The following is a 115343-nucleotide window of genomic DNA, read 5'->3' as shown; positions in this document are numbered from 1 at the left end:
GTCGTGCGCCTTCATTTTCCTGCAGTACAAATACGTAGGCTTGGCGGAAGCCATCTGCCTTTAACTGATCCTTGGCTCGATCCATGAGCAGTTTGCCGTATCCTTTCCCTGTTTCCTGTGGGTGGGTGTAGAAGGAAATGATCTCACCCCACCCTTGGTAGCCGGAAGCGTCAAACTCCACGTGCATTCCGCCACCGTGGTTTTGATTGCCGATGCGGGCAGGTCCACAGGTGATGCAGGCCACGGGTGTGTCGTCTCGGTAGAGGAGAAACCCGTGGTGCCGTGGTGTACGGGCATACTCGGCAAAGGTGTCCACCCAACGGGTGGGGGTGATGTTTTCCTCCATCCAGTCCAGCGGGACGGCATGGGGATAAGCCGCCCACCAGCCCAGAGCGTGAATTTCGCTCATGGCTAGAAAGTGCTCTGGTCTGGTAGCCTCCACAAGGGTTAGCTGGGCCATGGGGTAACCTCCTTTAGTGGGAAGCTCCCACCAGTTCCTTTTCTGCGGACTGCTGCTCTTCCTGTCGGGCGATCTGGCGGGCGTTGGCCAGCATCAGCTTGATGCGGTTCTCCTGGTTGATCTTGGTGGCGCCGGGGTCGTAGTCAATGGCCACAATGTTGGAGTTGGGGTAATCATCCTTCAGCTTTCGGATCATGCCCTTGCCCACAATGTGGTTGGGCAGGCAGCCGAAGGGCTGAGTGCAGACAATGTTGGGCACACCAGAGTGGATCAGTTCCAACATCTCGCCGGTGAGCAGCCAACCCTCGCCCATCTTGTTGCCGTCACCCAGATAGCCATGCACCAGCTTGTGCATGTTCTCGAATGTGCCGGGGGCATGGAAGCGAGTCTTTTTCAGGGCGGCGATCATGTCCTTCTGGCAGTCCTCAATGTAGCCTTTGAAGATCTGACAGACCTTCTTTTTGATCCACTTGCCGCCGTACAGGTCCACGTCGGACTCTCGGTTGAAAATTTTGAAGATCATGAAGTCGGTGAGACCGGGCACCACAGGCTCAGCGCCTTCAGAGAGCAGGAAGTCCTCCAGGTTGTTGTTGCCCAGGGGGGAGAACTTGACATAAATCTCGCCCACCACACCCACGCGGACTTTCTGAGGTCCAGCCACGGGAATGTCGGCAAAGTCAGCACAGATCTGGTCGAAGAACTGGCGCATCTCTTTGCGGTTCATGCCCTTGCCTTTCTGGAAGGCTTCAATGAGCCGATTTTCCCAACGCTCCACCATCTGGTCGGTGTCGCCCTTCATGACCTCATAGGGGCGCACCTGATTGGCCACGTTGACAATGAGGTCGCCGTACATCATGGCGTAGATCATCTTGCGGATTAGAGGGAGGGTCAGGCTCCAGCCGGGGTTTTTCTCCATGCCGGAGAGGTTGACGGAGATAACGGGAATGTAAGACATCCCAGCCTTCTCCAGAGCCTTGCGCAGCAGATGGATGTAGTTGGAGGCACGGCAACCGCCGCCAGTTTGGGTGATGAGCAGGGCTACCTTGTGGGGGTCATAGCCGCCGTTTTTCACCGCGTCAATGAGCTGGCCGATGACCAACAGGGCAGGGTAGCAGGTGTCGTTGTGAACGTATTTCAAACCCTCCTCCACGATGCCTCGGTGGTTGGTGTTAAGCATGTCAACTTTATAGCCCTCCAGCTCCAACAGCTGGCGGAACATGCCAAAGTGCACAGGGAGCATTTGGGGCATGAGTAGAGTATATTCCTGCTTCATTTCTTTGGTGAACAGAAGACGCCCGTCCTTGGCGTAAACCAATTCAGCCATGTTTTTGTCTCCTTTCGGAATTAAGCCTTGGCCTGGTCACGCTCTTCCATGGCAGCCATGAGAGAGCGTACGCGGATTCTCACCGCACCCAGGTTGCTGATATCGTCGATTTTCAGCTGGGTGTAAAGCTTTCCACCTTGCTCCAGGATGGAGCGCACCTCATCGCCGGTGATGGCGTCGGTGCCGCAGCCGAAGCTTACCAGCTGAATCAGCTGCATGTCCGGCTGGGTGCACACGTAGCGGGCGGCGTTATACATCCGGGACTGGAAGGTCCACTGGTTGAGGACCTTTCGGGGGGCATATCCCTCGTGGTAGGCCACAGCGTCCTCACTGACCAGCACGAAGCCAAAGGAGGTCACCAGGTCGTTGATGCCGTGGTTGATCTCTGGATCGATATGGTAGGGGCGGCCAGCCATGACAATGATGGGACGGCCTTCGGCCCGGGCCTTATCGATGTAGGACTGGCCCACCGCCCGGATTTCCTGCTTATACAGGTCATAGGCCTGATAGGCGGCGCGGATGGCGTGTACCGCCTCTTTGCGGGGCACCCCGAAGGTATCTGCAAACCACTGGGAGCCGATGCGCTCGTAGTCCTTGGGACGGTGTAGACCGGCGTAGGGATAGAGGAAACGAGTCTTCTTCAGATCCGGCACATTGGCGGCCAGCAGCTCGGGATAGTAGGCCACCACGGGACAGTTGTAGTTGTTGTCCGAGGACTTCTCATCGAAGTTGTAGGACATGCATGGGTAGAAAATGGCATCCACGCCCGCTTCCACCAGAGCCTGCACATGGCCGTGGAGCAACTTGGCGGGATAGCACACCGTGTCCGAAGGAATGGTACGCTGGCCCTTGATGTACAGTTTGCGAGTGGACTCGGGGGAGAGAACCACCTCAAAGTTCAACCGGGTGAACAGCTCAAACCAGAAGGGCAGGTTTTCGTACATGTTCAGACCGAAGGGGATACCGATGCGGCCGCGGGAACCGTTGCCGAAGCCTTTGCCCTCCATGCTGCGCAACTTGCGGTACTTGTAGTTGTACAGATCGGGCAGCTCCACCTTCTCCTTGCCCAGGGGGCGGGAGCAGCGGTTGCCGGAAATGAACCGACGTCCACCATCGAAGGTATTGACAGTGAGAGAGCAGTGGTTGGTGCACAGGTTGCAGGTCACCGGCTTGGCGGTGTGGGTGAAGTTCTTCAACTCCTCAGGGCCCAGCAGAGTGGACTTCTCCAGGTGCAGGTTGCGGGCAGCCAAGGCGGCACCAAAGGCGCCCATGATGCCGGAGATGGTGGGACGGGTGACGTCCCGCTTCAGCTCCTGCTCAAAGGCACGGAGCACAGCATCGTTGTAGAAGGTACCGCCCTGCACCACGATGTGCTTGCCCAGGTCGTCAGCGCTGGCGGCACGGATGACCTTGTACACAGCGTTCTTAACAATAGAGATGGATAGACCGGCGGAGATCTCCTCCACGCTGGCGCCGTCCTTCTGGGCCTGCTTCACCGAGGAGTTCATAAACACGGTGCACCGGGAGCCCAGATTCACCGGATGGTCGGCAAATAGACCCATCTTGGCAAAGTCAGCGATGGAGTAGCCCAGGGCCTTGGCAAAGGTCTCGATGAAGGAACCACAGCCGGAGGAACAGGCTTCGTTAAGCATGATGGAGTCCACCGCGCCGTTGCGGATCTTAAAGCACTTCATGTCCTGGCCGCCGATGTCGATGATGAAGTCCACATCGGGGTTGAAGTGGGCGGCAGCGCGGTAGTGGGCCACCGTCTCCACTAGGCCTAAGTCACAGTTGAAGGCGTTTTTGATGAGGTCCTCGCCATAGCCAGTCACGGCAGCACCCTTGATGGTGATGCGGTCCTCACACAGCTTGTAGATCTCCTGGAGCTGGGGCAGCACCACAGACACTGGGTTGCCCTGGTTGGAGTGGTAGTAGGTGTACAGAAGACCACCATCGGGGGCAATGAGGGCCATCTTGGTGGTGGTGGAGCCGGCATCAATGCCCAGATAGGCATCGCCGGTGTAGGTGTGAATGTCCAGCTGGGGGGGAGTGGAGGCGTTGTGGCGAGCTACAAAGGCGTCGTACTCCTCCTGAGACTGAAACAGAGGGGGCATGGTGTCCACCACGGTGGTGGCGTCCCGGCTCTCTTCCAGCAGCTTCAAAAGCTCCTCGAAAGGACGGGCGGTGTACTCCTCAGAGCACAGAGCGGCGCCCATGGCGGCAAAGCAATCGCCGTCCTTGGGGAAGATGGCGTGTTCTTCATCCAGTTGGAGAGTATCCACAAAGCGCTCCCGCAGCCCCTTCAAGAAGGTAAGGGGACCGCCCAGGAACACAATCTTGCCCTTCAGCTCGCGGCCCTGAGTGAGGCCAGCCACGGTCTGATCCACCACAGCCTGGAAGATAGAGGCGGCCACGTCCTCCTTTCGTCCACCCTGGTTGAGGATGGGCTGGATGTCGGACTTGGCGAACACACCGCACCGAGAGGCGATGGGGTAGATCTTTTCGTGCTTCAAGGATAGTTTGTCCAGCTCATTGACGGTGACGTTCATCAGTGTGGCCATCTGGTCAATGAATGCACCGGTACCACCGGCGCAGGAGCCGTTCATGCGCTCTTCCAGTGCACCGCCAAAGAAGATGATCTTGGCGTCCTCGCCGCCCAGCTCGATGACAGCATCGGTGTCAGGAATGTAGGTGTTGACAGCCGCAGCGGTGGCGTACACCTCCTGAACAAAGTCCAGACCGGCAGCTTTGGCCACGCCCAAGCCAGCGGAACCGGTGATCACCAGCTTCACCTCTTTGCCTCGGAGCATGTCCTCAATGGAGTGCAGCGTCTCACAGGCTCGCTCCCGGGTCTTGGAATAATGCCGCTCGTAGGAGCGGAATAACACTTGGTTTTGTTCGTCCAATACCACCACTTTCACGGTGGTGGAGCCAATATCAATGCCAACTCGTAAATTCATAAAGGCACCTTCCTGAATCCATATAATTACGCAGTACTACTATTATATAAAAGAATGATTCTAATTTCAATAGTAGGTTCTAGTAACACCGGCGATATATGGCAAAATTCATCACAAGATAACAGACCGCAACGGCAAAGCCGCTGCGGTCTGTTGGATATTACCATGGTTTATCGGGGCTGATAGGGAGCGACACCGCAGACCTCAGGGAAGTAGACCTGATACCAGATGAGGAAGGACAGCACGGTGTACAGCTTACGGTGGGTGCGGGCCTTTCCGGAGTAGTGCTGCTCCAGCAGGTCCAGCAGGTACTTCTGGTCGAAGAACTCCGCCACATAGTCCTGGTTGATCAATTCCTTAGCCCATTTGTAGTACTTCTCTTCCTTCAGCCAGGCGATGAAGGGGACGGGGAAGCCCACTTTGGGGCGCTTGATCCAGTCGTCGGGGAGCATGGGCACAGCGGCTTGACGCAGGGGGAACTTGGTGGTGGACTTGCCCCGCATCTTCTGGTTGCTGGGGATGGAACGGGCCACCTTCCACACCTCACGGTCCAGATAGGGCACCCGCAGCTCCAAGGAGTTGGCCATGGTCATACGGTCGGCCTTGCGCAGGATATCCAGAGGCTGCCAAAGGTGCAGATCCAGGTACTGCTTCTTGGTCAGGTCATCGGCACCCTTCACCTGGGCAAAATAGGGGGCGGTGATGTCCTTCCAGGTGCGGCTGCTGCGATAGGTGGGGGTGAGCACCCGCTCCACCTCATCGTTGTCAAAAATGAAGGCCTGCCCCACAAAGGTGTCCTCCACCGACTTGGCCGCCGAGGTCAGGAAGCCCTGACCATGGAAGGGGGGGAACTTGGACACAACACCGGCCACTGCCTTACGGATGGGGAGGGGCAGCTTGCGGTAAGCTCGGTAGGGCTTGGTGGTGTGATAGGTGATATAGCCGCCAAACAGCTCATCGGATCCCTCGCCCGACAGCACCACCTTCACGTCCTGGGCTGCCAGCTTGGACAGGAAGTACAGGGGCACCGTGGACAGGTTGGCGTTGGGCTCGTCGGCGTAATACTGAATGGTGGGCAGGATATCGAAAAATTCCTCGGCAGTGATGGTCTTGGAGATGTTCTTCAGGCCCAACTCCTCGCACAGAGCCTTGGCCTCGCTGGTCTCATCAAAGCCTTTGTTGGCAAAGCCCACAGAGTAGGTCTTGTCGGGGTGGGACAGGGCGGTGATGACGCTGGAGTCAATGCCACCAGAGAGGAAAGCACCCACTTCCACATCGCTGATCTGGTGGGCTTCCACAGACTCAGTGACCACCTCACGGATTTCCTGAGCGTGCTCCTCCAGGCTCTTGGAGTCAGGCTCAAAAGAGAAGATGTGGTAGGCGCTCACATCCAGCTTACCGTCACAGTAGGTGAAGTGGTGGCCGGGGAGCAGACGGAACACGCCCTTGAAGAAGGACTCGTCCAGCGCGGAATATTGGAAGGTGAGGTAGAACTTCAAAGCCTCCCGGTTCAGTTCCTTCTTGAAGGAGGGATGGGGCAGGAAACTCTTGAGCTCGGAGCCAAAGAAAAAGGTGTCGCCCATGGGAGCGTAGTAGAAGGGCTTGATGCCGAAGGGATCGCGTGCGCCGTACAAGGTCTGGGTCTGTGTGTCCCAGATGACAAAGGCGAACATGCCCCGAAGCTGCTGGGTGACCTCAGCGCCCCACTGCATGTAGCCGTGGAGCAGCACCTCGGTATCGGAATTAGTCAGGAAGGTGTGGCCCAGCTCCTGCAACTGGGTGCGTAAGGTTTGAAAGTTATAGACCTCGCCGTTGTAGGCCAAAATATAGCGACCATCCGGGCTTTTCATGGGTTGATGCCCATTGGCCAGGTCGATGATGGACAGACGGCGATGGGCAATGGCGCAGTGGTCGTCGGTATAATAGCCCTCCTCATCGGGGCCACGGTGGGCAATGGAATCGCCCATGGCATGAAGGGCAGTGACATCAGGGGTAGAGCGGGAGAGAAATCCGGTAAAACCGCACATAGGGTTATCCTCCAGTAGACATTTGAAAATTCAGACACAAGCATACATCTTACGTAGAAAAAAGTCAACTGTTCCAGGTGAAGAATACGGTTGAAATCCAGGAGGGGAGCATGGTAGAATACTCCCAATGAACCGGTGGAAAGGCAGGGGGAAACATGGAAGGTTCTCGGTTGGAATGGAGTGCGAGATTGTGTGGATTGGGTGCTGGATTGTCTATCATTGGTGCCTTCATCGCCGCACTTCAGCTGCACCAGGGAACTATGGGGCAGCGGATGTTTGTGGGTGTGTTCCTGGCACTCCTGGTGGGACTGGGACTGCTGCTTTTGTACCTGGAGCAAGTAAAGATCCGGGACCTGTGCTACTTGGCGCTCCCGTTGGCCTTGGCCATGTTGGTGCGCTGTCTGCTGATGGATCATCAAAGCGATGACTATCTGACCTTTCTCAGCCAGTGGTATGAGGTCATTCGGGAGGGTGGCGGCTTTGCTGCCATTTCTCAGCCAGTGGGGAATTACAATGTGCCATATCTCTATTTTATTGCCCTGATTTCCTATCTAAATGTTCCAAATCTGTACCTCTATAAACTGTTTTCTGTTTTTCTGGATGTGATTCTAGCCTGGGGTGGGTTGCGGGTGGTGCGAGTGCTGGTGGGGGAGAAGCGAAGTCTCTCTCCTCTGGTGGCCTTTTCGGTGCTCCTGTTTGTACCCACCGTGGTACTCAACGGAAGCTACTGGGCGCAGTGTGACGTTATCTACGGGGCGCTGGTGGTCCATGCGGTGGCCAGTTTGCTGGAAGGACGCAACAAGTGGTCCCTGGTGTGGCTGGCGCTGGCCTTTTCTTTCAAGCTCCAAACGGTATTCATTATGCCTCTGTGGGGAGTACTGTGGCTGGCGGGACGAGTGAAATTCCGGGAGTTGTTTGTCTTTCCTGGGGTCTATGCTCTCACTGCTGTACCTGCGTTGTTGCTGGGTAAACCATTAGGAGATATTCTAGGGGTGTATCTGGGGCAGATGGGAGAGTATGACCGATTGACCCTCAATGCTCCCACAGTGTATCAGTTCTTGCCCCAGAATGGCGTGTATGACCAGTCGTTTCTCTCCCAGCTGGGTATCATTGCAGCTATGATTGTGGCCTTTGCCATGCTTTTTGTGGGGGTATGGAAGAGAAAACAGCTGGACAATCAGATGGCTATGGCAGTGGCCATGGTACTGGTGGTGGGGATTCCCTTCTTCCTGCCCCATATGCACGAGCGATATTTTTATCTGGCGGATGTACTGGCGGTATGCTGGGCAGTGGCAAATGTGCGGCGCATCCCTGTGGCGGTGCTGGTGTGTGGTTCATCGCTGGCTAGTTACAGTGTCTATCTGCGGTTAAAATATAACTATATCTTATATATTGCAGGGGATTACCTGGTGATGTTCTGGGAGACAGCGGCTATGGCAGCAGCCTTGGCTCTGTGCCTGTATCATCTGGTCACCCTGTGTCGAAGAGGAGAAAAACAATGAAATTTGTCTCATGGAACGTCAACGGCCTGCGTGCCTGTCTGAAAAAAGGGTTTGAGGAGTCGGTCTTGGGGCTGGATGCAGATTTTATCTGTCTTCAGGAGATCAAGATGGAGCAGGGACAGGCCCAGGTGGACCTGCCTGGATACCAGGAGTTTTGGAACTCGGCGGAGAAGAAGGGGTATTCGGGTACCGCTATCTTTGCTCGCCACAAGCCTCTGTCTGTGCGCTATGGTATGGGTATGGAGTCCCACGACCACGAGGGACGGCTCATCACTCTGGAGTACCCGGATTTTTATCTGGTCAACTGCTATACTCCCAACGCCCAGAACGAACTGGCTCGCATTGACTACCGCATAGAGTGGGAGCGGGATCTGCGGGCGTATCTCATGGAGCTGGACAAGACCAAGCCGGTGGTCTACTGCGGCGACCTGAACGTAGCCCACAAGGAAATTGACCTGAAAAATCCCGGCCCCAACCGGGGCAAGGCGGGGTTCTCCGATCAGGAACGGGAGCAGTTTGGCCTGTTGCTGGAGAGTGGATTTGTGGACACCTTCCGGCACCTGTATCCCGACGTCACCGGGGCCTATTCCTGGTGGAGCTACCGGTTTAACGCTCGGGCCAACAACGCGGGATGGCGCATCGACTACTTTGTGGTGTCTCAGCGGCTGGCTTCCAAGGTGCAAGGCGCAAGCATTCACCCCGATATTTACGGCAGTGATCACTGCCCGGTGTCCCTGGACCTGGATATTTAAAAAATTTCCAATTCAGAAGAAACTGGCATAGAGAAATCCTTCGCTTTGGGCACACTAGGGATGGACCAAAGCAAAGGAGGACATGTGCAATGAAGATGAGTATGATGATTCCTGTGGCAGGGCTGAGCATGTTGGCCGGTGGCGTGATGGGCATGGCCCTGAGTCCTAAGAAGAAGTCCAAAATGCAAAAAACCGTGACCAAGGCAGCCAAAGCGGCAGGCGACGCCATGGAAAATCTCTCCGGCGTCCTGAAAATGTAACGCTTACAGCAAAAAAGCACGAGTTCGGCCCGAATATCGGGCCGAACTCGTGCTTTTTACGCCATCTTGGACAGTGTCTCTCGGAGTTTCCATACATTCTTTTCGATGTTAGCGATGGTATCCGCAAACACCTGGTCGCTTTCTCCTGTGGGATCGTCCAGACCCCAGTTCTCCGTGTACGGAGCGGTGAGGGAAGGGCAACTGACGTTACAGCCCATGAAGATCACAACGTCGGGCTGAGGAATGTCAGAAATCAATTTACTGAACTGGGTTTGCTCCATGTCAATGCCGTGCAGCTGCTTCATCATGCGAACGGCATCGGGATTGATGTGGTCTTTCACCTGGGTGCCTGCGGAGTAGCTTTCAAACACGTCGCTGGCCAGTTTTTTCCCCAGCGCCTCCGCCATCTGGCTGCGGCAGGAGTTGTGCACACACACAAAGGCGACCTTTGGCTTGTTGATCGATGTCATAGGTGTTATCCCCCACTTAACAGCCCAAATTGCGGAGCATGGCTTCCACTTCGGCGGGCTTGAGGACCTTGCCGGTGGATACCACCTGATCGTTGACCACCAGGGCTGGAAGGCTCATCACCCCGTAACCAGCAATTTGCGCCATGTCCTGCACATATTCTACCTGAGCGTCCAATCCCATTTGGCTCACCGCTGCCTGGGTGTGTTCCAAAAGCTTGTGACAGGATGCGCACCCGGTGCCCAACACCTTGATGGTCCATCTGCCCTGTCCCTGACAGCAGCCCTGGGTGGGAGTTGCTGCATCAACCTCAGGCGCAGAGCAACCGCAGGAACAAGCGCAGGCAGGCTTTGTAGCCCCTTCCTTCTTCTTGCCAAATCCGAATAGTGCCATCATTTTGATACCTCCATTAAATCAATACATACTGAATGATGTTGAAAAAATACCCAACTAAAATAATCCCTACTGTACAAATTCCAATAAATGCCGCTAAAAGCTGCGGTTTCACCGCCTTTTTCAGCATAATCATAGAAGGCAGGCTCAAGGTGGTTACGGCCATCATAAAAGAGAGAATCGTGCCCAAACCCGCTCCCTTAAACAGCAGGCTTTCCGCCACTGGGATGGTACCGAAAATGTCAGCGTACATGGGAACGCCCACCAAAGTGTCCAAAATTACGGCGAAGGGGTTGTGGTTGCCCAATACAGTTTCCACCCAAGTCTGGGGCACCACATTGTGGATGAGCGCTCCGATGCCCACGCCGATAAAAATATAGGGTGCTACCTTTTTCACCGTGCTAACCAGTTGATCTCTGGAATAGACCAGGCGATCCCGCCGTGTCAAGGTACCGTCTCCCTGGTCGATATGGGGAGCGTTGCGGATAAAGTCCTCCACATACCGCTCCATTCCCAGCTTCTGCAGCACAGAGCCACCGATGACAGCAATCACCAGCCCCAAAATCACATAGACCACCGCCACTCGGGTACCAAAAACACTCATCAGCAGCACCAGAGATCCCAAATCCACCATGGGAGAGGAGATCAGAAAGGAAAAGGTGACGCCCACCGGCAATCCTGCGCTGGTAAATCCCATGAAGATGGGGATGGAGGAGCAGGAGCAGAAGGGGGTGACGGTACCCAGAAGGGCAGCGATGATATTGGAGCCAAAGCCGTGGAACCGACCTAAAATCCGCTTGGTGCGCTGAGGAGGGAAGTAGCTTTGGATATACGAGATCCCAAAAATGAGCAGGGACAGTAGCACAAAGATTTTGATGGTGTCATAGATGAAAAATTGGAGTACACCGCCCAGGGTGCCATCCAGCCCCAATCCGTGCAGGGTGTTTCCGATGAGAGCGTTTAGCCATTTCATGCCCAGAATTTGATCTTGGAAGAACAGCCATCCGCTGTGGAGCAAATCCATGGTTTGATACCTCCTAAATACTTTGATGAATTTCGATTTGATGTTCCAGGAAAAACCACCCGCTCCTCGGGTGGTTTTCTCAGTTGCAGGAGCATTCCAAAGAGGAAGGTGCGGTTGTGTGGGTAAAGAGCGTAATCAATTCTCTGGCCTGAGCACATCCCTGTGGGGAGAGGGAGTAGTGAGTCCACTTTCCCTGGGCGCGTCCCACTACCACTCCGGAATCACAGAGAATTTTCATGTGATAGGAGAGGGTAGATTGGCTGATTTGCAGATGCTCCAGCAACGAACAGGCGCAAGTTTCGCCATGCGTGAGCATCTCCAGAATTTGTAGGCGATTTGCATCGCAAAATGCTTTAAAAATTTTCGCCTGTTCCATGTAATTCTGACTCATGTGTCACACCCGCTCACATTGATATATTTCAATTTGATTGTATTATATGCAATACATTGATAAATGTCAATAAGAATTCCTCGGAGGGGACACGGTGGAGATTCGGGTGTTGCGCCTGGATGGGCAGTATGGTATACTTTAGCTCAGAGAAGTACTAAGGAGAAAGGAGTATCAACCATGGGTGTGTTACAACTCAAAGAAGTATGCTATACATATCAAACACAGTATCAAAAAGTGGAGGCATTGAAGGGAATTTCCACCTCTTTTGATGCTGGTAAGGTATATGCCATTGTGGGAAAGTCGGGAAGCGGAAAGACCACATTGCTTTCGCTACTGGCGGGGTTGGATCTTCCCACACAAGGGGAGGTGCTATGTCACGACACTTCCACCAGTCAGATGCAGTTGGAGCAGTATCGCCGGGAACAGGTGGCGGTGATCTATCAGAATTTCCGCCTCTTTCCTTTGCTGACGGTGGCGGAGAATGTGATGTATCCCATGGAGTTGCGTGGGACCAGCCCTAAGCAGGCCCGCGAGAAGGCTGCCGTTCTGGTAGAGCGGGTAGGGTTGCCGGAAACGGTGCTCAATCGCTATCCCACCATGCTCTCCGGCGGTGAGCAGCAGCGTGTGGCCATTGCCCGAGCGCTGGGTATGGACACCAAAATCCTCTTGGCGGACGAGCCTACAGGCAATCTGGATACCGCAAACAGTGAGAATATTTTTTCAATTTTGCGATCCTTGGCTCATGACGACGGATACTGCGTCATCATTGTAACCCATGACCGTGCGCTGGCTGATCAAGCTGATGATGTATTGGAACTCAGAGATGGTCGAGTGGTAGAGTAAGGAGCGCGTTATATGATCATTCGCAACGGAATTCTCAATACAGTGCGGGCCAAAGGGAAAACCGTGCTGTTTACATTGTTGATTTTCATCCTGACCTTATCCCTTTCTTTCGGTATGGGGCTGTGGAGTTATTGCGCTCAGACGTTGCAGGTGATGGATGAAACCTATACCTCCATTGCCGTGGTAGAGTACATGGGGGAACAGTACCCTCAGGAATACGTGGCCGACGACGCAGCTCGACAGGCTATGGAGCAGCTGGAAGACTATTCCCAGATTTCCGGCGTAGAGCTGTGGGAGGCCACCAGCTGGGGAACGGCGCTCTCTGAAGGGTATCAGCGCAATGGTAGCACCATTCCCTACGAAGATCAGGTAGTGGTGGCGGTGTTCAACGTGGTGCCGCAACAAGAGCTGGTGTGGGGGCCTCTTCCTTCCAACGATTTGCCGTCCAGCTACATCCTCTTTGAGGGAGATCGCGTGACCGTCAATCTGGGCGGGGGGAAGGTTTGGGAAAAGATTCCCTTCTACGATTTTTCTACTCAAGATATGGACACGTCCCAACTGCCGGATGTCTACTGCTACATGAGTAAAGGCTTTACTTTGGTTGATCAGACCCAGGGAATCAAACAGGATATTTCTCGTCTGGTGGAGCAGAATCAGTATTTTCAGTACTATGAGGAGACCGGAGAGTTGTACGGAAACTATATAACCAATGTGGGCTATACCGGTATCATCGGAAAGAATCTGTACTCATACGAGGGGAAAAGCGGTGTTCTCATCCAAATTGACCCCGGCGACAGCGGATTTGCGCCAGAGAAAGGAAAACGATATCTGGTACACGGAACCCTATTTGACAGCGGAAACTCTAACCGCGCCATGGTGGTGTCTGATTTTTATGAGGGGTGTGAGGAGTCGCCCTGGACCTGTGTGGAGACCTATGATGATCCGGTGTTTCAGGATAGCATCTTTGTGGACTACGCGGAAAAGTATGAATTGGGTAACAATTACATTCGGGTGGACTCCAGCGACGACATTGAGGCTTTGGAGCCTTTCCAGCAGGGGACTCTCTATCTCACCGAAGGACGGTACCCTCAGGCAGGTGAGAGCGGTGTGTGCGTGATCAGCAACGACATTGCCCAGAGCCTGAATCTGGCGGTGGGAGATTCGCTGCCCTTATCCATGATGCAGGCCACAGAAAATGACCCTTTCGCCCTGGAGGAGACTGGGGATACGCGCACATGGACGATTGTGGGTGTGGTCAACCAGTCTGAGGGTTATGAGGGCCGGGTCTGGGTTTCCTGCGGAGAGGAAATCCCACAGACACCGCTGTTCGGGTACCAACTGGGACGAGCTGTTCTAGACAACAATCTGGCTGCGGAGGCTGTGGAGCAGATGGAGGCCGTGTCGCCGGACGGCGTGCGCATCACCCTGTATGACCAGGGCTACGCCGCCGCAGCTCAGCCGTTGCAGGCCATGGAGTCCACGGCTCAGGGGATCACCTTCGCCTCTTTGGTGGGAGTTTTGGCGGTGCTGTGCCTGTTTGCCTTCCTCTTTGTGGGACGGCAGCAGCAGGCAGTGGATGTGATGACGTGCCTGGGTACACCCAAGAACCAGATTCGACTGTGGCTGTTGTCTGGCGCTACACTGGTGTCTGGAATCGCTGTGCTGGCGGGAGCGGTAGTCTCTGCACTCTCGTTACAGGTACTTATTCCTTTGGCTTTGCACGCGGCTGAGGCCTTTTACGCGGCGGATCAGCGCTACAGCAATGGAGCTTTGGGTGTGACAAAAGAGGTGGCCCAGTCGCAGCAACTGGCTCTCTGGCCGAGCCTGGTGTCTGCGGCGGTGGTGTTTGTGTTGGCGTTGGTGTTGTGTGTGGCTTTTGTGGGTCAGGCACAGCGGAAAAATACTTTGCGTCGGGGTAAAACGCGAGTGCGAGTACCCAAGAGTAAGACCAGTGTAGCAGGGAAGGGTGCAGTTCGATTTGCTTGGCTCTCTGCGCGCCGTGGTGGATTGCGCTCGGCGGTAGTGCCAGTGGTCGCTTTTGTTTTGTCTGGATTTTTAGGACTGCTGATGGCCACAGCCCAGGGATGGGAGGAGCAACGCCGCTCTCTCTACGAAAGCACCACCATCACAGGACAGTTTACCTCCACCAATGGCCGCCAGTATACCGACTTGACCCTGGCCTATCCTTGGAGGCTTTGGGATTCTGGCATGCTCTCCGACATTCAGGTCAGTGGAAGCCTCCGCTATTGGCTGCCGGATGAAATTCCGCAGTTTGCTGACAATGAGTACGGCATTGCCCGAAAGGAGAGTTGGATTGCCCAGCAACCTTCCATGGTTTTTCTCAATGGGTTGCAGGTAGCCCCTGAATTTATCTATGGGGACGTGCCGGAGATTACGTGGCTGGACGGTTGGGATGAAAGTTTTCTCTCAGACCCGGATAATTCCGGAAACTGGAACGAAACTATGCCCTGTGTGGCAAGTCAGCGATGGATGAAGGAGCATGACCTGTCGCTGGGAGACGAGATTGTCGTCAACTGTGAAAATATGTATGGAGATTGGACCGTTCAAATTGTAGGTAGCTTTGCCCCCGCAGGTAAGCAGGACAATCTCTACTTCCCGCTGTGTTACTGGAGTCTACCCCCTTGGCAGGCGGATGATGAGAGAGAGACCTACTCGCCCACCGGTAGTTTTCTTTCCAGTCGCTTTACCCTCCGCTCTGCCTATGACCTGGAAGCTTTCCGGGACTACCTGGCTCAAGAAGGGTACAACCAACCGGGAGGCTCAGGCAGTAACCGTGTGACGGTGGTTCTCAATGACCATATTTTCACTCAGACCGTACAGGCTTTGAACCGGTACATCACGTTGGGACAGATTTTGTTCCCGGTGCTCTTTGTGCTCATGGGTGTGCTAGGCTTTGTGGTCTCTTGGCTGATGGTCAATGGCAGACGCATGGAGTTTGCCATCATGCGCGGGATGGGAGCCTCCAAAGGCCGGGTCTTTGGTTCCTTCTTCTTGGAACAGATGGGCCTGTGCTTGATGGGCTGTGTGCTCAGTGGACTGGTGCTGACCCTTTGGAGTGGTCAAGGGATGGCGTGGCTGGCCGCGGCAGGTTTTGCGGTTTGCTATTTGCTGGGCTGCGCTGTAGCCGTATGGACCGTGGGCAAAACGAAGATCTTTGCTCTTCTTACCCAGGCAGACTAATTCAAACTACAGAAGAATCGAAAAGGGGAGATTGGAATGTTCCTACGTAATGGTATCCTCAGTACCCTGCGTTCCCGGGGGCGTGCGCTCTTGTTTGCCCTTCTCATTCTTCTTTTGACGGTATCATTGTCCCTGGGCCTTGGGCTTTGGAGTTATTGTGCCCAGACGTTGGAGACTATGGATGAGACGTACACCTCTATTGCCCTGCTGGAGTACATGGGAGAGGAGTATCCAGACCCCTATGCAGCCGACGAGGCAGCCCGTCAGGCATCGGAACAGCTGGGGGATCTGTCTCAGGTACCGGGCGTACAGTTGTGGGAGCCTACCCGCTCCACTATGGCCCTCTCCCAGGGATATCAGCGTCCCAACGGCACCATTCCCTACAAAAATCAAGTGGTACTGACGGTGTTTCAACTCACTCCACAAATGGGGAAAGAGTCGTATGTCCTGCAGCTGGAGGATCTGCCTCAGGAGTATTTAATCCGGGACGGGGACCGCTGCACGGTAAAAATCAAGGATGGATTGTGGGAAGATATTGCATACGATGCATTCCCAGCACGATTACCCGCCAAAGTTCGGGTGGTGGAGGATGGCACAATCACGCTTGTGGATGAAACACAGAACATTACCCTGGATCTGAGTTGGTTGAAAGAGCAGGAAAAGTGCTTTGATTATGTTCGGGCCACAGGAATCGATGTTTCCACCGGCCAAACAATTACGGATGAATATCTGATGGGATACCGGCAGGTGGTGGTGGGAACTACTGGCATCATTGGGAAAGCCCTCTACTCCTATGAAGGTAAGAGCGGGGTGCTCATTGAGGTGGATCCAGGGGACAGTGGTTTTTCTCCCCAGCCGGGGAAGCGTTACCTCATTCATGGCCAGCTGTATGACAGTGGAAACTCGGGGCGAGCTGTGGTAGTTACCGATTTTTATGAGGGGTGTGAGCAGTCTCCTTGGGTAGAGTATGACAGCTACGACGATTCTATATTCGCCCAGAGTATTTTCACCGAATACGCCCAAAAGTATGAGTTGGGCAACAACTACATCCAAGTGGAGGCCAGCGACCAAATTGCAGCACTGGAACCCTTCCAGCAGGGAACGCTATATCTGAGAGAGGGACGCTATCCCCAGGCGGGGGAGCGGGAGGTGTGTGTCATTACCTTCCAGTGGATGGTGGTAGGTATTTCCAACCAAGCAGAGGGTTATGAGGGACGGGTTTGGGTCTCTCAGGGAGAGCCTTTGCCCCAGACTCCGTTGTTTGGTTATATGTTGGGCCGGGCAGTACTGGATAACCAGAATGCCGTGGAGGCCGTGAAACAGATGGAAACGCAAATTTCCGACGGAGTCCGGGTCACATTGTATGACCAGGGGTATGCCGCTGCGGCTCAGCCCTTACAGGCTATGGAGGCTACAGCCCAGGGAATTACCCTAGCCTCTCTGGTGGGTGTTTTGGCGGTACTGTGTCTGTTTGCCTTTCTCTTTGTTGGGCGGCAGCAACAGGCGGTGGATGTGATGGTATCTTTGGGTACCCCCAAGGGTGGCATCCGGCTGTGGCTGTTGTCGGGGGCAATTCTGGTAGCAGGGATTGCGATATTGGCAGGCATGGCAATCTCTGCGGGTTCCATGCAGCTGCTCGTTGGTTTGGCCTTGCAGACAGCTCAAGCACTCTATGCCGCTGATCGGCGTTACAGCGATGGGGCGCTGGGCGTATCCAAAGACATGGAACCTTCTCAGTCGATTCCACTCTGGCCTGCCTTGGCAGCAGGTGTGGTGGTGTTTGTGGTGGCGTTGCTGTTGTGTGTGGCCTTTTTGCGTCAGGCTCGGCAGAAAAACACCCTACGACAAGGCAAAAGTCGGGTGCGTGTCCCCCGTAGTGGTACTAGCACGGCTGGAGCGGGTGCGCTGCGCTTTGCCTGGTTATCTGCCCGTCGAGGCGGTTGGCGCTCGGTCGTGGTTCCAGTAACTTCTATGGTGCTAACTGCTTTCTTGGGGACCTTAATGGTTACCGCTCTGGGATGGGATGGGCAGAAGGTCCAGCTGTATGAAAATACCGCCATCACAGGACAATTCACCTCGGTCAATGGTAGACAATATACCGACTTGCGCTTATATGACCCGTGGAAATTATGTGACTCGGGGCTGATTGAAGAAATTCAGGTGTACACCAGTGTGCCTTACTGGCTCCAAGAGGAGTCTCCTACATTTGCAGACACCGCGTTGGGAGGACAGCTCCAAGATGCGTGGATATCCAAACAGCCGGATATGGTATTTCTCAATGGCTTGGATGTTGCGCCGGAGTTTATCTACGGCGAGGAGAAAAACATCACCTGGTTGGAGGGATGGGATGAGAGCTTTCTGGCTGATCCCAGCTATTACAAGGAGGGGAGAATGTCCGCGTGGCCCTGTGTGGCCAGTGGGGACTGGATGAAAAAATATGCCCTGAAGTTGGGGGACGAGGTTGTTGTCCGTGCTGACACCATGGGGGATGCCACCGTACACATTGTGGGCAGTTACGTTACCAAAACCAAGAGCGAGAGCATGTTCCTGCCACTGAGTTTCCGATGCCTACCGCCGTGGGAGGCTGAGAACGATGAGCAAACCATTCCCTATAACGGCAGCTTTTATGGGTGCTGCTTCACCTTGAAATCCGCCTATGATTTGGAGAATTTTCGGGAGTTTTTGGCTCAGGAGCGGTACACGATGCCAGGTGTGTTGGATGGAACCCGTCTGGTGGTGCTGCTGGATGACGGCGTGTTCACTCAGACGGTAGAGGCGTTGGGGCGATACATGACCTTAAGTCAAATCCTGTTCCCGGTGCTGTTTGTTCTCATGGGAGTGCTGGGCTTTGTGGTGTCCTGGCTGATGGTCAACGGCAGACGCATGGAGTTTGCTATTATGCGTGGACTAGGCGCCCCTCAAAAGTGGGTATTTGGTTCTTTCTTCCTGGAGCAGTCGATCCTATGCTTGGCCGGCTGTATGGTCAGCGGGGTGGCGTTGAACCTGTGGAGTGGAACCCCCCTAGTGTGGCTGGCGGCTTTAGGGTTTGGTCTGTGCTATTTGACGGGATGCGCTCTGGCGGTGCGCGCGGTGGGCCGCACCAAAATTTTCACCCTTCTCACCCACGCAGACTGATGGACAGAATGAAAGTCCCACATAAGGGACATTCTCTGTGATAGAATGACCACAACAAACAGGAAAGGTGGGATATGAATTGTGGAGGGGAGAACGTACCTGTCCATTGATTTAAAGTCGTTTTACGCCTCGGTGGAATGTATGGAGCGTGGCCTGGATCCTATGACCACCAACCTGGTGGTGGCGGATCAGACCCGCACAGAGAAAACCATCTGTTTGGCGGTGTCCCCGTCCTTGAAGGCCTACGGCATTCCAGGACGGCCTAGACTGTTTGAAGTGGTGCAGAAAGTCAAGCAGATCAACGCCCAGCGACAGCAGCAGGCGCCGGGGCGGGTGTTATCTGGGGCCTCTTACCATGACCCCCAAGTGAGAACCAATCCTGGTTTGGCTCTGGACTTTTTGGTGGCGCCGCCCCAAATGGCCCATTACATTCACTTTAGTACCCGAATTTATCAGGTGTACCTGAAATATGTGGCCCCAGAGGATATGCACGTCTATTCCATCGACGAGGTATTCATGGATGTGACTCATTATCTGGAGACCTACCGCATGACTGCCCGGGAGTTGGCCAAAACCATCCTGTTGGATGTGCTCCGCACCACAGGGATTACGGCCACGGCGGGAATTGGTACCAATCTCTATCTGGCCAAGGTGGCCATGGATATCGAAGCCAAGCACATTCCTCCCGACGAAGATGGGGTACGCATAGCCTGTCTGGACGAGAACAGCTACCGCCGCAATCTCTGGGCCCACCGACCTCTGACGAATTTTTGGCGGGTGGGCCGGGGTTACGCCAAGAAATTGGAACGGCAAGGTTTGTACACCATGGGGGATATCGCCCGGTGCTCTCTGGGGAAACCCACGGACTACTACAACGAGAACCTCTTGTATAAACTGTTTGGCGTCAATGCAGAGTTGCTCATTGACCACGCCTGGGGCTGGGAACCGTGTACCATGGCGGACATTAAGGCGTATCGTCCCATGTCCAACAGCGTAGGGGCCGGACAGGTGCTCCAATCCCCATACCCATTCCAACAGGCGCGCTTGGTGGTACAAGAAATGGCGGATCGTCTGGTGCTGGACTTGGTGGATCATCGTCTGGTCACCGACCAAATTACCCTGACTGTGGGCTATGATCGAGAAAATCTGGCAGACCCACAACGCAGAGTGGCGTATCAGGGGGAGATTACTACGGATGCCTATGGCAGAGCCGTTCCCAAACATGCTCATGGCACTGCCCACCTGGATGGATACACATCTTCCACCGAGGAGATTGTGTACGCCATGGTTCAGCTGTTTGACCGCATTGTAAACCCCAACTTGCTGGTACGCCGGCTGAACATCGCCGCTAACCACGTGGTAAGCGAAGACTGCGTTGCGTCACAGAAAGTGCAGCAGCTGAGCCTTTTTGACGCAGATCAAAAACCAAAAGAGACCCAGCGCACCCGGGAGCGCAAGCAACAGCAGGCCATTTTGAACATTCAGAAAAAGTATGGGAAAAATGCTCTGCTCAAGGGGATGAATCTCCAGGAGGGGGCCACCGCCCGTGACCGGAACAACCAGATTGGAGGGCACAAGGCATGACCAGTGACCAGAAACACCCCTATGCCGATCTGCTGGATGTGCCACGGCCCACGCGGCACATCCACCCACCCATGCCTCTCGGGGATCGGGCGGCGCAGTTTGCCCCTTTTGCAGCTTTAACGGGGCATTATGCGGCCATTTTGGAGACGGCCCGTGTCACCCAGAGTCGGATGCAGCTCACCGAAGATGAAAAGGAACAGTTGGATTACAAGCAGCAGCTGTTGCATGCCCATGTGGCCCAGAATCCGGCGGTGACCGTGACATATTTTGTGCCAGATGCGAAAAAGGATGGAGGGGAATACCGGGTTCTCTCCGGCCACTTGCGTGGCATTAACCGATATCGACGTATTTTTTGCCTCATGGATGGCACAGAAATTCCCCTGGATGATATTGTGGAGCTCAGTAGTCCTTTATATCAAGAACAATAAAATCGTATATTGTGAAAAACCTTCTGGAAAATTTGATGTTGTGGCACTCCATGACATGTCAATGACCAGAAGGTTTTTCGCGGGAAGGGAAAGGAACATGTTTCGCTCCAACCAACGTTTTTCCATGGACATCTTGTCCCGATTGGCGAATTGTGCTATAATGCAATCATCTATGGGACATTGAAATGATTGCTGTTTTTTGTTCCTGAAAGAAGCGGGGAAAACGTAGTTTCGCCCTGCTTACATCCAATAAGGGGGTTCTTTTCACCGTGAACAAATCTATTTACGAAAGTCCTCTCTCGTCTCGCTATGCCAGCGATGAGATGCAGTACATCTTCTCGCCGGACAAGAAGTTTTCCACGTGGCGCAAGCTGTGGGTTGCACTGGCCCGCGCTGAGATGGAGCTGGGCCTGCCCGTCACTCAGGAGCAAATTCAGGAGATGGAGGCTCATCTGACCGATATCGACTATGAGCTGGCCGCTCAAAAGGAAAAGGAGCTGCGTCACGATGTCATGGCGCACATCCACACCTTTGGTACGCTGTGTCCCAAGGCCATGCCCATCATTCACCTGGGTGCTACCAGCTGTTATGTAGGTGACAACACCGACGTGATTATCATGCGGGAAGGCCTGATGCTGATCCGGGACAAACTGGTGCGGGTGCTCTCCAATCTGTCCGACTTCGCCACCAAATATAAGGCTCTGCCCACTCTGGGCTTCACCCATTTCCAGGCTGCCCAGCTGGTCACGGTGGGCAAGCGGGCTACCCTGTGGATGAATGAGTTGCTGATGGATCTGGATGAGATCGAGTATCGCATTTCTACCCTGAAGCTGCTGGGCTGTAAGGGTACTACTGGTACCCAGGCTTCCTTCCTGGAGCTGTTTGAGGGTGACCACGAAAAGTGTAAGGAGCTGGATCGTCGGATTGCCAAGGAGATGGGCTTTGAGGCCTCTGTCCCTGTGTCTGGTCAGACCTACTCCCGTAAGGTGGATTCTGCGGTTCTTTCCACGTTGGCCGGCATTGCCCAGTCTGCCAGCAAGTTTGCCACTGATGTGCGCCTGCTGTGTCACCTCAAGGAAGTGGAAGAGCCCTTTGAGAGCAAGCAGATTGGATCTTCTGCCATGCCCTACAAGCGCAACCCCATGCGCTGTGAGCGCATCTGTGCTCTGTCACGGTATGTGATGGCTGACGTGATGAACCCCATTGTCACTGCCGCTTCTCAGTGGTTTGAGCGCACATTGGACGACTCCGCCAACAAGCGCATTTCTGTACCTGAGGCGTTCCTGGCTGTGGATGCCATTCTCAATATCTATGAGAATGTTTCTGCCGGTCTGGTGGTACATGAGAAGGTAATCGAAAAGCACATTATGGAGGAACTTCCCTTCATGGCCAGTGAGAACATCATGATGGACGCTGTGAAGAAGGGTGGGGACCGTCAGGAACTCCACGAGCGCATTCGTGTACATGCCTTGGAGGCCGGCCACAACGTGAAGGATCTGGGCTTGAACAACAACCTCATCGACCTGATTGCCGAAGATCCCCTCTTTGGCATGAGCCGAGAGGAGCTGGTGGCTCATATGGAGCCTTCCCGCTACATCGGCCGCTGTCCCCAGCAGGTGGATGATTTTATTGCGGAGTTTGTGGCTCCTGTCCTCGCCTCTCACGCACAGGCCATTACTGGGGTTCATACGGAACTGAAGGTTTAATCAACTCATACAAATCTTTCTATCTTGGGAGGTCTCAATATGGATACTGCAGTGCATCGTATCGGCGTATTTACCAGTGGCGGGGATGCCCCCGGCATGAATGCCGCCATTCGAGCGGTGGTTCGAACTTCTCTTCACATGGGCATTGAGTGCATTGGTATTCGCCGTGGCTATCACGGTTTGATCAATGGTGACTTTGCCCGTCTCGACTTTGAGAGCGTCAGCGACATCTCCCGCCGCGGCGGTACCATTCTGTACTCCGCCCGTAGCCTGGAGTTCAAGGAGGAGGCCGGTCGAAACAAAGCCCTTGCCACCTGCAAGCTGCTGGGCTTGGATGCTCTGGTGGGCATCGGTGGCGACGGTACTTTCCGTGGCCTTTTGACTCTGGCTGACAGCGGTATTTCCGTGATCGGCATTCCTGGTACCATTGACAATGATATTGCTTGTTCGTCCTATACCATCGGTTACGATACCGCCTGCAACACCGCTCTGGAGAGCATTGACCGGCTTCGCGACACTATGAAGTCCCACGAGCGCTGCTCTGTGGTGGAGGTCATGGGCCACCGTGCAGGCCACCTGGCTGTGGCTGTTGGTATCTCCTGCGGCGCCACTGTGGTGCTGGTGCCCGAGCAACCGGTGGACTTCCAGCGGGATGTCATCACCCCTATTCGCCAGGCACGTTTGGGTGGACGCACTCACTTCATGGTCATCGTGGCCGAGGGTGTACCCGGCGGCGGTTACGGCGTGGCTCAGCAGATCAAGGAGTATACCGCTCTGGATACCCGTGTGACTGTGTTGGGACACGTCCAGCGCGGCGGCTCTCCCACTTCCCGGGATCGTATGGTGGCTACCAATATGGGTTATCACGCGGTTCGTCTTCTGGCCGAAGGCAAGACTTGCCGTGTGGTTGCCATGAACGGGGATGATATTGTGGACTACGACATCACCGAAGCCCTGGGTATGAAGAAGGCTATCGATGAGAACAGCCTGTCCATGCTCCGTGACCTCACCGGTGTTCACGGTTAACTTTACGACAGCAACATACAACAAAGGAATAGCCTCAAGCCACAGCGATGGCTTGAGGCTATTCTTGTTCATGGATGAAAGGAAACAAGGAAAAAGCAAGATTTCCAAAAGCGCAATCTATGGTAAGATAAGAGGACGACATGGAGGTGGGGCAAGTGAAAGAAGACCGGTCCGTTCATCCGAGAGTTCTGGATTACGCATACACACAGATCGACGTGCTACGCCAAGAATGGAACGTCTCCCAACAGGGATATACCGATGAGCAAGTAGAGGAAAGCCGGAGTCGATATGGCAGAAATGTCTTGTCCGGAAGAGCCTCAAATACGGTGCTCTACCGAGTGCGGCGCGCATTTATCAATCCATTTTCCATGATCTTATTGGTGCTAGCTGTAATTTCTTTTGTGACAGACGTACTTCTTGCATCGAATTTCAGTCGAAACATGACCACTGTGACCATTATTTTGAGCATGTTGCTGGTGAGTGGATTGGTTCGATTGACCCAAGAGATGCGAGCTAAACACGTGGCAGATCGCCTGACAAAAATGATTGCTTCCCGTGCCATGGTCCTTCGCAATGGGGAGTGGGTGGAAGTTTCGTCCGCGGAACTGGTGGTGGGAGATACCGTCCGCTTCTTTGCTGGAGATCGGGTTCCGGCAGACATTCGTTTGACCATGGTCAAAGATCTGTTTGTGTCTCAGTCGGTGTTAACAGGGGAAAGCACCATTTTGGAAAAGCAATCCCAACCTCTTTCACCAGGAAAGCGACACTCTTATGCGGAATATCGGAATCTTGCCTTTATGGGGTCTTCGGTGGTTGGAGGTATCGGTGAAGGAATTGTGCTTGCTGTGGGTCAGGACACGGTCTACGGGGGGTTCTCTCGAGCTGAGGCCAGGGAAAGTGACCGATTTGACCAGGGAGCCAATTCCATTGCGCGGGTTCTGATTCAATTCATGGCCATTTTGATTCCCATTGTTTTTCTGGCCAGTGGTGCCACCAAAGGAAATTGGATATCAGCGTTTCTGTTTGCATTGTCGGTAGCAGTCGGATTAACTCCGGAACTACTCCCCATGGTCATCAACGCTTGTCTGGCCAAAGGCAGCGCTGCTATGGGTAAAAAACAGACGATCGTCAAGAACATCAACGCCATGCAGGGTTTTGGCAGCATGGATATCCTTTGCGTGGATAAAACCGGAACATTAACTGGCGACCAAATTGCACTGGAGTATTACATGGATGTTTTGGGCAATGAAAGTCAGGAAGTCTTGGATTACGCATATTTGAACAGTCGATACCATACCGGCGTCAAGAACCACTTGGATAGTGCCATTTTGAAATGCCAGGATATGCCGGGGCACGGCGAGCACTTTCAAAGCCTGGAAGCCCAGCACCCAAAGCTGGACGAGCTTCCTTTTGACTACGAGCGGAAGCTGGCCAGCATTTTGGTGCAACACGGGGAGGAGAACATACTTCTAGTCAAGGGCAGCGTGGATGCTGTGTGTCGGCGGTGCAGTGGTGTGGAATATAAGGGCGTGCGCAGGGACATGGGGGCAGATGGGCTCTCCAGCGTACACACAATCGTGGATGAAATGTTGGAAGACGGCATGAAGGTTTTAGCCGTGGCGTACAAGCCCCTGGATCTGGAATGGATGGAGGAAGGAGACGAGCAGGGCCTCATCCTCCTGGGATACCTGGCCTTCTTTGACGCACCCAAGCGCACAGCGGCGGATGCCATTGAAAAGCTACAGAACCTTCACGTGGGCATCCGCGTACTAACTGGCGATCAAAAGAGCGTGGCGGTCTCCATATGTCGCAGGTTGGGAATTGATGTAGTAGAGACTTTGACCGGAGAAGAATTGGAGCGCTTGACAGAGGATGAATTGCCGGTGAGAGTGGAGCGGACAACTGTATTCGCAGAACTTTCTCCCAAACAAAAGGTGCTGGTGTTGCAGACGTTGCAGGCAAATGGACATACAGTAGGTTTTTTGGGAGATGGCATGAACGATTTGCCTGCCATTGTGGCATCCGATGTAGGTATTTCGGTGGACACAGCTGCCGATGCCGTGAAGGAAGGCGCCGATGTCATTCTGCTGAAAAAAGATCTGAATGTACTGGAAGCAGGCATTGAGGAGGGGCGCAAAGCTTTTGCCAACGTGTCCAAATACATTAAAATTACTGCTTCCTCCAACTTTGGAAACATCCTTTCCATTGTCGTTGCCAGCGTATTTTTGCCCTTTTTTCCCATGACATCCGTTCAGCTTCTGCTGTTGAACCTCCTCTACGACACGCTGTGTCTGGTGCTGCCCTGGGATCATGTAGACCAAGAAACTTGTGTGCAGCCGTTGGAGTGGTCGGGACGTACCTTGGAGCGTTTTATGAGGTTTTTCGGGCCCATCAGCTCACTATTTGATGTTGTCACATTTGGATATCTGTTTTTCGTGCTGTGTCCTTGGATTTGCGGTGGAAGTTTTGGGGGGCTGAATGAACATGAACAGCTTCGCTTTATCGCTCTATTCCAAACAGGATGGTTTTTGGAATCTATGTGGACACAGGTGCTGATTTTACATTTGCTTCGCACACCAAAAGTGCCGCTGATGCAAAGTAGACCATCTCGTCCTGTGATGATGGTAACCACCTTGGGAATTATCTTTTTTACGGCGCTGACCTTTACTTCCATGGGACATTTGATTGGGTTGACTGCATTGCCGTTTACCTATTTCATCTTCTTAGTGGTGGTGGTTTTGGCGTATCTGCTGTTGGTCACTATGGCCAAGAGCTGGTACATAAAAAAATACCGTGAGTTGCTTTGAGAAAGGAGGAATCTGGAATGAAGAAGAAAATTGGTTTTATCGCTCTGGATTTCGCCTTGACTCAGTGGTTAACGGATAAGCTTCGGCTTTCCGCTCCAGATACGCCGGCAGTAAAAGAGCTGCTGGAAGGGCTCACAGACTTGGTGGACGGCAATATGAGGTCCCTGATGCTGGAGATGGGCGAACAGGATACGCCCATGCCCTCCAATCCCGTCATTCGCTGTTCTACGCTTTCCATTGATCCCAGGTTGCGAAGTGTACAGCGGGATGGTGTAGAGATTGCACTGACTCCCAAGGAGTTTGATATCCTGTATTTTTTGGCGCGCAACCGCGGAGAAGTGTTTACCAAGGAACAAATTTATCAGGCTGTGTGGGAAAACGACTATCTTATGGATGACAGCAATATTATGGCGTTTATTCGAAAGCTGAGAAAGAAAATCGAGCCAAATCCAGATGCACCGGAATATATTCTCACCATCTGGGGGATCGGATATAAGTTCAGCGACAAAGTATAGCAAGGAATTCTAGCCCAATCGCAAGGAAATCGCAAGGTTTTGACCATGTGATTTTCCTTGCGATTTTTTTATACTGATACAGGATGAGAAATCTAAAAGCTGATGCAAAATTACGAGAGGAGGGGAGCACATGGACTCCGACGGTAGTCCCAGTTATCCGTATAGGCATCCTACAGCATATGGAATGTGGAGTGGCATGTTTTCCCTATGTCTGTACTTGCCTTGACTCTATGCAAGGAGGTAAGACCCATGAACCAGAAAGAAAAGCGTATGGCGGTTCGCCAGGACACGGAAAAAGCAATAGCCCGTGAGCAATATAGCCGTTGGATTCAAGATGCAGCCACCAATTCCATTACAGCTGTCATGAACCGATTGCAAGCGGCCCTGTGTGGCCTGGACGAGGAAATGGTGGTGGTGAATCGCAGCGAATATGGCAGCAACAAAGTGACCCATGAAAAGAAAAAATCACTGGCCAAACGGCTGGCTGGAGCATTCATCAATCCATTTACGGCCATTCTGTTTTTTTTAGCAGTGGTATCTACCATAACGGATATGGTACTCCCTTATTTTTCTCTTTTGGGAAGTACGCCAGAGGATTTTGATTGCCTGACCGTGGTCATCATTCTCACCATGGTTCTGATTTCTGGTACCCTTCGGTTCGTTCAGGAATCCAGAAGCGGAAATGCAGCGGAAAAGCTACTGTCCATGATTACCACTACCTGCACAGTTACCCGGAGACGGCAAGAAAAGGTGGAGATTCCCATGGATGACCTGGTAGTAGGAGATATTGTACATCTGTCTGCTGGCGATATGATACCCGCTGATGTGCGTATTTTAGAGGCAAAAGATCTGTTTGTCAGCCAGGCCAGCCTTACGGGGGAAAGCGAGCCAGTGGAGAAAACACCCCATGTCAATGCACCGGCAAAGAGCGTGACGGATTACACTAACATGGCCTTTATGGGCAGCAATGTAATTTCCGGCAGTGCAACGGCAGTTGTGGTTTGTGTAGGTGACCACACACTCTTTGGGTCTATGGCCTCTGCTGTGGCTGGAGAGGCGGTGGAGACCAGCTTTACCAAGGGCGTGAATGCAGTTTCCTGGGTATTGATCCGTTTCATGCTGGTGATGGTGCCGTTGGTATTCTTTATCAATGGCATCACCAAGGGAGACTGGCTGGATGCTTTTTTGTTTGGCATTTCCATTGCGGTGGGACTGACCCCGGAAATGCTCCCTATGATTGTGACCACCTGTCTGGCCAAGGGCGCAGTATCCATGAGTAAAAAGCAGACCATCGTAAAAAATCTCAACTCCATTCAAAATTTTGGGGCCATGAATATCCTGTGTACCGACAAAACGGGCACGTTGACCCAAGATCAAGTGGTGTTGGAGTATCACCTCAATGTCAATGGAAAAGATGACACGCGCGTGCTCCGCCATGCATATCTCAACAGCTACTTCCAGACCGGATATAAAAACCTGATGGATCTTGCCATTATCCATAAGACCGAAGAGGCAGAAGCGGAGGATGCTCGGCTGGTGGATCTGTCGGAACACTATGTCAAAGTGGATGAGATCCCCTTCGACTTTACCCGGCGTCGCTTGACCACTGTGGTACAGGACAAGAACGGAAAGACCCAGATGGTGACCAAGGGTGCTGTGGAGGAAATGCTCTCCATTTGCAGCCATGTGGAGTACGAAGGAGAAGTGCAGCCTCTGAGTGATGAGGTGCGAGGCCGCATTCTCCAGACTGTGGATGAACTCAATGATAAGGGATTCCGTGTATTGGCCATCGCCCAAAAGAGCAATCCGTCTCCGGTGGGGGCTTTTGGAGTGAAAGACGAGTGCGATATGGTATTGATGGGGTATCTGGCTTTCTTAGACCCGCCCAAGGAATCCACCGCAGATGCCATCCGGGCGTTAAAGGCTCACGGTGTGACTACCAAAATCTTGACCGGAGACAACGACAAGGTTACCCGGACCATCTGCAAACAGGTGGGGCTGAAGCTGCGCAATATGCTGCTAGGCTCTGACTTGGAGCGCATGAGTGATGAGGAGCTGGCCAAAGCTGCGGAAACCACCGACGTCTTTGCAAAGCTGACTCCTGAGCAGAAGGCTCGCGTGGTCTCCATTCTGCGGGAGAATGGACATACCGTTGGGTTCATGGGGGATGGTATCAACGATGCCGCGGCCATGAAGTCTGCGGACATCGGTATTTCGGTGGACACAGCTGTGGACGTGGCCAAGGAATCCGCGGATATCATCCTGCTGGAAAAAGATCTGATGGTATTGGAGCAGGGAATCATCGAGGGGCGCAAAACCTATGCCAACATGATCAAGTACATCAAAATGACGGCTTCCTCCAACTTTGGGAATATGTTCTCGGTGTTGGCTGCTTCTGCGCTGTTGCCCTTCCTGCCCATGATGAGCGTGCATCTGATCTTCCTCAATCTGATTTACGACTTGTCCTGTACCGCTATCCCCTGGGATAACGTGGATGAGGAGTTTATTGCAAAGCCCAGAAAGTGGGATGCTTCCAGTGTTGGAAACTTCATGCTGTGGATCGGGCCTACCAGCTCCATCTTTGACTTTACCACTTATCTCTTTATGTACTTTGTCTTCTGTCCCGTGTTTGTCTCGGGCGGGGTGTTGTTCAACGATCTGCCTGCCCATTTCAGCGGATCGGAACTGGCCATGATGCAGGCACAATACATTGGCCTATTCCAGGCAGGGTGGTTTGTGGAGTCCATGTGGAGCCAGACCTTGGTTATCCATATGATCCGAACCCCAAAGCTTCCCTTTATTCAGAGCCGTGCTTCGGCGCCGCTGACATTGCTGACTTTGACTGGAATTACCGTGCTCACTGTGATTCCGTTTACTCCGCTGGGTGCTGCATTGGGATTTGTGGCCTTGCCTGGAGCCTATTTTGCCTACCTGATTCCCTGTATTCTGCTCTACATGATCCTGGCCACCAGCTTGAAAAAAGCCTATGTGCGGCATTATGGAGAACTACTATAAGAACGGAGGAATAAGCCATGAACTGGAATGATATGTGGATGTATTTGTTTGGTACCATCACGCTGTGGGGGGTCAATATGGGATTCTGGGTGGCGATTGGTGTGGTGTTCCTCATCGTCATACTCATGAATTTGGTGTTCTGGGGCATGAAGCCTAAGAAACCGGAGGAATTATAAAAAGAAAAAACTCCGATGTGGTCTATGTCACATCGGAGTTTTCTTATGCTTCGAAGGGATATCGCACGCCAAGTTGGCGACGAATCTCGTCCATCAGCTCCATCATGTGAATGGTGTCCTGGTGGGGCATGGAGGGGCACTCCAGGTCTCCTGCCTCAATACATGCCGCTGTTTCCATCACTTCATATTCGTAGCCGGTGAGTTGAGCAGGGCAGGGGTAACGCTTGACCAGCTGATACTTAGCATCGTAGACGGAAATGGACTGAGGATTATTGATGTTTTCCACGATGGCATATCCGCTGGTACCGTAGATGATTCCCATACGGTCAGATACACAGTTGGCGCCGGCATTTAATACGGCCATTTTTCCATCGTTCCAAGTCAGGGTGATACTGTCCTGAAGGTCTACCCCCTTATCAGAGAGGGTAGCCACAGCGTGCACTTGATCCGGGTCACCAAACACCATTTCTGCAAAGTTCAGCGGGTAGATTCCCACATCCAACAGTGCACCGCCAGCCAGTGTAGGCTCTACAATACGTTCTTTTCCTGAGATTTCATATCCCAAATTGGCGGTGAGCATCCGAGGCTGTCCGATGACACCGGAGGTTACCACTTGAGAGATGATCTCGCGCATGGGCTGATATCGAGTCCAAATGGCTTCTGTGAGCAGCAATCCCTTTTCTCTCGCACACTGCAGCATTTCCCGAGCCTGCTTGGCATTGGCCGCAAAGGCTTTCTCACACAGAACATGCTTTCCGTGCTCTAAGCACATCATTACATGCTGGTGGTGATGGGAATGGGGCGTGGCCACATATACCAGCTGGATCTGCTCATCCTGTAACATCTCCTCATAACTACCATAGGCCCGCTGCACACCGTGCGTGGCGGCAAACTGTTGGGCTCGCTCCAGGTCTCTGGCTGCTACTGCATAAAGGGAAACTGCGTGGTTTCCACTGTGGTTCATACGATTGATGGTATCTGCCATTTGCACAGCAATGTGGCCAGCGCCAAGGATTGCAACGTGAAGCATGTTCCATTCATCTCCTTTGGGAATAAAAAATGATGAGGAATTGCATTTCTGCAATTCCTCATCATCATAGCACAAAGCAGGGAAGAGGTCTACTCTTACTTGCTGGCCAGAACCTTCTTCAGACGAGCGAAGCGGGGCAGACCGTTCTCGGTGGCGCGGGTGTTCTCACCCTGGATCAGGGGCAGAGCGTAGTCAATGAAGCCCTGGTTGATGCCGTTGCCAGCCTCGTTGATCCACTCCAGGGGCACCTTCTTCTCGAAGTTGGCCACCTCGGAGAGGTTGAACAGCTTGGTCTTGCACTCATAGCCGTTCTCACGGGAGCACTCAAAGCCCACCATCTTGTCGGTCTCGCCGGCAACAGCAGCCTCCACGGCGGTCTTACCAGCCAGGAAGGACTCCCGAATGTCGGTCTGAGAAGCCAGGTGAGCGCCGCAGCGCTGCAGCAGGGACAGCTCGATGCCACGGACCTTGGCGCCGGTGCGCTCCTTGACGATGTTGGCCAGCATAGCAGCCAGACCGCCCAGCTGAGCGTGACCGAAACCGTCGGTAGCGGAGGTCTTAGCCTCGGAGACGAAGGAACCGTCAGCATAGTGGATGCCCTCGGAGACAGCCACGATGCAGTTGCCGTTCTTCTCGTAGATGGAGGTCACATCAGCCAGGAACTTGTCCATGTCGAAGTCCACCTCGGGAACGTAGATCAGGTCGGGAGCGCAGCCCACCACGCCAGCCAGAGCGGCAGCAGCGGTCAGCCAGCCAGCGTGACGGCCCATAATCTCGATGATGGTGACCATGCCGGTGTCGTACACACGAGCATCCTTGTACACCTCAGCGCAGGAAGTAGCGATGTACTTAGCAGCGGAGGCGAAGCCGGGGCAGTGGTCGGTGCCGAACAGGTCGTTGTCGATGGTCTTGGGCACGCCCATGACGCGGCACTCATAGCCAGACTTGGCCATGAAGCGGCTGACCTTGGAGCAGGTGTCCATGGAGTCGTTACCGCCGTTGTAGAAGAAGTAACGCACGTCGTACTTCTTGAAGATCTCCAGGATCCGCTTGTAGTCGGTGTCGTCCACGTCGGGATCGGCGATCTTGTAGCGGCAGGAGCCCAGCTCGGAAGAGGGAGTGTTCAGCAGCAGCTCCAGCTCGTGAGCGTCCTCCTGGCTCATGTCATACAGACGATCGTTGAGAACGCCCTTGATGCCGTGGGCAGCGCCGTACACGGCGGTGATGTTGGGGTTATCCAGGGCAGTGCGGATAACACCGTAAGCACTGGCATTGATCACGGAGGTAGGACCGCCGGACTGACCAATAATACATGCGCCTTTCAGTTGAGACATGTTTGAATCCTCCTAATGTTGTGATGCGTTAAAAACGCGCTGATTAGGCCTTGCCGTCGCAGCCCAGAACGTTGATCAGCTTGTGCTTGACCAGCTCCTTGATGTTGGCACGGGCGGGCTTCAGGTACTCGCGGGGGTCAAACTTGTCGGGGTGCTCAGCGAAGAACTTACGGATGGTGCCGGTCATGGCCAGACGCAGGTCAGAGTCAATGTTGATCTTGCACACAGCGCCGCGGGCAGCCTGACGCAGCTGCTCCTCGGGGATACCCACAGCGTCGGGCATCTTGCCGCCGTTCTCGTTGATCATCTTCACGTACTCCTGAGGCACGGAAGAGGAACCATGGAGAACGATGGGGAAGCCGGGCAGACGACGCACGACCTCGTCCAGGATGTCGAAGCGCAGGGGAGGGGGAACCAGCTCGCCCTTCTCATTGCGGGTGCACTGAGCAGCAGTGAACTTGTAAGCGCCGTGGCTGGTGCCGATGGCGATGGCCAGAGAGTCACAGCCGGTCTTGGCCACGAACTCCTCGACCTCTTCGGGACGGGTGTAGTGAGAATCCTCGGCGGAAACCTGGACCTCGTCCTCCACGCCGGCCAGAGCACCCAGCTCAGCCTCAACCACAACACCGTGGTCGTGAGCATATTCCACAACACGCTTGGTCAGCTCAATGTTCTCAGCAAAGGGCTTGGAAGAGGCGTCGATCATGACGGAGGTAAAGCCGCCGTCGATGCAGCTCTTGCAGGTCTCGAAGCTGTCGCCGTGATCCAGGTGCAGGCAGATGGGCAGACCAGTCTCGATGATGGCAGCCTCAACCAGCTTCACCAGGTAGGTGTGGTTGGCATAGGCACGAGCGCCCTTGGAAACCTGAAGGATCAGGGGGGCGTTGACTTCCTTTGCAGCCTCGGTGATGCCTTGCACGATCTCCATGTTGTTGACGTTGAAGGCGCCGATAGCGTACCCACCATCGTATGCCTTTTTGAACATCTCGGTAGTATTGACCAGTGGCATTTGAATCAACTCCTTAGTAGAATTAATTGATTTCGCACGTCATTATTTTAACAGTGATCTTAGAAAATTGCAAGGTTTAAGCCAATCTTTTTTAGGACAAATTATACACAGTGCCAAACAAGGCTTTGTGCGTTTTGACAAACCAGCAGGAGAGAGGGGCTATTTTTTCTTGCGACGATCCCCCAAAGGGTTGAGTTGTGCGGCCTGCCGCATGGCATCATTGTCCACATGAGTGTAGATTTGGGTGGTATTTAAGTGTTCATGGCCGAGAATTTCCTGCAAAGTGCGCACATCTACGCCGTTCTTAAGCATCAATGTGGCAGCGGTATGGCGGAGTTTATGAGCTGAGTATTTTTCACAATCTAATCCGGCAGCTTTCAGACGTTTCTTTATCATGTAGTGAATGCCGTCTTTGGTCACTCGGGTACGTTTTCGAGTAATAAACAGCGCATAAGGGTCAACTGCGGCGGATTGAGAACGTACAGCCAGCCAGTCGTCCAGGGCGCTGCGACAAGCTGCATTGAGAAAGACAAATCGCTCTTTGTTGCCTTTGCCCAATACTCGCATACGATCTTCCCGTACATCACCGATGTTCAGTCCCACAAGCTCAGAGATTCGCAATCCACAATTTAAAAATAAGGTAATGATGCAGAAATCTCGTTCCGCATTGGCTCCGTCAATGCTGTCCAACAGCTGAATACATTCATCCAGCGTCAAAAATCGAGGTAACGTTTGCCGCTGTCTGGGGGCATCCAGCTCTTGAATAGGATTTTCTGAAATTACTTTGGCCTTATTTATGAGATATTTGTAAAAGGAACGAATGGACGCAACTTTGCGTGCTCTGGTGGATGCCTCCAGACCACAACCAGCTTGGGGTGCATTGTGGTTTTTGGCCCGGTCTCGGCTGAGAAAGCTCAGGTAAGAATATACATCGGCCAAGGTCACCGATCGAATCAAAGAAATATCTACGTCATCAATGGAGATCTCGTCTAGCGGCGTGGATCTGGGTACCAAGCCTTTTTCCAATTTCATATACCGCAAGAATGTGCGTAAATCCAAAAAATATTCATCCACCGTTTTAGACGAATGTCCTTGGATGGTTTCGTGGTACGCTAAGAAATCCCGTAACACGGGCGGCGCCTGAGTTCGGTAGTCAATTTTCATATTTCATCACCATATTTGTATACATAAAGCCTGGACAGCCTGGAGATGCTAGATCCATCTCAAATCCGGGCTGCCCCTCCCCTCAACTCAACAAAATTTTAATTTTGTTGAGTTGTATATCAATTTGATCTGGGGTGCTCCGGAACAAGAATCGGAGGTTTTTTACCATGAGTCTCATTCCGTGCACCCTCTCCTGTCAGCATCAGTCAGATGGTCGGTGTACCCTGTACGCTGCTGGCTCACAGCCCATGCGCAACGTCGCCCAGGACGGCACCGACCATCCCTGTGTGAATTATGTGCCCAAGTCTTCAGACAAGCACCGCAATCGCTTGCCGGATGTTGTGCACCTCAATGAGCTGTAATCCATCCGGAACCACCAGCTTACCACTGTGCCGGGCTGGGATCAAACACTTGGTGAATCCCAGCCGCTGCACTTCGCTCAGCCGCTGGTTTAAGGCGTGTACAGCACGCAGCTCTCCGGTCAGGCCTACTTCGCCAATGGCAGCCAGATCGTACGGAACGGGCTTGTCCCGGAAGCTGGATGCTAAAGCCACAACGAGCGCCAGGTCTGCCGCCGGCTCTGTGATGCTCAGACCACCGATGACATTGATGTACACGTCGCAGTTGGACACCATGAGTCCCCCACGTTTTTCCAGCACAGCTGAGAGCATCATGGCCCGGTTGTAATCAAAGCCATTGCAAGAGCGTCGGGATGTTCCGTAAGCTGACGGCGTGAGCAACGCCTGCACTTCGGCCAGAACCGGACGTACGCCTTCCATCACACAGGTTACGCAGGAACCAGGTGTGTTTTGGGGGCGTCCCGACAGCAACGCCTCGGACGGATTGGGCACCTGGGAAAGCCCCTGGTCCCCCATTTCAAACACGCCGATCTCATTGGTGGCGCCAAAGCGGTTTTTGGCTGCCCGAAGAATGCGGTAGGAGTTGTGCTCCTCCCCTTCAAAATGCAGTACACAGTCCACCATGTGCTCCAGTACCTTGGGGCCAGCCAGAGAACCCTCTTTGTTGATGTGGCCCACTACAAAAACAGTGATGCCCAGCCCCTTGGCCAAGTGCATCAAAGTCATGGTACACTCCTTGACCTGGGCGACACTGCCCGGGGAAGCATTCGAATCTCCGTTGTACACGGTTTGGATGGAGTCTACGATCAAAATGTCTGGCTTTTGTTCCTCCACCGCCGCTACCACATCGTCCAGGTTGGTCTCGGAATAGAGATAAAGCCCCTGACCGGAAATGCCCAGACGCTGGGCCCGTAGTTTGATCTGGCGTTCCGATTCCTCGCCAGATACATAGAGCACCGAGGCAAACTGACACAGACTGTTGCAGATTTGGAGCATCAGGGTGGATTTACCAATGCCGGGAGCACCGCCCACCAGTACCAGAGAGCCTTTTACGGCTCCCCCGCCCAATACTCGATCCAATTCGCTCATTCCCGTGGGGAAACGAAGTTCGTCGGTGGCCTCTACATCCAGCATAGGACGAGGTTTGCGCAGAGTGGAGGTGATACCTCCACTTTTTTTCTTGGTTTCGGTGGCGGCAGCGGGCTGCTCCACAATGGTGTTCCAAGTGCCACAGGCCAGACATCTTCCCTGCCATTTGGGCGTCTCATTGCCACATTGCGTGCAATAATAGACCGTTTTATTTTTTGCCATTCAGATTCCTCCTGTGGCTTTGCTCATCATTTGTATTTGGTGCAGATATGCCCCGGTAATGGCCAGGGACAGCTGGGTCTGATAGCCGTCGGTGAGCAGCAGCGAGGCCTCCACGCCGTTGCTGAGAAAGCCGCATTCCACCAGCAATCCGGGACAGGAAATGTGGGAGAACAGGTAGACATCCTCGGATACCTGCTTGGCCTTTTTGGTGTTCGTCTCGTCCACCAAGTCTCGCAGTGCTTGCTGCGTAGATTCTCCCCACTGGCGACCCACATCTCCCAGTGTGTAAAACACTTGCGCGCCAGATACCGACGGGTCGGAAAATTGATTTTGATGGATGCTGATGAGCATGGCATTGGAGGTATTGTTGACCAAATCAGCCCGATAACTTAAGTCGGATTCTTTACGTTCCCCGCGTTCTGCAGCACCTGGGGCGTGCAAAGAGACATCCTCACTGCGGGTCAGAACGGTCTCTACGCCGCAAAGCGCCATGACATATTCCATCTTTTTGACAATCTGGAGGTTGATGTCACTCTCCCGATGGCCGGAAGCGGTGACTGCTCCCCCGTCTTCTCCGCCGTGTCCCGCATCCAGAACCACCACGGGCCGCCCGTAATCTGTGGTTACCGGCCCCATAGCAGGGACCAATTTCCCCCACCGGGCTAAAAAACACAAGATACCTGCGATCACCAGCAAGACCACCATCCATGGCTTCATCGCCATCCCCCCTTCCCTCTCACCATATGAGAAAAGGGGACAACTCATGCTAGACGCAGTGGTAGATTTCCCGGTGGCGCTGGGAGATGGTCACCTTCAGGTCCGGGAAAGCGTTTTGTAGCCATCCGGCCACCACGGGGCACACCACATTTTCTGTGGGATAGTGTCCTGCATCCAGCAAATTGAGCCCGTAGTTCTTGGCCTCCAAGAACACGTCATATTTCACATCTGCGGTGACAAAAGTATCGCAGCCACAGGCCAATGCGTCGGCGAGCATGCTGCCACAGGAGCCGCCGCCCACAGCTACTTTGTGCACTGGCTTTCCGCTGTCCACCACACGAACACAGGCGGCGTTGAGTTGCTGCTTTACCAGCGCAGCAAAAGCGTCTACCTCCTGGGGAGACACCACCCCCACCCGGCCAATGCCATAGGGTCTTCCCTGTTCGTCCACCCCGTCCTGGTGGAGCTGCTCTACGTCAGTCAGTCCCAAGGTATGGGCCAGAGCGTCGTTGACGCCCTCTGCCACAGCGTCCAGATTGGTGTGGGCGCAAATGGCGGCCAAGCCATGTTGGATCATATCCAGGAGCATAGTACCTGCGGGTGTGTCGTCGGTGAGCTGCTTCAAGCCATTCCAAATCACTGGGTGGTGAGAGACGATGAGTTGGGCGCCCAGCTCCACGGCTTCCTGCACCACAGCAGGGGTGATATCCAACGCCACCAGGACATGATGCACCTCTTCATTTCGCCGCCCCACCAGGAAACCAGCGTTGTCAAACCCCAGCTGGTAATGAAACGGGGCGCGCTGATTCATCAAATCATAAATTTGTGCTACCGTGGTGCTCATGCTTCCAACTCCTTTTTCATGGCATCCATCCCGGCCAGTACGTCCTCCAGATGGGCTACCATGGCTTCATCAGGATGAGCGGAGGCACGCTGCCCATCCAAGGCGCGGCGCACCTTGTTCTCCATCATGGTCAGATAGGCACGGCGCAGAGGCTGGGGCCGATTTCGTCCAACCCAAAGTTCTGCGGCGGTCAAAGGGGCGTCTTGTCCACCCCGGACGGTGAGAATGGTGTACATCCGGCTGCCTTCCTGACAGATGGTCTCTTGCTCCACTGTATACCCGTGATCCAGCAGCCACTGCCGCAGGTCCGGAAAGGATGTCATGGGCTGCAACAGCAGCAGGGTATTTTCTCGTGTCCAGGGAGCTTGCTCCAAAATGGTGGCGATGGTTTCCCCGCCCATGCCCGCAATGGACACCACATCTGCTTCTCCAGCTTCAATACCAGCCAGACCATCACACAGGCGCAGAGAGACGCGGCCTGTCACGCCATGCTGCTCCACTGTCTCACGGGCCCGGGACAAGGGTCCCTCCCGCAGATCCGAGGCAATGGCATAAGAAATACGCCCCTCCAGCAACAGCCATACCGGTAAAAGGCCATGGTCGGTGCCCACATCCGCCAAGATAGAACCCTGGGGCACTTGCCGGGCAATGGTTTCCAATCTCGGTGTTAACTCCATAGTTCCTCCAAAAACCTCAAAATAGACGGAAAGAGCGGTTTCCCGCTCTTTCCCATTGATTCATCAATCTGCGATGTTGGCGTTGATCTTCTCCAGCAGAGAATCCACGTCCACGCCGTGCACCATGCAGGCCTGCTCCACGGTCTCGCCACGGGCGGAGGGGCAACCCAGGCAGTGCATGCCGATGGAGAGGAAGATGGGGGCGGTGTGAGGGGCGATGTCCAGAATGTCGCCGATGATGGTATCCTTGGTAATCTTAGCCATGTTACATGACCTCCTGATCTAGTTTTGTCGAACATGCTTAGTATATCCAACCTTTTGCTCTTTTGCAAGAGGTTGGAGGGGAATCTCATTGAAATTCCTTCAAAAATGCCTCCAGACGATCCATACCCTTCTGGATATTCTCCATGGAAGTGGCATAGGACCAGCGCACAAAGCTGGGGGCGCCAAAGGCGGTCCCGGGGACAGTTGCCACCAGACCATACTTCAAAAAGGCCTGGGAGAAATCGTCGCAGGTCTCGATGACCTGGCCGCGCACGCTGCGGCCCACCAGCTTTTCCATGTTCATCATCACATAGAAAGCGCCCTCAGGCTGGATGCAGCTGACACCCTCCACCTGGTTCATCCGCTTTACCAGGTAGTTGCGGCGCTCCTCAAAGGCCTGACGCATGGTCTCAATCTTATCCTGAGGACCGCTGAGGGCAACCTGAGCTGCTGCCTGGGAGATGGCACAGCAAGAACCAGCGCAGTGGCTGAGGTAGTTGCTCATGACCTTGATGACCTCAGGCTCACCCAGCGCGTACCCAATGCGCCAGCCGGTCATGGCATAGGCTTTGGACACGCCGTTGATGAGAATGGTGCGCTTTTTTACTTCTTCACCCAGACTGGCCACCGAAGTGAACTTCAATCCATCGTACAGCAGACAGGAGTAAATCTCATCAGCAATGATGTACAGATCCTTCTCCACGCACACGTCGGCCAGAGTCTGCAGCTCCTCTCGGCTGTACACCATACCTGTGGGGTTGGAGGGGTTATTGAGAATGATGGCTTTTGTCTTGTCGGTCACAGCATCCCGCAGCTGCTGGGCGGTAATCTTAAACCCAGCAGACTCCTGGGCAGTGACTACCACGGGCACGCCGCCCATCATGCGGATCAGCTCAATGTAGCTCACCCAATAGGGAGCCGGGAGAATGACCTCATCCCCAGGATTGACCAGGGCACGGAGAGCCAGATACACGCAGTGCTTGGCACCTGCGGCCACCACTACCTGGGAGGGCTGATACTCCACATGGCAGTCGGCCTTGATGCGAGCGCATACGGCCTCTTTCAGACCAAGGGTGCCAGAAGCGGGTGTGTAGCGGGTGTTGTTTTCTTCAATGGCGCGGATGCCAGCGGCTTTGATCTCGTCCGGGGTGTTAAAATCCGGCTCACCGGCACCAAAACCGATGACATCAATGCCTTCCGCTTTCATTTGCTTGGCCAGAGAGTCAATGGCCATGGTGCTGGATGCCTGTACCTGAGAGGCAAGAAGCGACAATTCTTTCAAGTCAATCCCTCCGTACACTGTAATTATGACACATTATACCGTGTTTCTTGCATAGTTTCAAGTGTGGATCCAAAACACAGGGTGAAATTTGCATCTTTGAATATCCCGAGCTGCAAAATTACCGTGTGCGCTTGGAGCTGTTTTTGCGATAGAGAAAATACAACCCCTTGACCATCAGATCCCGATCATACTCAATGGAGTGACGGCAGTGGCGGAAAATTTCCGGGGCATATTCTCCAGTGGCGACCACCGAGACGGTGGGCTCCCCTGCTGCCTGCTCCATCTCGTCAATGAGTCGGTCGATGGTACCGGCATAACCGTATACCACACCCGCTCGCATGGAGTCCACGGTGTTACGGCCCAGAGGGGTATCCACCTTTCCCATGGCGATGTGGGGCAGTTGTGCTCCATTGTCGGACAGAGCTTCCAGAGCTATGGACATGCCGGGCATGATGGCACACCCTTCGTAAGAGGCTTGGCGCATATAGGAAAAGGACAGGGCCGTGCCTGAGTTGATGACGATGGACGGGGATGGATACAGAGCCACCGCAGCCACGGCTGAGGCTACAATGTTGCTGCCCAGTTGGTTGTGAACGTCCGCTCGGATGTTCAACCCGGTTTTAACTCCAGGCCCCACCACCATGGGCCGCTTTCCCGTCAGCCGCTGAATGGCTCGGACGAAGATATCCGTCACGGGAGGAACCACACTGGAGACAATGGCCCCCTGTACGTCTTGGATATTCCCGCCGTACAGCTGGAACACGCCCATCAAATCCAAGGCACAGCGATCTTCGCTGTATCTGCGCTCTGTTTCCAGTTCGGAACGAAAACGAATGTCCCCATTCTCTTCAAACAGAGCAATGGTGACGTGGATATTGCTGATGGCCACAGCCAGAATCAAAGCGCCCAACCCCTTTGTTTATAAAATAGCTTTGTTTTCATTATAGCCAGGGCCAAAGAGCATTGCAAGAGGAAACCTCCGCGCCCATAGAAATGGAGCGGAGGTTTCCGATATGTTAGATATTGTCCCGAATGATTTGTCCCATCTGACGAGTACCCACAACGGTCTCGCTAGGTTTGGCGATGTCAGCCGTGCGCCAGCCGTCAGCCAGGGCCTTATCTACCGCCTGTTCCACTGCATCTGCCTCTGCGGCCAGCTGGAAGGAATAGCGCAGCATCATGGCCACGGAGAGAATGGTGGCGATGGGGTTGGCCTTATCCTGACCGGCGATGTCAGGAGCGGAGCCATGAATGGGTTCGTAGAGGGCGGGAGCGGTGTCACCCATGGAGGCAGAGGGCAGCAGGCCGATGGAGCCGGTAATCATAGAGGCCTCGTCGGAGAGTATGTCGCCAAACATATTCTCCGTCACCACCACGTCAAATTGGCCCGGGTCACGCACCAGCTGCATGGCGCAGTTGTCCACCAGCACGTCCTCATAGGCCACGTCGGGGTATTCCTCTGCCAGACGGTGCATCACAGACCGCCACAGTCGGCTGGTCTCCAGCACATTGGCCTTGTCCACGCTGGACACTTTTTTGCGTCTCAGCCGAGCCATTTCAAAGGTGCGGCGGCCAATGCGCTCAATTTCCATCTCAGAGTAGGCCATCAGGTCGGTACACTCCACACCTCGATCCAGGGTATCGTAGCGATCCCGCTTGCCAAAGTACACCCCGCCAGTAAGTTCCCGGACCATCATCAGGTCAATGCCCTTCTCGGCGGTCTCCTTCTTCAGCGGACAAGCCTCGGCCAAAGCCGGACGCAGAGCGGCGGGACGCAGGTTAGCGTACAGCCCCAAGTCCTTGCGGATGGCCAGCAGAGCGGTTTCCGGGCGTTGCTCAGCGGGTTTATCACTGCCCCACTTGGGGCCACCCACAGCGCCCAGTAGTACAGCGTCACAGCTCTTGCATACCTCGGCGGTACCGTCAGGATAGCTCTTTCCCACTGCATCGGTGGCGCAGCCGCCCAGCAGCACATCCACATAGGTGAAGGTGTGACCAAACTTCTCCCCTACTTTGTCCAGAACGCCTACGGCTTCGTTGACGATTTCAGGGCCGATGCCGTCCCCTCGAATCAGAGCAATTTTATAGTTCATTTTGCAATCCCCCTGGCTTTTAGAGAATGGAGCAGGCCGCCGTGCTCAATGATGCCATTGACAAAGGCGGGAAACGGGGCGGCCTGGAAGGTGGCTCCAGTGGTTTGGTTTTCGATGACGCCGGTGGCAAAATCCACGGTGACGCTGTCCCCGGGGGAAATGCCGTCCACTGCCTCAGGACACTCCATGATGGGGAAACCGATGTTGATGGCGTTGCGGTAAAAGATGCGAGCAAAGCTCTTGGCGATGACACACTTTACGCCGCAGGCCTTGATGGCCAAGGGAGCGTGCTCTCGGGAAGAGCCGCAGCCGAAGTTGCTGCCTCCCACAACAATGTCGCCTTGCTCCACGGTGGTGGCAAAGTCGGCATCAATATCCTCCATACAATGGGAGGCCAGGGACTTTTCATCGGGGGCGTTTAAGTAGCGGGCGGGAATGATGACGTCAGTGTCCACGTTGTCGCCATATTTGTAAATCTTCATCTTTTTATCCCTCCCTCAGATGGTGGCGGGGTCGGTGACCACGCCGGTGATGGCGGAAGCCGCTGCCACGGCAGGGCTTGCCAGAATGATCATGGAGCTAGTGGGACCCATGCGGCCTACAAAGTTGCGGTTGGTGGTGGCAATGGCCCACTCGTTGTCACTGAGCACCCCCATGTGACCGCCCAGGCAGGGACCACAGGTGGGGGTGGACACCGCAGCACCGGCCTGGATGAAGTCGGCGATGAGCCCCTCCTCCATGGCCTGAAGATAAATCTGCTGGGTGGCGGGAATGACAATGCACCGCACCCCGTCGGCCACTTTTTTGCCCCGGAGAATGGCAGCGGCTTCCCGCAGGTCTTTGAGCCGCCCGTTGGTGCAAGAGCCAATGACCACTTGCTGGATGGGCTTACCTGCCACTTCGTCCACCGGCTGAGTGTTGGAGGGCAAGTGAGGCAAAGCCACGGTGGGGCGCAGCGTAGACAGGTTGATTTCCACGGTGCGGGAATAGACAGCGTCCTCGTCCGCCTCAAAAGCGGTCCACGCCCGCTCCACCCGTCCGTTCAGGTAGGCAATGGTCTTCTCGTCCACGGGGAAAATACCGTTTTTCGCCCCCGCCTCAATGGCCATGTTGCAGATGGTGAAACGGTCGTCCATTTCCAAGGATGCCACGCCGTCTCCGCAGAACTCCAAAGACTGATACAGAGCGCCATCCACACCAATCATGCCGATGAGATGGAGTACCACATCCTTGCCACTGACGTAGGGGGAGAGCTTGCCGGTGAGCTTGACCTGGATGGCCTGGGGTACCTTGAACCAGGCCAGACCTGTGGCCATGCCAGCTGCCATGTCGGTGGAACCGACACCGGTGGAGAAAGCTCCTAGAGCGCCGTAGGTACAGGTGTGGGAGTCAGCGCCAATGATGACCTCACCAGGGGCAGCCAGTCCCTTCTCCGGGATGAGGGCATGCTCAATGCCCATCTGGCCCACATCGTAGAAGTGGGTAACCTGGTGCTTATGGGCAAAGTCTCGGCAGATGGCACACAGCTGCGCAGACTTGATATCTTTACAGGGGGTGGAGTGATCCAGCACAATGGCGATTTTATCCTTGTCAAATACTGTGGACAGCCCCGCCTTCTCAAACTCCTTGATGGCCACCGGAGTGGTGATGTCGTTGCCCAGCACCAAATCCAGCTTCCCTTCCAGCAGCTGCCCAGCCTGAACCTGATCCAGGCCAGCAGCCCGGGCCAAAATCTTTTGCGTCATGGTCATACCCATGAGACGCACCTCCTCGTTTCTCAGGTTTTATGTGTGTTTATTATGCCAAAGCATCTGGAAAAAGAATGTAACATATGATACAATCTTGAAAAGATTGGAGGGAGTGGCATGACACAGTGGGATATCTTTGCCCAGGGGCAAACCCCCAAGCTGTATACCAAGGGGCAGATGATCTATTTACAAGGGGAACATCCTCATCACTTTTACTATCTGGTCTCTGGCTCGGTGCGCAGTTTTCTCAGCAGTCCCGAAGGTGATGAACGTATTTTGACCATCCACCGCAGTGGGGATTTGATGGGGGAGGCATCCTTTTTCGACCAGTATCCCCGTGTCAGTTCTGCCATGGCTTTGGAGGATAGCTTGGTGGTGTCCATTGACCAGCAGCGACTAGATCAAATCTTCATAGAGCATCCCCAACTGGCCCAGCCCATGCTGCGCTATTTAGCCCGTACGGTGCGCCTGCTCTCCGACCATGTGGATACCTCCTCTCTGCCCGCCATTGGACGGGTGGCTCGGCATCTACTCACCTTGCCCCGGGGGGAAGCCAATACGGTGGTATGCACCCACGAGAGCATTGGGCAGGCCATCGGTATGAGCCGTATCACCGTCAGCCGGGCCATGAAGCAGCTGGTGCAGCAAGGTGTTCTTGAGACGGGGTATGGTGTGGTGCGAATTTTGGACGCCCAACAACTTCAAGCAGTGCAAGACCGATCATAGTCACAAAGCCGGGAAGCACCAAAGGGCCTCCCGGCTTTGCATTAACATTCAATCTTCATATGGTACTAGCATTCCCTGTTCAATATCGTATCGGAATCCTCTGTATTTGTCGTACATGGGATAGCTCCATGAAAGTAACTTTTCCAGCGGATGCTCGATGTTATACCCCGTGTACGCAGATACTACACCTCCATCCGTTACGTTTAAGGATACCCGGATTTGTCGATGTTCAAATTGGAGCTGGAAATCTATGTCGTACGTATCCTCTCCAGTCACCGTGACTCCATGTCCACCAATTCCGGTGCAGCGCATACTCTGTATCCCACCGCAATCTTCCACGTCTTCTGCTAATTTCTGATATAACTCCCAGGCATCATCCTCGAAATTTTCCATTTTCTCCTCAGGAAAGTATCCCTCCAGCAACCAGCGCTCTTTGATGCCTTCCACATCACAATAACCAAACGCCCCCTCATAGTCCCCATTGACCAGGCATTGTGCAAAGCGATTGGCAATGTACAACTCATGCAGGTTAGTGAAACTCGGGCCTGACATATTATATTGTCCCCATCCCAGATATCCCAATGGAATGAGAAGAAGAATGACTACAATGGACGCAATCCATCGATTTCGTATTTTTTTGAAACTCTTGGCTGTGGCTTTTTGCTCTTTTTCCGGCTCCACTTCCACCTCCGGCTCCACGAGTTCTTGGACGGCAGCATGCTGCTTTCCGCAGGTTTTACACTCTCGCAAGTGTTCCTCCACAGCCTCCCGAGTGGCTTGACTGCACAGGTCATCTTCATACAGCGGCAGCAAGTCTTGCACAATGTCACATGGCAGCTTCATTTTGACACCTCCTGAATAATCTGTTGTCTCGCTCGATAGTAGGTGACTCTGGCCCAGGTTTCCGATTTTTCATATAGTTTTGCAATTTCCTTCAGCTTCACGTCGGCATACGCGTGAAGAATAAAGACATCTTTGTAAGGAGCGCTGAGCTGCTGGACAGCCTTCCGGATCCGGATGCGTTCCTCTTTCTGGATTGCCTGCTCCTCTGGCGTTGGGTCTCCGGAGGGCATGTCCCATACCTCATTCTCAGCACACACGGTATAGCGCTTATGCTTGCGGCACTCTTTTAGCCAAGCATTTTTCCCAATCTGGCACAGCCAGGTGTACAGACTGCTGCGTCCCTCGAATCGGTCAATGTGCAACAGTGCCTGATAGAATACATCTTGTAATAAATCCTCCGCCATGGTCTCATTCCGGGTCAGGGCCAGGAGGAAACGGTAGACTGGCCGACTATATGCCTCATAGATTTCTTGAAATCCGGACACGTTTCTCCCTCCCTGGCTGTGAAATGATGCCGTGCAGACTCCCACTCCACTGTGTTGTTCTGTATACGATGTAAATCAACCCGGCGGATAATCCCACACAACAAACCCACGGAGTAGGGATTAACCGGACCCCAGCTACCACGGGGGCATGGATTAGATAGATGGGCAAGGTATCCACCCCAGCTTTGCTGAAGGGGAGCCTGCGACATGGTATCCAGGTCAAAAGGAACAGCCCCATCAGTGCCCCAATCCCATAGCAGAACAGCCGAAGAGAAAAGCCGTGCTCCATATCGCCATACCCAGTTGCCTGATAGAGAAAGTCCGCCGGTATCTGGTCACTCAATAGCCATATACCGGCTAGTGCAGTGATCCCAGCCATTATACCAAATATTCGATGGTTTCTCCATGGAGTGTGGGGGGCACACAAAAGTCCTGCGAAGAAATAGGGAAAGAACACCACGGTTCGAGACCCACTCCACATGCGATTCAGAAACGGAAGGTATCCTGCCAAAGCGCCCGCTAGGATGGACAGAGGAAACAGCACCCACGCCAGGGTGTTATGGCCTATGCGGAACCACAGCGCCCCCAGTATGGACCAGATGCACACGCTGAACAGATACCACAAAATCCAGCACGGCTCCCCGATATCTGTTCCAAAGAAAACCGCTCCAGTCTGGCAAATTAGATAGATGGGAGTCAGACGTCTGATCTGCCGGATGCAGTCCCCTTCTCCTCGGAGAAATAACCCTGTAAGAAAGACAAAGACAGGCATGTGAAAGAAATAGATGGTGCGATACTGGATCATCAGAAATTCGTTATCATGAATGGACAGTTCAATCCAGTGTCCGTATACCACCAGAAAGATCAAGAGCAATTTGAGATTGCAGTAGTTGGCCTCCCTCAGCTTTACCATGGATCATCCCCTCTTTGTTCTCTTTCTGCCTGTTAGAGTCACCAGAAATCAAAAGGTTACAAAAAAACGATGTGTCACAGAATATTTTTCTGCGACACATCGTCCGTTATAGAATGATGCAAATGAGGCCTCCGGATCCCTCGTTGATGATGCGTTGCAAGGTATCCCGCAGCTTCTCCCGGGCGTCCTCCGGCATGCGTTTGAGTTTGGCCTGCAAGTCTTCGCCCACCAGCTCATGGAAGGAACGGCCGAACATATTGGAGTCCCAGATTTTCCCCGTGTCTCCTTCGAATTGGCGCAGAAGGAAGTCCACCATCTCCTCCGATTGCTTTTCCGTACCCATAATGGGGGACACTTCGGTTTTGATATCCGCCCGCATCATGTGAATGGAAGGGGCGGAGGCTTTCAGGCGAACACCGTAACGGCCTCCCTGCTTGACGATTTCCGGTTCCTCCAGCGTCATCTCCTGGGGATCTGGCATAACGATGCCGTAACCGGTCTCCTCCACCTGGGCCAGGGCCTGCTCCACCTTTTCATATTTTCGCTTCATAGAGGCCATCTGTACCAGCTGACCAATGAGATCTCCGTCGTCGTGAATCTCCAAACCACAGCGCTGAGATACCGTCTCATAGAACAGGCTGCGGGGCAACTCCAGCACCGCTGTGACTATGCCGCTCCCCATATCCATGCGGGTAATGCGTGCCGAGGCAATCTCCTCCCGCTGGTCTAGGGCATCCACGGCCTGTTCCGTATCCCGCAGTCGATCCAAACCATCGGCCTCCTGGCGGATCATAGTATAGAGCTGGTTTTTGATGGGGTGGTCGAAGGGAAGCACATCCACCCAAGAAGGTAAGAACAGCTCCAGCTGTTTCATGGGAAATTCGTGGAGGACACCGCTGAGAATGGCTTCCACGGTCTCCTCGTCCAAGGTCAGACAGTTCACCGCCAGGCAGGTCACTTGATACTGCTGGGCGATGTCCGCCTGGATGGCCTGGGCTCGATCGCTGTATGGCTGGGCAGAGTTGAGCAGTACCACAAAGGGCTTTCCCATGGCTTTTAGCTCCTGGATCACCCGCTCCTCTGCCTCCAGATAGTCCTCCCGAGGGATGTCTGCGATGGTTCCGTCGGTGGTGACCACGATGCCGATGGTGGAATGGTCGGTGATCACCTTCTGGGTACCCAGCTCCGCGGCCTGGGTCATGGGGATCTCGTGATCCATCCAGGGGGTGGTCACCATCCGGGGCTGATCCCCGTCCATCTGCCCCAGCGCGCCGGGAACCATGTAGCCCACACAGTCAATGAGGCGCACAGAAAAGGAACTGCCATCGTCCATGGACAGGCTGACCGCATCTTCCGGAACAAATTTGGGTTCTGCGGTCATCACCACCCGTCCGGAGCCGCTTTGGGGCAGTTCATCCCGAGCCCGATCCCGGAGATAGGTGTTCTGGATTTCCGGCAGCACCATGGTCTCCATAAAGCGTTTGATGAAGGTGGACTTTCCGGTGCGGACCGGGCCCACCACGCCGATGTATATATCGCCTTGGGTTCGCTGGGCGATATCCTCATAGAGTTTGTTATGATCCACTGCAACTCCTCCTCACCGCAAGTTCTCTACATGTGTATGGGGATAAGCTGTATAATATGCCAACGCAAAAAAACTGGCCGGAGAATCTCTCCAGCCAGTTTATCTCACACTCTCTTGGTGGGGATGAGCAGCACCATACCCTGGGGCACGGTTTCACAAGTCAGTTCGTTGGCCGTGCAGATGTCTTGGATGGTGGCGCCACATGCTTTTGCCACATCCCACAACTGCTCTCCTGCGTCTACCCGGCGGATGACCAGAGAGGGACGGCTGCACGGGCCGTCATAGGCTCCGGTGGAAGCCACAGAACTGACACACAGCAGTTCTTCCTCTTTGATGGTGAGCCAACGAAATTCCACTTCGAATCGGAGGTCAATCCCACCGCTGACGGCTGCTGCGGAGACATCTCCCACCGCTCTGCCGTGCACCTTTCGCTCACACCCATCCGGAACCTGATAGGGACAGGTAACCATGACGCTGTCTGTGGCACCCCGCAGGGCACCCTCCTCATCTAGATACAGCATGTGTACCTGGATTTGGGCGGCGAGTTCGCTGCCGTGCTCTCCATTGCGCTGGGTCACATCCTTGACTACGGCGAAACTATCCAATACCTGTTTGGCTTCCACGGTGGTTTGGTAAAAATGCCGTACGCTTTGGCTGGTACCGCCGGTCTCGGCTAGTGTGCATATGGTACAGGGTGCACGCTGAGCATCTAGCCGACAACTGACGCTGTATACGTCCGCCAGCAGAGTGACCTCACGTTCTACCCGCACCACCGCTTGGGCGCAGGCCTCCACGGTGACCTCCAGCTCTCCATCTCGCAGACGGCAATCCACGCTTTTCAGTCGTACATCCACTTGTGACCCTTGATCCCCAGCTTCTTGTTCTACATCCAACACCTGAGAGAATGGCAACTCGAAGCACGTGGAGGTCACTTGATCGTCGCACAAATAGACCAGATACAGCTTGACAGACCCCTTCACCACCAGCTTTCGCCCAATCAGCTTTCCTTCCATCACGTCCAGTTGGGGGCGACACAGAAGCAGTTGCTGAATCTCCCCCTTGGATGGAGGCATACGGATGAGATCGGAGAAGAGAAACGGCTTTTCCACCACACCGGAAACCACAATATCTCGGGCGGAAAGCAGCCGCTTCTCCAGACTTCCCTCTGGTCCGCCTTGGACATCACAGGTCAGTTCCCGAGAGCAAAGCTCATAGGCCGCCAGTTCCACTACAATCTCTGCCCGTGCCACCACTTTTCTGGGATTGATGGCTCTGGCATCGGCAAAGGTAACTTGTGCGCTGGCCTGTACCATACTGGAGCTGCGTAGGGTGGGGTGGTCCTTGATGCATTGGAAGGGGATGGCCACCTCTAGTGTTTTGGGTAGTGCCTCCCCTTCCGGGATGTAAAACACCGTAGTTTGAATGGTACCTGTGAGACGTACGGTTCCTTCGCTCGGTTCACAGTCCCGTACATACACCCGTCCCACGGCAGATACAATGCGGGCGATATCCGGGTATGTGTCCGGCACGATACTCTCCAGCGTCTCCTCCTGGGTCACCGCGGTATTCAAGACTTCCCGGTATCCCTCCAACACCACGGGCTGCAGTTGCATATCCATAGGCATCCTCCCTTTGTCCACATTCTGGAGTATCTATATGAGAGGAGAGACCGGGATATGCGCTCATTCTTTGATCCCAAAAATTCTGCGCATCAGGCCGCACAACGCCTTGGGAAATTTCACAACCACGATTCTCATAAATAACAGCCTCTCCTTTCCATGCTGAATTCTAACACAGCATATGAAAGAAGAGGCTGTCTGGTTCCTCAGTATTTTATTTTTCCCACTGGGGTCGGGCCTTCACCTGTTCATAGAGACGCACATAGCTGCGATAGCGGCTATCTGCAATCTCCCCTTGCTCCACGGCTTGGCGTATCGCACAGCCGCGCTCTTTGACGTGAGCGCAGCCTACGAAACGGCACTGATCCAAATAGGGGTGAAACTCTCGGAACGTACGCTCCAATTCCTCTTTGGGGATCAGCTCCATCTGTTCCACATCAAAGGCAGAGAAACCAGGGGTATCTGCCACCAAACCGCCCCCAACCCGGAACAGCTCCACGTGGCGGGTGGTATGGCGGCCTCGGCCCAGCTTTTCGCTGACCTCTCCCACCTTCAGGCCAAACTGGGGACAAAGGGCATTGAGTACACTGGACTTGCCCACACCAGAGTTCCCGGTGAAGGCGGAGATTTTACCTTCCAGCACCCCCATCAGTTGATCCAAACCGGTGCCGGTCTGTGCGCTGATGGAAAAGGACTGAAATCCCGCTTGGCGATACAACTCCACCAGATCTTCTGCCGGCTCCAAATCGCATTTGTTGAAGCAGATGATGGGCTGACAGTGTTTATATTCAGCCAAGGCAATCATACGGTCAATGAGAAAGGGATCAGTGACCGGAATGGCACCGGAGGCCAAAATCACCAACTGATCCATGTTGGCCACCATGGGCCGCTGAAACTGATTGGAGCGGGGCAAGACCTCATCCACCATTCCCGTTCCCTCGGCTGTGACAGTGATCTCCACGTGATCTCCCACCAGAGGGGTGATTTTGTTGTGACGTAGTTTGCCGCGGCCGCGGCAAGCCACCGGCTCACAGTCTGTGCCCACGTCCACATAATAGAAGCCGCTGAGCGCTTTTACAATCGTTCCCCTCATATACTAAAACTCCAAATTATAGCTTTCTACCGTCTCTCCATTGATGGAGATGGTAACCCGCTTGGTGGTGCCGGGATTCTGGGTCACTTCCCGGGAGAAATCACCCTGCTCATCGGCGTTCCAGGAGCCGTCAAACACAGTTGTGGAACCTAAGGTTACTTTTAACGTGATGATTCCGGTGTAATCACTCAAATCCACCGTGATGGTCTTTTTCACAGGGGCATCGGTGACCACCACCGGAGGATTGGTGACGGGAGGCTGGGTAGCCTCAGGGCCTTTGCTGACCTGGAGGTCAATGGTGGTACCAGGAGCTACCTGGGTATTGACGGCAATGCTCTGCCACATCACCTTGCCCTTGGCGTAGGTGTCGCTATAATACTCCTTCACATTGGCATTCAGGCCCTGTAGTTCCAGCTGGGCCTTTACCTGTTCCAGGCTCAGGTTAACATAGTTGCCTACGACGACCTTTTCCTCTTCCTTGCCCTTGCTGATGACGATGGTCACTTCGTCACCCTCTTCCAGCTCGGTATCCTTTTCCGGGGAGTAAGAAATGACATAGCCCTTTTCCGTGGTCTGGGAATACTGATACTCGGTGGTCACCTCTAGCTTCATATCATCTCTCAGACGTTCCAATGCCCGCTCGGAATCCCAGCCGGTAACGTCAATCATTTTCAACTCTTCTGTGCCACCGCTGATGGTGACCGTGATGGTGGTTTTCCCGTCCTTGACTTTAGAGTCGGCTTCCGGGGTCTGCTCACAGATCTGGTCCTTCTCGTAGTCCTCGTTAAACACAGTCTCCCCAACTTCCAACTGGAAATCGCCCAGAATGGACGGATCTTTTTCTAATTCTTCCACCGTCATACCCAGCAAATTGGGAACGGTGTACTCTTTCGCAGGGGCAAAAATGGCACCTCGGATGAAGTTAACCAGAAAAAGGATAATACCGACGACAAACAGCAGGATTGCACCCACAGCAATGGCTATGGGAGGTGGATTGAACCGACGGTGAGACTTGCGCACTTTGGAGGTTATTTCCTCCTCTTCCTCGTCATCCAGATAGTCATCTTCCTCGTAGTCGTCTTCCATCATGTCCCGCACACCACCGGTGGGAATGACCAGAGTGGGTTCCTCGACATCATTGATGCGGATGGTGTCGGACGGAACCGAATCCGGGTTCTCCTGAAACGCCTGGACAGCATCCAACATCTCCTGGGCAGAACCATACCGGTGGTTGGGATTGGGAGCCATGGCCTTCATGATAATAGCTTCCAGACCAACGGGAATATCGGGATTCAATTCCCGGGGCTGAATGGGAATGGAGTTGATATGCTGGATCGCCACCAGCACCGGAGTTTCGCCCTCAAAAGGCAGGCGTCCAGTAAGCATCTCATAGAGCATGACACCCACAGAATACAGGTCCGAACGTCCATCAATGTGGCTGCCTTTCGCCTGTTCTGGGGAGATATAGTGCACCGAGCCCAGGGCCTCCTGGGTCAATGTGGCCTGGGAGCTGGTCAGACGGGCAATGCCGAAATCTGCCACCTTAATACTTCCATCCCGAAGGACCAGAATGTTATGGGGCTTGATATCCCGGTGAATGATACCACGGCTATGGGCGTGATCCAAAGCGCGCAGCACCTGTGCGATGAAGTGCAAAGCTTCCTGCCACTTCAGCGGCATGCCTCTTTTTTGCATGTACTGCTTCAGGGTCATACCGTCAATCAATTCCATTACGATGTAATTGAGCCCGTCACTTTGACAGACATCGTATACGCCCACAATGTTGACGTGGGACAACATGGCAACCGCCTGAGATTCGGCCTGGAAGCGGCGCCGGAAATCTGCATCGTTGGCCAATTCTGGCTTGAGAATTTTTATGGCGACCAGACGGTTGAGTCGATGACACCTGGCCTTGTACACCACGGCCATTCCGCCAACGCCAATACGCTCTAAAATCTCATAGCGATTGTCGAGCATGGTACCTATGTACTGATCCATGGTAAATGTTCCTCCTCGTCGTGGTTCACAGCTGTGCCATCACGATGGTCACATTGTCTGGAGCGCCATGTTCCAACGTCATACGCATCATGTTTCGGCAGCGCTCCTCCAACGGCAGTGTTTCCTGCGCCAGCTGCAACAACGTCTCATCGGTCAACACATTGGACAGGCCATCGCTACACAGCAACAGTCCATCACCTGGCTGCAATGCCACGTGGTAGCAATCTGACAGCACATCACGATCCACGCCAAGCGCACGGGTAATCAAATTCTTTTTGGGGTGGTTGCGTGCCTCTTGAGGGGAGATATCGCCACGATTGACCAGCAGTTGCACCAGAGAATGGTCGTTGGTTACCTGGTCAATGGCATCGTCGTGGATGTGGTAGCAGCGGCTGTCCCCTACGTTTACCACATAGGCATCCTGCCCCACCAACAGCGCGGCAACCAGTGTGGTTCCCATGCCGCGATACTCCTCCTCGGAGCGGGAGAGCTGGTGCACTTGAGTGTTGGCGTGAAGGCATGCATCCCGAAGCACTTGGGCGCAGCAGCGCTCCCCTTGGGGGACTTCTTCTCGGCACAGTTCTTCCACAGCCGCAGCGAAGGTTTCCACTGCCACTGCGCTGGCCACATTCCCAGCCCGTGCACCACCCATGCCGTCACACACTACAGCGACAGCCACATCTTCTCTCAGCTGGCGGACGGTATAACTGTCCTGGTTCTCACTCCGAACCTCGCCAATATCCGTCATTCCAAATATATTCATATGGCTTCGTCCTTTCCTGGATGGAGCTGATCCTGTATCATCTGCTTTCGGCGCAGCTGACCGCAGGATGCGTCGATATCGCCGCCCAGTTTCCGGCGCACAGTGGCTGTAACGCCCTGTGCCTCCAGGCGCTTTTGGAATTGCCGCACCCGTCGGCTGGGCTTCAACGGCGATTCCTCTACGTGGTTGAGGGGAATTAGATTGACATGTCCAGGCTGGCCTTTTAACAGATGAACCAGCAAATCTGCTTGGGCATCACTGTCGTTGACGCCGTCAATCATGGCGTACTCATAGGAGATGCGCCGACCGGTTTTCTCAAAGTAACGACGGCAGGTCTCCATAAGCAGATCCACACCCACAGCCCGGTTGACTGGCATCAGGCGGGAGCGGGTTTCGTCGTCCGGAGCATGGAGGGAAACGCTTAAAGTTAATTGTAACTCCAACTGGGCCAATTTGTCAATTTTCTTTACCAGACCACAGGTGGACAGGGAGATGTGACGCATACCAATGTTTACCCCATCCGGGTGGTTGACCAGTTGGAGAAACTGGGTGACGTTGTCAAAGTTGTCCAGAGGCTCCCCGATTCCCATCATGACAATGTTGGAAATCTCGGTTCCACTGTCCAGCTGAGTAAAAATAATCTGGTCGAGAATTTCGCTGGGCTGCAAATCACGCACTTTTCCTCCCAATGTAGAGGCGCAAAACTTACATCCCATGTTGCACCCCACCTGGCAGGAGACACACACAGTGTTTCCGTGCTGGTAACGCATGAGAACGGTTTCCACGCAGTTGCCATCCCGCAGCCGCCACAGATACTTGATGGTCCCATCCAGCGCCGATTGCTGTTTGCGCTCCACCATGGGAACTGTAATGTAACTTTGAGCTTGAAGAGTCTCCCGCAAGCTCTTGGGCAGATTGGTCATCTCATCAAAGGAGGTTACGCCACGGTGAAGCCACTGAAAGATCTGCTTGGCACGGAAGCTGGGTTGGCCCAACTCTTTGAGCCATGAGCCCAATTCCTCTGGCAGCATGGATTTGATGTCAATCACAGTTTACGCCTCCTTTTTGCGCAGCCGGGCCACAAAGAACCCATCGGTATGATGAATATGAGGCCAGAAGGTCATCATACCTTCCTGGCGGCCCCAATGAGGCAGGTCAAATGCCTCCAAAGTAAATTCGGGGTGACGCTTCAAAAACCAAGTCACCACATCTTGGTTTTCCTTTGCTCTCAGGGTACACGTGGCGTAGATCATCACGCCACCGGGGCGAACATAGGCAGCACAGTTGTCTACAATCTCCTTCTGTACCTTGGGAAGGCCGTCCAACGGTTTGGGGTCTTTATACCGAATATCCGGCTTCTTTCGGATGATGCCCAGCCCAGAGCAGGGTACATCCACCAAAACCGTATCAAAACCTTCCACCCAATCCTGCCTGCGCTGAGCGGCGCTTTGCAGCTGTGCCTCCAAAATGGTCAAGCCCAGTCGGTTGGCTCCCGCTTGCAGCAGTTTGATTTTGTGGACATGGATGTCACAGGAGATGATCTCACCCTGATTGTTCATATCCACCCCGGCGGCAAAGGATTTCCCACCTGGGGCCGCACAGCAATCCAACACCCGCTGACCGGGTTGGATTTGAGCGGCGGTGACAGCTAGACGTGCCGCCGCATCCTGAATATAGAAGTGGCCCTTCTGATAGCTGCTCAGTCGCTCCAGATCTCCGGTCCCCGCCAGCAACAGGCAACCGGTCAACCAAGGGTGCCGGGTTACCTCTACCCCGTCCTGCTCCAATTCTGCCATGGCCTGCTCCATCGAGCACAGACAGGTATTCACTTGAGCGGTGGTGGGAGGCTGATCATTGTCCGCATTCAGCCATGCCTGCACTCCATCCATACCCAGTTCCTGGGCGAATTCTTCCACCAGCCAACGTGGGTGACTGGTCTGGAGGGACAAGGTTTCCAGGTCATCCCGTCCCTGGGGAAGAGGCAACGGCATATCGCGCAGAATCCCCCGTAGCACACCATTGACCATTCCGGCCGCCCGAGGGTTGCGGCAGTGCTGTTTGGTCAACTGCACCCCTTCGTTGACGGCGGCACTGGGGGGAATCTTATCCATGTAGAGAATCTGATACAGAGAGATACGCAAGATAGACAAAACCTTGGGCTCCAGCTTTTTTAACCCTCCGGTGCAACGCTGCTCCAGATACCAATCCAGCGTCATCCGGGTTTGAAGCACGCCAAAACACAGCCGTGTGGCCAGAGCGGCATCCCGACGGTCTAGGGCACGTTCTTTCAATATCCGTTTCAAATGTCCTTCCGACCATGCCCCTTGGCGATCACAAGCCGTTAAGGTCAGCATTGCCGCTTCTCTGGCAGAACCCATGGGCTCACTCCTCTCAGATCATTTCGTTCTCTTTCAGGGGATGTCCCAACAGGAAGGCGTGGGCCGCCATGGCCTTTTTCCCATCGGGCTGCAGATCCAGAATTTCCAGAACGGTCCCCTGTCCGCAGGCTACCCATAGCCCACGCTTATCAGCCTTGATGCAGGTGCCCGGCGTTTTGGAGGTGGTCTCGTCTACCAACGCCGTGCGTATGATTTTACACCGTACTCCATCCACCATAGCGGTGGCCGCCGGCCAAGGGGTTAGGCCCCGTACCTGGTTGTGCAGTTCCAATGCGGGGCGTCCCCAATCCATGGGGGACAGCTCTCGGGAGAGCATGGGCGCGTAGCAGGACTGGCTGTCGTCTTGAGGAACCGCCACTGCAGTGCCTTGCTCCAGCTGCTCTAAGACTTGAGGGAGTAGATCCGCACCCATCTGAGCCAGTCGGTCATGCAGCTGCTGGGCAGATTCGTTGAGATCAATGGGGGTGGCACTGCTGGCCAACATGTCGCCGGTGTCCAGGCCCTCCGCCATATACATGATGGTGACGCCAGTCTCCTTCTCACCGTTGAGAATAGCCCAGTTGATGGGGGCTGCGCCCCGATACTTGGGCAGCAACGAGGAGTGGACGTTGATGCAGCCCAGTGGGGGCAGCTGCAAAATGTCCACGGGAAGTATCTTACCGTAGGCGGCCACCACAATCAGCTGGGGCTCCAGGGCCTTTAGCTGCTCTAAAGCAGTGCCGTCCCGCAGGGTTGTGGGTTGAAACACGGGAATTCCAACCGACAAGGCATACTCCTTCACAGGAGGTGGAAGCAACTTCATGCCCCGATTTTTGGGTTTGTCCGGCTGGGTAAACACGCCACACACCTGATGTCCGCCCTCTACCAGTTTGCGCAGAGAGGGAACGGCGAAGTCCGGGGTGCCCATAAAGACGATTTTCATGCCTCCTCGTCCTCCATGGCTTCCAGCTCTTCCACGGTGTACAGACGCTGGGTGTGCTCCACAAACAGGTGGCCGTCCAGGTGCTCCAGCTCATGGCAGAAGCAGCGGGCCACAATGCCCTCACCGCTGACCTCAAAGAAATTGCCGTTGCGGTCCTGAGCCCGTACCGTGGCGGTGGCAGGACGGGTCACCACACCGTACTTTCCGGGCACCGACAGACATCCCTCCAGCCCGGTCTGCTCTCCGTCGCTGGCAATCATCTCGGGGTTGACCAGTTCCACCATGTTGTCTTCAGAGTCCATAACCACCACCACACGGCGCAAAATGCCGATCTGAGGGGCAGCCAGACCAACGCCATTGGAATCAATCAGCGTCTCTTTCATATCGTCCAGCAGATCGTGGAGCTTTTGGTCAAACTGCTCCACCGGGCGACAAACTTTCTCCAGTGCAGGATCGCCTTGGGTCAAAATCGTTCTCAGTGACATATATGTCTCCTCCTTGGAAGTAATTAATCTTGCGTATTTTGGTCTGCATAAATACAAACCCGTCGATTGGCCTTATCCGTTTGCGCTTGGCGCACCACGTGGGCTACTAAGGCACGGATTTGCCTGGAATTTTGCGTTTGTAAGGTGATTTGATATCGGTACCGGTTGTTTACCTTCACCACACCCGCAGGAGCAGGGCCTAACAACCGACAGGAAATCGGGGGTGACATGGGCTGGGAGAGAATTTGCTCCAGAACCTTGCGCAGGCGCAGACATACACCCAGCACTTCGTGCTCCTCTTCTCCTGTGACATGAAGCACATAGAAGTCACCAAAGGGCGGATAATCTCGCAACTGACGCATGCGAATCTCCTGCTCGTAGAACCCATCGTAATCCTGAACCGAAGCACATTGAATGACCTCATGCTCCGGGGTAAAGGTCTGGATGATGGCTCGGCCGGGCTTGGCGCCGCGTCCAGCTCGTCCCACCACCTGGGTGAGGAGAGAAAAGGTTCGCTCTCCCCCACGGTAGTCCTCCACGTATAGGGTCTGGTCTGCCGCCACGGCACCCACCAGGGTTACATTTTCAAAATCCAGGCCCTTGGCCACCATTTGGGTGCCAACCAGGACAGGAATTTTCTCCTCTCGAAACTGGGCTAGAAGCTTGCTGTGTCCCTGCGTTCCGGTGACGGTATCAGTATCCATACGAAGCACTTGTGTGTCTGGAAACAGGCAGTGCAGTTCTTCCTCTACCCGTTGGGTTCCGATGCCGGAAAAGCTGAACATTCCACCACATTCAGGACAACTCTGGGGAAGGGGCTGGGAATAGCCGCAGTAGTGGCACATCAGCCGTCCGTTGGCTTTGTGATAAGTCAGGTGTACCGAACACCTGGGACATGTGGGGGACTGCCCACACTCTCCACACAGTACCAAGTTACTGCTGCCTCTCCGGTTGACGAATAGAATGGCCTGTTCACCCCGCTGGATGGTTTCTCGTAACGCCTGTTCCAAGGGGCGACTGATGACCATGTTATGTCCGACTTTCAGTTCCTGCCGCATATCCACCACGGTCACCGCAGGAAGCTGTCGCTCATTGAAGCGATGGTTCAACGTGAAGCAGTGATAGGGGCCGTTGCGGGCGTGGTACATGGTTTCTACCGAAGGGGTGGCAGAGCCCAGCAGCAGCAGCGCACCTTCCTTGGCGCAACGGAACTTGGCCACATCTCTGGCGTGGTATCGGGGGTTTTGTTCCGACTGATAGGTGGGTTCCTGCTCCTCGTCTAACACCAGCAACACCAAATTCTGGACGGGCGCAAACACCGCCGAACGGGTGCCTACCACCACCATGGCTTTCCCGTCCCGCACCCGCTTCCACTCGTCGTACCGCTCTCCGGTGGAGAGACCGCTATGAAGGATTGCTACTTGCTGCCCAAACTGGCAGGTGAACAGCTCCATCAGCTGGGGCGTGAGGGAGATTTCGGGCACCAAAACCATGGCACCCTTTCCCTGCTCCAATGCCATGCGGATCAAACGGATGTATACTTGGGTTTTCCCACTGCCAGTGACCCCATAGAGCAAAGCGGCCGAGGGTTTGGGAGACTGCATCAGTGCCCACAGGCCATCCACAGCCTGCTGCTGTTGCAGATTGAGCACAACTGGGGTGGGAAATGTGGGTTCTGTCTGGGTAGAAACCGGGCGGCGATACACCTCTTGCTTGTGCAATGCCACGAGCCCCTGTTTTTCCAGGGAACGGAGGGTGGACATGGAAGCACCAGTAAAGTAGCACAACTCTTTGGCGGAAACTTCCCCCATCTCCCCCAACACCTTGATCACCTGATACTGGAGTGGGGCCCGCTTTTGACGTCCCTGTACCTGCGCCAAAGCATCGGCTGGCTCTATGGCCAAAGAGACTCGCTGTTCTAGTTTATCTCTGACCCCTGGAATCCCATCCGCCTGCCGGATAATAGCACCGGCCTGTGCAAAGTGGCGCAGAGCGGGCCATGGGTCGGAAGAGCCGAATCCCTGCTGGATCTCTGTCAGTTCAGCAGTACCTCCATGGGCGTATAGAATTTCGACCAGATGGATGAAAGATTTGTGGTCTCCGGCAATGCGATACAGTTCCTCGCGGTCTACACCCGGGGCGATACTCCACTTCTCTTTCAGAGAATACCAGAGGCCAGCAGGCAACATCACCCGAATCGCCTCATAGACAGTGCAAAAGTAGCGTTCCCGCATCCAAAGGGCCAGCTGAATGGCTCTTTGTGTCAGCACAGGTTGTTGATCTAAGACGGTTTGAATGGGCTTCAGGCCTGTGATATCCTCCTGTTGCCCCAATGCCAGTACGATGCCATCGCTGAGCCGGTTCCCACGTCCAAAGGGGACCGCCACACGCACACCCACTTGTACCCGTTCCGCCATCTCCTGGGGAATCTGGTAATCAAAAGGTCGGTCAATGGAGTAAACGGCCGCCGCGACTGCTATTTTTGCTGTTTGTGGCAAGCCGCCACCTCCTCCCTTGTACCACGACAGGGCAAGCAGTGTACAACCGCTTGCCCTGTCTGCCCAGGCGATCCTGTATGAATCTTATTCCTCGGGCTCCTCTACCTTCAGCTCGCCGTTGGCAACCTCACGCACAGCCAGAGTGACAGCCTTATCGTTGAGAGGCACACCAGTCTTTTCTGCCTCGCTGGAAATCTCGCGGGCACGATGTGCCACCACATTTACCAGCATATAACGGCTGGGTACATTCTTCAGCAAGTCTTTCATGGGGGGATACAACAACATAATCTTCAATCCTTTCCTTTCGATGGGTTACTCTTGGGCGCCGATGATGCTATCGGCCAGATGAATTCTCTTTTTCACACGGCATCGCTCTGCTTCCAGAATCGCCAAAATCTCCTGAGCAGCAGAGACCACGTTATCATTGACCACCAGGTAGTCATACTTCACACTCTCTCTGCATTCTGCCCTGGACTTCTCCAGACGCTGAGCAATGACATCAATGCTGTCCGTGTTGCGGTTGCGCAGACGGCGGGACAGTTCCTCCAGAGAGGGGGGGATGATAAAGATCAGCACCGCCTCCGGGCATTTCTCTCGAACCTTTGCCGCACCCTGCACCTCAATGTCCAGCAGCACATCAATTCCCTGCTGTAAGTAATCCTCAATGATTTTCAGAGACGTACCATAATAGTTGCCTACATACTCCGCGTATTCCAGCAGTTCTCCATCCCGGATCATCCGTTCAAATTCTTCCCTCGAAACAAAGTTGTAATTCACTCCGTTCTCTTCTCCCACTCGAGGCTCCCGTGTGGTAAAAGAGACAGAAAAATGAATGTCCCGACGGCTACTGAGCAACTCAGAAATTACAGTGCTCTTTCCGACCCCAGAGGGACCGGAGAGCACAATCAGCTCTCCTCTTGTTTTTTTTCGCATCATTCTTCCTCTCCCATCTGCCCATCTTCCTGTGTCTGTGTGGTGAAGCGCTGCTCCAAGACGTCCGGCGTTAAGGAGGACCACACCACATGGCCACTGTCCATAATCAGCACCGATTTTGTCTTTCGTCCAAAGCTGGCATCAATGAGCATACCACGGTCCCTGGCCTCTTGCCCCAATCGCTTGATGGGAGCAGACTCTGGGCTGACCACGGCAATCACCCTCCGGGCAGACACCACGTTACCAAACCCAATGTTGATTAACTGCATGCCATCACCTCGCTTACCACACAATGCCTGTCAATCTTACTCCAGGTTTTGCACCTGTTCACGGATTTTCTCAATTTCGGCTTTGATATCCACCACCACACGGGCAATTTCAATGTCATTGCATTTGGAGCCAATGGTGTTGGCCTCGCGGTTGAACTCCTGAATGAGAAAGTCCAGCTTGCGCCCCACAGCGCCGCCCTGCTCCAGCATTTCTCGCAACTGGGCAATGTGGCTGCGCAGGCGTACGGTCTCTTCGTCTACTGCCACTTTATCCGCAAAAATAGCGGCTTCGGTGAGAATACGGCTCTCTTCAATCTGAGTGCTTTGCAGAATCTCGTTCATCTTCGCTGTCAGACGTACCCGGTATTCTGCCACAGTCTGGGGAGAACGCTCCTCCACCTTGGAAACCAAATTCTCGATGGTCTCCACGCGGCCCAGAATGTCTTGAGCCAGCCGTTGACCTTCCCGTACCCGCATGGAGTCGAAATCAGTTAGGGCCTGAGCCAGAGCACCCAGCAATCCAGCCTTTACCTGCTCCTGATCCTGCTCTTTTTTCTCCACGGTCAGCACGTCAGGAAAACGGGCCAAATCCGGAGCATAGTAATTGCCCTTCACCCAGTGGCCCCCGCCCAGATTGTACAGGTGTTCCAATGCCTCAATGTAGGATTTGGCCAGAGCCTCATTGACCACTACGGTGGTATCATCCTCTGCCACAGCAGATTGCGTGACAAACACATCTACCTTACCGCGGGAAATAGATGCCTGCACCTGCGCTTTCATGGCATCTTCCGCAAAGATAAAGCTGCGAGGCATCTTAATGCCGCAGTCCAAATAACGGTTATTTACCGACCGTACTTCGATGGTGAAGGTGCCGCCTTCGTAGCTACACTCTCCACGTCCGTATCCGGTCATGCTTTTCACCATGGTTCTATCAGCCCTTTCTCCAGTTTCTTCCCTTTCCCATGCGGGAGAGATAGGCTGCAATCAGCCCGCTAAATCCAAAGTCATACAGTAAAAATACCACATTGCCCAACAGATAAACCAGCCCCAGGTGCAGCTGCTCCAAAGGAAGCCCATCCAGGGCCACAGCCTTGGTCACCCAAACCACAACCGTATAGGATAGGTTAAAAAAGACCAGTTTGCAAACCAGCTCCAAGGGTTTGCGACGTAAGGCCTCTACCTTGGATTTCACCACCGGATACAGGCCGAACATCGCAGCGTACAGAAGCACACAGAATTTATCCGGTACCAGCAACAGTCCCAATACAGACACAGAAGCCCAACACAGGAGTCCAGCGGAGGTTCCGCCTGCGATGACCACACCTGCGCAGGGCACCCCCGCCAAGGCCACCAGGCCAATGGCTCCAGTGGGCGAGATGGCCGAGCCATACAGAAGGATGATGGACGCAGCGCCCAGCAAGGCGGGATAGGTGACATTACGAGCAGATTTGCCTGGTTTCATATCAATTACATCCCCCACACAGACAGTTCAGGCAGAGCATGGTGGTACAGCAGTCCAGGCTGTCACACTGCCCACCGGCCATATTGGTGTTGTAGCTGTATCCGCCCCGCTGCATCATGGAAAAAGCCTGACGGTACTCCATGTTTCCAGGTTCCATTTGACACGCGATCTGATAGTTCTGTCGAGCCTCGTCCAGCCAGCCTCGACGGTACGCAATGCTGCCCATCAAGAAATACCATTCGCCATTCTTGGTGGAAATTCCACGCAGCAGTTGCTCCGCGCCATCCAAATTTCCCATGTTGATATATTGGCGCACCTGGGAAAATGCACCCGACCCGCCGCTGTACTGATTCTGATATCCATAGGACTGAGACGAATATCCGGACTGATATCCACCCCCCTGGTAGCTTCCGCCACTGCTTCGGGACTTGGTGATGGCATCGTAAGCCTCATTGACCTCTTTCATCTTCTCTTCTGCCAAATCCGCCAATGGGTTATTCTGATAGTTGTCCGGGTGATACTTTCGTGCCAGTTCCCGGTAGGCGCGCTTTACTTCCTCATCACTGGCGTTGGGACTGACACCCAACACCTCATACGGATCTCTCATGCGTGTATCTCCCTTTGTGTAACTTTTTTAGTTCTTTCCATCGGCCATCCAGCACAGCACTCTGCACGGCTGGCATGCCAACGCAAAGAATATTTTCTATCACAGACGACCACTCTCCCAGCTCCAGCAATCTGGCCGCATTGGCTGCCAATCGAATGGAGTGGGTGCATGTGGTGGCAACATACTCCCGTTTTTCTTTTGCCTTTCCTTGGAAACGCTGGTACAGCGGATTATATCGCCCGCTTTTTTCGTCCTCCTCCAGGTCATCCCAAGCATCCATCAGGTAAATCCAACGACCCACGTGGTAAAACAGTTGGTATAAAATACGCTCTTGGGTCTCATCTTCCCAATTCTGAGCGGCAGAGGATAAAATACAGGCAAATTGGTGGGCCACTTCGTCCAAACGCTGGGACTTCTCCGCTTCCAGTTGGCCCAAACGTTGCAAGCCATGCCGAACCTGAAGATCAAAGCTGGGACAGCTTTGCGCAGCCCTGTGATAAGCTTTTGCAAACCACCAGCGTATCCATCGGTACGGAAGCCCCGCGAGCCATCCTCGATCCCGCACATCGTCGTCCATCTTGTGCCATGTGAGGATCATGCTCAGATCCGCGGCCTTTTCCATGCCGCTACCGCTCAGGCAAGCTTTTGGCTTGCGTAATGGATGGGCAGGGCAGCGATGGCAGGTACGGGTCTGTTCCGGCTGACAGGTTTGCAGTAAGATTGCCAGAAGCGTCAAGTCATAGTTCAAGGTAAATCTGGCCCAGAACCCATGACGCATACCCATAGCATGACACAGTCCGCAATAGGCAGACTGATACATCTCCTTTTGCTCCTGAGACAGTCGATCCAAAGCGGGTCTGACGTATCCAAACATAACTTAAGCCCTGTACAGGGAAATGACGATCTTATAGTCTCTCCCCACTACATCAATCTGGTCTTTGGTACCTACACTGTCCAGGTATACATTGGCGGTCACCGTATACTGTCCGGCTGCCTGGTTGATATCTTTGAGATCAGCCACCACACGTACATTGTCCCCTGTGACAGCGTCCAATAACTCTTTGCTGCCACGAATTTCTACCTCCAGCATCTGTGTCAAGGCCTTCGCCGCCCATCCACTGGGGGGCGAAATGCAGCTGATGTTGGTGGCCTCCACCTTCTTACTCTGTAGGGAATCATCCAGGTCGATGGTCACTGTGACCTGAGTCACTCCACTGATGTTGCTCAGCTCATCGGTGAGCGCAATGTTAAAGACAATTTCGTCCCCGTCGTGAACGGTGCCCAAGTCAATGGTGCCCAACACGATAGAGCCTTCGGACATAATGGCCTCCACAGCCGTTTTGCTGCCGGCTACAGTAAGCGTATCAAGGCTCATGGTATAATCCACTTGATCCAGGGATACGCCGCCACCCTCCAGGAACTTCACTTCTAGAGGAACTTCGGCGGTGGCAAAAATCGAGAAGGTGGTCTGCACGGTGGCAACAGAACACTCTACATCCAGATTTTCAATCACATCTCCGCTGGCTCCAATGAAGCGATAGGGGAAATCACCATGCACCGTGTCGGTGAGGTTTTCTCCGTCCACCACCACTTCGGCATAGGCCACCTGGTTGACCAAAGATGCTTGGCCACTGATGGTAATCTTGCTGGGGGTAAAGACGAAATCTTCTTGGTCACCAGCCAGATATCCTTCGGCAGTGGTGCCCACAAATTTACCACGAAGCTCAATCTCACGCTGCCGATACTCAGCTACGGTAAAGGTTACATTACCCGTCTCGCCACGGACAAACTGAACCTGACTGGCGCTGACATTGGACGGAAGTTTGACCGTATAGGCCAGGGTGTACTCACCGGCTTTGTTTATGGTGGACACGTCCACCACCAGTTCCACAGAGTCGTCTGTCAGCTGTGCCAATACCGTAGGAGTTGCTTTCACGGTGATGCTGGCTGTAGGCGCTTCGCCGGCAATCATCAATCCACGCCCTGCCAGCTGCTCCTCACCCATAAAGGTGATCGAAATGTTGTTAATGGAGTTGCTGCGCTGGTTTCCATCCATGGAGGTGACGTAGAACCACATGGTTATGGCAATGACTATGGATAATACCACATAGAGCGCCTTACTGTCGAGAATCTTCTTCCCCATCTGGCTTATCCCCCTTAATTGGTTTAAACATGCTAGTCAGCCACGCTGTGCCCACAGGCTTATTTTCCTCCTGCTGCGGCATCAATTCATTGCGCAGCATTTGTTCCAGCGTGGCAGGGGCCAAGTGACGCTTGAGCATCCCGTTGATGGCGACGGAAATAGACCCGGTCTCTTCGGATACCAGAGCCACTACGGCATCGGAGTTTTCGCTGATTCCAATACCTGCCCGGTGACGCATGCCCAGGTCACGGCTGATGTTTACATTGCCGGACATGGGAAGCATACAGCCTGCTCCCACAATCCGTCCGTTTCGTACAATCACAGCGCCATCATGCAGAGGTGCTTTGTTCCAAAACAGGTTCTTCAACAGTTCCGCAGACACCCGGGCGTCCATGGGGGTTCCGGTTTTGAGCACATCATCCAGCATAGTTTTTCGCTCAAACACCATCAGAGCGCCCACCTTGTCCTTAGACATAGAGGTGTACGCCTCCACCGTCTCCCGGATGGCATATTCCAATTCGTCATCAACAGCCTCATGGACAAACATCTCTTTGATTTTCCCGCTGCCCATTTGCTCCAAAAAGCGACGAATTTCCGGCTGAAAAATAATGACCAGGGCAATAAATCCCAACTCCACCGCGTTGTTGAGTACAAAACGAACCACCTGAAGCTGAAGAATATTGGCAATGCCCATGGCAAGGACTATCAGAAGAATTGCTTTGACCACCTGTCCGGAACGACTGCGCCGCACAAAGCAAAAGATGTGATACACCACAAAGGCCACAATGGCCATGTCGATCACGTCGAATATCCCAATGAGCTTTATATATTCGGTTGCCGTGTTGAAAAACTGCTCCACGTATTCCATTTCTTCGCCTCCAACCACCTGGCATCTTTCGATAATACGGCTATCTTACGTATTATAGCTCATAAATCACAAATTGGCAAGCCAACTGTGGTCAAAACTTCATTTCTTCCCAGGGATGGCCAAAACGTACCTTCTCCTCTTCCCTTATGGTTCAGCCTATTGTATAATTTGAGAAATTCCACCATGATCAGGAGGTATCACATCATGTTGATCCAAAACGCACTCATCTTCGATGCCATACACTCACAGCCCTATGTGGGTGACATACTGGTACAGGGCTCTAAAATCCAAGCCATCGGCCCCAATCTCTCCGCTCTCGGGGAAGATGTAATAGACGCCCAGGGACTGCGCCTCTACCCCGGATTTATTGACGCCCACAGCCATTTGGGGTTGGACAACTACGGAATGGGGTTTGAAGGACATGATTATAATGAGATGGGAGACATTGTAGCGGCCCACCTGCGTGGCATCGACAGCTTCAATCCTCTGGAGTTGGGGGTTCGTCGAGCCCTGGAAGGTGGCGTGACCACCGTAGGAACCGGCCCGGGAAGCGCCAATGTACTAGGCGGTACGTTTTTTGCGGTAAAAACCCACGGCAATTGTGTGGACGACATGGTACTTCGGGACCCGGTGGCTATGAAGTGCGCATTCGGCGAAAATCCCAAGCGCTGCTACCAGAACAAAGGTAACTCCGCTCGCATGAGCACGGCCGCTAAACTGCGGGAAATGCTCTTTGCCGCTCAGGACTACATGACTCGAAAAGAAGCGGCCGGGGATGATCCTCTGAAAAAGCCCAAGTACGACATGAAGCTGGAAGCGCTGATCCCCGTGCTGCGTGGCGAGATTCCTCTCAAGGCACACGCCCATCGCGCCGACGATATCTGCACCGCCATCCGCATTGCCAAAGAATTTGGAGTTAAAATGACTTTGGAGCACTGCACAGAGGGGCACCTCATTCCGGATGTGGTGGCCCGTTCCGGCTTCCCCGCTGCGGTAGGCCCCACCCTCACCAACGCCAGTAAAATCGAGCTGGTCAACAAGACCTTTGAAACCCCCGGGGTGCTGGCCCGGGCGGGTGTGCAGGTGAGCATCATCACCGACAACCCCGTCATTCCCCAGTCCTATCTTCCCCTGTGCGCTGGACTGGCCGTGAAAGCGGGCATGGATCCCTTTGAGGCCCTGAAAGCCATCACCATCAACCCTGCCAAACATCTAGGCATCCAAGACCAGGTGGGCTCTTTGGAGCCGGGCAAGGATGCCGATCTGGTTCTGGTGGACGGGGACCCTATGGTAAGCGACAGTCACATCCGCACTGTCTGGGTCAACGGCAAACAGGTGGTTGGTTAAAAGAAAACATGTGCCTGACTGCATCACGCGTCAGGCACATGTTTTCTTTTATCGGTAAATGGGGTGGGCCTGGGTCAACTGCGCTACGCCCTGGCGAATTTCTTCCGCCTTATTTTCGAAGTCTGTGGCCGCCCACGCAATATACTGGGCCACTTGGTCCATGTCGGCGGTGGTAAAGCCACGGCTGGTCACCGCAGGGCTGCCCACTCGAATGCCGCTGGTCTGGAAGGGAGAACGAAGATCTCCAGGCACCTTGTTCTTGTTGACGGTGATGCGAACCTCATCCAAGCGGCGTTCCAACTCCTTGCCGGTAAGCTCGCCCAAGTTGCGCAGATCCACCAGAGCCAGGTGATTGTCGGTGCCGCCGGAAACCAGATTCATGCCTCGGTTCATCAGGCCCTGAGCCAGTGCCTGCGCATTGGCCACCACCTGTTGTTGGTACACCTTGAACTCGGGTTTCAAGGCTTCACCCAAAGCCACCGCTTTGGCGGCAATGATATGCATCAGGGGGCCACCCTGGGCTCCGGGGAAGATGGCGGAGTTGATCTTCTTGGCCAGATCTTCGTCGTTGGTGAGAATCATGCCACCACGGGGTCCCCGCAGTGTTTTGTGAGTGGTGGTGGTCACCACATGGGCATAGGGCACCGGAGAAGGATGCAGCCCCGCAGCCACCAAACCGGCAATGTGGGCCATATCCACCCACAGATAGGCACCTACTTCGTCAGCAATGGCACGGAAGCGGGCAAAATTAATGGTTCTGGGGTAGGCAGAGGCGCCCGCTACGATCATCTTGGGCTTGCACTCCTTGGCCACTCGCTCCAACTGGTCATAGTCGATATAACCAGTCTCCTCGTCCACGCCATAGGCCACAACATTGTAGTATTTGCCAGAGAAATTCACCGGGCTGCCATGGGTCAGGTGGCCGCCATGGTCCAAATTCATGCCCAGAACCGTGTCTCCAGGCTGGCACAGGGCCATATACACCGCATAGTTGGCCTGTGCTCCCGAATGAGGCTGAACATTGGCAAATTTGGCTCCATAGAGCTGGCAGGCCCGCTGAATAGCCAGGGTTTCCACCACGTCCACGCACTGGCAGCCGCCATAATAGCGCTTGCCAGAATATCCTTCGGCGTATTTGTTAGTCAGCACGCTGCCGGCTGCGGCTAACACCGTCTCAGAGACGATATTTTCAGAAGCGATGAGCTCAATGTTATCACACTGTCTCTGATACTCGGCCTGAATGGCAGCGCCTACTTCAGGGTCCATTTTGGATACAAAATCCATATATTCCAAAACCATGGTCGTTCCACCTTCCCTTTTCGGTTGAGATGGTCCTATTATATCCGCTTTACTCAAATAAAGCAATAGACAATCCGTAAACTTTCGTGGATTTCTTCCCAGCGCTATGGTATGATATCGCCAGAGGTGATACATATGAAAACAAAGAAGCAGGTACAAGCCATGGTGGACGGTCTCAAAAAACTCTATCCCGACGGCATCTGCTCCTTGCAATATGAGAAAGATTATGAGTTGCTCTTTGCCGTACGGCTCTCCGCGCAGTGTACGGATGAACGGGTCAACCAGGTCACTCCTGCCCTTTTTGCCCGCTTCCCTACTCTGGAGGATTTTGCCCAGGCAGACGTGGAAGAAGTGGGGGAATACATCCACTCCTGCGGATTCTTCCGGGCCAAAAGCCGAGACTTGGTGCTGTGTGCTCAGGTGCTTCTCTCCCAGCATGGAGGCAAGGTGCCAGGCACCATGGAAGAGCTGGTGGCTTTGCCTGGAGTAGGTCGTAAAACAGCCAACCTCATTTTGGGTGATGTGTTCCACACTCCCGGCGTGGTGGTAGCAGACACCCACTGCATCCGCATTGCCGGACGTCTGGGTCTCACCGATGGGACCAAGGACCCGGCGAAGGTGGAAAAACAGCTGCGGGAAATCCTGCCTCCGGAGGAGTCCAATAACTTCTGCCATCGCCTGGTGCTCCATGGGCGGGCCATCTGTACCGCACGTCAAGCAAAATGCGGCATGTGCCCTCTGGCCCCGGTGTGTGACTATGCCGCCAAACAGTAAAAAGAAAAGCCCCGCCGATTTCGGCGGGGCTTGCTTCATTTCAAGTGGTTTTTGGCGGCTGTCAGGGTATTGAGCATGAGCATGGCTCGGGTCATGGGACCCACCCCACCGGGTACCGGGGTGAGATAGGAGGCCTTGGGCTCTACCTCTTCCACTACCACGTCGCCGCACAGCTTGCCCTCGGCATTGCGGTTCATGGCCACATCAACGACTACAGCGCCCTCCTTTACCATGTCACCAGTGACCAGGCCAACCTGGCCCACCGCGGAAACCAGAATGTCTGCGGTAGCAGCAATCTCTTTCATATCCGGGGTACGGGAGTGGCAGACGGTGACGGTTCCGTGAGCATGGAGCAACAGCATAGCCATAGGCTTGCCCACAATGTTGGAGCGGCCCAGTACTACACACCGCTTTCCGATGGGGTCGATGTGGTACTCTTTCAGCATTTCCATCACACCGCCGGGGGTACAGGGCTGGAACACAGGCTGGCCAATGGTAAGCTGCCCCACATTATAGGGGTGGAAACAATCCACATCCTTGCTGGGGTCAATGGCCAGCAACACCTCTTCCTCGCAGAAGCCCTGAGGCAGGGGCAGCTGCACCAAAATACCGTCGATATCTTCCCGGCGGTTCAGCTCACCAATGAGCTCCAGCAGCTCCTGCTGGGTGCTGGTTTCGGGAAGGGCGTACTCCTCACTGTAATAGCCGCACTCCTCGCAGTCCTTACGTTTGCTGTTGACATACACCCGGGAGGCGGGGTTATCACCTACAATGATGACTGCCAGCCCCGGACGGCGGCTCAGTTGAGCTGCCTCTTCCCTTGCCTGTGCCTTCAATTTTTTGGCCAAGGCCAAGCCATCCATTTTAATTGCCATTGATTTCTTGCTCCTTCTTCTCGTTCTCTTCCTCCAAGGGTGGAGTGGCCGGTTTTCCCCGTTTGAACTGAATGATCATAATCACCAGTGCCACCGCAGCAGACAGGATGCCCAACAGTTGAGATGTGCGCAGCCCTGTGCCGAAGAAATACAGACTGTCCGTGCGCATACCTTCAATGAATGCCCGTCCCACGCCGTACCAGATGACGTAGCACAGGAACATCTGTCCGTCAAACTTCCGCCCCTTCCGGGCCAGCAGTACCAGTAATACAAAACCCAGTACATTCCACAAAGATTCGTAGAGAAAGGTGGGATGTACGCCCACGGTACCATCCAAAATGCTTTGGTATACGTCTGCAGACTCCAATAACCCTTTCCCCATCAGTTCATTGGCGATGGAGGGAGAACACATGCGCCAAGGCAGGGTGGTCAGACCACCGTATGCCTCTACATTGATGAAATTGCCCCAGCGGCCAATGGCCTGGCCAATGAGCAGGCCATAACAGCCCACATCCACGTAGTTCCAAAAAGATTGGCGACGCACCTTGCAGTAGACGGCCACAGTGACCACTGCCATGATCACGCCGCCGTAGATGGCCAGCCCGCCGTCCCAGATGGCAATCACTCGTCCCCAGTCCAGAGAGCCATCAGCATTTTGAAATTGAGAGGGATAGAAAATCACATAATACGCCCGGGCGCCAAGGATGGAGAGCGGAACGGCGAAAAAGAGCATGTCCGTCAACTTTTCCCCATCTACACCAAAGTAGGCGGCTTTTCGATAACAGTAGAACGTGGCCAGTAAAAATCCACAGGCGATGATGACACCATACCAATAGACATCTTTGCCAAACAGCTCAATGGCCACACGATTGAGGGTAAATTCCAGGCCCAGGCCGGGAAAAGTCACTGTCTGAACCATGCTCACTCCCACCTTTCCTGCCCAGCGGTACCCACCGGGCACACCACAGCCAGTGCCACACGCTCTGGCACACACCACTGCTCCAGCATAGCCTTCACGTCCTCCCACTCAATGCTCTGGAAGCACTGGGGGAAGTAAAAATAATCTTCGCCCCGGAAGTAATTTTGAGCCAGTTCGATGCAGGTGTCCTCCAGGGAGTTCAGCCGTCGCACCATACTTCCGTAGGCGGCCTTTTTGAGGCGATCCCAGAGCTGAGGATTAATACCCTCTCGGCACAGCCGCTGAGCCTCGGCCACCACGGCATCCCGTACCGCACGGGGGTCCCGGCTCTCTCCTCCTGCCATGAGATAAGCACAACCGAGTATAGACTCGTAGTCCCCGCCAAAATTGCTGTTGATGAGCCCTTCTTCGTACAACTTGGTGTACAGAGGCGCGGAAGAGCCAAAGAGCACGTCACACATCAGATCCCCCACCAACTGCTGGCGCAATTCCTTACCGGCGGGAGCGGGGGTTCCCTTGATACCCAGTTCGAACACAGGCACCGACACGAGCATTTCCTTTTCCACGTAGCTCCGGGATACGCCCACAGGTTCCTGCTCTCCCAAATCTACCTGGCCCAGATATCCGCCGCTGCTGGGCAGCACTTGCTGTGCCAACTCTACCACTTTCTCTGGATCCACAGAGCCAGCCACACACAGCACCATGTTTTCCGGACGGTAAAATGCCTCGTGACAGCGGTAGAGCACCTCCGGAGTGATCTGGGCGATGGACTGCTCACTGCCTGCCACCCGCACCCGCACCGGATGGTTTTGGTACATGCTCTCCATAAGCTGGTAGTACACTTCCACGTCCGGATCATCCAGGCACATGCGTATTTCCTGGGCAATGATGCCCTGCTCTTTGTCCACACTCTCTTGGGTGAAATAGGGGGTGGAGACAAAGCTGAGCAGGGTACGCAGATTCTCCTCAAAGCCTCGGGTACATTCAAAATAGTAGCCTGTGATGGCCGCAGCGGTAAAGGCATTGTCTACAGCGCCATTGGCCGCCATAATTTGCAGCACATTTCCCTCTTCTGAGTCGAACATTTTGTGCTCCAAAAAATGAGCCACACCGGCGGGAGTGTCCACCCAATGGCCGTCCTCGCTGCGAAACCGCAAGTTCATACCGCCATATCGCGTAGCAAAAAAGGCAAACTGCTTCCCATATTCCGGGCGAACATCCACCAGAATCTCCAGACCATTATCCAAACGCTGGCGGTAGACATTTTCCCCCAGTAGCGTATATTCCCGCAGTTCCATGGATCTTACGCCTCCTCTCCTGTGAGATAATAGATGGTGTCCAAAGTCAGCATATTGGCCACGGCCACCACGTCCTGCTTGGACACTCGCTCTACCTGCTCAGACAAATCGTCTGCCCGAGTGGGATCGCCTCCGGTGAGTGCTGTGGTGACACAGTCATCCTCCATCAGGCCTTGGCTGTCCTTGCGGCTGATAAGCGCATTGACCACCGATCGAATGGCTGCCTGCATCTCCTCCTGGGTGAAATCACCCTGACGAATGGCATCCAACTGGTTCAAAATGGCCTCCTTAGCCACTATGAACTTGGAAAACTCCACGCCCGAAGACACCACCATCAGTCCCTTGATCTTATCCAGCAGTGAGGAGGCGAAATAACAAAGGCTCATCTTCTCTCGTACATTGGTAAAAAGCTTGGAGTGTGCCGTCCCGCCATACAGGGCGTTGCACACCAACAGCGCTGGGAGCTGGGGATGATTGACTGTAATCCCGCCGGTACGGAAGCCCAGCGCCAGCTTACCCTGAGTCACATCCAGAATGTCTGTCACTTCCCGCACCTGCTCCTGCATGGGCTTGGCTACCACCTGGCATTCCACCGGGGCATGCCGATCCCGAAGCAAGGAGCCAAAGGCGGAGACAATGGCCTGCTCCACCCGATCCAATCCCGCGGAACCTCCATAATAAAAGGTAACGTGACTCTGAGCCAACAGGGTTTGGTAGTGTTGCCATAGCTGCTGGGCCGTCATGGTTCGGGCTTGCTGTGCGTCTCCCAGCTTGTCCACAGCATACCGCTCTTGGCTGCACATCTCCTGTACCAGGCGGAAAATGGACCAGCCTCGCTTGTCGTTGATACGGGCAGCAATGCGGTCGGCCAGGTTGGCACCTTCACTGGAGACAAATTCTCCATCAAACACCCCATTCACCGTGTAGGGGTCAAGCAGAATCTCTCCCACAAGCGCCACAGCAGGTTCCAACACTGCCATACCGTCCAAGGCATAGTGGTCGTCAATGAAGCTACACTGAAAGCCCACACTTTGGCTCTCCCCACGCTGGCGCACCGCAGGACCCAGGGAAGCCCCATAGAGTTCGTCAGTGGCCGCAGACAGGGCCTCAATGTTCGGGTGTTTACGGCTGCCCCGGTAGAGAACGTCTGGGATGAGGGCGTAGGCTGTGGCAGTATCCTCTTGCAACGGCATGGTCAGTGTGACGCTGAACACGCCAGTTTTAAATTGCTTGGTCTGAGTCATTACCAACTCAACCCCTTCAGCCAGGGTTTTGTGGAATCGCTCCATAAGCGTCCTCCTTCTTAAGGGTATAAAGTGTAAGGTACATTATACATCATTTCCCCATTCTTGCCACCACAAACTTTGGTTTCCACGTTATTTTTGCCTGTTGCGTCAAAATTCCCAAAACACCACAGAAAAGTATGTGCATTTTAGGAAAAAATGACTGCATCTTTGGAAAGTGTTTTTCCTTGACAGCAGGATGTGGCTATGGTATAGTATCTAATTGTAAAGCCGACTTGCTTTACACAACACGGTTTGGGAGGTGCAAATCCATGAAGAATCAGGCATACCGAATGGCCATGCTCTATGATTTTTATGGTGATTTGCTCACAGACCGTCAAAAAGAGTTTTACGACCTCTATTACAACGAGGACCTCTCCCTCTCCGAGATTGCCGAGAACTACGGCATCTCTCGCCAGGGTGTGCGCGACGTCATTGTGCGTGCGGAAGCCGCCATGGATGAGATTGAGGAGAAAACCCACCTGATCCGCCGGTTCCACCAAAGCCAGAAAGAGCTGATGGCCATTGATGAGGCGGCTGATCGTCTGCTTCAGGCTGTGCATGCAGGATCCTGCACCGCCTCCACCCTGGAGGAGATCGCCCGAAGTATTAAGGAACACACCGCAAAGCTCAAACAGGAGTAAGCCATGGCATTTGAAAGCTTAACTGAAAAACTTTCTGCCACCTTCCGCCGCTTGCGAGGCAAAGGCCGCATCAGCGAAGCGGACGTGAAGGCCGCCATGAAAGAGATTAAGATGGCTCTTTTGGAGGCGGACGTCAACTTTAAGGTGGTTAAAAACTTTGTGGCTTCTGTGACGGAGCGTGCCGTGGGCACCGACGTGCTGGAGTCCCTCACCCCGGCTCAGATGATCGTGAAGATCGTCAACGAAGAGCTGACTGCTTTGATGGGCGGTGGTGACAGCAAATTGACCATCGCCTCTGCCCCGCCCACGGTAGTGATGCTGGTGGGTTTGCAGGGCGCCGGTAAGACGACCAACGGTGCCAAGCTGGCCGGTCTGATGAAAAAGCAGGGCAAGCGACCCCTGTTGGCCGCCTGTGATATCTATCGCCCTGCCGCCATCCGTCAGTTGGAGGTGGTGGGTGAGCAGTTGGACATTCCCGTCTTCCAGATGGGCCAGACTAATCCCGTGGACATCGCCAAAGCTTCCGTGGAGCATGCCAAAAAGCACGGCAACGACATGGTGTTTTTGGATACCGCAGGCCGTCTGCACATCGATGAGCAGTTGATGGACGAGCTGAAAGCGGTAAAGGCCGCGGTCAACCCCACCGAGATCCTTTTGGTGGTGGATGCCATGATCGGTCAGGATGCCGTCAATGCGGCCAAGGCCTTTGACGAGGCATTGGACATCGACGGTGTGATGCTCACCAAACTGGATGGTGACGCCCGTGGTGGTGCTGCCCTCTCCATTCGGGCTGTCACCGGAAAGCCTATCAAGTTTGCTGGCACCGGTGAAAAGCTAGACAACATCGAGGTGTTCCATCCCGACCGTATGGCCAGCCGTATTTTGGGCATGGGCGACGTGCTCTCCCTCATTGAGAAGGCAGAGCAGAGCTTGGACGCCAAAAAGGCTGCCGAGCAGATGGAGCGCATGCGCAAAAACAAGTTTACTCTGGCCGATTTTTATGACCAGCTGGTGCAGGTCAAGAAAATGGGTTCCATGCAGGATATTGCCTCCATGCTCCCAGGTATGGGAGGCAAGAAGATGGATTTCAGCGTGGACGAGGTTGGTCTTGCCAAGATCGAGGCCATCATTCAATCCATGACCCCCTATGAACGGGAAAATCCCTCGGTCCTCAACTCCAGCCGGAAAAAGCGCATTGCGGCCGGTTCCGGTACCCAAGTGGTGGACGTCAACCGCCTGCTCAAGCAGTTTGAGGCGATTCAGATGCTCACCCGTCAGTTCTCCAACCCCAAGAAGGCCAAAGGCCTGCTCAGCCGCATCAAAGGCATGGGGTTGCCATTTTAAGGTTGGTTTCTGTCCCCCACGGACATTGCCATATACGATAGAATCTATGGAGGTGAAAATACAATGGTTAAGATCAGACTGCGTCGCATGGGCGCCAAGAAGGCTCCCTTCTACCGCGTTGTGGTTGCCGATTCCCGCTATCCCCGCGATGGCCGTTTCATCGAGGAGCTGGGCACCTATGATCCCCGCCAGAATCCCGCTGCCATCAACATCGATGTGGAGCGTGCTCAGGCTTGGATTAAGACCGGCGCTCAGCCCACCGACACCGTGCGTGACCTGCTGAAGAAGGCTGGCGTGTAAGCGCGCGATTGGAGGTCCTCATGAAGGAATTGCTCACTTATATTGCCCAAAACCTGGTGGAACATCCGGACCAGGTTTCTGTGACCGAGCACGAGACTCCCGCAGAAACCGTTTTGGAGCTGCGTGTGGCCGCCGAGGACATGGGTAAGGTGATTGGCCGTCAGGGTCGCATCGCCAAAGAGATTCGAGCGCTGATGCGCTCGGTTGCCCAGCGTCAGGGCAAGAAGGTTTCAGTTGATATTCTCGACTGACACAGCCGCTGAGGCGGGGGCTTGCCCCCGCCTTTTTGATTTCTATTCACAAGAGGTGAACCAAACTATGATCCATCCCTATCTGGAATGCGGCCAAATCGTCAACACCCACGGCATCCGTGGCGAAGTAAAGATTGTCCCCTGGGCCGACAGCGCAGAATTTCTCTGTCAGTTTTCCACTCTGTATATTGACGGCTCTCCGGTCAAGGTGCAAAACGCCCGTGTGCACAAAGGCAGCGTCATTGCACAGCTGGAAGGCGTGTCCGACGTGAATACCGCCATGCTGCTGAAAAACAAGGTAGTCCACATTCGTCGCGAGGATGCCAAGCTCCCCGAAGGGACCTTCTTCCTCGCCGACATCCTCGGCTTGGATGTAGTGGACGAGCAGGGCGTCAAGCTGGGTGTTTTGAAAGATATTCTCTCCCCCTCCCGTCAGCAGGTATATGTGGTGGAAGGTGAGCGTCAAATTCTCATTCCTGCCGTGCCCGAGTTCATCCTGGAGACCAACGTGGAGGCCGGATATATCAAGGTTCGTCTCATTGAGGGGATGTGAGAGCCGTGTATCACATTGATATCATGACTCTGTTCCCCGACACCGTGGGGGATGTACTGAGTGAATCCATTTTAGGTCGCGCCCAAGAGCGGGACTACATTCGCATTCTCACGCACCAAATTCGGGACTACACGCAAAACAAGCAAAAGCAAGTGGACGACTACCCTTACGGCGGCGGCCAAGGGGCTGTGATGCAGGCCGATCCCCTCTACCAGTGCTGGAAGCACATTTGCGGCCAGCACCAGAGCAAGCCGCACACCATTTACCTCTCCCCTTGCGGCAAAACCTTTACCCAGGAGGATGCCCGCCGTCTGGCCCGGGAATATGACCATCTGATTTTAGTCTGTGGCCACTATGAGGGCATTGACCAAAGATTTATTGATGGGTATGTGGACGAGGAGATCTCCCTGGGTGACTTTGTGCTCACCGGCGGCGAAATAGCCGCCATGGCTGTGGCAGACGCCGTGTGCCGTCTTATCCCGGGAGTGCTCTCCCACGACGCATGCTTTGAGGACGAGAGCCACTGGAATGGCTTATTGGAATATCCCCAATATTCCCGCCCTGCTCAATGGCATGGCATGGAGGTGCCCCAGGTGCTCACCTGCGGAGATCACAAGAAGGTGGAGCGGTGGCGACGCAAGCAGTCTCTCATTCGTACCCGGGACCGTCGTCCCGATTTGTACGCCAAACTGGACCTATCCTCCAAGGAAGATCAGAAGCTGTTGGCGGAAATTCGGGCGGAGGAGTTGCAAAAGCCCCTTACCCTTCCCGTCTCCTGTACCCCTGCTACCTGTGAGGACTGGGAGAACATTTCTTGGTCTTACGCCTCACCCATGCCTTCCCATGGTTACCTGATCTGGCACGGGGATCAGCCCGCCGCCTGTATCTCTCTCAGTCCTCTAAACGCAGAAGAGGCCCTGGGTATTCAAGACGGTAAATGGTCTGCCCAGGAGCCCAGCCTGTGGCTCCAGTTCCACGGCCAGGACCCTGCGCTGGTGCATACCAATTTGATGGAGCATGTGCTCTCCTGCGCCAGAGATTTGGCCCGTGAAGCAGGAATAGGCTGGATTCGCACCGCAGCGGACAAAAGGAAGAAAGCACAGTTGGAACACCTGAAAGCGGCCGGATTTCAATACCGTGGGAACCTTTCCAGAGGACAGACCCGTGAAGTGGCCTATGAGCTGCGGTTAAAATAACGACTGGGAGGTACCAGCTATGATTTTGGGCATTGATGCAGGTACCAGCGCGGTGAAGCTGGCAGTGCTGGACGAAGGGCGGGTTTGTGCCACCCATTATCAACCCAATCATGATACTACAGCCCACACCTTACAACAGGCTCTGGAGCAATCCAAAATCAACGCTCTGCCCATCACCCATGTGTCAGTCACCGGTCTCAACGGCTCTCGCTGCGGGGCTGAGTGTTTGGGCCTGCCCCGGTGTACTGTATCTGAACTGGATGCTATCGGATGCGCTGGCGCCTTTCTCTCTGGAAAAAGTGAGGCTCTGGTAGTCAACATGGGCACAGGCACCACCTTTGTGCTGGCCCAAAATGGAACCTACACCCACTTGGGCGGAACTGGAATTGGCGGAGGAACCCTCATGGGACTGGGCCGTGGGCTGCTGGGTGTACACACCCCGGACGAACTATTCCAGTTGGCCAACCAGGGGGATATGGGACATGTGGATTTGCGTATTGGAGACCTGTTTGTCGGATCGGAAACCTTGGACCCCACCCTCACCTCCTCCAATCTGGCCAAGGCATCCCCGGATTCCACCCATGCAGACTGGGCCGCAGGCCTTTTGAATCTGGTGCTGGAGTGCACCGGTACCATGGCCATGTTGGCTTGTGGGGCACACCAGGTGTCAGAGGTGGTGTTGCTGGGGGCCTTGACCCAGCTTCCCCAGGCCAAAGAGCGTTTTCAGGTTTTCACGCGGTTTTATACCCCCAATTATCAGATCGTCCCCAACGCCGACTGCGCCACTGCCATCGGCACAGCATTGCTGGCAAAGGAGAACCAAACATGGATTTAACCAACTTATCAGATATTAAGGCCCTATTGGCCCGCCATGGATTCCACTTTTCCAAATCCATGGGCCAGAATTTTCTCATTGAGGACTGGGTGCCTCGGGACATTGCTCACAGTGCTCGGTTGGATGATACCTGCGGCGTTTTGGAAATCGGCCCCGGCATTGGGCCTCTCACCGTTCAGCTGGCCCAGCAGGCTGCCAAGGTGGTGTCTGTGGAGCTGGACCGGTCTCTGCTCCCCATCCTGGCGGAGACAGTAGGCGGATATGACAACGTGGAGATCGTTCCCGGCGACGTGATGAAGCTGAACATTCCCCAGCTGGTAGAAGAAAAGTTTCAGGGCTTGACCCCCATGGCCTGTGCCAATTTGCCCTACAACATCACCACACCTGTCATCACTCTGCTGCTGGAAAGCGGTTGTTTCCGGCGTGTGACTGTGATGATCCAGCGAGAAGTGGCCAAGCGCATCTGCGCTCAACCGCGTACATCGGATTTTGGTGCCTTCTCCCTGTTCTGTCAGTACCACGCCCACTGTGAGTATCTCTTTGAAGTTCCTGCCCAGTGCTTCATTCCCGCCCCCAAGGTCACCTCTGCGGTGATTGGTATGACCCTCCGGGACACTCCCCCTGTGGACTGCCCGCCTAAGCAACTGTTTTCGGTCATCCGAGCCTCTTTTGCCCAACGGAGAAAGACTTTGCTCAATGCCCTCTCCTCCGCCTACGGCAGTCAGTTGACCAAGGATCAGATTCGGCAGATTTTGGCTCAGTGTGGCTTCCCGGAAACCGTGCGCGGCGAACAGCTGGGGCTGGAGGAATTCTCCGCTTTGACCCACGCCCTGTATCAACACATGTAAGTACTCAGCCCTTTCAGGTATTCCACCGGGAAGGGCTGTCACTTTGCTGGCCCAGGCATACACTGGGGTGAAGGAGGTCTCATTATGCCTATCATTTATCTATCCCCCTCCACCCAGGAGAGTAATTTGTACGTCAACGGCGGCAGCGAAGAGGAGTGGATGAACCGCCTTGCCGATGCGATGGTTCCATACCTGGATGCTACTGGCATTCGATATTCTCGCAATACCCCCGATATGACCGCGGCGTCCTCCATCCGGGCATCCAATGCCGGAAATTATGATTTGCACCTGGCTTTGCACTCCAACGCCTCTCCACCTGGACTGGAGGGTCAAACCCGTGGCGTGTTGGTCTTTCACTATCCCGGCAGCGTCCAGGGAACCCGGGCAGCTACCATTATGGCCGATCAACTCAAGCAGATCTACCCCATCCCAGACCTAGTGCGAGCAGAGCCAACCAGAACCATTGGCGAAGTACGGCTCACCCGTGCCCCCTCCGTCTTTTTGGAGTTGGGCTACCATGACAATCTGGACGATGCAGTGTGGGTACAAAGCAACTTGGACTTGATTGCTCAAACCATCGTGCGAGCCCTGGCGGAATATTTCCAAATCCCCTTTCTTACCCCCAATGCTCCTCGTCAAGGTGTGGTAGATGTGAGCTGGGGCTATCTCAACATCCGTGCACGGCCCTCTCTATCTGCCCCAGTCATCGCCAAAGCCTACGACGGGGCCACACTCACCATTCTCAACCAGTGGCAGGATTGGTATCTGGTGTCCCTGGATGGCACCGAAGGTTATGCAAGCGCAGACTTCATCACCCTGGTTTGAACGGGAGCCTCTAGAGCGACAAATTCCAGCAGAACATGTATGGGTGCCCATCACACATCCCCGTCAGGCGATGTGGGCTTGGAGTGTCCTGCAAACCCTGGCACATGGGTGTGCCCCCCTTGCAGAGAACCGCCCTCATGACTCCATTTGACTTATTCATAATTTTTTCAAAATTTCTTCAAACTTTATCCACTCTCCGAAATCGGGATGTGGTATTCTAAGGATGTCAGAAATGACAACTCCTCCCTCTCTCTTTTGAAAACCTTGCCCCCTCCACCCGCCCACGGTGGAGGGGGCCACTTTGTTCCCTACTCTCATGAAATGTCGTCGAAATTTTTTCATTTAGGGGTTGACAGCTGCTTGCCTTCGTGCTAGAATAAACAAGCTTTTGAGCCTCGCCTCTGCCACGATGGCGTCACGGAATGCTGGTGTAGCTCAGTTGGTAGAGCAGCTGATTCGTAATCAGCAGGTCGCGTGTTCAAGTCACGTCACCAGCTCCACAAGTCAATTTGCGGCTGTAGCTCAGCTGGATAGAGTGTTTGGCTACGAACCAAAAGGTCGGGGGTTCGAATCCCTCCAGCCGTACCAAAGATCCCGGATGCAAAAGCATCCGGGATCTTTGCTTTTTCATATTGCCCATACCGGAAACGGCCGGACATTCTTTTGAGGATGTCCGGCCGTTTCCAGTTAGAAAAACCCCGGGTCCTGGATGAGTTTGCGCCTTACCATGTCCATAAACCACTCCACCGCCGGGTTGTCCGAGGGATGTCGCCACGCCACCCCTAAGTCAATGCTGGGCACCGCCCCGTTGAGGGGGATATACACCAGATCGGAGTGGATGTAGTTGTGGATGTGGTAAGGCAAAAACGCGATGCCCTGGCCCGTCTCCACCGAGAAGAGCACCTCTTCCATGGTGGGACACTCCACCACAGAACGGGGTGTGAAATTCATCGCCCGACAAATCTGATAAAACTGCTTATACATATACCCCGCCGCCGACTTGGCCAGGCACACAAAGGTCTCTTTGGAGAGGTCTCTGATGTCTAAAGTGGTATGCTCCAGGCACGGGTGCTGCTGAGGGCACACTATGCAGTAGTGGTCGCTTGACAGTTTCTGGTGCAAATAGCCCTCCCAGCCATCCATGTCGGAAAGGACAGAGAACAACACGTCGTAGGCGCACTGTTCCCCACCCATTTGCAGCCCCGACGCCACATTGCACATCAGCTTCACTTGCACCTGGGGATACTGCTGTCGGTAAGCCCGGACAAGCTGAGGCAAAAAGTGCCGGGTGGCGCTGCTCAAGTAGCCGATGGTCAGCTGCACATCCCCCATACTCTCCAACTGTCTAAGCCGGGCAATGTCCCGCTCCTGCTGCTCTAACATGATGTTGACATCTTCCAGAAACAGCTCTCCTGCGGCCGTCAGCTTCACGCTGCGGGTCGTGCGCAAAAAGAGCTTGGCCCCCAGTTCTCGCTCCAGAGCGGAGATCTGATGGGTGATGGCGGGCTGGGTCACATAGTTCTCCCGGGCAGCCTCGGTAAAATTGCAGTGGTCCGCCACTGACAAAAAATAGCGCAATTGCTCGGTATTCACTGTCCGTTCACCTCTCTTATTCTCTATTCTACATTAATAAACTTTTTTATCAATGAGCAAAAAAAGCAAAATTTCACTTCCTTCACAGCTTATGTTAATATTTTAACATCAATACAACAAAGGAGATGGACCAATGGCCTTCAAAGTCATGGGAATCACCGCTGGCCGTAAGGACAGCAACTGTGAAATTCTGCTCAAAGAGGCGCTTCTCGCCTGTCAGGAGATGGGCGCTGAGGTGCAAATGATCAACCTCAAGGATTATGAACTGTTGGACTGCAATGGATGCACCGCCTGCACCATGGGGATGTCCATGGGCAAGCATGTCCCCTGCTCTCTGGAAACCAAAGACGACAAGCACAAAATCATGAAAGTCATGCTGGATCAGGACGCTGTGATTTTTGCCGCTCCCACCTATGATTTGATGCCTTCCTCCTTGTTCCTGAAATTCATGCACCGTAACCTGGCCTACGAATCCGCCTTTCTGACCAAGATCGGTGCCATTCCCCACAAGGACCGTGTGGCCGGCCTGATTGCTGTGGGTGGCTCCACTCGCGCCTGGCAGTCCATGGCTCTGGAGTGCATGCAGGCCACTACCTTTACCAACAGCTTTAAGGTGGTGGATATGTATATGGCTACCCAGGTTCCTGCCCCTGCTCAAGTACTCCTCCACCAGGAGAAGTTGGACCGAGCCCACGAGATCGGCGTAAACATCATGTACGCCCTGAACACCGAGCCGGACCAGCGCAAGTGGTTGGGCGATCCCGACTACGGCTGGTGCCCCAACTGCCACAGCAATGCCCTGTGTCTGGGCGAGCCCCAATGGGGCGGCCTGCACTACCCCATTGAGTGCGTAGTGTGCGGTGCCGGCGGTGACCTGGAAAAGACCGAGGACGGGAAATGGCGCTTTGTCATCGCCTCCAACGGTCTGGAGCGGGATCGCACCACCGAGGAAGGCCGCGGCGTCCACTGTGATGAGATTGCCGATACCCAGGGTGGTTTCTTCTCCAACCCTGAGAAGCGCAAGTTGGTGGCCGAGCGGCTCCCCAAGTACAAGGAAATCCAGTTCCCAGGGTTGGACTAAGGTAGAAAGGAGCAGTTAAGATGGAATTCAAAAATCTGTTTAGCCCCATGCAGGTGGGCAATGTTACTTACCGTAACCGCATTGTCAGCGCTCCCATGGCTTTTGGCCTGGTAGTACAGAATCCCGAGGCTCGGGACTTCACCTACCGCAAGCTGGAAGGCCCCGCCAAGGGCGGCAACGCCTGTGTCATCGTGGGTGAGACCGATGTCAACTTCACAGACGCCATCCGTATCCCCGGCTTCCGCCCCTTCGATTTCGCCAAGCCCGAGGAGGACATGGAGACCTTCAATGCCGTAGGCGAGTACGCCCGTCGCATCAAGAAGCACGGTGCTGTGGCTCTGGCCGAGCTGGTGCACTGCGGCAAGGAGAAGGTGCCTTTTGCTCCCGACCAGGAGGCTATTGGCCCTGTGGAGTCCGTCAACTTGGCCGGTGTGAAGGTCCGCGCCATGAACACCGACGACATGGAGCGCATCGCCAACGATTTTTCCGTTGCCGCCACCTATATGCAGAAGGCTGGTTTTGACGGTGTTCTGGTCCACGGTGGACACGGCTTCATTTTCACTCAGTTCCTCTCCCCACTGATGAACACCCGCACGGACGAGTATGGTGGCAGTCTGGAAAACCGGGCCAAGTTCCCCCTGCAGATTCTCCGAGCCATCCGGGAGGCGGTAGGCCCTGACTTCCTGGTGGAGTTGCGCATCGATGGCACCGACCACCAGCCCGGTGGTATTACCCCCGAGGAAACCGGCGAGTTTATTGCCATGGCGGAACCCTACATCACTTCTGTACATGTCACCTGCGGCATTTATGAGGAGTCTGTCAAGTCTGGCACCGAGAGCAGCATGTTCCATCCTCATGGCCTGAACATCGACACTGCAGCTATTATCAAGCAATACACAAAGCTGCCTGTGGGCGCTGTGGGCGGAATCAACTCCCCCGAAATGTGCGAGCAAGCCATTGCTGATGGCAAGGTGGACTTTGTCATTCTGGGCCGCCAGATGCTGGCTGACCCTGAATTTGCCAACAAAGCGAAGAGCGGCTGCGCCGATCAAATTCGCCGTTGCCTGCGTTGCTACAAATGTTTCCCTGGCTCACCTGAGGAGGGCTACGATGATCTGCCCTTTACCAGCGAGCAGCTGGCCCTGTACGTGGGCCACTGCACCATCAACCCCCTGGCTCACCTGCCCTTTAATCCCGACACTCTGTCTCCCGCATCCAAGTGCGAGACCGTCCTCATTGTGGGCGGTGGCGTTGCTGGTCTCCAGGCCGCTATCACTGCCTGCGACCGGGGACAGAAAGTGATTTTGGCCGAGCAGCATGACTACTTGGGCGGCCTGTTGCGCTTCACTGACGTGGACGTGGATAAGCCTGACCTGCGCAACTTTAAAAACCTGCTGGTACGGGAGGTGGAGCGCCGGAACATCGACGTGCGCTTCAACACCACTGTGACCCCTGAGAACATTGGCTCCTTCGGCGCAGATGGCGTCATCTTTGCCACTGGCTCCCTGCCCAGCTGTCCTCCCGTATGCAGCATTGAGCACGCACATCAAGCTATGGACATGTATGACGGCAAGGTGGTCCCTGGCCACAAGATTGTCATGGTTGGCGGCGGCCTGGTGGGCTGTGAAGCCGGCCTACACCTGCAAAAAACCGGCCATGAGGTCACTGTGATCGAGATGGTGGACCGTGTGGCCAACGAGGCCTTCGGCATGTACCGGGAGGCTCTGGTCTGGGAGATGGAGAAGAACCACATGGTCATGATGCCCAAGACCCGCTGTCTGGAGATCACCCCCAACAGCGTGAAGGTGGAGAACGCCGACGGCGTACAGACGCTGGAGGCCGACACCGTCATCTACGCTCTGGGTATGCGCAGCGTGGACATCTCCGCCCTCAAGGAGGCGGCAGAGACCCAGGGCCTGAAGACCTGGGTGATTGGTGATGCCATCGCCCCTGGCAAAGTAGATCAGGCTACCCGTAGCGCCTATCTGGCTGGTATCGAGGTAGGCAAGTAAGCTTTCAATTTTCTTTTTTACAGGGTGACGCATTCCATATGATGGAATGCGTCACCCTGTTTTTATATTTCTTGCTGGGAATCCCCGTTTTTCCTGTCATCTTCTCCGAATCTTTTGGGAATATCATCGCACTTTTATGGAATTATGAATTGCATCCTTCTGCTATATCGTGTATAATAGAACGAATTTAGTAGAAGCAATACGAGGAGTGATGAATTTGAAATTACTGGTGAAAGGTGGACGCGTGGTTGATCCCTCCACCGGAATGGATCAAATCTGTGACGTACTTGTGGACAACGGACGCATTGCCGCCGTGGGTGAATCTCTCCCCACACCAGAAGAGCACTGCTCCGTGCTGGACGCCACCGGATTGGTGGTGGCCCCTGGCCTGGTGGATCTCCACGTCCACCTGAGAGAGCCGGGATTTGAGGACAAAGAGACCATCGCCACCGGATGTGCAGCTGCTGCTCGGGGCGGTGTAACCACTTTAGTGGCCATGCCAAACACCCGCCCCGCCACCGACTGTCCGGAGATGGTGGCACGGGTCAAGGAGAAGGCTGCCTCAACTGGAATTAACGTCTACCCTGCTGCCGCCGTTACGGTAGGTCAAAAGGGCGAAGCGCTCACCGATTTTCAGGCCCTTTGGCAGGCAGGTGTCCCCGCCCTGACCGACGATGGTGTGCCCATTCAGAACCTTGCTCTGCTGCGACAGGCCATGCAGCAAGCCCGCACCTTGGGGCTGCCTATTTTGGACCACTGTGAAGATAGAGACATGGTGCGCAACTATGCGGTCAATGAGGGTGTTATATCCCAGCAGTTGGGGATTCCCGGCCGCCCTGCCATTGCTGAGGAGTTGCAGGTGATGCGGGACGTGATGCTGGCCAAGGATACCGGAGCCCGGGTACACATCTGCCACATCTCTACGGCTGGTACGGTAGAAATCATCCGCCGCGCCAAGGCCGACGGAGTGGCTGTGACCTGCGAAACCTGTCCCCAGTACTTCACGCTCACTGAGGAAGAAGTTTTGCGCCAGGGCACCATGGCCAGGGTCAACCCTCCCCTGCGAACTCACGCAGACCGGGAGGCCATTTTGAAAGGCTTGAAGAATGGCACCATCGACGCCATTGTCACCGATCACGCCCCTCACTGCGCCTGGGAAAAGGCCCAGGACCTGCAGCAGGCGCCCAGCGGAATGGTGGGACTGGAGACCTCTCTGGGTCTGTCTCTGACGTACCTGTACCATGCCGGACATATGAGCTTGCTGGATGTGATCAATCGCATGAGCACCGCTCCTGCTGCCCTGCTGCGCCTGCCCAAGGGCACATTGCAGGTGGGACAGCACGCCGATATGGTGATCTTCGACCTGGATGAGAGATGGACGGTGGATCGGGAGGCATTTGCCTCTAAGGGTCGCAATACCCCCTTCCACGGCTTCCAACTCCAGGGCAAAGTGAAATATACCATTTCTATGGGTCAGATTATTTATCAGGAGGATTGAGCTATGTCATTCGATGTTCTGCAAGAAAAAATCCGAGAGAAGTCCAACCCCACTGTGGCCGGTCTGGATGCCCGCGTGGAGTACATCCCCCCTCACATCCTGAAAAAATACACCGATCAGCTGGGTGAAACGCTGGAAGCTGCCGCTGAAGCTGTGCGGGAGTTTGACTGTTGCCTCATTGATGCCCTGTGTGACATCGTTCCCGCTGTGAAGCCCCAGGCCGCCTACTTTGAGATGCTGGGCTGGCGCGGCATGAAGGTGATGGAAGAAGTCATGGCCTACGCCAAGAGCAAGGGACTGTACGTCATCGCTGATATCAAGCGCGGCGACATTGGCACCACTGCCACCGCCTACGCAGAGGGCTGGCTGGGCACCACCCAGGTGGGCTGCACCGCTCTCCCCGCTTTCAACGCGGACTGTGTGACCCTCAACGGCTACATGGGCTCCGATGCCATCAACCCCTTCCTCAAGGAGTGCGTGGCCCACAACAAATCCGCCTTTGTTCTGGCTAAGACCTCCAACCCCTCTTCCGTGGAGTTGCAGGACATGGTGGCCGGTGATCGCCTGGTGTATACCGTGATGGGCGATCTCATCGAACGCTGGGGCAAGGACACTGAGGGCACTTGTGGCTATCAGGCTCTGGGCGCTGTGGTGGGCGCTACCCACCCCTCTGTGCTCAAGGAGCTGCGCCGCCGCCTGCCCAAGACCTTCTTCCTGGTGCCCGGTTACGGTGCGCAGGGCGGCACCGCTGAGGATGTGCGCAACGCCTTTGATGAACTGGGCCACGGCGCCATTATCAACGCCTCTCGTTCCATCATGTGCGCCTGGAAGAAGACCGGCAACGACGGTGTGGACTACCAGGAAGCTGCCCGTGCCGCAGCCATCCAGATGCGTGACGAGCTGAAGCAATTCATCACCGTCCGGTAACGCGCAAGAGAGGGAGAATGACATGAAAGTAGAACAGACTTGTACCATCGTGGAGGCCGTTCAGCTTCCCTCCGGTGGCGTATCTATGACCTTCCAGAGCCATGGTATGGCGGCTCAAATCACCCGCCCCGGTCAGTTTGTCCACGTCCGCTGTGGAGAGGGCCTGCTTTTGCGCCGCCCCATCTCCATTTGCAGCTGGTCTGTAGAAGGCGACCTGATCCGCATGGTCTTTGAGGCCCGCGGCGAGGGCACCCAGTGGCTGGCTCAGCGTCAGGTGGGTGAAACTCTGGACGTGCTGGGCCCTCTGGGCCGTGGCTTCCAGATGGAACCTCAGGGCCGCTACCTGCTGGTGGGCGGTGGCATCGGTGTGCCTCCCATGCTGGGCTGTGCCAAGCATGCCGGAGAGCACAACACCGCGATTTTGGGCTTCCGCTCTGCATCCAACTCCATGTTGGTGGAGGAGTTCGCCACCTGCTGTGAGCAGGTTCGTGTGGCTACCGATGATGGCAGCATGGGGCACCACGGCTTCGTGGATGCCCTGGTGCGAGAGGAGCTGGAGCGTAACCCCGGCTATACCGCTGTGTTGGCCTGTGGCCCCAAGCCTATGCTCCGCTCTGTGGCCAAAGTGGCTGAGGCTTTTGGCGTCCCCTGCCAGGTCTCCGTGGAAGAGCGCATGGGCTGTGGCGTAGGCGCCTGTCTGGTGTGCGCTTGTAAGGGCGCTGACGGACACCAGAAGCATGTGTGCAAAGACGGCCCCGTCTTCGACTCTAAGGAGGTGGCTTGGGATGACTGAACCCTGCATGAAGGTCAATTTGGCCGGCGTTGAGCTGAAAAACCCGGTGGTTGTGGCCTCTGGTACCTTTGGTTTTGGCCGCGAGTACGGCCAGTTCTACAACCTGTCTGAGCTGGGAGGCATCTGTGTCAAGGGCCTCACTGCCCAGCGTCGTGAGGGCAATCCTGCCCCCCGCATTGCAGAAACTCCCATGGGTATTCTCAATTCCGTGGGCCTGCAAAATCCAGGCGTGGACGCTTTCATTGCCGAGGAGCTTCCCTTCCTGCGCCAGTATGACGTGAAGGTCATTGCCAACATCTCGGGCAACACCCCTGAGGAGTACGGCGAGATGTGCGAAAAGCTGTCTGCTGCCGGCGTGGACATGATCGAGGTCAATATCTCCTGCCCCAACGTCAAGGCGGGTGGACTGGCTTACGGAACCAAGCCCGAGCTGGCAGCCGAGGTCACCCATATGGCCAAGTCTCACTCCACCGTCCCTGTCATGGTGAAGCTCTCCCCCAATGTCACCGACATCACCGAGATTGCCCGCGCTGTGGCGGACGCTGGCGCTGATGCGCTCTCCCTCATCAACACTCTGCGAGGCATGCGCATTGACATCAATACACGCCGCCCCATTTTGAAAATGAACACCGGTGGCCTCTCCGGTCCTGCCGTACTCCCTGTGGCTGTGCGTATGGTCTGGGAAGTGGCTCAGGCTGTGAACCTGCCTATTCTGGGTATGGGCGGCGTGGCAAAGGCTGATGATGCCGCCCAGCTGATGTTGGCTGGTGCCAATGCCGTAGCCGTTGGAACCGCTTGCTTTGCCGATCCCTATGCCCCTGTGCGGGTGCGGGACGGTCTGAAAGAGCTGGCTGTTGCTCAAGGTTTGGATTCCATTGCCCAGCTCACGGGTGGCGTACGCCCCTGGTAATTGCCCCACGAAAGAAGAGAAGAACGACATGACCACAATTTATCTCATCCGGCACGCCCAAGCAGAGGGCAATCTGTACCGCCGCTGTCAAGGCTGGTACGATGGCCTGCTCACCGCCCTGGGGCGTCGCCAGGTGCAAGCTCTGGCTTCCCGCTTTGAAGGGGTGCACATTGACGCTGCCTATTCCAGCGATCTGACCCGTACCATGGAAACCGCCAAGTCGGTTTGTCTCTCCCGGGGGCTGCCCCTTCATTTGGACTCTGACCTGCGGGAAGTGGGATCCGGCTGTTGGGAGGACCACACCTGGGGGGATTTACTCTATGCCGATCCGGAATCCTTAAAACAGTTCTGCCTGTGTGATCCCCAGTGGCACGTGGACGGAAGTGAAACCTTCCCCGGCGTGCGGGAACGTATGATGTGCGCCATCACCAGCATTGCTGCTGCCCATCCCAATCAAACCGTTGCGATCTTTTCCCATGGTAGTGCCATTCGCACCGCTATCTCGGGATGGCTGGGTATTCCGCTGGAGGAAATTGACACATTCCCCTTGGGTGACAACACCTGTGTGGCCAAACTGGAAATCCAGGACGAACAGGTTCATGTGTGTTATTACAACGACAACAGCCATTTGGGCGAGTTGGCCAATCGCATTCATCCCAAAAACAACTCAAGCCAGGACATTCTGGAATCTCTGCGCAAAACTTCCCTACGCTTCCGTCCTTTGCAACTACCGGAAGAAGAGGCGTTTTATCAGGAAGCCCGTAGAGAAGCATGGATGACCAGCCACGGCACCATGGATTGCTTTGACGGCCAAGGGTTTCTGGATGTTGTCCGGCGCAATTCTGAGTACGCCCCTGAAAGCGTCCTGGTGGCTATGTTGGACCAGGAGCCTGTGGGCATTCTCCAAATGGATTGGCAACAACAGGCGGAAGAAGGCGTGGGACGTATTCCTTTCTTTTGCGTCCTTCCTCCCTATCGTTCTCGAGGTTTTGGCGTGCAAATGCTGGGGCAAGCGGTTTCCACCTATCGGAAATTGGGCCGTAAGCGTCTATTGTTGCGCTGCGCCCCGGAAAACCAGCGGGCCAAGGCTTTCTACCACCGCCATGAATTTCACAAAATTGGGGAAGAACTTGGCGGGACTGGTGTTTTGGACACTATGGAAAAGTACATCCACCACGAATAAACAAAAAGCAAGCTGCCAAGGGTACTCACCCTTGGCAGCTGCTTTGCTTATCTGGTCATATCGTCTTTCATCCGATTCATCTCATCTTGGACGCTATCTGCAGCGTTCTCAATGCCACGCTTGGCATCATCTATTCCCTCTTCGACGCCATCTTTGACATCATCTACCCCGTCCTCGATGCCTTCCTTCACATCGTCCATGCCATCCTCCACACGCTCGTCCAGGCCGGGAGTGGAGTCCGGCTCACCGTCATTGTTTTGATCACTGGTGCCTCCGGCTCCGCCGCCCTGATCGGCATCATTGGGTGTCTGACTGGCCGGGATCACATCCGGGGTCATTTCTGCTGGTTTGCTGGAGCATCCAGCAAATACAAAGCACGCTACAAGCGCTAACGCTAACATTGACCATGTTCGTCTCATATCCTCACACTCCTTTTTGAGATACTAGAAGTATGTAACAGAACGTTAAAAAATATATCAGAAATTTTTTCTTGCCACCAATCCATAGGCGTAGTATGATGAAGAAAAGCTCATCCTAAGATGAGCTTCACTGAAGGAGGTATTACTATGGAACTCAAAGGAAGCAAAACCGAGGCCAATCTGTGGGCTGCTTTTGCTGGAGAGAGTCAAGCTCGCAACAAGTACACCTATTTTGCCAGCAAGGCTAAGAAGGAAGGCTATGAGCAGATTTCTGCTCTGTTTACTGAGACTGCCAACAACGAAAAGGAACACGCCAAGATCTGGTTCAAAGAACTGGGCGGTATCGGCACCACCCGTGAGAACCTGAAGGCTGCTGCCGAGGGCGAAAACTATGAGTGGGTGACCATGTATAAGGAGATGGCAGAGACTGCCCGCGAGGAAGGCTTTGATCGCATTGCCGACTTGTTCGAGGGCGTTGCCGTCATCGAAAAGGAGCATGAGGAGCGCTATCTGAAGCTGCTGGCCAACCTGGAGAACGATATGGTGTTCTCCGCTGGCGAGCAGACGGTTTGGATCTGCCGCAACTGTGGTCACGTCCATGTGGGTATCGATGCGCCCGCAGAATGTCCCATCTGCGCCCATCCCCAGGCCTACTTTGAGCGCCGCGCAACCAATTATTAAGTATTAAGTCTTAAATAAAAGAAGCACCTCGGCATCCTACCGAGGTGCTTCTTTTACATTAGTCTTCAGGTTTCACCAGATACTCATCCAGGTTGACCATGGTAGCATCAGACCACAGCCGCTCCAGAGCGTAGAACTCCCGGGCTTCCTCGGTGAAGACGTGAACCACAACTGCAGAGTAGTCCAGCAGGGTCCACTGACCGCCCCGGTGTCCCTCCACGTGATGGGGCTCCTCACCAGCCTGGGTCATGGCGTCCTCCACGGCATCGGCCAGAGCCTTCACCTGGGTATTGGACGTACCTGTGCACAGCACGAAGTAGTCTGCCAATGTGGTCTGGTCGGCGGTGTAAAGCACCTTGATATCCTTACCCTTTTTTGCGTCCAAGGCCTTCACGGCCACAGCGATCATTTCCTTTGATGTCAGCAATGGTTGTTTCTCCTTTCGTCATTACCCATTAGGGGTGTTGCAGTGCAAGTTCATCTTTCAGCCATTGATAGGCACGAAGCGTATTGGTGTGAATGGGCTGGTTGCGCTCTCTCATGTCTTCCATGGACATCTCCACACCCATGAGCATGGCAGCCTTTAAATCCTGATAGGCCAAGGTCCGCATCTCCTCTACCCCATCAAACACTCGATTTGGCTCAATATAGTCGGCCATATACAAAATCATCTCTTCCAGCGTCATATGGTCACGACCTGTGGTGTGGTAGGAGATGGCCTGACACACAATGGACTCTTGCCCAAACATGTGCTGGGCCAAGGCAGCGCCGCTCTTGGAGTGAAGTAGCTTTTCGGATCTGCGTTCCATCTCATCCAGAGAAAATCCATATCGGTCACAGATGGCCAAGTGCTCCTCCAGGGGGAAATACTTGGTGCAATCGTGGAGAATGCCGGCTCGACGCATCTGCTCTACATCCGCACCCCAGCGGCGCGCCAAACGCACAGCCTCCTCTTCCGTCCCCTTGATATGGGCCAAACGCTTGGCCTTGACCATGGAGTTGGAGACACACCGCAATTCTTCCACAGACAGTTGGGCCAGATTGGCGTGGGTGTGATAGAGATGCTCCCGCAGAATATAGCCGTATACCGGCTGTGAGAGGTGCTCCATACCCCCACCCTGGGGCAAAAGACTACGAATCTGGGTGGAGGATACTTCGCGCAGGTCAGGGATCTCAATCACCTGAACCCTGGCATGGTATCGTTGAGCCAAGGCCGTACAATGGGTACGGCAGCGCTCCATGTCCTCGCGGGTGCGGGCAAAGGCACAGATGCCAGCCAGCTCCATAATGCGCTGGGGACGATGCCAGTCCTCCAAAGAGAGGAACATATCAGAGCCCATGAGTAGCCACAGCTCATCCTCCGGCCACCGCTCCACCGCTTCCTCCAGGGTATCCACGGTATAGCTCTTCCCTTCCCGTCGGAGCTCCACATCCCAGACCTCTGCCTGGGGGCCGAGTTGATCCGCAGTCAAAGCGGTCATGGCCATGCGCTGCTGAGGGGTTGGGCTGCCTGGAGGCAGCTGCTTGTGAGGAGGCTGGCTGTTGGGTACCAACACCAACTTGTCCAGCTCCAGACTGGCCATCGCCGCCCGAGCAGCTGCCATGTGCCCCAAGTGGGGCGGGTTGAAGCTTCCACCATAAATACCAATTCTCATCTTGCCATCACATTCCTTTCCCTTTTTGGATGGTATGTGCCAACGAGAGTTACTTTACCAGTTTGATACGCTTGTCCTTCTCTTTGCTGTGGGTCTCACGGTAGAGCACAAACTTGGTACCAATGACCTGGACCACCTGGCTCCGAGTCGCGCGAGCCAGTTCCTCTGCCCCTTCCCGGGCGGAGAGCATGGAGTTTTCCAGAACCTTGCCCTTGATGAGCTCTCGGGCCTCCAGGGCGTCATCTGCCTGGCGGATAAGATTCTCTCCAATGCCATCCTTGCCAATGTGCAGAATGGTATCAATGTTGTTGGCCAGCCCACGCAGCTGTGCTCTCTGTTTGCTTGTCAAATCCATGTGTGAACTCCTTTTACTTCTTTAAATATTCTTCCAGCTTCTCCCGAAACAGGGCCAAAGCCTTTCCACGGTGGGAAATCTCGTTTTTCTCCTCTGCCGTCAGTTGTGCAAAAGTCTTTTTCCGCTGAGGCAGGAAAAACACCGGATCATAGCCAAAGCCGCCCTCACCCTGAGGCGCATAGGCAATGGTACCTTCGCACTCACCTCTAGCGGCGAGAACATCCCCGTTGGGAAAACAGCAGGTAATCACCGATACAAAACGGGCAGTACGAGGGGTTTGTCCACGCATATTTTCCAGCAACAGGCGATACCGACCCACATCATCCAGACCGGGGCCGCCGTACCGAGCGGAGTAGACGCCGGGCGCTCCACCCAAGGCATCCACGCACAGGCCAGAATCATCGGCAATGGCGGGCATTCCGGTAGCCTCCATCACCGCATGGGCCTTGAGCAGGGAGTTGGCCTCGAAAGTATCCCCGGTCTCCTCCACATCCACATGTACGCCCAGCTGAGACTGCAAACACACCTCAATACCCAGTTGGGAGAGAATGTCGTTCATCTCTTTGAGCTTCTTCTCATTTTGGCTGGCCAGTACCAGTTTCATTGCACACCCTCCAAAACTTCCTTTTGCCGCTGGACGAGCTCCTCAATGCCCTTCTGGCACAGAGCCACCAGCTGTTGCTGCTCGGCCAAGGTGAAGGCGCGGCCCTCACCGGTGCCCTGCAGTTCCACCAGGGCGCCTTCCTCATTCATCACGCAGTTCAAATCCACCATGGCAGAGGAATCCTCCTCGTAGCACAGATCCAGCATGGGGACATCATCCACAATACCAGCAGAGATGGCAGCCACATAGTGCTTCACCGGAGAGGCGGGCAGGACGCCGTCCTTTACCAGCTTGTTGCAGGCCATGGCCAGAGCCAAGAATCCGCCGGTGACGCTGGCGGTACGAGTACCACCATCCCCTTGCAGCACGTCGCAGTCCACAGTGATGGTCATATCCGGCAACATGGTCATATCCACCGCCGCCCGCAGGGAACGACCAATCAGACGCTGAATCTCTGCTGAGCGGGGAGAGAGTTTCAGCTTGGATACATCCCGGCGGGAGCGCTCCCGGTTGGCCCGAGGCAACATGGAGTACTCCGCGGTGACCCAGCCGGTTCCTTCGGGCACATGGCGGGGAGCGGTCATCTCCACGCTGGCGCAGCACAGCACCTTGGTGTTCCCACAGGTAATCAATACACTTCCCTCAGGAAACTTCACAAAATTGGTTTCAATCTGAATGTCTCTAAGCTGATCTACTGCTCTTCCATCCAAACGAGTCATGATGTTCTCCTCCTTACCGTTATCCCGCAATGGTCATGCCAACCACCTGACAGATGGCCGAAATGACGCCCATAGCTGCCAGAGCGATTCCCACGATGCGTGCGGTTCTCACCGATTTCTCGGGCACATCTTTCCGATTCATCCGCTTTTGTAAATAGGGCACCGGGTTGATGGCATACCAAACGCCATATCCCGTCACCAAAAGACTGAGTACCAACCAAACCATTACAGCAACGCCTCCACAAACGCCTTGGCATCAAAGGGCTGCAAATCGCCCACCTGCTCGCCAACGCCTACGTATTTGACCGGCACACCAAGTTCTTTGGCAATGGCAATGACAATGCCGCCCTTGGCGGTGCCATCCAGCTTGGTGAGCACAATGCCGGTGATACCCGCGCTCTCCCCGAACTGTTTGGCCTGAATGAGACCGTTCTGACCTGTAGTAGCATCCAGCACCAGCAGAGTCTCCCGGCTGGCATCGGGGCACTCCCGATCAATGACTCGGGAGATTTTGTTGAGCTCATTCATCAGGTTCTGCTTGTTGTGCAGACGCCCGGCGGTATCCACCAGTACTACGTCGGTCTTTCTGGCCTTAGCTGCGCTCATGGCGTCATACACCACGGCGGCGGGGTCGGCACCCTCATGCTGCTTGATGATGTCCACGCCGGCACGCTCAGACCAGATGGTGAGCTGGTCGGCGGCGGCGGCGCGGAAGGTATCTCCCGCACACAGCAGTACACGCTTCCCTTCTCCCTTCCAACGGGCAGCCAGTTTGCCAATGGAGGTGGTTTTGCCCACGCCGTTGACCCCGATAAACAGCACCACTGCAGGGGGGCGGCTCATATCTACGCTGGAATCACCCACTGTGAGCAACTCGGCCAAAATCTCCTTCATACAGGCCTTGGCACCCTCGGTATCTTTGATCTTGTCACGCTTACACCGCTGCTTGAGCTCCTCCACCGCTTCCATAGTGGTCTCTGCCCCCATGTCTGCCATGACCAGAGATTCCTCCAACTCGTCATAGAAGTCGTCATCCAGCTGAGAGAAACCGTTAAAAATTCCTATCTTCTTTATCTTATCAAAAAATCCCACGTTTTTCACCTCTATATTTTCTCAATCCTGCAACTGCAGCTGTTCCTCCATCTCATTGAGGTTGATGGTAAGAATGCGGCTGATCCCCTGCTCTTGCATGGTCACGCCGTATAGTACGTCTGCCTCTTCCATGGTGCCTCGGCGATGGGTGATGGCAATGAACTGGGTGCGATCACTCATGCGCCGCAGATACTGGGCATAGCGCACCACGTTGTTGTCATCCAGCGCCGCTTCAATCTCATCCATCACACAAAACGGAGTAGGCCGAACCTTTAGAATGGCAAAATACAAGGCAATGGCCACAAAGGCCTTTTCTCCGCCTGATAGCAGGCTGATAATCTTCAGCGCTTTCCCTGGCGGCTGTGCCTTGATCTCGATGCCGCAACCCAGGATATCCTCCGGGTCCTCCAGCTCCAAGGTCGCCTTGCCGCCGCGGAACAGCTCCAGGAATGTCTCCTGGAACGCCTCCTGGATTTGCAGGAACTTCTCCTGGAAGATTTCCTTCATTTCCTGGGTGATTTGCCGGATGATCTCCTCCAACTCCTTTTTGGAGGCGGTCACGTCATCCCTCTGATCGGTAAAATAGCTGTACCGCTCATAAATGCGCCGGTACTCCTCCACGGCATCGGGATTGATGTTGCCCAGGGCAGAAATGCCGCGTTTGAGCTCGCCAATCCGCTTTTGTGCTCGGGGCACAGATTCCAGAGTTACCCGTTGAGCCCGCGCCGCTTCGTGGGAGAGCTGATAGCTTTCCCACAGCTTGTCCAAAATCTGGCTTTCCTCCATGGCCGCAGTCATAGCCTTTTGCTCCAGCACAGACACTTCGCGTTCCATGGAAAGCATATGGTTGTTCTTCTCCCGGGCCAGCCGGTCTGCTTGGTTGCGCTTCCCTTCCAGTTCCAGCTTCTCGCTCTGCATGGCGGAAAGTTCCCCTTCTCCCTGCTGCTTTTTCAGCAAGTACCCTTGGACCAAGCGCTCTTGCTCCACCATCTGCCGCTGGAGAGCTTGATTTTCCTCTTCCAGCTGTGCAATTCGAGCTTGGCGCCCTGCGGTATCTCCAGAGAGATCCCGTTGTAGCTGTTCCAACTGGTTCAAATTCACCTGCATCGCAGCCTGTTCGCCTTCCAGTCCGGCCCATTGCGCCCGGATGGTGGCTTTCTCCTGACTACACGCCTCCAGTTGCTGCTGCAACTGGCTCTGTCCATGTGTTTTATCCTGTGATTGAGCCTGGAGCACTGCCGCCGACCCTTCCAACTCCACAATGCGGGTCTGGGCCTTTTGGATGGACTCTGCATTCTCTCTGCTGCGCTGCTGCAAGCTGGCTCGTTCCTGACGCAGCACCTGGCAACGCTTCTGGATCTGCTCCACTTGCTGGGTACAATGTTCCACCTGTTGGGTCTGGGTCAGTACCCCATCCTCAGCCTGTCGCAACTGATTGGCGGCGGCATCCAACTCATATTGAGCGGCTGTCCATTCCCGTTGGGCCTGTACCAGTTGCGCCTTGGCCTCCCCGGCCTTCGCTTCCAACTCGCTCATCTGTCCTCGCAGACGCACCAACTCATTAGCACGGGATAGGATGCCCGCAGAGCGAGAGATCGAACCACCGGTCATGGAACCGCCAGCGTTGAGCACTTGACCGTCCAAAGTTACAATGCGGAACCGATGGCCGTACTGGCGGGCAATGGCCATGGCACAGTCCAAATTCTGGGTAATGACCACCCGTCCCAGGAGGTTGGCCATCACATTTTGATAATCCGAGTGATATTCAATCAGCTCATGGGCCAGACCCACATAGCCTCTCTGGGTCTCCAAGCCGGATTCTCGCAGAGTAGACGGGCGGATGGTATTCATGGGCAAAAACGTGGCCCGTCCTCCATCCCGGCGTTTGAGCCAGCCGATGGCCTGTTTGGCATCCTGGTCGCGCTCCATCACCACATGCTGCATGGCTCCGCCCAAGGCGATTTCAATGGCTACAGTGTAAGCATCCGGCACATGAATGAGCCCCGCCACAGGGCCGCGCACACCGGAAATCCCCCCCCGCTTGGCCTCTCCCATCAGCAGCTTTACCGACTTGGAATATCCCTCATATAGCTTTTCCATTTCAGAGAGCATCTGAATGCGGGATTGTAGGTTATTTTGCTCCATCTCCAGGCGACGGCAGGTCTCTTGGACCTGCTGTGCTTTCCGCTGCCTGGTCTGAACCCGGACCTGATAGCCTGCCAATGTATTGGATATACTATCACGCTCTGCTGTCAGTCGCTCCAATTTTGCATTGCATTGGTTCAGTTCGACCTCCTGCTTCTGCTTTTGGCTTTCCTGCTCCATCAACTCTCGGACAACACTCTCTTCCCGATCCATCAACTCTTGTCCGGCCGCAGATAGGGCAGATAAAAGGGCCTTGGTCTCACTGGCTGTGGCTTGCTCCAGTCGCTCCTGTTCTTGTAGCTGGGCCAGCTCCTCCTTCAAGCTGCCTGCGCAGTGGAGCAGCTCTTGGCTGTGGGCATCCAACCGATCCAACTCAGCTTGGAGTCGAGCCAGTTCCCCTTCCAATTCCGCCAGACGCTCCCGGCGCTGGGCCACCTGCTGGGCTAGAGACCCTGCCCGTCCAGCCTGTTGCTCCAATTCATCCTGAATACGGCAAATGTTGTCGGTGTTGTTTTGTTGATCCCGGCGCAGCAATTCCAACTGGCTCTGTCCCTGATGCAACTGCTGTTCCAACTGGCTCTGACGTCGGCGGATTTCCTCCGCCTGTACCTCATAGTCCTGCATTTGCTGAGCATAGTCTTCGGCTGTTTGGTATAGATTCTCCAACTCTTGCCGCAGCTGTTCTCGGTGTGCCCTAGCTGTGTCCAGCGCCGTATTGAGCTGAATACTGTTGGCCCTCAGCTGCTCCAGCTGATCCAACCATACGGAAATCTCCAAGCCCCGCAGTTCATCCCGCATCACCAGGTATTTTTGGGTCTTTTCTGCCTGGATGCGAAGAGGTTCCACCTGCAACTTCAACTCGTCAATTTTGTCATTGATGCGGATCAGATTTTCCTGGGTGCGCTCCAGCTTCCGCTCCGCCTCTTCCTTCCGGTGGCGGAATTTGGAGATACCAGCTGCTTCCTCAAATACTTCCCGTCGGTCCGAACTTTTTACTGACAGTATCTCATCAATTTTACCCTGGCCAATGATGGAATAGCCCTCACGCCCCAGGCCCGTGTCCATAAACAGCTCGTTGATATCTCGTAGGCGGCAAGAGCGACGGTTGATGAAATATTCACTTTCTCCGGAGCGATAATACCGTCGGGTCACCGCCACCTCCTGTTCCTCCAAAGCCAAGAGGTGCTGACTGTTATCCAAGACCAAGGTCACTTCCGCAAAACCCAAACTCTTGCGCTTGGCCGTGCCGTCAAAAATGACGTCCTCCATTTTGTTGCCCCGGAGGGTACGCGTAGACTGTTCCCCCATGACCCAACGAATGGCATCGGCAATATTGGATTTTCCCGATCCGTTTGGGCCCACAATCACCGTGATGTCGGCGCCAAAGGTCAGCACCGTCTTTTCCGGGAAGGACTTGAACCCCTGGATCTCCAGTGCTTTCAAATACAATCCATGCACCCCATTATCTCCAGGTCTGATCGCGCTTGGAACTTTGGATGAGTTCGCAAGACAATACAGATTGATTGTATCATTCCACCCGCATTTTTGCAACCACTTCCCCTGTTTTCTATGGAATATGCAAACAGAGGCCACCCAGAATGGGCAGCCCCTGTACGTATTTATCGTGCGCCGTTGAATTCATCGTAGAACCGGTCATGCACCACCTGTACTGCACGATCGGCATCGCAGCTGTCCACCAGAACGGATACTTTGATCTCACTGGTGGAGATCATATTGATGTTAATGCCCGCATTGAACAACGCTTCAAACATGGCAGCAGCCACGCCGGGATTGTTGATCATACCAGCACCCACAATGGACACCTTGGCAATGTTGTCCGATACGTCGATGTGATCGAAGGCAATCACTTCCCGGTTCTCTTCCAGCAGCTTCTGGGCCAAGTCCATGTCGCTCTTGGCCACGGTAAAGCTGATATCCTTGGTCTCACTGCGGCCAATAGACTGAAGGATGATATCCACGTTCACGTTGTTCCGGGCCAGCAGAGAGAAAATCTTAAAGGCGATACCCGGAGTGTCCTCCAAGCCCACCAGGGCCAGTCGGGCAATATTTTTGTCCTTGGCGACACCGCTAATATGAGACTTTTCCATGCGCTTGACTACCTCCTTGACTTTTGTACCAGGTGTTCCCGAGAAGCTGGAGAGCACCTCCAACTTCACATCGTATCGCTTTGCCATTTCCACCGAGCGGTTGTGGAGCACTTGGGCGCCCAGTGTGGCCAATTCCAACATCTCTTCGTACGTAATCTCATCCAGCTTTCGAGCGCTGGGCACCAGGCGGGGATCGGCCGTGTAGACACCATCCACATCGGTATAGATCTGGCAGAGATCGGCGTGGAGCACCGCTGCCAAAGCCACCGCAGAAGTATCTGAGCCACCTCGGCCCAAGGTGGTAATATCCCCGTACTTGTTCAGGCCCTGGAATCCTGTGACGATGACGATGCGTCGCTTATCCAGCTCCTCCATGATGCGGTCGGGCTTGACTCGTTTGATGCGGGCATTGGTATATCCAGAATTGGTGTGAAACCCTGCTTGCCATCCTGTGAGGGACACCACCGGATATCCCAACTTTTCAATGGCCATAGCACACAGTGCACAAGAGATCTGTTCTCCGGTAGACAAGAGCATATCCATCTCTCTTCGCGAGGGATTGGGATTTAACTCCTGTGCTTTTTCAATCAGATCATCCGTGGTATCCCCCTGCGCAGACAGGACAACCACAACGCTGTTGCCTTTCTGATAGGTATCTGTGATGATACGGGCCACATTGCGTACCCGCTCTGCATTGGCCACAGATGAGCCGCCAAATTTTTGTACGATCAATGCCATTGCTCTTTCCATCCTTTCGGGCCGTAGTTCTGCCCCATTCTATGTCAGTGGCTCCAGTCAGTTGAGCACTCGAATCAGGGACAGTACCGTCATCCCGTTGAGCTTTTCTCGCAGTTGCGCTTCCGTCATGGCCAACTCCGTAATACCTGCTGCCTCACTGGGTGTGGCTCCGCTACGGGCCAAAAGCTTGATCTCACCCACCTGATGCCGCAGGGTGTCTGCAGTGCTCTGTACCCGCACGTAGAAGCGACTTTCCAGCTCCTGAGTGCCGCAGACTAAGGCAGCGTTACCCTCTTCCCAGGTAATGGGGCTCCGGTAACCACCGCAGCGGGCGATATCCATCACATCCGCCACTACAGCAGAGGCGGTGGGCAGCTTACCGGCACCACGGCCATAGAACATGACATCACCCACGGCATTCCCCTTGACGAACACCGCATTGAATACATCCTCCACCGCAGCAATGGGATGGGTGCCATCCACCAGATGAGGGGCCACATAGGCGCACACCCGTCCATCTGCCTGGCGTACAGCGCGCCCCAAAAGCTTGATTTTCTTGCCCGCTGCGTCCGCATAGTCCACATCAGCCAGGGAGATACCGGTAATTCCCTCGGTAGGCACCAGCTGAGGGTCCACATTTTTTCCAAAAGCCAGGTCTGCCAAAATGCAGATCTTGCGGCAGGCATCATAGCCCAAAATGTCCGCCGACGGGTCCCGTTCAGCATAGCCATTCTCCTGGGCTTCTTTCAGTGCAGTTTCAAAGGGCAGTCCTGCCTGAATCATCCGGGTGAGGATGTAGTTGGTGGTGCCGTTGAGAATGCCGCACACTTCCTCCACCTGGTTAGCGGCCAAACACACCGTCAGGGGGCGAATGATGGGGATACCTCCGCCTACGCTGGCCTCAAAAAGGTAGCACACACCCTTCTCCTTGGCCAAGCGAGTCAATTCCAAGCCATGGCAGGCCACCAACTCTTTGTTGGAGGTTACGACATTCTTTCCTGCCTGCAAAGCACGCTGGGTAAAGTTCAGGGCAACCGTAGCCCCGCCGATAGTCTCCACCACAATAGATACTTCAGGATCTTCCTCAATGACCGAGAAGTCCTTAACAAAACTGCCTCCATAGGGAGAGTGGTCGAAATCACGCACATCCAGAATGTATTTGACCTCCACCTCCTGCCCCACGCTGGCAGCAATGGAACCTTTATTCTCAAAAAGAACCTGGGCAACCCCAGATCCCACGGTTCCGTAACCCAAAATTGCTACTTTTACCATGCTTGTCACCTCATACCTTCCTCTTATCCAGCCAACACTTCACAACGCAGTACCTCAGGCAGTTCCCGCAGTGTGGCCAACAAATCCTCCAGTTCCATGCTCAACCCAGATGTCTCCAAGCCCAGGGTCACAGCAGCAGCCTCGCCGCCGGGAATGGCCTGGTTGATGGTCAACACATTTCCACCCCAATCGGCAAACATATTCAGCACACCGGACAGTGCGCCCGGACGATTGCACAATAAGATCTGAATGGTCACGATGCGGCCATGGAGCATATCCCGAAAGGGACGCACAGCGTCTTTGTATTTATAAAATGCACTGCGGCTAATCCCCACACGCTGGGTGGCAGCATTGACCGTCTGTGCCTCTCCCGTCTCCAGCATCCGTTTGGCATCCGCTACCTTCAAATATATTTCCGGCAACGCTGACGCCTCTACAATAAAGTACCTGGGTCTTTGCGACATATCTTCGATCCTCCCTTTTGCAAAGCACATCGCTGATGTCTTTCTGTTGTGGTCCATTGTATCACAGAGATGGACAGATGGCAATTTCCTTTCTTTATCAAGTTATACAAAATTCCAGCTTACATCTAGTCTTTTTGTATCTATCTAGCCATAGGTATGAGAAAATGCTCCCTGAGAAACCAGGGAGCATTTTCTCTTCTCGCCGTGTTCTATCCGTCCACGCTTTGCGATGCGCTGGGCTGTGGATCCGGAGATGTTACAGGTTCAGAGGGTTCTGGTGAGACATCCGGCTCCGGCGATGTTACAGGTTCAGAGGGTTCCGGCTCCGGCTCAGTGGTAGCTTCTGTATGCAAGGTACATGCTCCTTCATTTTCCAAACCGTTGTAGATGGAAAGCAGTGCATAGTAGTCCTCGATGGTATCCCCAGACTCAATGGCCTCTCGGGCGTAGTCCACCATAGCCACCTGCTTCACCGACTCCTTCGGGCAGTAGGGACCAGCAATGTGGTAAGCCTTTGTCTCCTTGCCGTTGGCATTGAGAATGGGACATTCCGTGCAAATGCTCACCAACACATGGCAGGTGCAGTACCCACTGGGTACGTCACTGCTGAGCAAGCGCATACTCACCGTGCGATTTCCTCGAATATCCATGGTGCAGTTGTCTGTGGCCAGTTTGCCACAGTCTTTACAGATGCTCACAGTAGTCACACCGCTGGGTTGAGAGAAAGACTTCTGGGGCAGATTTTCATGGACGCGGCTCATGACCTTCTGCCACAAAATTGTAGAGGGGCTGGGCCACATGTCGCCCACAGACTCACCATAGGGGTAGCCGATCCACACAGCTGCGGTGTAGTAAGAGGTGTAACCCACAAACCACTGGTCATAAGCGTTATCGGTGGTACCCGTCTTACCTGCCACAGTTTGGCCAGAAATACGAGCCGCAGTACCGGTACCGTAGCTAACGACGTTGGTAAGCATCTGGTTGATATAGAAAGTGGTGCGCTGGCTGAGGATATACTCGGTACTGGGAGTGTTGTCAATGAGAACATCTCCGTTGTTGTCCTTCACCGACAGATAGATCGTCGCTTCGGTAAAGGCACCATTGCGGGGGAAGGTGGCGTAAGCTGCCGCCATCTCAAAGGTGGAGACACCGTCGGTCAAACCACCCACAGCCAACTGGCTGTATCCCAAGTCGGACTTGACATCGCCATTTTCCTCCACGCGCTCTTCCACCATGGTGGAGATACCGAACTTGTTGGCCATATAGTCAAAAGACTTCTGGAATCCCAACATCTCCAGCACGTTGGCCGAGATGGTGTTGATAGAGCTTGTGACACCTTCCAACACCGTAGTCAGACCGCGGTAGCGATCCGGGTAGTTGTGCAACCAGTAGAAGCCCATCCAGCGGGGCACGTCATCGGTGACGGTGGCAGGGGTAATCAAGCCTTCCTCAATAGCTGGCGCATACACCGACAACGGCTTGATGGACGATCCGGGCTGTCGAACCGTGTCGGTGGCATAGTTCCAGCCGCGGTTGATGGTCTTCTCGCCCACATCACCGGCCAATGCCACCACCATTCCAGATTCGTTGTCCACCACGGTAATGGCCGACTTCATTTGCTGTCCACTCTTGGAGACATAGTTCAGGTTGCTGGCATCATTATATACTGCATCCACTGCAGCCTGGACATCCGGATCATAAGGGACAATAATCTCCAGGCCGCCGCTGTACACCATCTTGGTCACAACCTCCGAGGACAGGCCAGTCTGCTCCATAAGGTCCTTGGTTACCTCATCAATGACTGCCTCCACGTACCAGGAGTAGACCGTCTTGGTGCTGGTGTCGGCGTTGTTATGCTCCGCCTGGGTCTCCTCATCCCAGTCCGTGCGGAACACCAACTTCTCTGCCTTGGCCTGTTCGGCAGTCTCCTTGGGGATCACGCGATCACCGCTCTCCTCCGGATCTGCCATCAAGTTCAGAATCATCTCTTGACGAGCCTTGTTGTAATCTCGGGCGGTCCACACGGTACCATCGTCAAAGCTGTTCTTGGCTCCACACTCCGAGCACACATCATCCTTGGTCAGAGAGTAGGCCTTACAGTTGGTGCACTGATAACGAGTGACCTCCAAGGTGGAATAGGGACTGTACAGAGAGGGGTTGTTGGTGATGCCGGCCAAGCTGGCACACTCAGCCAAAGAGAGTTCCGAGACATCTTTGCCAAAATACATCTGGGCGGCAGACTGGACACCGTAACAACCCTGGCCCAAGTAGATCTCGTTGAGATACCAGGTGAGTATATCCTCCTTGGAGTAGTTCTTCTCCAATTCCAAAGCGGTGAAAATCTCCAGAATCTTACGTTTGACCGTGACATCATCGTACTCGGTGATGTTCTTCACCAACTGCTGGGTCAGGGTGGAGCCACCAAAGGTATTGCGCATACCGATGAACATGTTGACGAAAGCTCCCGCTGTGCGGTACCAGTCCACACCGTTGTGTTCGTAGAAACGCTTGTCCTCGACCACGACCACGGCGTTGATCAAGTCCTGGGGAATATCTTCATAGTCCACCCACTGGCGGTTTTCCGCACCGACCAGAGTTTGTAGTTCCACCAGTTCCCCTGTGTTTTTGTCCTGATACTTGATCACGGAGTTTTCATTCAGGGTATAAGCAGACAGGTCCAAGGTCGCCTCGGGAATAATCACGTTTTTGATATACACCGCAGCATAACAAGCCATAAATGCCCCGGTTACAATCCCGATCAGCAACAGCGTCCCCAGCACTTTCCCAACTCGCAGCGCAATGGTGCTGGCCTGGGACTGCTGCTTTTTGGGACGAGCATTCCGTTCAGAGCTGCTGCGGGTGGTTCTCTCCGTGCTGTGGCCCTGAGTCCGGGATGCGTCGTGCCTCCGCCTGGGTCTGCGCTCAGGTGATGGCCGATTGTAGTTCATCTCTGACATATTGGGTACCTCCGATGTATTTGGGCGAAACCGCCCATTTGGTCCTACTTTTTCATTCTCTTCATGAAAATTTATCCGTCAATTCCACAGATTCCGAACAAAAGTCCTTGAAACTTTTTGCAAATTTGCTGAATTGATTCATGATATTATAGCACACCCCCTCTGGTTTGTCCACCCTGCTCGACTCCTGCCGTTCTCCCTTGTAGAATTGTGATACATATGATATAATCACCGGAGTTTATAGCTTTATTAGACGGAGGAAAGACAAATATGATCCAACTTATTGTCAGCGATATTGACGGAACTCTCCTTCCCTATGGCGAAACCATTTTGTCCGATGATATATTTTCCTTGATTCAGCAGCTAAAGGAGCGCGGGATTCCCTTTTGCCCCACATCTGGCCGACAGTACCATTCTATGCGTTCCCTCTTCCCTGCTCTGGCCGATGAAGTGCCCTTTGTGTGTGAAAATGGCGGCGTGGTATTTGGCCCCGGTAAGGAAGAAACCGCTCCCATTTGGGCCTCTATCCCCATGGAGCGGGAAACGGCACTGACCTTGGCTGAGGAAATTCTTGCACTCCCCCAGTGTGAACTGTTAATCACGGGAGCCAAGTACGCCTATCTGTGGCATCAGTGTCCCCAGGAATACGTGGAGCATATGCGAGACTTCAAGGGATTCCAAGTTAAAATCATCGAAAACCTGGAAGAAGTTCAGGAAGACATCCTGAAGGTATCCGCACACTGTCCCCAAGGAACTCAGTCTGCCGAAGATCATTTGGGCCCCAACTGGTCCCACGTGTTTCACATGGCTGTGGCTGGACACGACTGGCTGGATTTCACCATGGCTGATAAAGGACAAGGTGTGGTGGAACTGTGCCGCATTTTGGGTGTATCTCCGCAGAACGTTCTGGCCTTCGGAGATAACTGGAACGATGTGGCCATGCTCTCCGCAGTGGGCCATCCTTATCTGATGGATTCCGCCCATCCCGAACTGCTCAAGCAGTTCCCTACTACCTGCCATCGGGTAGAAGACGTGTTGCGCCATTGGCTGGACACCGGAGAGCTCCTGTAAAAGCATTACCACAATTTAGGAGGGAACTATGTTTCCGGAAGGATTTCTCAAACGATTGAACGATCAATTAGGCCAGGAGGAGTTGGCTCAATTTCTGGCCGCAGCGGAGCACCCACGCTGGGTGGCCCTGCGCATCAACAAGCTGAAAACGCATACGCCCCCTTCTTTGGATGCTTTGGCCCTGACGCCGGTACCCTGGGCCGAGCAAGGGTATTATTACGACCCCAATACCCGGCCCGGGCTTTCCCCCTATCATGAAGCAGGACTTTACTATCTCCAGGAAGCCAGCGCCATGGCCCCTGCTGGGCTTTTGGATGTACAGCCCGGTATGCGGGTACTGGACCTGTGCGCCGCCCCTGGTGGAAAGTCTTCTCAGCTTGCCGCACAACTGGACGGAAAGGGTTTGTTGGTCTCCAACGAAATCGAGCCAAAACGAGCCGTGATTCTCAGCCGCAACCTAGAGCGCATGGCGGTGGCCAACTCTCTGGTGCTCAATGAACATCCTCGCAAGTTGGCTGACCGGTTTCAGGAATACTTTGACCGTATTTTGGTAGATGCTCCCTGCTCTGGCGAGGGAATGTTCCGCAAAGAGGAGGCCGCCTCCACCGACTGGAGCATGGAGACGGTGCAGATGTGCGCCCATCGCCAAGGCGAGATTCTCCACTCTGCAGCCCAAATGCTCCGTCCCGGCGGACGTTTGGTGTACTCCACCTGTACCTTTGCCCCGGAGGAAAATGAGGGAGTCATTGCCGCGTTCCTCCAAAGCCACCCGGATTTCACCCTGGTGCAGGTGGATGCCCCCTGGTTCTCCCCTGGCCGTCCCGACTGGGTGGATGCCCCTGACTGCGGTCTGGAACATACCTTCCGCCTTTGGCCCCACCATCTCCACGGAGAGGGGCACTTCGCAGCGGTGCTGGAACGTGCTGGTGATGGGGTGGCCCAAGACCAGCCTCTGGAAGCAGGCTTTCCCTGTCCCAAGGAATTCACCGAATTTTGCTCTGCTACCAGGATTTCACTCCCTAAAGGTCGGTTGATTTCCTTTGGCAAAAATCTGTGGTTGGTGCCAGAGGAAATGCCTTCCTTAAAGGGTCTGAAGGTGCTTCGTGCGGGATTGGAGCTAGGCCAGCTGCTGAAAAATCGCTTTGAACCTTCCCATGCCCTGGCTCTTTGGCTCAAAGAAGCCGCTTCCCAGGTGGACTATCCCGTAGACAGCCCGGAAATTGCCGCATATCTCTCCGGTAATACCATCTCTGGGCCTCAGACCGGCTGGACCCTCCTCAAAGTGGACGGCCTCTCTCTGGGCTGGGTCAAGGGAAGCAATGGCGTCTTAAAAAATCATTTCCCCAAGGGATTGCGGCGCACCTTGCGCTGAAGTCTCTGTGGACAGGAGGAGGGCCCTCATGCAAATCGGTTGTGTCGTCTTAGCTGCCGGAAAAAGCACGCGGTTTGGCGGCAACAAACTACTGGCACCTCTCAACGGGGTACCACTTCTAGCCCACACAGTGAAGGCCATCCCCACCGCTCTATTTTCCCAGATGGTGGCCGTGGTCAGCGATTTTCAAGTTGCTCAACTCTGCCGAGAGTTCGACGTGGAGGTGTGCGCCTATGAGGGTGGGCCCCAGAGCCAGTCCATTCGCACAGGATTGCAGGCCCTCAAACCGATGGACGGATGTCTTTTTGTGCTGGGAGATCAGCCGTTATGCAGTTCTGAGAGTATCCAGCGATTGGTGCATTCCTTCCAGGCACAGCCGGAACACGTCCATCGCCTGTCCTACCAGGGACAACCTTCCAGCCCCACCCTGTTCCCCGCAAACCTGTTTCCCGCGCTGATGCAACTGCATGGCGAGCGGGGCGGTATGGCTACCGCGGGAGACACTCCTGTGCACTACGTGGAGGCCTTCTGTCCCCAAGAACTGTGGGACGCAGACACCCCGGATAAATTATCCAAAATACAACAATATTTACAGGCACATCCCTGATCTTTCCTGGGGATGTGCTTATTGTTGCTTTACATACCATTCGAATTAGGTTACAATATAATATATATTGTTGTGCGTTGGCCGAAACATGCGAATATACTAGGTTTGGAGGAAGTGCCTTGTTGACCATCAGACAATATGTCCGGGCGGAGAGCCTGGAACAAGCCTATGAATTAAACCAAAAAAAGACCAATCTCATCCTGGGCGGTATGCACTGGATGAAAATGACCACCCGCAATGTAGATACTGCCATTGACCTGTCCGGTCTGGGTCTGGACACCATTGTGGAGACCGACCAGGCTTTCGAGATCGGCTGCATGGTCACTCTGCGCCAGTTGGAGCAGCACCCTGCCCTCAACACCTTTACCAACCACGCCGTGGCTCATGCTGTGAAGGACATTGTGGGCGTGCAGTTCCGCAACACCGCCACCGTTGGCGGCTCGATTTTTGGCCGCTATGGGTTCTCCGATGTGCTCACCGTCTTTTTGGCCCTGAATACCAAAGTGGTGTGCCATCACGCCGGTGAACTCTCTTTGGAAGAGTATGCCCAGATGCCCGCTGACCGGGATATTCTGGTCAAGCTGGTGGTGGACAAGCAGCCCAAGCCTGTGGCTTATCAGGCCATGCGTCACGCTCGCACCGACTTCCCCATTCTCACCTGTGCTGTCTCCTGTGTGGATGGCGTATGGCAGGCTGCAGTGGGTGCACGTCCCCACAAGGCTGCTCTGGTGCAGGATCAGGAGGGCATCCTGTCCCAAGGTGTGAACCAGGAGTCCGCCCAGAAGTTCGGAGAGTATGTCAGCCAGAAGCTGAACTTTGGCTCTAATATGCGGGGCAGTGCCCAGTATCGTCGCCAAATCTGCGGCGTGTTGGTGCAGCGAGCCACTATGGCAGCAAGTGAGGTAAAGTAACATGGAATTGAAGTTTGAACTCAACGGCAAAAAGATTGCCACTGTGGTGGAAGCCGACAGCCTGCTGCTGGATGTACTGCGCTCCCTGGGGTGCGCCAGCGTTAAGAGAGGCTGTGAGAGCTCTAACTGCGGTTTGTGTACCGTGTTTGTGGACGACAAGCCGGTGCTGTCCTGCTCGGTGCTGGCTGCTCGTGTGGAAGGCCGTCGGGTCACCACCTTGGAAGGCCTTCAGGACGAGGCCGCTGATTTTGGCGCATTCATTGCCGATCAGGGCGCGGAGCAGTGCGGCTTTTGCAATCCCGGTCTGATGATGAACGCCATTGCCATGTTCCGAGAGAATCCCCACCCCACGGAGGAGGAAATTCTCTCCTATCTCAGCGGCAACTTGTGCCGCTGCTCCGGCTATGAAGGCCAGCTGCGGGGTATTCAGTCCTACCTGGCCTTCAAGGATGCTCAGAAAGGAGGAGCCTGAGACCATGCGTCACGTGAATCAACCCGTCCGCAAAAAGGACGCTATGGCCCTGCTCACCGGCAAGCCGGTGTACACCGGGGATCTGTATGACCCCAAGGCTTTGGTGGTAAAGGTGCTCCACAGCCCCCACGCCAATGCCATGATCGAGAACATCGACACCTCCATCGCCATGAAGGTTCCCGGCATTGAGGCCATCTTCACCTATAAGGATGTTCCCCAGAAGCGGTTTACCATGGCTGGTCAAACCTATCCCGAGCCCAGCCCCTATGACCGACTGCTTCTGGACCGCCATGTGCGCTTCCACGGGGACGCTGTGGCCGTGGTGGCCGGAGAAAATGTGAAGGCCGTAGATAGGGCCCTGAAACTCATCAAAGTCACCTATCAGGTACTCCCCGCGGTGCTGGACTTCCGCACCGCCAAGGATAACCCGGTGCTGGTCCACCCCGAGGACAACTGGGTGGCCCACTGCCCCGTGGGCGCGGACAATCACCGCAACCTGTGTGCCCATGAGGAGACCGGCCACGGAGACATCGAGGCTGTGCTGGCCGACTGTGACGTGGTGCTGGAGCGCACCTATCACACCAAGGCTAACAGCCAGGCTATGATGGAGACCTTCCGCACCTACACCTATATGGACACCTATGGGCGACTGAATGTGCTCAGCTCCACCCAGATTGTCTTCCACGCCCGGCGCATCATCGCCCACGCCCTGGACATCCCTAAATCCAAGGTGCGGGTGACCAAGCCCCGTATCGGCGGCGGCTTTGGTGCCAAGCAGAGCTGTGTCACCGAAATTTTCCCCGCCCTGGTTACCTGGAAGACGGGCAAGCCCGCTTATCTGGTATACAGCCGTCAGGAAAGTCAGACCGCAGGCAGCCCTCGCCACGAGATGGAGATTACCGTGCGCATCGGTGCCATGAAAGATGGGCGCATCCGTGGTTTTGACATGTATACTCTGTCCAACACCGGTGCCTACGGCGAGCACGGCCCCACCACCGTGGGCCTGTCCGGCCATAAGTCCATCCCCCTGTATAACCGCAATCAGGAAGCCTATCGTTTCACCTATGATGTGGTATACACCAACGTGCAGGCCGCCGGTGCCTACCGTGGCTACGGCGCCACTCAGGGTCTGTTTGCCGTAGAGAGCATCGTCAACGAATTGGCTTCTGAGCTGAAGATGGACCCGGTGAAGCTGCGTGAGATGAACCTGGTGGCTGAGGGACAGGTGCTTCCCGCCTACTACTATGAGCCTTGTAACGCCTGTGCTCTGGACCGCTGCTTGAAAGAGACCGCCCAGCGCATGGGCTGGGATGAAAAATACCCCTGTCGGGATATGGGCAACGGCAAGGTGCGCAGTGTGGGTGTGGCCATGGCCATGCAGGGCTCCAGCATCTCCCACGTGGACATTGGTGGCGCCACCATCAAGCTCAACGACGACGGTTTCTATGCCCTGACCATCGGTGCTGCTGATATGGGCACGGGCTGCGATACCATCCTGGCCCAAATGGCCGCAGAGGTTATGGAATGTGACGTGGACAACATTGTGGTCTATGGCGCAGACACCGACGCCTCCCCCTATGACTCCGGTTCCTATGCCTCTTCTACCACCTACCTCACCGGCCGTGCGGTGGAAGAAGCCTGCCAGAAGCTGCGGGAGAGCATTCAGAAAATCGGAGCCGTTCTTTTGAAGTGCGATGTGGAGGATACGGAGTTTGACGGCAAAGAAGTGCGCTGTGTCAGCGATCCTCAGCGCACAGTGTCCCTGGCCGATGTGGCCACTGCCTCCATGGTCAACAACGAGTTCGAGACCCAGTTCACTTCTACTACTTCTTCTCCCGTCTCCCCGCCTCCCTATATGGTGGGTATGGTGGAAGTGGAGATCGACAAGGCCACCGGAGCCATTGAGATTATCAACTACGAGGCCACCGTGGACTGTGGCACCGTCATCAACCCCAATCTGGCCCGGGTACAGACCGAGGGCGGCATTGCCCAGGGGATTGGCATGGCCCTCTATGAGGACATCACCTATGATGAGCGGGGCGCGATCCGCGAGAATTCCTTCATGCAATATAAGATCCCCACCCGTCAGGATGTGGGACGCATTCACGTGGAATTCGAGCCCAGCTATGAGCCCACCGGTCCATTTGGCGCCAAATCCATCGGTGAGATCGTCATCAACACCCCCTCCCCCGCCATTGCCCATGCGGTATACAACGCCACCGGTGTGTGGCACCGGGAGCTGCCCATCACTCCGGAAAAAATTCTACTGGGCGAGAAATACTATGAGAAGTCCTCTGTGTGATTTTGTCACAGAAGAAGGATTCCTGACGGTGTATCATAACACTATCAAACAACAAGAACAAAGGAGATGTTCCTATGAATGCTATGACCATTACCAAGGAAAATTTTGATACTGAAGTACTTCAAGCTTCCCAGCCCGTCCTGCTGGACTTCTGGGCTGAGTGGTGCGGCCCCTGCCGTATGCTCTCCCCTGTGGTGGATCAGATCGCCGCTGAGCGTACCGACATCAAGGTGGGCAAGGTGAACGTGGATGAGCAGCCTGAGCTGGCCCGCCAGTTTGGCGTGATGAGCATTCCCACTCTGGTGGTGATGAAGAACGGCGAGGCTGTGGCCCAGTCCGTGGGTGTTCAGCCCAAGGAAGCCATTCTCCGCATGCTGTAAATAGCCCATCGACCCCAGCGGTTGCCTGTGCAGCTGCTGGGGTTTCTTCCTATTCTCGTTGCTTTTTCCAGTAGAAACGGGTATACTGACCTCAACCCCACCAAAGCGAAAGGAGCCTTGTGTCTATGAAAAAACACAGTGGAAAATCCATCCCGTGGCCCAAGGGAAAACTGGGCAAAATCCTCATCAACCTTTTGATTACGGCGGTGCTAGGTTTCCTCTATTTTTATATCACTCTCCCCGCCATCAATCCCCAATCCACGGAGTTTTATGGCTTTGTGTTCCTCCTATGTCTCGTCTACATGATCTGTGCCCTAGTCACCTCTGGTTTCCAGGACACCCACGTGGTGATGGACGGGAAGGAGAAGTTGAAGCATTACTTTCACTTCATCAAACAGCAATGCCTCCCCGTAGGCCTTCTCATGCTGGCCCTTATTGTGGTGGGTGTGGTGGGACAGATCGTTTCTCTACCCATTTTCCGTGCTCAAGATTACCGGGAGCTTCTCACTGTGAAAAACGGGGAATTCACCCAGGATATCAGCCAGATCTCCTTTGATGAAATTCCAACTCTGGATCGCACCTCGGCGGAATATTTGGGTGACCGTCAGATGGGCACCCTCAGCGACATGGTCAGTCAATTTGAATACGGTGGGGACTCCACACAGATCAACTACCAGGGCCGCCCCGTCCGTGTGGCTCCCATCGCCTATGCCGACCTGTTCAAGTGGCTGACCAACCGCGGAGAGGGATTGCCTGCCTATGTGCTGGTGGACATGGTAACCCAGGAGGCACAGGTGGTGCGGCTGAATGAGGGCATGAAGTATTCCTTCTCTGAGCCCCTCAACCGAAACATCATGCGCCATCTCCGATTCCAATATCCCACCTTCATGTTCTCCACGCCCCGCTTTGAAATTGACGAGAACGGCCAGCCTTGGTGGATTGCTCCCCGTGTGGTCAAAACCATCGGCCTGTTTGGTGGCACCGATATTCAGGGCGCAGTGCTGTGCAACGCCATCACCGGTGAGTGCCAGTATTATGATGAGGTTCCCTCTTGGGTAGACAACTTGTACACCCCTGCCTTGATTATGGAGCAATACAACTACTACGGTACACTGGTCAACGGCTTCCTCAACTCCATCTTTGGCCAGAAAGATGTGACCGTCACCACCGAAGGATACAACTACATCGCCATCAACGATGACGTGTATGTATACACCGGCGTCACCTCCGCCAACTCTGACCAGTCCAATCTGGGCTTCCTACTCTCCAATCAGCGCACCAAGGAGACTACGTTCTATGTGGCCCCTGGCGCCACGGAGAACGCCGCTAAGGCCTCTGCTGAGGGCGTGGTGCAGGACTTGGGTTACACCGCAACCTTCCCTCTGCTCATCAACGTGGCAGGGCAGCCCACCTATTTCATTCCCCTGCAGGACAACACCTTGCTGGTCAAGAGTTACGCCATGGTCAATGTGGCCCAGTACCAGCTGGTAGCCACCGGCAACACTGTCTCCCAGTGTGAGCAGGAATACATCCGTATGCTCACAGATAAAGGTCTGACCGAGGAAGAGGAATTGCCTCAGACCTCCGCTCAGGGCGTGGTGGCGGAAATTCGCAGCGCCGTATTGGACGGCAACACCTATTATTATGTACGTCTGGAGGGTGAACAGGTATTCTATTCCCTCTCGGCCCGAGATAACCAAAGCGCCGTGATCCTCAATGTGGGCGATCAGGTAACCATTGAGCATCAAGTTCTGGAGGATGCTACATCCATTCTCCAGGGCTATTCCCTTACTATCGACGTTGCAGCGGCTTCCCCAAAAAATTGATTACAGCCAAAAGAGGCCCCCGGCTAAGCCGGGGGCCTCTTTTCGTAGTCAGGACCCCCGGCTAAGCCGGGGGCTTGAGTAAGCCCTAGAAGGGCATAATACAGACAACGCCCCTCAAGGGGCCCCGAATGGGTCGGTCAACTGCATTGCTGACTCATGGCGGGC

The 115343-nt window shown here is 54.6% G+C and carries 105 protein-coding genes and 2 tRNA genes (1 of these 107 running past the window's edge); 45 read left to right on the top strand and 62 right to left on the bottom strand.

What is annotated here, in order from left to right; translation table 11 throughout:
• The 4 genes from B5G37_RS04885 to asnB all read right to left on the bottom strand — a co-directional run.
• Positions 1 to 460: the 5' portion of a GNAT family N-acetyltransferase gene (locus B5G37_RS04885; RefSeq protein ID WP_087254764.1), read on the bottom strand. Its footprint begins 104 nt before the window's first position; only the first 460 of its 564 coding nucleotides appear in the window; it begins with the start codon at positions 458 to 460; the stop codon falls past the left edge of the window.
• A 13-nt stretch (positions 461 to 473) separates the two neighbouring features.
• Positions 474 to 1784, bottom strand: a complete 1311-nt coding sequence (locus tag B5G37_RS04880; RefSeq protein ID WP_087254761.1) for a 2-hydroxyacyl-CoA dehydratase — start codon at positions 1782 to 1784, stop codon at positions 474 to 476.
• A gap of 20 nt (positions 1785 to 1804) precedes the next feature.
• Positions 1805 to 4744: an acyl-CoA dehydratase activase gene (locus B5G37_RS04875; protein ID WP_087254758.1), complete on the bottom strand. Its 2940-nt coding sequence runs from the start codon at positions 4742 to 4744 to the stop codon at positions 1805 to 1807.
• A gap of 170 nt (positions 4745 to 4914) precedes the next feature.
• On the bottom strand, positions 4915 to 6771 hold the full coding sequence (gene asnB, locus B5G37_RS04870; protein ID WP_087254755.1) for an asparagine synthase (glutamine-hydrolyzing): 1857 nt from the start codon (positions 6769 to 6771) through the stop codon (positions 4915 to 4917).
• A gap of 209 nt (positions 6772 to 6980) precedes the next feature.
• Here asnB and B5G37_RS04865 point away from each other — a divergent pair, with 209 nt between their 5' ends.
• From B5G37_RS04865 to B5G37_RS15170, 3 genes are all read left to right on the top strand, one after another.
• Positions 6981 to 8273: a conjugal transfer protein TraL gene (locus B5G37_RS04865; protein WP_143482870.1), complete on the top strand. Its 1293-nt coding sequence runs from the start codon at positions 6981 to 6983 to the stop codon at positions 8271 to 8273.
• A complete protein-coding gene (locus tag B5G37_RS04860; RefSeq protein ID WP_087254749.1) occupies positions 8270 to 9025 on the top strand; it encodes an exodeoxyribonuclease III in 756 nt (251 codons plus the stop codon). The genes B5G37_RS04865 and B5G37_RS04860 overlap by 4 nt, the downstream gene beginning before the upstream one ends.
• Before the next feature lie 89 nt (positions 9026 to 9114).
• Positions 9115 to 9285 (top strand): hypothetical protein, encoded by a 171-nt coding sequence (locus B5G37_RS15170; RefSeq protein WP_158099348.1) that lies wholly within the window; start codon positions 9115 to 9117, stop codon positions 9283 to 9285.
• Positions 9286 to 9341: 56 nt separating this feature from the next.
• On the opposite strand, the gene B5G37_RS04855 is transcribed toward B5G37_RS15170, so the two are convergent.
• The 4 genes from B5G37_RS04855 to B5G37_RS04840 form a co-directional block, all read right to left on the bottom strand.
• Positions 9342 to 9746 (bottom strand): arsenate reductase ArsC, encoded by a 405-nt coding sequence (locus B5G37_RS04855; protein ID WP_087254779.1) that lies wholly within the window; start codon positions 9744 to 9746, stop codon positions 9342 to 9344.
• Between the two features lie 25 nt (positions 9747 to 9771).
• Entirely contained in the window at positions 9772 to 10149 is a 378-nt protein-coding gene (locus tag B5G37_RS04850) for a thioredoxin family protein (protein ID WP_343229684.1), read from the bottom strand.
• 13 nt (positions 10150 to 10162) lie between these two features.
• Positions 10163 to 11170, bottom strand: coding sequence for a permease (locus B5G37_RS04845; RefSeq protein ID WP_087254746.1), 1008 nt, complete (start codon positions 11168 to 11170; stop codon positions 10163 to 10165).
• 79 nt (positions 11171 to 11249) lie between these two features.
• Positions 11250 to 11561 carry a metalloregulator ArsR/SmtB family transcription factor gene (locus B5G37_RS04840; protein WP_087254743.1) on the bottom strand — a complete coding sequence of 104 codons (312 nt, stop codon included), beginning with the start codon at positions 11559 to 11561 and terminating at the stop codon, positions 11250 to 11252.
• A 177-nt stretch (positions 11562 to 11738) separates the two neighbouring features.
• Here B5G37_RS04840 and B5G37_RS04835 point away from each other — a divergent pair, with 177 nt between their 5' ends.
• From B5G37_RS04835 to B5G37_RS15525, 11 genes are all read left to right on the top strand, one after another.
• Positions 11739 to 12404, top strand: coding sequence for an ABC transporter ATP-binding protein (locus tag B5G37_RS04835; protein ID WP_087254740.1), 666 nt, complete (start codon positions 11739 to 11741; stop codon positions 12402 to 12404).
• Positions 12405 to 12416: 12 nt separating this feature from the next.
• On the top strand, positions 12417 to 15605 hold the full coding sequence (locus B5G37_RS04830) for an ABC transporter permease (RefSeq protein WP_087254738.1): 3189 nt from the start codon (positions 12417 to 12419) through the stop codon (positions 15603 to 15605).
• Between the two features lie 177 nt (positions 15606 to 15782).
• Positions 15783 to 18740 (top strand): FtsX-like permease family protein, encoded by a 2958-nt coding sequence (locus B5G37_RS04825; RefSeq protein WP_087254735.1) that lies wholly within the window; start codon positions 15783 to 15785, stop codon positions 18738 to 18740.
• A gap of 81 nt (positions 18741 to 18821) precedes the next feature.
• Positions 18822 to 20324, top strand: coding sequence for a DNA methylase (locus B5G37_RS04820; protein ID WP_087254732.1), 1503 nt, complete (start codon positions 18822 to 18824; stop codon positions 20322 to 20324).
• Positions 20321 to 20752, top strand: coding sequence for a hypothetical protein (locus B5G37_RS04815; RefSeq protein ID WP_087254729.1), 432 nt, complete (start codon positions 20321 to 20323; stop codon positions 20750 to 20752). Before B5G37_RS04820 ends, B5G37_RS04815 begins: the two co-directional genes overlap by 4 nt.
• Positions 20753 to 21021: 269 nt before the next feature.
• Positions 21022 to 22458, top strand: coding sequence for an adenylosuccinate lyase (gene purB / locus B5G37_RS04810; protein WP_087254726.1), 1437 nt, complete (start codon positions 21022 to 21024; stop codon positions 22456 to 22458).
• A gap of 39 nt (positions 22459 to 22497) precedes the next feature.
• Positions 22498 to 23484: an ATP-dependent 6-phosphofructokinase gene (locus tag B5G37_RS04805; protein ID WP_087254723.1), complete on the top strand. Its 987-nt coding sequence runs from the start codon at positions 22498 to 22500 to the stop codon at positions 23482 to 23484.
• A 155-nt stretch (positions 23485 to 23639) separates the two neighbouring features.
• Positions 23640 to 26291 (top strand): magnesium-translocating P-type ATPase, encoded by a 2652-nt coding sequence (mgtA, locus tag B5G37_RS04800; RefSeq protein WP_343229683.1) that lies wholly within the window; start codon positions 23640 to 23642, stop codon positions 26289 to 26291.
• A gap of 17 nt (positions 26292 to 26308) precedes the next feature.
• A complete protein-coding gene (locus B5G37_RS04795) occupies positions 26309 to 26806 on the top strand; it encodes a winged helix-turn-helix domain-containing protein (RefSeq protein ID WP_087254718.1) in 498 nt (165 codons plus the stop codon).
• Positions 26807 to 27055: 249 nt separating this feature from the next.
• On the top strand, positions 27056 to 29821 hold the full coding sequence (gene mgtA / locus B5G37_RS04790) for a magnesium-translocating P-type ATPase (RefSeq protein ID WP_087254715.1): 2766 nt from the start codon (positions 27056 to 27058) through the stop codon (positions 29819 to 29821).
• 17 nt (positions 29822 to 29838) lie between these two features.
• Positions 29839 to 29997: a hypothetical protein gene (locus B5G37_RS15525; protein ID WP_087254710.1), complete on the top strand. Its 159-nt coding sequence runs from the start codon at positions 29839 to 29841 to the stop codon at positions 29995 to 29997.
• Positions 29998 to 30040: 43 nt separating this feature from the next.
• On the opposite strand, the gene B5G37_RS04780 is transcribed toward B5G37_RS15525, so the two are convergent.
• The 4 genes from B5G37_RS04780 to B5G37_RS04765 all read right to left on the bottom strand — a co-directional run bounded on the left by B5G37_RS04780 (position 30041) and on the right by B5G37_RS04765 (position 34534).
• Positions 30041 to 31027, bottom strand: a complete 987-nt coding sequence (locus B5G37_RS04780) for a Gfo/Idh/MocA family oxidoreductase (protein WP_087254707.1) — start codon at positions 31025 to 31027, stop codon at positions 30041 to 30043.
• A gap of 95 nt (positions 31028 to 31122) precedes the next feature.
• Positions 31123 to 32361 carry a 6-phosphofructokinase gene (locus B5G37_RS04775; protein ID WP_087254704.1) on the bottom strand — a complete coding sequence of 413 codons (1239 nt, stop codon included), beginning with the start codon at positions 32359 to 32361 and terminating at the stop codon, positions 31123 to 31125.
• 43 nt (positions 32362 to 32404) lie between these two features.
• Complete coding sequence (fba, locus tag B5G37_RS04770) at positions 32405 to 33370, bottom strand: class II fructose-1,6-bisphosphate aldolase (protein WP_087254701.1); 966 nt, start codon at positions 33368 to 33370, stop codon at positions 32405 to 32407.
• Between the two features lie 159 nt (positions 33371 to 33529).
• Positions 33530 to 34534: a tyrosine recombinase XerC gene (locus B5G37_RS04765; RefSeq protein ID WP_087254698.1), complete on the bottom strand. Its 1005-nt coding sequence runs from the start codon at positions 34532 to 34534 to the stop codon at positions 33530 to 33532.
• Positions 34535 to 34701: 167 nt separating this feature from the next.
• Here B5G37_RS04765 and B5G37_RS14940 point away from each other — a divergent pair, with 167 nt between their 5' ends.
• Positions 34702 to 34896 (top strand): hypothetical protein, encoded by a 195-nt coding sequence (locus B5G37_RS14940; RefSeq protein WP_143482869.1) that lies wholly within the window; start codon positions 34702 to 34704, stop codon positions 34894 to 34896.
• Here B5G37_RS14940 and radA read toward each other — a convergent pair.
• From radA to leuC, 10 genes are all read right to left on the bottom strand, one after another.
• Entirely contained in the window at positions 34843 to 36204 is a 1362-nt protein-coding gene (gene radA / locus B5G37_RS04760) for a DNA repair protein RadA (protein ID WP_087254694.1), read from the bottom strand. The genes B5G37_RS14940 and radA overlap by 54 nt on opposite strands.
• Positions 36205 to 36921 carry an N-acetylmuramoyl-L-alanine amidase gene (locus tag B5G37_RS04755; RefSeq protein ID WP_158099347.1) on the bottom strand — a complete coding sequence of 239 codons (717 nt, stop codon included), beginning with the start codon at positions 36919 to 36921 and terminating at the stop codon, positions 36205 to 36207.
• Positions 36922 to 36970: 49 nt separating this feature from the next.
• On the bottom strand, positions 36971 to 37765 hold the full coding sequence (locus B5G37_RS04750; protein ID WP_087254688.1) for a Nif3-like dinuclear metal center hexameric protein: 795 nt from the start codon (positions 37763 to 37765) through the stop codon (positions 36971 to 36973).
• Positions 37762 to 38442: a class I SAM-dependent methyltransferase gene (locus tag B5G37_RS04745; protein WP_087254685.1), complete on the bottom strand. Its 681-nt coding sequence runs from the start codon at positions 38440 to 38442 to the stop codon at positions 37762 to 37764. The genes B5G37_RS04750 and B5G37_RS04745 overlap by 4 nt, the downstream gene beginning before the upstream one ends.
• A gap of 63 nt (positions 38443 to 38505) precedes the next feature.
• On the bottom strand, positions 38506 to 38706 hold the full coding sequence (locus tag B5G37_RS04740) for a DUF1858 domain-containing protein (protein ID WP_087254682.1): 201 nt from the start codon (positions 38704 to 38706) through the stop codon (positions 38506 to 38508).
• Positions 38707 to 38791: 85 nt separating this feature from the next.
• Positions 38792 to 39940, bottom strand: coding sequence for a pyridoxal phosphate-dependent aminotransferase (locus B5G37_RS04735; RefSeq protein WP_204217858.1), 1149 nt, complete (start codon positions 39938 to 39940; stop codon positions 38792 to 38794).
• Between the two features lie 166 nt (positions 39941 to 40106).
• The gene (locus B5G37_RS04730; protein WP_087254676.1) at positions 40107 to 40889 is read right to left on the bottom strand and encodes a type III pantothenate kinase; all 783 of its coding nucleotides are present in this window, start codon (positions 40887 to 40889) and stop codon (positions 40107 to 40109) included.
• A gap of 115 nt (positions 40890 to 41004) precedes the next feature.
• Positions 41005 to 42081: a 3-isopropylmalate dehydrogenase gene (gene leuB, locus B5G37_RS04725; protein WP_087254673.1), complete on the bottom strand. Its 1077-nt coding sequence runs from the start codon at positions 42079 to 42081 to the stop codon at positions 41005 to 41007.
• On the bottom strand, positions 42078 to 42563 hold the full coding sequence (gene leuD, locus B5G37_RS04720) for a 3-isopropylmalate dehydratase small subunit (RefSeq protein WP_087254670.1): 486 nt from the start codon (positions 42561 to 42563) through the stop codon (positions 42078 to 42080). The genes leuB and leuD overlap by 4 nt, the downstream gene beginning before the upstream one ends.
• Positions 42564 to 42578: 15 nt before the next feature.
• Entirely contained in the window at positions 42579 to 43838 is a 1260-nt protein-coding gene (leuC, locus tag B5G37_RS04715; protein ID WP_087254665.1) for a 3-isopropylmalate dehydratase large subunit, read from the bottom strand.
• Between the two features lie 108 nt (positions 43839 to 43946).
• On the opposite strand from leuC, the gene B5G37_RS04710 reads away from it, so the two are divergent.
• Entirely contained in the window at positions 43947 to 44555 is a 609-nt protein-coding gene (locus tag B5G37_RS04710; protein ID WP_087254663.1) for a Crp/Fnr family transcriptional regulator, read from the top strand.
• Between the two features lie 48 nt (positions 44556 to 44603).
• Here the strand turns inward: B5G37_RS04710 and B5G37_RS04705 are convergent, their stop codons facing one another.
• The 21 genes from B5G37_RS04705 to cdaA form a co-directional block, all read right to left on the bottom strand.
• A complete protein-coding gene (locus B5G37_RS04705) occupies positions 44604 to 45398 on the bottom strand; it encodes a zf-HC2 domain-containing protein (RefSeq protein ID WP_087254660.1) in 795 nt (264 codons plus the stop codon).
• Positions 45395 to 45883, bottom strand: coding sequence for a sigma-70 family RNA polymerase sigma factor (locus tag B5G37_RS04700; RefSeq protein ID WP_158099346.1), 489 nt, complete (start codon positions 45881 to 45883; stop codon positions 45395 to 45397). Before B5G37_RS04700 ends, B5G37_RS04705 begins: the two co-directional genes overlap by 4 nt.
• Positions 45884 to 46902: 1019 nt before the next feature.
• Positions 46903 to 48381 (bottom strand): stage IV sporulation protein A, encoded by a 1479-nt coding sequence (gene spoIVA / locus B5G37_RS04690; RefSeq protein WP_087254652.1) that lies wholly within the window; start codon positions 48379 to 48381, stop codon positions 46903 to 46905.
• A gap of 104 nt (positions 48382 to 48485) precedes the next feature.
• Positions 48486 to 50000 carry an SPOCS domain-containing protein gene (locus B5G37_RS04685; protein WP_158099345.1) on the bottom strand — a complete coding sequence of 505 codons (1515 nt, stop codon included), beginning with the start codon at positions 49998 to 50000 and terminating at the stop codon, positions 48486 to 48488.
• Positions 50001 to 50214: 214 nt separating this feature from the next.
• Entirely contained in the window at positions 50215 to 51093 is an 879-nt protein-coding gene (rsgA, locus tag B5G37_RS04680; RefSeq protein ID WP_087254647.1) for a ribosome small subunit-dependent GTPase A, read from the bottom strand.
• A 3-nt stretch (positions 51094 to 51096) separates the two neighbouring features.
• Positions 51097 to 53091 (bottom strand): Stk1 family PASTA domain-containing Ser/Thr kinase, encoded by a 1995-nt coding sequence (pknB, locus tag B5G37_RS04675; RefSeq protein ID WP_087254644.1) that lies wholly within the window; start codon positions 53089 to 53091, stop codon positions 51097 to 51099.
• A gap of 25 nt (positions 53092 to 53116) precedes the next feature.
• Complete coding sequence (locus B5G37_RS04670; RefSeq protein ID WP_087254641.1) at positions 53117 to 53854, bottom strand: Stp1/IreP family PP2C-type Ser/Thr phosphatase; 738 nt, start codon at positions 53852 to 53854, stop codon at positions 53117 to 53119.
• Positions 53851 to 54903, bottom strand: coding sequence for a 23S rRNA (adenine(2503)-C(2))-methyltransferase RlmN (gene rlmN, locus B5G37_RS04665; RefSeq protein ID WP_087254638.1), 1053 nt, complete (start codon positions 54901 to 54903; stop codon positions 53851 to 53853). Before rlmN ends, B5G37_RS04670 begins: the two co-directional genes overlap by 4 nt.
• Positions 54904 to 54906: 3 nt before the next feature.
• Entirely contained in the window at positions 54907 to 56232 is a 1326-nt protein-coding gene (gene rsmB / locus B5G37_RS04660; protein ID WP_087254634.1) for a 16S rRNA (cytosine(967)-C(5))-methyltransferase RsmB, read from the bottom strand.
• Between the two features lie 13 nt (positions 56233 to 56245).
• Positions 56246 to 57175, bottom strand: coding sequence for a methionyl-tRNA formyltransferase (fmt, locus tag B5G37_RS04655; protein ID WP_087254631.1), 930 nt, complete (start codon positions 57173 to 57175; stop codon positions 56246 to 56248).
• Entirely contained in the window at positions 57172 to 57660 is a 489-nt protein-coding gene (def, locus tag B5G37_RS04650; RefSeq protein WP_087254628.1) for a peptide deformylase, read from the bottom strand. The genes fmt and def overlap by 4 nt, the downstream gene beginning before the upstream one ends.
• A gap of 23 nt (positions 57661 to 57683) precedes the next feature.
• A complete protein-coding gene (gene priA / locus B5G37_RS04645; RefSeq protein ID WP_087254625.1) occupies positions 57684 to 60158 on the bottom strand; it encodes a primosomal protein N' in 2475 nt (824 codons plus the stop codon).
• Positions 60159 to 60242: 84 nt separating this feature from the next.
• Positions 60243 to 60443: a DNA-directed RNA polymerase subunit omega gene (rpoZ, locus tag B5G37_RS04640; protein WP_087254622.1), complete on the bottom strand. Its 201-nt coding sequence runs from the start codon at positions 60441 to 60443 to the stop codon at positions 60243 to 60245.
• A 27-nt stretch (positions 60444 to 60470) separates the two neighbouring features.
• The gene (gene gmk, locus B5G37_RS04635; protein WP_087254620.1) at positions 60471 to 61094 is read right to left on the bottom strand and encodes a guanylate kinase; all 624 of its coding nucleotides are present in this window, start codon (positions 61092 to 61094) and stop codon (positions 60471 to 60473) included.
• Entirely contained in the window at positions 61091 to 61360 is a 270-nt protein-coding gene (locus B5G37_RS04630; protein WP_087254617.1) for a DUF370 domain-containing protein, read from the bottom strand. The genes gmk and B5G37_RS04630 overlap by 4 nt, the downstream gene beginning before the upstream one ends.
• A gap of 36 nt (positions 61361 to 61396) precedes the next feature.
• Complete coding sequence (locus B5G37_RS04625) at positions 61397 to 62284, bottom strand: YicC/YloC family endoribonuclease (protein WP_087254614.1); 888 nt, start codon at positions 62282 to 62284, stop codon at positions 61397 to 61399.
• 7 nt (positions 62285 to 62291) lie between these two features.
• Positions 62292 to 62822: a hypothetical protein gene (locus tag B5G37_RS04620; RefSeq protein ID WP_087254611.1), complete on the bottom strand. Its 531-nt coding sequence runs from the start codon at positions 62820 to 62822 to the stop codon at positions 62292 to 62294.
• A 1-nt stretch (position 62823) separates the two neighbouring features.
• Positions 62824 to 63429: a J domain-containing protein gene (locus B5G37_RS04615; protein WP_087254609.1), complete on the bottom strand. Its 606-nt coding sequence runs from the start codon at positions 63427 to 63429 to the stop codon at positions 62824 to 62826.
• Complete coding sequence (locus B5G37_RS04610; protein ID WP_087254607.1) at positions 63413 to 64303, bottom strand: DUF5685 family protein; 891 nt, start codon at positions 64301 to 64303, stop codon at positions 63413 to 63415. Before B5G37_RS04610 ends, B5G37_RS04615 begins: the two co-directional genes overlap by 17 nt.
• 3 nt (positions 64304 to 64306) lie before the next feature.
• Positions 64307 to 65572, bottom strand: coding sequence for a hypothetical protein (locus B5G37_RS04605; protein WP_087254604.1), 1266 nt, complete (start codon positions 65570 to 65572; stop codon positions 64307 to 64309).
• Complete coding sequence (cdaA, locus tag B5G37_RS04600) at positions 65547 to 66440, bottom strand: diadenylate cyclase CdaA (protein ID WP_087254600.1); 894 nt, start codon at positions 66438 to 66440, stop codon at positions 65547 to 65549. The genes B5G37_RS04605 and cdaA overlap by 26 nt, the downstream gene beginning before the upstream one ends.
• Before the next feature lie 204 nt (positions 66441 to 66644).
• On the opposite strand from cdaA, the gene B5G37_RS04595 reads away from it, so the two are divergent.
• Positions 66645 to 67787, top strand: coding sequence for an amidohydrolase (locus tag B5G37_RS04595; protein ID WP_242962759.1), 1143 nt, complete (start codon positions 66645 to 66647; stop codon positions 67785 to 67787).
• A 48-nt stretch (positions 67788 to 67835) separates the two neighbouring features.
• Here B5G37_RS04595 and glyA read toward each other — a convergent pair whose 3' ends face one another.
• Positions 67836 to 69086, bottom strand: coding sequence for a serine hydroxymethyltransferase (glyA, locus tag B5G37_RS04590; RefSeq protein ID WP_087254593.1), 1251 nt, complete (start codon positions 69084 to 69086; stop codon positions 67836 to 67838).
• A 135-nt stretch (positions 69087 to 69221) separates the two neighbouring features.
• Between glyA and nth the strand changes: the two genes are divergently transcribed.
• Positions 69222 to 69860, top strand: coding sequence for an endonuclease III (gene nth / locus B5G37_RS04585; protein ID WP_087254590.1), 639 nt, complete (start codon positions 69222 to 69224; stop codon positions 69858 to 69860).
• Positions 69861 to 69895: 35 nt separating this feature from the next.
• Here the strand turns inward: nth and folD are convergent, their stop codons facing one another.
• From folD to B5G37_RS04565, 4 genes are read right to left on the bottom strand one after another with little or no spacing between them, the layout of a single operon-like run.
• A complete protein-coding gene (gene folD, locus B5G37_RS04580; protein ID WP_087254588.1) occupies positions 69896 to 70735 on the bottom strand; it encodes a bifunctional methylenetetrahydrofolate dehydrogenase/methenyltetrahydrofolate cyclohydrolase FolD in 840 nt (279 codons plus the stop codon).
• Positions 70725 to 71654 (bottom strand): prolipoprotein diacylglyceryl transferase, encoded by a 930-nt coding sequence (lgt, locus tag B5G37_RS04575; protein WP_087254584.1) that lies wholly within the window; start codon positions 71652 to 71654, stop codon positions 70725 to 70727. Before lgt ends, folD begins: the two co-directional genes overlap by 11 nt.
• Before the next feature lie 2 nt (positions 71655 to 71656).
• On the bottom strand, positions 71657 to 72952 hold the full coding sequence (locus B5G37_RS04570; protein ID WP_087254579.1) for a pitrilysin family protein: 1296 nt from the start codon (positions 72950 to 72952) through the stop codon (positions 71657 to 71659).
• Positions 72953 to 72957: 5 nt separating this feature from the next.
• The gene (locus tag B5G37_RS04565) at positions 72958 to 74241 is read right to left on the bottom strand and encodes a pitrilysin family protein (protein WP_087254576.1); all 1284 of its coding nucleotides are present in this window, start codon (positions 74239 to 74241) and stop codon (positions 72958 to 72960) included.
• 266 nt (positions 74242 to 74507) lie between these two features.
• On the opposite strand from B5G37_RS04565, the gene ylxM reads away from it, so the two are divergent.
• The 11 genes from ylxM (at position 74508) to B5G37_RS04510 (ending at position 81619) form a co-directional block, all read left to right on the top strand.
• A complete protein-coding gene (gene ylxM, locus B5G37_RS04560) occupies positions 74508 to 74879 on the top strand; it encodes a YlxM family DNA-binding protein (protein ID WP_087254573.1) in 372 nt (123 codons plus the stop codon).
• Between the two features lie 3 nt (positions 74880 to 74882).
• Positions 74883 to 76223 carry a signal recognition particle protein gene (gene ffh, locus B5G37_RS04555; RefSeq protein WP_087254570.1) on the top strand — a complete coding sequence of 447 codons (1341 nt, stop codon included), beginning with the start codon at positions 74883 to 74885 and terminating at the stop codon, positions 76221 to 76223.
• A 63-nt stretch (positions 76224 to 76286) separates the two neighbouring features.
• The gene (rpsP, locus tag B5G37_RS04550) at positions 76287 to 76523 is read left to right on the top strand and encodes a 30S ribosomal protein S16 (RefSeq protein WP_087254567.1); all 237 of its coding nucleotides are present in this window, start codon (positions 76287 to 76289) and stop codon (positions 76521 to 76523) included.
• A 20-nt stretch (positions 76524 to 76543) separates the two neighbouring features.
• A complete protein-coding gene (locus B5G37_RS04545; RefSeq protein WP_162611660.1) occupies positions 76544 to 76774 on the top strand; it encodes a KH domain-containing protein in 231 nt (76 codons plus the stop codon).
• 67 nt (positions 76775 to 76841) lie between these two features.
• Positions 76842 to 77327 carry a ribosome maturation factor RimM gene (gene rimM / locus B5G37_RS04540; protein ID WP_087254561.1) on the top strand — a complete coding sequence of 162 codons (486 nt, stop codon included), beginning with the start codon at positions 76842 to 76844 and terminating at the stop codon, positions 77325 to 77327.
• Between the two features lie 5 nt (positions 77328 to 77332).
• Complete coding sequence (gene trmD, locus B5G37_RS15915) at positions 77333 to 78523, top strand: tRNA (guanosine(37)-N1)-methyltransferase TrmD (protein ID WP_343229682.1); 1191 nt, start codon at positions 77333 to 77335, stop codon at positions 78521 to 78523.
• Positions 78524 to 78542: 19 nt separating this feature from the next.
• Positions 78543 to 79358: a hypothetical protein gene (locus B5G37_RS04530; protein WP_087254558.1), complete on the top strand. Its 816-nt coding sequence runs from the start codon at positions 78543 to 78545 to the stop codon at positions 79356 to 79358.
• The gene (gene rsmA, locus B5G37_RS04525; RefSeq protein ID WP_087254555.1) at positions 79349 to 80206 is read left to right on the top strand and encodes a 16S rRNA (adenine(1518)-N(6)/adenine(1519)-N(6))-dimethyltransferase RsmA; all 858 of its coding nucleotides are present in this window, start codon (positions 79349 to 79351) and stop codon (positions 80204 to 80206) included. Before B5G37_RS04530 ends, rsmA begins: the two co-directional genes overlap by 10 nt.
• 84 nt (positions 80207 to 80290) lie before the next feature.
• Positions 80291 to 81031 (top strand): SH3 domain-containing protein, encoded by a 741-nt coding sequence (locus B5G37_RS04520; protein ID WP_087254552.1) that lies wholly within the window; start codon positions 80291 to 80293, stop codon positions 81029 to 81031.
• A gap of 424 nt (positions 81032 to 81455) precedes the next feature.
• Positions 81456 to 81531 (top strand) — tRNA-Thr (locus B5G37_RS04515).
• An 11-nt stretch (positions 81532 to 81542) separates the two neighbouring features.
• Positions 81543 to 81619: transfer RNA gene (locus B5G37_RS04510), tRNA-Arg, on the top strand.
• A 99-nt stretch (positions 81620 to 81718) separates the two neighbouring features.
• Here the strand turns inward: B5G37_RS04510 and B5G37_RS04505 are convergent.
• Entirely contained in the window at positions 81719 to 82624 is a 906-nt protein-coding gene (locus B5G37_RS04505; RefSeq protein WP_087254549.1) for a LysR family transcriptional regulator, read from the bottom strand.
• A gap of 133 nt (positions 82625 to 82757) precedes the next feature.
• Here B5G37_RS04505 and B5G37_RS04500 point away from each other — a divergent pair, with 133 nt between their 5' ends.
• The 7 genes from B5G37_RS04500 (at position 82758) to B5G37_RS04470 (ending at position 91028) form a co-directional block, all read left to right on the top strand.
• Positions 82758 to 83705 (top strand): flavodoxin family protein, encoded by a 948-nt coding sequence (locus B5G37_RS04500; protein WP_087254546.1) that lies wholly within the window; start codon positions 82758 to 82760, stop codon positions 83703 to 83705.
• 20 nt (positions 83706 to 83725) lie between these two features.
• The gene (locus tag B5G37_RS04495; RefSeq protein ID WP_087254541.1) at positions 83726 to 85717 is read left to right on the top strand and encodes an FAD-dependent oxidoreductase; all 1992 of its coding nucleotides are present in this window, start codon (positions 83726 to 83728) and stop codon (positions 85715 to 85717) included.
• A gap of 211 nt (positions 85718 to 85928) precedes the next feature.
• Positions 85929 to 87215, top strand: coding sequence for a dihydroorotase (locus tag B5G37_RS04490; protein ID WP_087254538.1), 1287 nt, complete (start codon positions 85929 to 85931; stop codon positions 87213 to 87215).
• Positions 87216 to 87218: 3 nt separating this feature from the next.
• A complete protein-coding gene (gene pyrF, locus B5G37_RS04485) occupies positions 87219 to 88142 on the top strand; it encodes an orotidine-5'-phosphate decarboxylase (RefSeq protein WP_087254534.1) in 924 nt (307 codons plus the stop codon).
• 22 nt (positions 88143 to 88164) lie between these two features.
• The gene (locus tag B5G37_RS04480; RefSeq protein WP_087254530.1) at positions 88165 to 88935 is read left to right on the top strand and encodes a dihydroorotate dehydrogenase electron transfer subunit; all 771 of its coding nucleotides are present in this window, start codon (positions 88165 to 88167) and stop codon (positions 88933 to 88935) included.
• Positions 88928 to 89845: a dihydroorotate dehydrogenase gene (locus B5G37_RS04475; protein ID WP_087254529.1), complete on the top strand. Its 918-nt coding sequence runs from the start codon at positions 88928 to 88930 to the stop codon at positions 89843 to 89845. The genes B5G37_RS04480 and B5G37_RS04475 overlap by 8 nt, the downstream gene beginning before the upstream one ends.
• A 28-nt stretch (positions 89846 to 89873) precedes the next feature.
• Complete coding sequence (locus tag B5G37_RS04470; protein ID WP_087254526.1) at positions 89874 to 91028, top strand: bifunctional histidine phosphatase family protein/GNAT family N-acetyltransferase; 1155 nt, start codon at positions 89874 to 89876, stop codon at positions 91026 to 91028.
• A 47-nt stretch (positions 91029 to 91075) separates the two neighbouring features.
• On the opposite strand, the gene B5G37_RS04465 is transcribed toward B5G37_RS04470, so the two are convergent.
• Positions 91076 to 91366, bottom strand: a complete 291-nt coding sequence (locus B5G37_RS04465) for a hypothetical protein (protein WP_087254523.1) — start codon at positions 91364 to 91366, stop codon at positions 91076 to 91078.
• 228 nt (positions 91367 to 91594) lie between these two features.
• Here B5G37_RS04465 and rbr point away from each other — a divergent pair, with 228 nt between their 5' ends.
• The gene (rbr, locus tag B5G37_RS04460; RefSeq protein WP_087254520.1) at positions 91595 to 92128 is read left to right on the top strand and encodes a rubrerythrin; all 534 of its coding nucleotides are present in this window, start codon (positions 91595 to 91597) and stop codon (positions 92126 to 92128) included.
• Between the two features lie 58 nt (positions 92129 to 92186).
• Here the strand turns inward: rbr and rsfS are convergent, their stop codons facing one another.
• From rsfS to B5G37_RS15165, 12 genes are all read right to left on the bottom strand, one after another.
• On the bottom strand, positions 92187 to 92552 hold the full coding sequence (gene rsfS, locus B5G37_RS04455) for a ribosome silencing factor (RefSeq protein WP_087254770.1): 366 nt from the start codon (positions 92550 to 92552) through the stop codon (positions 92187 to 92189).
• Between the two features lie 31 nt (positions 92553 to 92583).
• A complete protein-coding gene (nadD, locus tag B5G37_RS04450) occupies positions 92584 to 93783 on the bottom strand; it encodes a nicotinate (nicotinamide) nucleotide adenylyltransferase (protein ID WP_087254517.1) in 1200 nt (399 codons plus the stop codon).
• A 49-nt stretch (positions 93784 to 93832) separates the two neighbouring features.
• Complete coding sequence (gene yhbY / locus B5G37_RS04445) at positions 93833 to 94138, bottom strand: ribosome assembly RNA-binding protein YhbY (protein WP_087254516.1); 306 nt, start codon at positions 94136 to 94138, stop codon at positions 93833 to 93835.
• A 13-nt stretch (positions 94139 to 94151) separates the two neighbouring features.
• The gene (locus B5G37_RS04440; protein ID WP_087254513.1) at positions 94152 to 94742 is read right to left on the bottom strand and encodes an XTP/dITP diphosphatase; all 591 of its coding nucleotides are present in this window, start codon (positions 94740 to 94742) and stop codon (positions 94152 to 94154) included.
• Positions 94739 to 95461 carry a ribonuclease PH gene (gene rph, locus B5G37_RS04435; RefSeq protein ID WP_087254510.1) on the bottom strand — a complete coding sequence of 241 codons (723 nt, stop codon included), beginning with the start codon at positions 95459 to 95461 and terminating at the stop codon, positions 94739 to 94741. The genes B5G37_RS04440 and rph overlap by 4 nt, the downstream gene beginning before the upstream one ends.
• A 19-nt stretch (positions 95462 to 95480) precedes the next feature.
• Positions 95481 to 95687 (bottom strand): hypothetical protein, encoded by a 207-nt coding sequence (locus B5G37_RS04430; protein ID WP_087254506.1) that lies wholly within the window; start codon positions 95685 to 95687, stop codon positions 95481 to 95483.
• Positions 95687 to 96553 (bottom strand): signal recognition particle-docking protein FtsY, encoded by an 867-nt coding sequence (ftsY, locus tag B5G37_RS04425; protein WP_087254767.1) that lies wholly within the window; start codon positions 96551 to 96553, stop codon positions 95687 to 95689. Before ftsY ends, B5G37_RS04430 begins: the two co-directional genes overlap by 1 nt.
• 21 nt (positions 96554 to 96574) lie before the next feature.
• Positions 96575 to 100156: a chromosome segregation protein SMC gene (gene smc, locus B5G37_RS04420; RefSeq protein ID WP_087254503.1), complete on the bottom strand. Its 3582-nt coding sequence runs from the start codon at positions 100154 to 100156 to the stop codon at positions 96575 to 96577.
• A gap of 161 nt (positions 100157 to 100317) precedes the next feature.
• On the bottom strand, positions 100318 to 101544 hold the full coding sequence (locus B5G37_RS04415) for an aspartate kinase (protein ID WP_087254500.1): 1227 nt from the start codon (positions 101542 to 101544) through the stop codon (positions 100318 to 100320).
• A 57-nt stretch (positions 101545 to 101601) separates the two neighbouring features.
• Positions 101602 to 102816: a homoserine dehydrogenase gene (locus B5G37_RS04410; protein ID WP_087254496.1), complete on the bottom strand. Its 1215-nt coding sequence runs from the start codon at positions 102814 to 102816 to the stop codon at positions 101602 to 101604.
• Positions 102817 to 102839: 23 nt separating this feature from the next.
• On the bottom strand, positions 102840 to 103280 hold the full coding sequence (locus tag B5G37_RS04405; RefSeq protein WP_087254493.1) for an ACT domain-containing protein: 441 nt from the start codon (positions 103278 to 103280) through the stop codon (positions 102840 to 102842).
• Between the two features lie 209 nt (positions 103281 to 103489).
• Positions 103490 to 106237, bottom strand: a complete 2748-nt coding sequence (locus tag B5G37_RS15165; protein WP_087254490.1) for a transglycosylase domain-containing protein — start codon at positions 106235 to 106237, stop codon at positions 103490 to 103492.
• Between the two features lie 270 nt (positions 106238 to 106507).
• Between B5G37_RS15165 and B5G37_RS04395 the strand changes: the two genes are divergently transcribed.
• The 8 genes from B5G37_RS04395 to B5G37_RS04360 all read left to right on the top strand — a co-directional run bounded on the left by B5G37_RS04395 (position 106508) and on the right by B5G37_RS04360 (position 115178).
• On the top strand, positions 106508 to 107308 hold the full coding sequence (locus B5G37_RS04395) for an HAD family hydrolase (protein WP_087254487.1): 801 nt from the start codon (positions 106508 to 106510) through the stop codon (positions 107306 to 107308).
• A gap of 28 nt (positions 107309 to 107336) precedes the next feature.
• Positions 107337 to 108680, top strand: a complete 1344-nt coding sequence (locus B5G37_RS04390) for an RsmF rRNA methyltransferase first C-terminal domain-containing protein (protein WP_087254485.1) — start codon at positions 107337 to 107339, stop codon at positions 108678 to 108680.
• 28 nt (positions 108681 to 108708) lie between these two features.
• Complete coding sequence (locus B5G37_RS04385) at positions 108709 to 109287, top strand: nucleotidyltransferase family protein (RefSeq protein WP_087254482.1); 579 nt, start codon at positions 108709 to 108711, stop codon at positions 109285 to 109287.
• Between the two features lie 119 nt (positions 109288 to 109406).
• Positions 109407 to 110198 carry an FAD binding domain-containing protein gene (locus B5G37_RS04380; RefSeq protein ID WP_087254479.1) on the top strand — a complete coding sequence of 264 codons (792 nt, stop codon included), beginning with the start codon at positions 109407 to 109409 and terminating at the stop codon, positions 110196 to 110198.
• A gap of 1 nt (position 110199) precedes the next feature.
• Positions 110200 to 110670 (top strand): 2Fe-2S iron-sulfur cluster-binding protein, encoded by a 471-nt coding sequence (locus B5G37_RS04375; RefSeq protein WP_087254477.1) that lies wholly within the window; start codon positions 110200 to 110202, stop codon positions 110668 to 110670.
• 4 nt (positions 110671 to 110674) lie between these two features.
• Complete coding sequence (locus B5G37_RS04370; protein WP_087254474.1) at positions 110675 to 112972, top strand: molybdopterin cofactor-binding domain-containing protein; 2298 nt, start codon at positions 110675 to 110677, stop codon at positions 112970 to 112972.
• 74 nt (positions 112973 to 113046) lie between these two features.
• Positions 113047 to 113352 (top strand): thioredoxin, encoded by a 306-nt coding sequence (gene trxA / locus B5G37_RS04365; RefSeq protein ID WP_087254471.1) that lies wholly within the window; start codon positions 113047 to 113049, stop codon positions 113350 to 113352.
• Positions 113353 to 113477: 125 nt separating this feature from the next.
• Positions 113478 to 115178 (top strand): hypothetical protein, encoded by a 1701-nt coding sequence (locus B5G37_RS04360; protein ID WP_087254468.1) that lies wholly within the window; start codon positions 113478 to 113480, stop codon positions 115176 to 115178.
• Positions 115179 to 115343: the final 165 nt, after the last annotated feature.

The sequence above is a fragment of the Pseudoflavonifractor sp. An85 genome (genome assembly GCF_002161235.1).
Taxonomy (GTDB): Bacteria; Bacillota; Clostridia; order Oscillospirales; family Oscillospiraceae; genus Enterenecus.
Note: the sequence above shows the minus strand (reverse complement) of the source record. Positions and strands in the feature narration are given on the sequence as shown.

Coding starts and splice junctions, on each gene's coding strand:
- B5G37_RS04880 (WP_087254761.1), bottom strand. CDS start 1,784: ATGGCTGAATTGGTTTACGCCAAGGACGGGCGTCTTCTGTTCACCAAA.
- B5G37_RS04875 (WP_087254758.1), bottom strand. CDS start 4,744: ATGAATTTACGAGTTGGCATTGATATTGGCTCCACCACCGTGAAAGTG.
- asnB (WP_087254755.1), bottom strand. CDS start 6,771: ATGTGCGGTTTTACCGGATTTCTCTCCCGCTCTACCCCTGATGTCACT.
- B5G37_RS04860 (WP_087254749.1), top strand. CDS start 8,270: ATGAAATTTGTCTCATGGAACGTCAACGGCCTGCGTGCCTGTCTGAAA.
- B5G37_RS15170 (WP_158099348.1), top strand. CDS start 9,115: ATGAAGATGAGTATGATGATTCCTGTGGCAGGGCTGAGCATGTTGGCC.
- B5G37_RS04850 (WP_343229684.1), bottom strand. CDS start 10,149: ATGATGGCACTATTCGGATTTGGCAAGAAGAAGGAAGGGGCTACAAAG.
- B5G37_RS04845 (WP_087254746.1), bottom strand. CDS start 11,170: ATGGATTTGCTCCACAGCGGATGGCTGTTCTTCCAAGATCAAATTCTG.
- B5G37_RS04840 (WP_087254743.1), bottom strand. CDS start 11,561: ATGAGTCAGAATTACATGGAACAGGCGAAAATTTTTAAAGCATTTTGC.
- B5G37_RS04835 (WP_087254740.1), top strand. CDS start 11,739: ATGGGTGTGTTACAACTCAAAGAAGTATGCTATACATATCAAACACAG.
- B5G37_RS04830 (WP_087254738.1), top strand. CDS start 12,417: ATGATCATTCGCAACGGAATTCTCAATACAGTGCGGGCCAAAGGGAAA.
- B5G37_RS04825 (WP_087254735.1), top strand. CDS start 15,783: ATGGATGAGACGTACACCTCTATTGCCCTGCTGGAGTACATGGGAGAG.
- B5G37_RS04815 (WP_087254729.1), top strand. CDS start 20,321: ATGACCAGTGACCAGAAACACCCCTATGCCGATCTGCTGGATGTGCCA.
- B5G37_RS04805 (WP_087254723.1), top strand. CDS start 22,498: ATGGATACTGCAGTGCATCGTATCGGCGTATTTACCAGTGGCGGGGAT.
- B5G37_RS04795 (WP_087254718.1), top strand. CDS start 26,309: ATGAAGAAGAAAATTGGTTTTATCGCTCTGGATTTCGCCTTGACTCAG.
- mgtA (WP_087254715.1), top strand. CDS start 27,056: ATGAACCAGAAAGAAAAGCGTATGGCGGTTCGCCAGGACACGGAAAAA.
- B5G37_RS15525 (WP_087254710.1), top strand. CDS start 29,839: ATGAACTGGAATGATATGTGGATGTATTTGTTTGGTACCATCACGCTG.
- B5G37_RS04780 (WP_087254707.1), bottom strand. CDS start 31,027: ATGCTTCACGTTGCAATCCTTGGCGCTGGCCACATTGCTGTGCAAATG.
- B5G37_RS04775 (WP_087254704.1), bottom strand. CDS start 32,361: ATGTCTCAACTGAAAGGCGCATGTATTATTGGTCAGTCCGGCGGTCCT.
- fba (WP_087254701.1), bottom strand. CDS start 33,370: ATGCCACTGGTCAATACTACCGAGATGTTCAAAAAGGCATACGATGGT.
- B5G37_RS04765 (WP_087254698.1), bottom strand. CDS start 34,534: ATGAAAATTGACTACCGAACTCAGGCGCCGCCCGTGTTACGGGATTTC.
- B5G37_RS14940 (WP_143482869.1), top strand. CDS start 34,702: ATGAGTCTCATTCCGTGCACCCTCTCCTGTCAGCATCAGTCAGATGGT.
- radA (WP_087254694.1), bottom strand. CDS start 36,204: ATGGCAAAAAATAAAACGGTCTATTATTGCACGCAATGTGGCAATGAG.
- B5G37_RS04755 (WP_158099347.1), bottom strand. CDS start 36,921: ATGAAGCCATGGATGGTGGTCTTGCTGGTGATCGCAGGTATCTTGTGT.
- B5G37_RS04750 (WP_087254688.1), bottom strand. CDS start 37,765: ATGAGCACCACGGTAGCACAAATTTATGATTTGATGAATCAGCGCGCC.
- B5G37_RS04745 (WP_087254685.1), bottom strand. CDS start 38,442: ATGGAGTTAACACCGAGATTGGAAACCATTGCCCGGCAAGTGCCCCAG.
- B5G37_RS04740 (WP_087254682.1), bottom strand. CDS start 38,706: ATGGCTAAGATTACCAAGGATACCATCATCGGCGACATTCTGGACATC.
- B5G37_RS04735 (WP_204217858.1), bottom strand. CDS start 39,940: ATGGCCATTGACTCTCTGGCCAAGCAAATGAAAGCGGAAGGCATTGAT.
- leuB (WP_087254673.1), bottom strand. CDS start 42,081: ATGAACTATAAAATTGCTCTGATTCGAGGGGACGGCATCGGCCCTGAA.
- leuD (WP_087254670.1), bottom strand. CDS start 42,563: ATGAAGATTTACAAATATGGCGACAACGTGGACACTGACGTCATCATT.
- leuC (WP_087254665.1), bottom strand. CDS start 43,838: ATGGGTATGACCATGACGCAAAAGATTTTGGCCCGGGCTGCTGGCCTG.
- B5G37_RS04710 (WP_087254663.1), top strand. CDS start 43,947: ATGACACAGTGGGATATCTTTGCCCAGGGGCAAACCCCCAAGCTGTAT.
- B5G37_RS04705 (WP_087254660.1), bottom strand. CDS start 45,398: ATGAAGCTGCCATGTGACATTGTGCAAGACTTGCTGCCGCTGTATGAA.
- B5G37_RS04685 (WP_158099345.1), bottom strand. CDS start 50,000: ATGGATATGCAACTGCAGCCCGTGGTGTTGGAGGGATACCGGGAAGTC.
- rsgA (WP_087254647.1), bottom strand. CDS start 51,093: ATGAGGGGAACGATTGTAAAAGCGCTCAGCGGCTTCTATTATGTGGAC.
- pknB (WP_087254644.1), bottom strand. CDS start 53,091: ATGGATCAGTACATAGGTACCATGCTCGACAATCGCTATGAGATTTTA.
- B5G37_RS04670 (WP_087254641.1), bottom strand. CDS start 53,854: ATGAATATATTTGGAATGACGGATATTGGCGAGGTTCGGAGTGAGAAC.
- rsmB (WP_087254634.1), bottom strand. CDS start 56,232: ATGGGTTCTGCCAGAGAAGCGGCAATGCTGACCTTAACGGCTTGTGAT.
- fmt (WP_087254631.1), bottom strand. CDS start 57,175: ATGAAAATCGTCTTTATGGGCACCCCGGACTTCGCCGTTCCCTCTCTG.
- def (WP_087254628.1), bottom strand. CDS start 57,660: ATGTCACTGAGAACGATTTTGACCCAAGGCGATCCTGCACTGGAGAAA.
- rpoZ (WP_087254622.1), bottom strand. CDS start 60,443: ATGTTGTTGTATCCCCCCATGAAAGACTTGCTGAAGAATGTACCCAGC.
- gmk (WP_087254620.1), bottom strand. CDS start 61,094: ATGATGCGAAAAAAAACAAGAGGAGAGCTGATTGTGCTCTCCGGTCCC.
- B5G37_RS04630 (WP_087254617.1), bottom strand. CDS start 61,360: ATGCAGTTAATCAACATTGGGTTTGGTAACGTGGTGTCTGCCCGGAGG.
- B5G37_RS04625 (WP_087254614.1), bottom strand. CDS start 62,284: ATGGTGAAAAGCATGACCGGATACGGACGTGGAGAGTGTAGCTACGAA.
- B5G37_RS04620 (WP_087254611.1), bottom strand. CDS start 62,822: ATGAAACCAGGCAAATCTGCTCGTAATGTCACCTATCCCGCCTTGCTG.
- B5G37_RS04615 (WP_087254609.1), bottom strand. CDS start 63,429: ATGAGAGATCCGTATGAGGTGTTGGGTGTCAGTCCCAACGCCAGTGAT.
- B5G37_RS04610 (WP_087254607.1), bottom strand. CDS start 64,303: ATGTTTGGATACGTCAGACCCGCTTTGGATCGACTGTCTCAGGAGCAA.
- B5G37_RS04605 (WP_087254604.1), bottom strand. CDS start 65,572: ATGGGGAAGAAGATTCTCGACAGTAAGGCGCTCTATGTGGTATTATCC.
- cdaA (WP_087254600.1), bottom strand. CDS start 66,440: ATGGAATACGTGGAGCAGTTTTTCAACACGGCAACCGAATATATAAAG.
- B5G37_RS04595 (WP_242962759.1), top strand. CDS start 66,645: ATGTTGATCCAAAACGCACTCATCTTCGATGCCATACACTCACAGCCC.
- glyA (WP_087254593.1), bottom strand. CDS start 69,086: ATGGTTTTGGAATATATGGATTTTGTATCCAAAATGGACCCTGAAGTA.
- nth (WP_087254590.1), top strand. CDS start 69,222: ATGAAAACAAAGAAGCAGGTACAAGCCATGGTGGACGGTCTCAAAAAA.
- folD (WP_087254588.1), bottom strand. CDS start 70,735: ATGGCAATTAAAATGGATGGCTTGGCCTTGGCCAAAAAATTGAAGGCA.
- lgt (WP_087254584.1), bottom strand. CDS start 71,654: ATGGTTCAGACAGTGACTTTTCCCGGCCTGGGCCTGGAATTTACCCTC.
- B5G37_RS04570 (WP_087254579.1), bottom strand. CDS start 72,952: ATGGAACTGCGGGAATATACGCTACTGGGGGAAAATGTCTACCGCCAG.
- B5G37_RS04565 (WP_087254576.1), bottom strand. CDS start 74,241: ATGGAGCGATTCCACAAAACCCTGGCTGAAGGGGTTGAGTTGGTAATG.
- ylxM (WP_087254573.1), top strand. CDS start 74,508: ATGAAGAATCAGGCATACCGAATGGCCATGCTCTATGATTTTTATGGT.
- ffh (WP_087254570.1), top strand. CDS start 74,883: ATGGCATTTGAAAGCTTAACTGAAAAACTTTCTGCCACCTTCCGCCGC.
- rpsP (WP_087254567.1), top strand. CDS start 76,287: ATGGTTAAGATCAGACTGCGTCGCATGGGCGCCAAGAAGGCTCCCTTC.
- B5G37_RS04545 (WP_162611660.1), top strand. CDS start 76,544: ATGAAGGAATTGCTCACTTATATTGCCCAAAACCTGGTGGAACATCCG.
- rimM (WP_087254561.1), top strand. CDS start 76,842: ATGATCCATCCCTATCTGGAATGCGGCCAAATCGTCAACACCCACGGC.
- B5G37_RS04530 (WP_087254558.1), top strand. CDS start 78,543: ATGATTTTGGGCATTGATGCAGGTACCAGCGCGGTGAAGCTGGCAGTG.
- rsmA (WP_087254555.1), top strand. CDS start 79,349: ATGGATTTAACCAACTTATCAGATATTAAGGCCCTATTGGCCCGCCAT.
- B5G37_RS04520 (WP_087254552.1), top strand. CDS start 80,291: ATGCCTATCATTTATCTATCCCCCTCCACCCAGGAGAGTAATTTGTAC.
- B5G37_RS04500 (WP_087254546.1), top strand. CDS start 82,758: ATGGCCTTCAAAGTCATGGGAATCACCGCTGGCCGTAAGGACAGCAAC.
- B5G37_RS04495 (WP_087254541.1), top strand. CDS start 83,726: ATGGAATTCAAAAATCTGTTTAGCCCCATGCAGGTGGGCAATGTTACT.
- B5G37_RS04490 (WP_087254538.1), top strand. CDS start 85,929: ATGAATTTGAAATTACTGGTGAAAGGTGGACGCGTGGTTGATCCCTCC.
- pyrF (WP_087254534.1), top strand. CDS start 87,219: ATGTCATTCGATGTTCTGCAAGAAAAAATCCGAGAGAAGTCCAACCCC.
- B5G37_RS04480 (WP_087254530.1), top strand. CDS start 88,165: ATGAAAGTAGAACAGACTTGTACCATCGTGGAGGCCGTTCAGCTTCCC.
- B5G37_RS04475 (WP_087254529.1), top strand. CDS start 88,928: ATGACTGAACCCTGCATGAAGGTCAATTTGGCCGGCGTTGAGCTGAAA.
- B5G37_RS04470 (WP_087254526.1), top strand. CDS start 89,874: ATGACCACAATTTATCTCATCCGGCACGCCCAAGCAGAGGGCAATCTG.
- B5G37_RS04465 (WP_087254523.1), bottom strand. CDS start 91,366: ATGACCCCGGATGTGATCCCGGCCAGTCAGACACCCAATGATGCCGAT.
- rbr (WP_087254520.1), top strand. CDS start 91,595: ATGGAACTCAAAGGAAGCAAAACCGAGGCCAATCTGTGGGCTGCTTTT.
- nadD (WP_087254517.1), bottom strand. CDS start 93,783: ATGAGAATTGGTATTTATGGTGGAAGCTTCAACCCGCCCCACTTGGGG.
- yhbY (WP_087254516.1), bottom strand. CDS start 94,138: ATGGATTTGACAAGCAAACAGAGAGCACAGCTGCGTGGGCTGGCCAAC.
- B5G37_RS04440 (WP_087254513.1), bottom strand. CDS start 94,742: ATGAAACTGGTACTGGCCAGCCAAAATGAGAAGAAGCTCAAAGAGATG.
- rph (WP_087254510.1), bottom strand. CDS start 95,461: ATGACTCGTTTGGATGGAAGAGCAGTAGATCAGCTTAGAGACATTCAG.
- B5G37_RS04430 (WP_087254506.1), bottom strand. CDS start 95,687: ATGGTTTGGTTGGTACTCAGTCTTTTGGTGACGGGATATGGCGTTTGG.
- B5G37_RS04415 (WP_087254500.1), bottom strand. CDS start 101,544: ATGGCATTGATCGTACAAAAATTTGGCGGCTCATCTGTGGCCAATGCA.
- B5G37_RS04410 (WP_087254496.1), bottom strand. CDS start 102,816: ATGGTAAAAGTAGCAATTTTGGGTTACGGAACCGTGGGATCTGGGGTT.
- B5G37_RS04405 (WP_087254493.1), bottom strand. CDS start 103,280: ATGTCGCAAAGACCCAGGTACTTTATTGTAGAGGCGTCAGCGTTGCCG.
- B5G37_RS15165 (WP_087254490.1), bottom strand. CDS start 106,237: ATGTCAGAGATGAACTACAATCGGCCATCACCTGAGCGCAGACCCAGG.
- B5G37_RS04395 (WP_087254487.1), top strand. CDS start 106,508: ATGATCCAACTTATTGTCAGCGATATTGACGGAACTCTCCTTCCCTAT.
- B5G37_RS04390 (WP_087254485.1), top strand. CDS start 107,337: ATGTTTCCGGAAGGATTTCTCAAACGATTGAACGATCAATTAGGCCAG.
- B5G37_RS04385 (WP_087254482.1), top strand. CDS start 108,709: ATGCAAATCGGTTGTGTCGTCTTAGCTGCCGGAAAAAGCACGCGGTTT.
- B5G37_RS04375 (WP_087254477.1), top strand. CDS start 110,200: ATGGAATTGAAGTTTGAACTCAACGGCAAAAAGATTGCCACTGTGGTG.
- B5G37_RS04370 (WP_087254474.1), top strand. CDS start 110,675: ATGCGTCACGTGAATCAACCCGTCCGCAAAAAGGACGCTATGGCCCTG.
- trxA (WP_087254471.1), top strand. CDS start 113,047: ATGAATGCTATGACCATTACCAAGGAAAATTTTGATACTGAAGTACTT.
- B5G37_RS04360 (WP_087254468.1), top strand. CDS start 113,478: ATGAAAAAACACAGTGGAAAATCCATCCCGTGGCCCAAGGGAAAACTG.